The 94408-nt window shown below is 66.3% G+C and carries 81 protein-coding genes, 2 tRNA genes and 2 riboswitches (1 of these 85 only partly in view); of the genes, 53 read left to right on the top strand and 30 right to left on the bottom strand.

Translation table 11 applies throughout. The annotated features are described in order from the left end of the window. The 11 genes from CXZ10_RS10635 to serA form a co-directional block, all read left to right on the top strand. Positions 1 to 670, top strand: a 670-nt coding sequence (locus tag CXZ10_RS10635) for a type I glyceraldehyde-3-phosphate dehydrogenase (RefSeq protein WP_101287077.1), incomplete at its 5' end; no start/stop codon positions are given. A 169-nt stretch (positions 671 to 839) separates the two neighbouring features. Then, positions 840 to 2033 (top strand): phosphoglycerate kinase, encoded by a 1194-nt coding sequence (locus CXZ10_RS10630; RefSeq protein WP_101289134.1) that lies wholly within the window; start codon positions 840 to 842, stop codon positions 2031 to 2033. A gap of 127 nt (positions 2034 to 2160) precedes the next feature. After that, positions 2161 to 2805, top strand: coding sequence for a thiamine phosphate synthase (locus CXZ10_RS10625; protein ID WP_210199899.1), 645 nt, complete (start codon positions 2161 to 2163; stop codon positions 2803 to 2805). 75 nt (positions 2806 to 2880) lie between these two features. After that, positions 2881 to 3909, top strand: coding sequence for a tetratricopeptide repeat protein (locus tag CXZ10_RS10620; RefSeq protein ID WP_101289132.1), 1029 nt, complete (start codon positions 2881 to 2883; stop codon positions 3907 to 3909). Between the two features lie 292 nt (positions 3910 to 4201). Next, on the top strand, positions 4202 to 4990 hold the full coding sequence (locus CXZ10_RS10615) for an inositol monophosphatase family protein (protein WP_101289131.1): 789 nt from the start codon (positions 4202 to 4204) through the stop codon (positions 4988 to 4990). Between the two features lie 130 nt (positions 4991 to 5120). Further along, positions 5121 to 6122, top strand: a complete 1002-nt coding sequence (locus CXZ10_RS10610) for a flagellar motor protein MotA (RefSeq protein ID WP_101289130.1) — start codon at positions 5121 to 5123, stop codon at positions 6120 to 6122. Positions 6123 to 6150: 28 nt separating this feature from the next. Then, positions 6151 to 7179, top strand: coding sequence for a peptidoglycan -binding protein (locus CXZ10_RS10605; RefSeq protein WP_101289129.1), 1029 nt, complete (start codon positions 6151 to 6153; stop codon positions 7177 to 7179). A 273-nt stretch (positions 7180 to 7452) separates the two neighbouring features. Next, positions 7453 to 8799, top strand: coding sequence for a phosphoglucosamine mutase (gene glmM / locus CXZ10_RS10600; RefSeq protein WP_101289128.1), 1347 nt, complete (start codon positions 7453 to 7455; stop codon positions 8797 to 8799). Positions 8800 to 9017: 218 nt separating this feature from the next. Beyond that, the gene (locus CXZ10_RS10595; RefSeq protein ID WP_180335947.1) at positions 9018 to 9872 is read left to right on the top strand and encodes an outer membrane protein; all 855 of its coding nucleotides are present in this window, start codon (positions 9018 to 9020) and stop codon (positions 9870 to 9872) included. 178 nt (positions 9873 to 10050) lie between these two features. Continuing rightward, positions 10051 to 11226 carry a phosphoserine transaminase gene (locus CXZ10_RS10590; RefSeq protein WP_101289126.1) on the top strand — a complete coding sequence of 392 codons (1176 nt, stop codon included), beginning with the start codon at positions 10051 to 10053 and terminating at the stop codon, positions 11224 to 11226. 169 nt (positions 11227 to 11395) lie between these two features. Beyond that, on the top strand, positions 11396 to 12982 hold the full coding sequence (gene serA / locus CXZ10_RS10585; RefSeq protein WP_101289125.1) for a phosphoglycerate dehydrogenase: 1587 nt from the start codon (positions 11396 to 11398) through the stop codon (positions 12980 to 12982). A 67-nt stretch (positions 12983 to 13049) separates the two neighbouring features. On the opposite strand, the gene CXZ10_RS10580 is transcribed toward serA, so the two are convergent. Beyond that, positions 13050 to 13541, bottom strand: a complete 492-nt coding sequence (locus tag CXZ10_RS10580) for an Lrp/AsnC family transcriptional regulator (RefSeq protein WP_101289124.1) — start codon at positions 13539 to 13541, stop codon at positions 13050 to 13052. Positions 13542 to 13669: 128 nt separating this feature from the next. Here CXZ10_RS10580 and CXZ10_RS10575 point away from each other — a divergent pair, with 128 nt between their 5' ends. After that, a complete protein-coding gene (locus tag CXZ10_RS10575; RefSeq protein ID WP_244617266.1) occupies positions 13670 to 14311 on the top strand; it encodes a LysE family translocator in 642 nt (213 codons plus the stop codon). Between the two features lie 40 nt (positions 14312 to 14351). Here the strand turns inward: CXZ10_RS10575 and CXZ10_RS10570 are convergent, their stop codons facing one another. Together CXZ10_RS10570 and galU are read right to left on the bottom strand one after the other, a co-directional pair. Then, entirely contained in the window at positions 14352 to 14987 is a 636-nt protein-coding gene (locus CXZ10_RS10570; RefSeq protein WP_101289123.1) for a LysE family translocator, read from the bottom strand. A 346-nt stretch (positions 14988 to 15333) separates the two neighbouring features. Continuing rightward, a complete protein-coding gene (galU, locus tag CXZ10_RS10565) occupies positions 15334 to 16206 on the bottom strand; it encodes a UTP--glucose-1-phosphate uridylyltransferase GalU (RefSeq protein ID WP_101289122.1) in 873 nt (290 codons plus the stop codon). Positions 16207 to 16447: 241 nt separating this feature from the next. Here galU and CXZ10_RS10560 point away from each other — a divergent pair, with 241 nt between their 5' ends. Both CXZ10_RS10560 and CXZ10_RS10555 read left to right on the top strand, forming a co-directional pair. After that, complete coding sequence (locus tag CXZ10_RS10560) at positions 16448 to 17719, top strand: lytic murein transglycosylase (RefSeq protein WP_101289121.1); 1272 nt, start codon at positions 16448 to 16450, stop codon at positions 17717 to 17719. 49 nt (positions 17720 to 17768) lie between these two features. Beyond that, positions 17769 to 18887, top strand: a complete 1119-nt coding sequence (locus CXZ10_RS10555; protein WP_101289120.1) for an SGNH/GDSL hydrolase family protein — start codon at positions 17769 to 17771, stop codon at positions 18885 to 18887. A 77-nt stretch (positions 18888 to 18964) separates the two neighbouring features. On the opposite strand, the gene CXZ10_RS10550 is transcribed toward CXZ10_RS10555, so the two are convergent. Then, a complete protein-coding gene (locus CXZ10_RS10550; protein ID WP_101289119.1) occupies positions 18965 to 20383 on the bottom strand; it encodes a glutamate synthase subunit beta in 1419 nt (472 codons plus the stop codon). 134 nt (positions 20384 to 20517) lie between these two features. Then, positions 20518 to 25242, bottom strand: coding sequence for a glutamate synthase large subunit (gltB, locus tag CXZ10_RS10545; RefSeq protein WP_244617267.1), 4725 nt, complete (start codon positions 25240 to 25242; stop codon positions 20518 to 20520). Positions 25243 to 25767: 525 nt separating this feature from the next. On the opposite strand from gltB, the gene CXZ10_RS10540 reads away from it, so the two are divergent. Then, positions 25768 to 26880, top strand: coding sequence for a threonine aldolase family protein (locus tag CXZ10_RS10540; RefSeq protein WP_342212726.1), 1113 nt, complete (start codon positions 25768 to 25770; stop codon positions 26878 to 26880). Between the two features lie 105 nt (positions 26881 to 26985). On the opposite strand, the gene CXZ10_RS10535 is transcribed toward CXZ10_RS10540, so the two are convergent. Continuing rightward, positions 26986 to 27447: an Hsp20 family protein gene (locus CXZ10_RS10535; RefSeq protein WP_101289118.1), complete on the bottom strand. Its 462-nt coding sequence runs from the start codon at positions 27445 to 27447 to the stop codon at positions 26986 to 26988. A 245-nt stretch (positions 27448 to 27692) separates the two neighbouring features. Between CXZ10_RS10535 and CXZ10_RS10530 the strand changes: the two genes are divergently transcribed. Then, on the top strand, positions 27693 to 28640 hold the full coding sequence (locus CXZ10_RS10530; RefSeq protein ID WP_101289117.1) for an alpha/beta fold hydrolase: 948 nt from the start codon (positions 27693 to 27695) through the stop codon (positions 28638 to 28640). On the opposite strand, the gene hisN is transcribed toward CXZ10_RS10530, so the two are convergent. After that, positions 28618 to 29451 (bottom strand): histidinol-phosphatase, encoded by an 834-nt coding sequence (hisN, locus tag CXZ10_RS10525; protein WP_101289116.1) that lies wholly within the window; start codon positions 29449 to 29451, stop codon positions 28618 to 28620. The genes CXZ10_RS10530 and hisN overlap by 23 nt on opposite strands. A gap of 460 nt (positions 29452 to 29911) precedes the next feature. Continuing rightward, the gene (locus CXZ10_RS10520) at positions 29912 to 30808 is read right to left on the bottom strand and encodes an N-formylglutamate amidohydrolase (RefSeq protein ID WP_101289115.1); all 897 of its coding nucleotides are present in this window, start codon (positions 30806 to 30808) and stop codon (positions 29912 to 29914) included. Positions 30809 to 31247: 439 nt separating this feature from the next. On the opposite strand from CXZ10_RS10520, the gene cpdR reads away from it, so the two are divergent. The 3 genes from cpdR (at position 31248) to CXZ10_RS10505 (ending at position 34572) form a co-directional block, all read left to right on the top strand. After that, complete coding sequence (gene cpdR, locus CXZ10_RS10515; protein ID WP_026783912.1) at positions 31248 to 31610, top strand: cell cycle two-component system response regulator CpdR; 363 nt, start codon at positions 31248 to 31250, stop codon at positions 31608 to 31610. Positions 31611 to 31763: 153 nt separating this feature from the next. Beyond that, positions 31764 to 31838 (top strand) — tRNA-Val (locus tag CXZ10_RS10510). A gap of 748 nt (positions 31839 to 32586) precedes the next feature. After that, complete coding sequence (locus CXZ10_RS10505; RefSeq protein ID WP_180335946.1) at positions 32587 to 34572, top strand: HAMP domain-containing methyl-accepting chemotaxis protein; 1986 nt, start codon at positions 32587 to 32589, stop codon at positions 34570 to 34572. Positions 34573 to 34649: 77 nt separating this feature from the next. On the opposite strand, the gene CXZ10_RS10500 is transcribed toward CXZ10_RS10505, so the two are convergent. Then, the gene (locus CXZ10_RS10500) at positions 34650 to 35258 is read right to left on the bottom strand and encodes a trimeric intracellular cation channel family protein (protein WP_101289113.1); all 609 of its coding nucleotides are present in this window, start codon (positions 35256 to 35258) and stop codon (positions 34650 to 34652) included. A gap of 186 nt (positions 35259 to 35444) precedes the next feature. Between CXZ10_RS10500 and CXZ10_RS10495 the strand changes: the two genes are divergently transcribed. After that, positions 35445 to 36710: a cellulase family glycosylhydrolase gene (locus tag CXZ10_RS10495; protein ID WP_180335945.1), complete on the top strand. Its 1266-nt coding sequence runs from the start codon at positions 35445 to 35447 to the stop codon at positions 36708 to 36710. Here the strand turns inward: CXZ10_RS10495 and CXZ10_RS10490 are convergent, their stop codons facing one another. The 6 genes from CXZ10_RS10490 to CXZ10_RS10465 all read right to left on the bottom strand — a co-directional run bounded on the left by CXZ10_RS10490 (position 36711) and on the right by CXZ10_RS10465 (position 42578). After that, positions 36711 to 37895, bottom strand: a complete 1185-nt coding sequence (locus CXZ10_RS10490) for an MFS transporter (RefSeq protein ID WP_101289111.1) — start codon at positions 37893 to 37895, stop codon at positions 36711 to 36713. A 132-nt stretch (positions 37896 to 38027) separates the two neighbouring features. Next, complete coding sequence (locus tag CXZ10_RS10485) at positions 38028 to 38654, bottom strand: anaerobic ribonucleoside-triphosphate reductase activating protein (protein WP_101289110.1); 627 nt, start codon at positions 38652 to 38654, stop codon at positions 38028 to 38030. Continuing rightward, the gene (gene nrdD / locus CXZ10_RS10480) at positions 38641 to 38838 is read right to left on the bottom strand and encodes an anaerobic ribonucleoside-triphosphate reductase (protein ID WP_101289109.1); all 198 of its coding nucleotides are present in this window, start codon (positions 38836 to 38838) and stop codon (positions 38641 to 38643) included. Before nrdD ends, CXZ10_RS10485 begins: the two co-directional genes overlap by 14 nt. A 24-nt stretch (positions 38839 to 38862) precedes the next feature. Beyond that, entirely contained in the window at positions 38863 to 40881 is a 2019-nt protein-coding gene (locus CXZ10_RS10475) for a ribonucleoside triphosphate reductase (RefSeq protein ID WP_101289108.1), read from the bottom strand. A gap of 114 nt (positions 40882 to 40995) precedes the next feature. Next, positions 40996 to 41194, bottom strand: a riboswitch (cobalamin riboswitch). Positions 41195 to 41410: 216 nt separating this feature from the next. Next, a complete protein-coding gene (locus CXZ10_RS10470) occupies positions 41411 to 41665 on the bottom strand; it encodes a DUF2312 domain-containing protein (protein ID WP_051228978.1) in 255 nt (84 codons plus the stop codon). A 115-nt stretch (positions 41666 to 41780) separates the two neighbouring features. Further along, positions 41781 to 42578: an N-formylglutamate amidohydrolase gene (locus CXZ10_RS10465; protein ID WP_101289107.1), complete on the bottom strand. Its 798-nt coding sequence runs from the start codon at positions 42576 to 42578 to the stop codon at positions 41781 to 41783. Positions 42579 to 42702: 124 nt separating this feature from the next. On the opposite strand from CXZ10_RS10465, the gene CXZ10_RS10460 reads away from it, so the two are divergent. From CXZ10_RS10460 to pyk, 3 genes are all read left to right on the top strand, one after another. Continuing rightward, the gene (locus tag CXZ10_RS10460) at positions 42703 to 43596 is read left to right on the top strand and encodes a DMT family transporter (RefSeq protein ID WP_101289141.1); all 894 of its coding nucleotides are present in this window, start codon (positions 42703 to 42705) and stop codon (positions 43594 to 43596) included. Between the two features lie 191 nt (positions 43597 to 43787). Next, positions 43788 to 44249, top strand: coding sequence for a DUF1036 domain-containing protein (locus tag CXZ10_RS10455; RefSeq protein WP_180335944.1), 462 nt, complete (start codon positions 43788 to 43790; stop codon positions 44247 to 44249). Beyond that, positions 44246 to 45682 carry a pyruvate kinase gene (gene pyk, locus CXZ10_RS10450; protein ID WP_101289105.1) on the top strand — a complete coding sequence of 479 codons (1437 nt, stop codon included), beginning with the start codon at positions 44246 to 44248 and terminating at the stop codon, positions 45680 to 45682. Before CXZ10_RS10455 ends, pyk begins: the two co-directional genes overlap by 4 nt. A 115-nt stretch (positions 45683 to 45797) precedes the next feature. Here pyk and CXZ10_RS10445 read toward each other — a convergent pair whose 3' ends face one another. From CXZ10_RS10445 to CXZ10_RS10435, 3 genes are all read right to left on the bottom strand, one after another. Then, entirely contained in the window at positions 45798 to 46403 is a 606-nt protein-coding gene (locus CXZ10_RS10445; RefSeq protein ID WP_101289104.1) for a tetratricopeptide repeat protein, read from the bottom strand. A 77-nt stretch (positions 46404 to 46480) separates the two neighbouring features. Continuing rightward, a complete protein-coding gene (gene ykgO / locus CXZ10_RS10440; protein WP_026783921.1) occupies positions 46481 to 46606 on the bottom strand; it encodes a type B 50S ribosomal protein L36 in 126 nt (41 codons plus the stop codon). Between the two features lie 262 nt (positions 46607 to 46868). Beyond that, entirely contained in the window at positions 46869 to 47357 is a 489-nt protein-coding gene (locus CXZ10_RS10435; RefSeq protein WP_101289103.1) for a low affinity iron permease family protein, read from the bottom strand. A 252-nt stretch (positions 47358 to 47609) separates the two neighbouring features. Between CXZ10_RS10435 and CXZ10_RS10430 the strand changes: the two genes are divergently transcribed. Continuing rightward, the gene (locus CXZ10_RS10430) at positions 47610 to 48539 is read left to right on the top strand and encodes an endonuclease/exonuclease/phosphatase family protein (RefSeq protein ID WP_101289102.1); all 930 of its coding nucleotides are present in this window, start codon (positions 47610 to 47612) and stop codon (positions 48537 to 48539) included. On the opposite strand, the gene lhpI is transcribed toward CXZ10_RS10430, so the two are convergent. Continuing rightward, entirely contained in the window at positions 48444 to 49382 is a 939-nt protein-coding gene (lhpI, locus tag CXZ10_RS10425) for a bifunctional Delta(1)-pyrroline-2-carboxylate/Delta(1)-piperideine-2-carboxylate reductase (RefSeq protein ID WP_101289101.1), read from the bottom strand. The two genes, CXZ10_RS10430 and lhpI, sit on opposite strands and share 96 nt — an antisense overlap. A 392-nt stretch (positions 49383 to 49774) precedes the next feature. Between lhpI and CXZ10_RS10420 the strand changes: the two genes are divergently transcribed. The 5 genes from CXZ10_RS10420 (at position 49775) to CXZ10_RS10400 (ending at position 54945) form a co-directional block, all read left to right on the top strand. Then, positions 49775 to 50800, top strand: a complete 1026-nt coding sequence (locus CXZ10_RS10420; RefSeq protein WP_101289100.1) for a class 1 fructose-bisphosphatase — start codon at positions 49775 to 49777, stop codon at positions 50798 to 50800. A gap of 288 nt (positions 50801 to 51088) precedes the next feature. Beyond that, a complete protein-coding gene (osmF, locus tag CXZ10_RS10415; protein WP_101289099.1) occupies positions 51089 to 51997 on the top strand; it encodes a glycine betaine ABC transporter substrate-binding protein OsmF in 909 nt (302 codons plus the stop codon). A gap of 46 nt (positions 51998 to 52043) precedes the next feature. Beyond that, the gene (locus tag CXZ10_RS10410; RefSeq protein WP_101289098.1) at positions 52044 to 53228 is read left to right on the top strand and encodes an ABC transporter permease; all 1185 of its coding nucleotides are present in this window, start codon (positions 52044 to 52046) and stop codon (positions 53226 to 53228) included. Then, positions 53225 to 54163: an ABC transporter ATP-binding protein gene (locus CXZ10_RS10405; RefSeq protein ID WP_101289097.1), complete on the top strand. Its 939-nt coding sequence runs from the start codon at positions 53225 to 53227 to the stop codon at positions 54161 to 54163. The genes CXZ10_RS10410 and CXZ10_RS10405 overlap by 4 nt, the downstream gene beginning before the upstream one ends. Next, the gene (locus CXZ10_RS10400) at positions 54160 to 54945 is read left to right on the top strand and encodes an ABC transporter permease (RefSeq protein WP_101289096.1); all 786 of its coding nucleotides are present in this window, start codon (positions 54160 to 54162) and stop codon (positions 54943 to 54945) included. Before CXZ10_RS10405 ends, CXZ10_RS10400 begins: the two co-directional genes overlap by 4 nt. A gap of 104 nt (positions 54946 to 55049) precedes the next feature. Here the strand turns inward: CXZ10_RS10400 and CXZ10_RS10395 are convergent, their stop codons facing one another. Beyond that, entirely contained in the window at positions 55050 to 55787 is a 738-nt protein-coding gene (locus CXZ10_RS10395; protein ID WP_101289095.1) for a FadR/GntR family transcriptional regulator, read from the bottom strand. A gap of 341 nt (positions 55788 to 56128) precedes the next feature. Between CXZ10_RS10395 and CXZ10_RS10390 the strand changes: the two genes are divergently transcribed. From CXZ10_RS10390 to arfA, 5 genes are all read left to right on the top strand, one after another. Beyond that, entirely contained in the window at positions 56129 to 57214 is a 1086-nt protein-coding gene (locus CXZ10_RS10390; RefSeq protein ID WP_101289094.1) for an ABC transporter ATP-binding protein, read from the top strand. An 11-nt stretch (positions 57215 to 57225) separates the two neighbouring features. Next, complete coding sequence (locus CXZ10_RS10385; protein ID WP_101289093.1) at positions 57226 to 58155, top strand: carbohydrate ABC transporter permease; 930 nt, start codon at positions 57226 to 57228, stop codon at positions 58153 to 58155. Between the two features lie 3 nt (positions 58156 to 58158). Next, positions 58159 to 59004 carry a carbohydrate ABC transporter permease gene (locus CXZ10_RS10380; protein WP_101289092.1) on the top strand — a complete coding sequence of 282 codons (846 nt, stop codon included), beginning with the start codon at positions 58159 to 58161 and terminating at the stop codon, positions 59002 to 59004. A gap of 95 nt (positions 59005 to 59099) precedes the next feature. Then, entirely contained in the window at positions 59100 to 60419 is a 1320-nt protein-coding gene (locus CXZ10_RS10375) for an extracellular solute-binding protein (RefSeq protein WP_101289091.1), read from the top strand. A 193-nt stretch (positions 60420 to 60612) separates the two neighbouring features. Continuing rightward, positions 60613 to 62127 (top strand): arabinosylfuranosidase ArfA, encoded by a 1515-nt coding sequence (arfA, locus tag CXZ10_RS10370; protein ID WP_101289090.1) that lies wholly within the window; start codon positions 60613 to 60615, stop codon positions 62125 to 62127. A gap of 127 nt (positions 62128 to 62254) precedes the next feature. On the opposite strand, the gene CXZ10_RS10365 is transcribed toward arfA, so the two are convergent. Then, a complete protein-coding gene (locus CXZ10_RS10365; protein WP_101289089.1) occupies positions 62255 to 63103 on the bottom strand; it encodes a hypothetical protein in 849 nt (282 codons plus the stop codon). Between the two features lie 774 nt (positions 63104 to 63877). Between CXZ10_RS10365 and CXZ10_RS21900 the strand changes: the two genes are divergently transcribed. Further along, positions 63878 to 65563: a methyl-accepting chemotaxis protein gene (locus CXZ10_RS21900; protein WP_101289088.1), complete on the top strand. Its 1686-nt coding sequence runs from the start codon at positions 63878 to 63880 to the stop codon at positions 65561 to 65563. A gap of 143 nt (positions 65564 to 65706) precedes the next feature. On the opposite strand, the gene CXZ10_RS10355 is transcribed toward CXZ10_RS21900, so the two are convergent. Next, a tRNA-Glu gene (locus CXZ10_RS10355) sits at positions 65707 to 65782 on the bottom strand. Positions 65783 to 66025: 243 nt separating this feature from the next. Next, a riboswitch (TPP riboswitch) is annotated at positions 66026 to 66140 on the top strand. A gap of 92 nt (positions 66141 to 66232) precedes the next feature. On the opposite strand from CXZ10_RS10355, the gene CXZ10_RS10350 reads away from it, so the two are divergent. Both CXZ10_RS10350 and CXZ10_RS10345 read left to right on the top strand, forming a co-directional pair. Next, positions 66233 to 67018: an ABC transporter permease gene (locus tag CXZ10_RS10350; protein ID WP_244617269.1), complete on the top strand. Its 786-nt coding sequence runs from the start codon at positions 66233 to 66235 to the stop codon at positions 67016 to 67018. Between the two features lie 20 nt (positions 67019 to 67038). Beyond that, the gene (locus CXZ10_RS10345) at positions 67039 to 67974 is read left to right on the top strand and encodes an ABC transporter substrate-binding protein (protein ID WP_101289087.1); all 936 of its coding nucleotides are present in this window, start codon (positions 67039 to 67041) and stop codon (positions 67972 to 67974) included. 78 nt (positions 67975 to 68052) lie between these two features. Here the strand turns inward: CXZ10_RS10345 and CXZ10_RS10340 are convergent, their stop codons facing one another. Continuing rightward, positions 68053 to 68664 (bottom strand): peroxiredoxin-like family protein, encoded by a 612-nt coding sequence (locus CXZ10_RS10340; RefSeq protein ID WP_101289086.1) that lies wholly within the window; start codon positions 68662 to 68664, stop codon positions 68053 to 68055. Between the two features lie 251 nt (positions 68665 to 68915). Continuing rightward, positions 68916 to 70241 (bottom strand): Nramp family divalent metal transporter, encoded by a 1326-nt coding sequence (locus tag CXZ10_RS10335; protein WP_101289085.1) that lies wholly within the window; start codon positions 70239 to 70241, stop codon positions 68916 to 68918. A 217-nt stretch (positions 70242 to 70458) separates the two neighbouring features. Between CXZ10_RS10335 and mntR the strand changes: the two genes are divergently transcribed. Continuing rightward, entirely contained in the window at positions 70459 to 70905 is a 447-nt protein-coding gene (mntR, locus tag CXZ10_RS10330; RefSeq protein ID WP_101289084.1) for a manganese-binding transcriptional regulator MntR, read from the top strand. Positions 70906 to 71083: 178 nt separating this feature from the next. Next, the gene (locus tag CXZ10_RS10325; RefSeq protein ID WP_180335943.1) at positions 71084 to 72472 is read left to right on the top strand and encodes an MATE family efflux transporter; all 1389 of its coding nucleotides are present in this window, start codon (positions 71084 to 71086) and stop codon (positions 72470 to 72472) included. 66 nt (positions 72473 to 72538) lie between these two features. Here the strand turns inward: CXZ10_RS10325 and CXZ10_RS10320 are convergent, their stop codons facing one another. The 4 genes from CXZ10_RS10320 to CXZ10_RS10305 all read right to left on the bottom strand — a co-directional run bounded on the left by CXZ10_RS10320 (position 72539) and on the right by CXZ10_RS10305 (position 77703). After that, the gene (locus tag CXZ10_RS10320; RefSeq protein ID WP_101289082.1) at positions 72539 to 73933 is read right to left on the bottom strand and encodes an NAD(P)(+) transhydrogenase (Re/Si-specific) subunit beta; all 1395 of its coding nucleotides are present in this window, start codon (positions 73931 to 73933) and stop codon (positions 72539 to 72541) included. Between the two features lie 10 nt (positions 73934 to 73943). Then, positions 73944 to 74423 carry a proton-translocating transhydrogenase family protein gene (locus CXZ10_RS10315; RefSeq protein ID WP_101289081.1) on the bottom strand — a complete coding sequence of 160 codons (480 nt, stop codon included), beginning with the start codon at positions 74421 to 74423 and terminating at the stop codon, positions 73944 to 73946. 15 nt (positions 74424 to 74438) lie between these two features. Further along, positions 74439 to 75572 carry a Re/Si-specific NAD(P)(+) transhydrogenase subunit alpha gene (locus tag CXZ10_RS10310; protein WP_101289080.1) on the bottom strand — a complete coding sequence of 378 codons (1134 nt, stop codon included), beginning with the start codon at positions 75570 to 75572 and terminating at the stop codon, positions 74439 to 74441. A 277-nt stretch (positions 75573 to 75849) separates the two neighbouring features. Further along, positions 75850 to 77703 (bottom strand): M3 family oligoendopeptidase, encoded by a 1854-nt coding sequence (locus tag CXZ10_RS10305; protein ID WP_101289079.1) that lies wholly within the window; start codon positions 77701 to 77703, stop codon positions 75850 to 75852. 181 nt (positions 77704 to 77884) lie between these two features. On the opposite strand from CXZ10_RS10305, the gene CXZ10_RS10300 reads away from it, so the two are divergent. The 3 genes from CXZ10_RS10300 to mepK all read left to right on the top strand — a co-directional run bounded on the left by CXZ10_RS10300 (position 77885) and on the right by mepK (position 83429). Further along, entirely contained in the window at positions 77885 to 79435 is a 1551-nt protein-coding gene (locus CXZ10_RS10300; RefSeq protein ID WP_101289078.1) for a sigma-54-dependent transcriptional regulator, read from the top strand. A gap of 109 nt (positions 79436 to 79544) precedes the next feature. Beyond that, positions 79545 to 81428 carry a L,D-transpeptidase family protein gene (locus CXZ10_RS10290; RefSeq protein WP_149744482.1) on the top strand — a complete coding sequence of 628 codons (1884 nt, stop codon included), beginning with the start codon at positions 79545 to 79547 and terminating at the stop codon, positions 81426 to 81428. Between the two features lie 306 nt (positions 81429 to 81734). Beyond that, positions 81735 to 83429, top strand: coding sequence for a peptidoglycan L,D-endopeptidase MepK (mepK, locus tag CXZ10_RS10285; protein ID WP_101289075.1), 1695 nt, complete (start codon positions 81735 to 81737; stop codon positions 83427 to 83429). A gap of 89 nt (positions 83430 to 83518) precedes the next feature. On the opposite strand, the gene CXZ10_RS10280 is transcribed toward mepK, so the two are convergent. Beyond that, positions 83519 to 84199, bottom strand: coding sequence for a metallophosphoesterase (locus tag CXZ10_RS10280; protein WP_244617270.1), 681 nt, complete (start codon positions 84197 to 84199; stop codon positions 83519 to 83521). Between the two features lie 360 nt (positions 84200 to 84559). Here CXZ10_RS10280 and CXZ10_RS10275 point away from each other — a divergent pair, with 360 nt between their 5' ends. Next, complete coding sequence (locus tag CXZ10_RS10275) at positions 84560 to 85228, top strand: hypothetical protein (protein ID WP_101289073.1); 669 nt, start codon at positions 84560 to 84562, stop codon at positions 85226 to 85228. A 15-nt stretch (positions 85229 to 85243) separates the two neighbouring features. On the opposite strand, the gene CXZ10_RS10270 is transcribed toward CXZ10_RS10275, so the two are convergent. Beyond that, positions 85244 to 85984 (bottom strand): DUF2927 domain-containing protein, encoded by a 741-nt coding sequence (locus CXZ10_RS10270; RefSeq protein WP_101289072.1) that lies wholly within the window; start codon positions 85982 to 85984, stop codon positions 85244 to 85246. Positions 85985 to 86321: 337 nt separating this feature from the next. On the opposite strand from CXZ10_RS10270, the gene ruvB reads away from it, so the two are divergent. The 10 genes from ruvB to tilS all read left to right on the top strand — a co-directional run. Further along, positions 86322 to 87368 carry a Holliday junction branch migration DNA helicase RuvB gene (gene ruvB / locus CXZ10_RS10265; protein WP_101289071.1) on the top strand — a complete coding sequence of 349 codons (1047 nt, stop codon included), beginning with the start codon at positions 86322 to 86324 and terminating at the stop codon, positions 87366 to 87368. Between the two features lies 1 nt (position 87369). Then, positions 87370 to 87891: a cysteine hydrolase family protein gene (locus CXZ10_RS10260; protein WP_101289070.1), complete on the top strand. Its 522-nt coding sequence runs from the start codon at positions 87370 to 87372 to the stop codon at positions 87889 to 87891. Continuing rightward, the gene (locus CXZ10_RS10255) at positions 87888 to 88298 is read left to right on the top strand and encodes a YbgC/FadM family acyl-CoA thioesterase (protein ID WP_101289069.1); all 411 of its coding nucleotides are present in this window, start codon (positions 87888 to 87890) and stop codon (positions 88296 to 88298) included. The genes CXZ10_RS10260 and CXZ10_RS10255 overlap by 4 nt, the downstream gene beginning before the upstream one ends. 259 nt (positions 88299 to 88557) lie before the next feature. Continuing rightward, positions 88558 to 89271, top strand: coding sequence for a protein TolQ (gene tolQ / locus CXZ10_RS10250; RefSeq protein WP_101289068.1), 714 nt, complete (start codon positions 88558 to 88560; stop codon positions 89269 to 89271). 3 nt (positions 89272 to 89274) lie between these two features. Continuing rightward, positions 89275 to 89745 carry a protein TolR gene (gene tolR, locus CXZ10_RS10245; protein ID WP_101289067.1) on the top strand — a complete coding sequence of 157 codons (471 nt, stop codon included), beginning with the start codon at positions 89275 to 89277 and terminating at the stop codon, positions 89743 to 89745. A gap of 3 nt (positions 89746 to 89748) precedes the next feature. After that, the gene (locus CXZ10_RS10240) at positions 89749 to 90792 is read left to right on the top strand and encodes a hypothetical protein (protein WP_101289066.1); all 1044 of its coding nucleotides are present in this window, start codon (positions 89749 to 89751) and stop codon (positions 90790 to 90792) included. An 84-nt stretch (positions 90793 to 90876) separates the two neighbouring features. Then, positions 90877 to 92193 carry a Tol-Pal system beta propeller repeat protein TolB gene (gene tolB, locus CXZ10_RS10235; protein ID WP_101289065.1) on the top strand — a complete coding sequence of 439 codons (1317 nt, stop codon included), beginning with the start codon at positions 90877 to 90879 and terminating at the stop codon, positions 92191 to 92193. A gap of 171 nt (positions 92194 to 92364) precedes the next feature. Beyond that, positions 92365 to 92871: a peptidoglycan-associated lipoprotein Pal gene (gene pal / locus CXZ10_RS10230; RefSeq protein ID WP_101289064.1), complete on the top strand. Its 507-nt coding sequence runs from the start codon at positions 92365 to 92367 to the stop codon at positions 92869 to 92871. A 287-nt stretch (positions 92872 to 93158) separates the two neighbouring features. After that, positions 93159 to 94289, top strand: a complete 1131-nt coding sequence (ybgF, locus tag CXZ10_RS10225) for a tol-pal system protein YbgF (RefSeq protein ID WP_101289063.1) — start codon at positions 93159 to 93161, stop codon at positions 94287 to 94289. A gap of 1 nt (position 94290) precedes the next feature. Beyond that, positions 94291 to 94408 carry the beginning of a tRNA lysidine(34) synthetase TilS gene (gene tilS, locus CXZ10_RS10220; protein WP_180335942.1) on the top strand. Its footprint extends 1190 nt past the window's final position, so only the first 118 of its 1308 coding nucleotides appear in the window; it begins with the start codon at positions 94291 to 94293; its stop codon lies off the right edge, out of view.

Genomic DNA, 94408 nt, shown 5'->3' with positions numbered 1-94408 from the left:
CGGCGCCAAGCGCGTGCTGGTCTCCGCTCCGGCCGACGGCGCCGACCTCACGGTCGTCTACGGCGTCAACCACGACAAGATCACCAAGGACCACATCGTCCTGTCGAACGCCTCGTGCACGACCAACTGCCTCTCGCCGGTCGCCAAGGTGCTCAACGATGTCATCGGCATCGAGAAGGGCTTCATGACGACGATCCACAGCTACACGGGCGATCAGCCGACGCTCGACACGCTGCACAAGGACCTCTACCGCGCCCGCGCCGCCGCCCTCTCGATGATCCCGACCTCCACCGGCGCCGCCAAGGCCGTCGGCCTGGTGCTGCCGGAACTCAAGGGCAAGCTCGACGGCGTCGCCATCCGCGTGCCGACCCCCAACGTGTCGGTCGTCGACCTGGTGTTCAACGCCAAGCGCGCCACCTCGGTCGCCGAGATCAACGAGGCCATCAAGGCCGCCGCCACCTCCGGCCCGCTCAAGGGCGTGCTCGGCTACACCGACCAGCCCAACGTGTCGTCCGACTTCAACCACGACCCGCATTCGTCGATCTTCCATCTCGACCAGACCAAGGTCATGGATGGCACCCTCGTCCGTATCCTCTCCTGGTACGACAACGAGTGGGGCTTCTCCAACCGCATGGCCGACACCGCCGTCGCCATCGCAAAGACCCTCTGAGGTCGACCAAACACGTTCGAGCCCGCTCTTCGGTCGGCCCCACGGGGCCCTCTCGAGGGGCGGGCTCGACCGCTCCATCCAGTGGCCGACCTGCGGTCCGGTTCCTCGTCGCGCGAGACGCGGCAGACACCACCGGCTCCCGGCGGCGCACGAACCTGGGACCAAAGCCATGAGCAGCTTCAAGACCATTGACGACGCCGACGTCGCCGGCAAACGCGCCCTCGTCCGCGTCGACCTGAACGTTCCGATGGAAAATGGCGTCGTCACCGACACCACCCGCATCGACCGTATCGTCCCCACCATTCTCGACCTCGCCAACAAGGGCGCCAAGGTCGTCCTGCTGGCCCACTTCGGCCGCCCCAAGGGCGAGCGCAAGGCCGAGGACAGCCTGAAGCCGATCGTCGCCCCGCTGGCCAAGGCCATCGGCAAGCCGGTCGCCTTCGCTGACGACTGCATTGGCGACGTCGCCGAGAAGGCCGTCGCCGCGCTGTCGAACGGCGAGATCCTGCTGCTCGAGAACACCCGCTACTACAAGGGCGAGGAGAAGAACGACCCGGCGCTGGTCGACGCGCTCGCCAAGCTCGGCGACATCTACGTCAACGACGCCTTCTCGGCCGCTCACCGCGCCCACGCCACCACCGAAGGCCTCGCCCACAAGCTGCCGGCCTATGCCGGCCGCACCATGCAGGCCGAGCTGACCGCCCTCGGCGCCGCCCTCGGCACGCCGAAGCGCCCGGTTCTCGCCGTCGTCGGCGGCGCCAAGGTGTCGACCAAGATCGACCTCCTCGAGAACCTCGTCGCCAAGGTGGACATCCTGGTGATCGGCGGCGGCATGGCCAACACCTTCCTGGCCGCCCAGGGCGTCAACGTCGGCAAGTCGCTCTGCGAGCATGACCTCGCCGACACCGCCCGCCGCATCCTGGCCAAGGCCAAGGAAACCAAGTGCGAGATCGTGCTGCCGGTCGACGCCGTCGTCGCCCGTGAGTTCAAGGCCGGTGCCGCCAACGAGGTCGTGTCCGTCAACGCCGTTCCGGCCGACGCCATGATCCTCGACGCCGGTCCGAAGTCGATCGACGCCGTCAAGGCTGCCATCGACAAGGCCAAGACGCTGGTCTGGAACGGCCCGCTCGGCGCCTTCGAGATCGAGCCCTTCGACAAGGCCACCGTGGCCGCCGCCCAGTATGCCGCTGCCGCCACCAAGGCCGGCAAGCTCCTGACGGTCGCCGGCGGTGGCGACACCGTCTCGGCGCTCAACCACGCCGGCGCTGCCGACACCTTCACCTACATCTCGACGGCTGGCGGCGCCTTCCTCGAGTGGATGGAAGGCAAGGAGCTGCCGGGCGTCAAGGCGCTCGAAGGCTGAAGAGGATGAGACCAGAGAGGAGCCGAACAGAACGGATCGGTTTCTCTTGACGGTCTTTGTGCTATGAAGCGCCCCGTGTCCCCGGGAATACCTGGGGTCACGGGGCTTTCCTTATCCGGAGGTCAAGTTGCGCGCCCGCCTGTTCCTGATCACGCCTCGCGTCGTCGACGCCGCGACTTTCGCGCCCCAGCTCGAGGCGGCGCTCTCCGCCGGTGACGTCGCCTCGCTGTTGATCGCCCCCGATGCCGCCACGGAAAACGATCTCCAGGCGATTGCCGAGACGCTGGTGCCGATCGCTCAGAAGCATGACGTCGCCGCGCTTGTCGCAGGCAACAGCCGCGTCATGGGCCGCGCCCGCGCCGACGGCATCCACATCGAGGCCGGTGAGGAAGCGCTGAAGGAAGCCGTCGAGACGTTGCAGCCCAAGTCCATCGTCGGGGCCGGCAATCTCCGCGCCCGCCATGAAGCCATGGAAGCCGGCGAGGCCGGGGCCGACTATATCTTCTTCGGTCTCATCGATCTTGAGGAAGGCGAGGAGGCACACCGCAAGACTATCGACCTCGGCGCCTGGTGGGCCGAGCTGTTCGAGCCGCCCTGCGTGCTGCTGTCCGGCCGGTCCATGGCCTCTGTCGAGGCCTGCGCCCGCACCGGTGCCGACTTCGTCGCCCTTCGCGCCGCCGTCTGGGAGCATCCCGACGGGCCGGCCGCCGCCATCACCGAGGCCAACGCCATCCTCGACCGCGTCGCGCTCGAGCTGCCCGACGCCGAGTAGCCGCCGCATTGCCGGCCAACTTGGCCGATAACGCTGCCGCACGCCCCAGATTCAACCCGCGGAGCCGATACCGCGATGCCCCTGCCTGAAGTCCGCGCCGCCCGTCTCGCCGCCGTGCTCGGCCTTCTTCTGCTTGCTGTACCGGCGGCGGCCGAGTCCACGCCGCCGCCCAAGCCAACTCCGCCCCAGGCGACCGCGGCGCCGGCGGTTCCCGACCTCCTCGCCTCGCTGCCCGATCACGACAAGATCGACTATGCCTTCGGCGCCTTTCAGCGCGGCTTCTACCTCACCGCCTTCGAGATCGCCGTGGAACGCGCCAAGCTCGGCGACGCCAAGGCGCAGAGCCTGATCGGCTATCTCTACGCCAACGGTCTCGGTCTGCCGAGGAAGCCCGAGGAGGCGGTGATCTGGTATCAGCTCGCCGCCAAGAACGGCGACCCGCAGGCGCTGGTCGAACTCGCCAACCTCGCGGCGCTCGGCGTCGGCATGCCCGTCGACAAGAAGAAGGCCTCGACCTACCTGGAGGAGGCGCTCGGCAAGGGCGTCGTCGAGGCCAACTACTGGCTGGGCCTTCTCTGCATCGACCCGTCGTCCGGCATCCTCGACTATGCCCGCGCCGCCGCCCTGTTCAAGGCGGCCGCCGACGAGGGCAACGTCGACGCCGTCTATGCGCTCGCCGCGCTCTATCGCGAGGGCCAGGGCGTTGTGAAGAACGAGACTGAAGCGGCCCGGCTGATGGGCGAGGCGGCGAAGGCCGGCCACATCGCCGCCCAGGTCGAATATGCCATCATGATGTTCAACGGCACGGGCGTCGTCCGCGACCAGAAGATCGCCGCCGCCTGGTTCAAGGTGGCGGCCGAGGCAGGCAACCCGGTGGCCCAGAGTCGCCTCGCCCGCCTCTACGCGGTTGGCGAGGGCGTGCCGCGCGACCTGGAAGCCGCCCACCGCTGGTACTCCTATGCCAGGGCCGCCGGGCTTGCCGACGAGTGGCTCGAACAGGCGCTGGCGCCGGGCGCTCCCGCACCAGACGCCCCCGCAAAGCCCGACACACCAAAGGCCGAGGACAAAGGTCCCAATCTGCCCGGCGTCGATGCCGGCAACTGAGGCAGAAAGCCAAACGAAGCCGCCTCGCGGCTTCCGGCGCCAAGCGGCGCCGCGCGGAGCGAGTCTTTCGGGACGAAGCCCCGAAAGACGCAAAGCGGAGCGGAAGCCTAAGGGCCGGAGGCCCGCCGGCGACTGAGGCGAGAACAAAAAACTCCCGCCGGCGACTGAGGCAGAAAACAAACAAACCCTAACCAGCCAGTCGCTTTTAAGCGAATCCCGGGTTAGGGCTTGCGCTCGACGGCCGTTTGTGATGGCTACGCAGCCAACGTTTTCCCTGAAGGATCCCTCGAAAATGGCTCGTTCCGCCCTCCTCAACGTCATGGTCCAGGCCGTCCGCAAGGCCGGACGCGGTCTTGCCCGCGATTTCGGCGAGGTCGAGAACCTGCAGGTGTCGATGAAAGGCCCCGGCGACTTTGTCTCGGCCGCCGACAAGCGCTCCGAGCAGGTGCTGTTCGAGGAACTGAAGCGCGTGCGCCCCACCTACGGCTTCCTGATGGAGGAGCGCGGCGAGGTGACCGGCGAGGACGAGCAGCACCGCTGGGTGGTCGACCCGCTCGACGGCACCACCAACTTTCTGCACTCGATCCCGATCTTCTCGATCTCGGTGGCGCTCGAGCGCAATGGCGTGCCGATCGCCGGCGTCGTCTTCAACCCGGCCACCGACGAGCTCTACACCGCCGAACGCGGCGCCGGCGCCTTCGTCAATGATCGCCGCCTGCGCGTCTCGGCCCGTCGCGACATGCCCGACTGCGTGATCGGCACCGGCGTGCCGCACCTCGGCCGCGGCAACCACCCGCTCTATCTCAACGAACTCCGTCAGGTGATGGCCAACTGCGCCGGCATCCGCCGCCTCGGCTCGGCCGCCCTCGACCTCTGCTATGTCGCGGCGGGCAAGCTGGACGGCTTCTGGGAAGACGACCTCAGCCCGTGGGATACCTCGGCCGGCTGGCTGATGATCAAGGAGGCCGGCGGCTTCGTCACCGACAAGGCCGGCAAGGAAGACATGCACGCCACCCGCACCCTGGTGGCCGGCAACGAGGCGATCCACGCCCAGCTTCTGGCGACACTCCGGAAGGCCTGACGGCTCGCCACAGATCATGCCCAGCGGCTTCCCCGGAAAAATTCGGGGGAACCGGCCGGACGCCTTGCTCTTTTTGCCGTAAATCGCGTTTACTGTGCGCCGCGATCAGAAAGAGCAAGCGACGAGAGCCATGGCCAAAGACGCGTCCGGTATCAAGCTCACCAGCCCCCAGGTGTATCTCTGGCGGATGGCGGTGTTCCTGGTCATAGCCGCCTTCGTCGGCCTCTTGCTGTCGCGGCAGCTCAAGACCGCCTTCATGGCCAACCCCGGCCTCAACGGCCTGATCTTCTCGGTGGCGCTGGTCGGCATTCTGCTGATCTTCCGCCAGGTGATCCGCCTGTTCCCCGAGGTGCGCTGGGTCAACTCCTATCGCTACGGCGAGCCGGGCCTCGAGGTGCGCCGGCAACCGGTGCTGCTTGCCCCCATGGCGACGCTGCTCGGCGACCGCCTGGGCCAGCGGGCCATCTCCGCCTCGGCCATGCGCTCGCTGCTCGAATCGATCGCCACCCGCCTCGACGAGGCGCGCGACATCTCGCGCTACATGACCGGCCTCCTGGTCTTCCTCGGCCTCCTCGGCACCTTCTACGGCCTGATCTCCACCGTGAACTCGGTCGGCGCCACCATCCAGAACCTCGATGTCGGCTCCGGCACCGCCAGCGTCATCTTCGAGGATCTGAAAAGCGGCCTGCAGGCGCCACTCAGCGGCATGGGCACCGCCTTCTCGTCCTCGCTGTTCGGCCTCGCCGGCTCGCTGATCGTCGGCTTTCTCGACCTTCAGGCCGGGCAGGCGCAGAACCGGTTCTATCTCGACCTCGAAGACTGGCTGTCCACCCAGGCCGAGCTCGACTCGGCCGGCGACGTCGGCGCCAGCATCCGCGACGCCAAGAACCTCGACGATCTCCGAGGCGCCCTCGACCATCTGTCCAAGCAGATCCAGGACGGCGGCTCCGGCGGCCGGTCCAGCCAGGCGATGGCCAACCTCGCCGAGGGCATCCAGGGCCTCGTCCAGCACATGCGCGCCGAGCAGCAACTGGTGCGTGCCTGGGCCGAAAGCCAGGGCGAGCAGCAGAAGGAGATCCGCCGGCTCCTGGAACTCCTGACCGGCGCCGTCGAGCGGTCGGAACGCGGCTGAAACAGGCAAACGGGGAGACTGACCGACCATGGCCCTCGGACGCCGCAGGTTTTCGACCCAGCAGGACTATTGGCCGGCTTTCGTCGACATGCTCACCACGCTGGTGCTGTCGATCATCTTCCTGTTGTCGGTCTTCTCGCTGGCCCAGTTCTTCCTGAGCCAGCAGATCACCGACAGGGACACCGTTCTGAGCCGCCTCAACGCCCAGATCGCCGAGCTGACCGAGCTCTTGGCCATGGAGCGCGCCTCCAACCGCGACCTGCAGGACAATGTTTCGCTCCTGGAATCGAACCTCAAGGACGCGCTGGCCGCCCGTGACAGCCTGCAGGGCCTGATCGCCAACCAGTCGGGCGCCGCCGACGCCGCCGACAGCAAGGTGCAGGCGCTGACCTCCCAGCTCTCCGACGAGAAGCGCGTCAGCCAGCGGGCGCTGGCCCAGGTCGAGCTGCTCAACCAGCAGATCGCCGCCCTGCGGCGCCAGATCGCCGCCCTGGAAGACGCCCTCAACGCCTCCGAGTCCCGCGACCGGGAAAGCTCGGCCAAGATCGCCGACCTCGGACGCCGTCTCAACGTGGCGCTGGCCCAGCGCGTGCAGGAGCTGGCCCGCTACCGGTCCGACTTCTTCGGGCGCCTGAGAGAAATCCTGTCGCAGCGCTCCGACATCCGCGTCGTCGGCGACCGCTTCGTCTTCCAGTCGGAGGTGCTGTTCGATTCCGGCAACGACGAGGTCAACCCGGCCGGCCGGGGCGAACTCGACAAGCTGGCCGAGGCGGTGTTGCAGCTCGAGGGACAGATCCCGCCGGAGATCGCCTGGGTGCTGCGCGTCGACGGCCATACCGACGCCCGGCCGCTCTCCGGCACCGGCCGCTTCCGTGACAACTGGGAGCTGTCGTCGGCGCGCGCTATCTCCGTGGTCAAGTACCTGATCAGCAAGGGGATTTCGCCCAACCACCTGGTGGCCGCCGGCTTCGGCGAGTTCCAGCCGCTCGAACAGGGCGACAGCGAGGACGCCAACGCCAAGAACCGCCGCATCGAACTGAAGCTGACCGAGCGCTGAGAGAACACCGTTTATCCGCCAAGCCGTAACAGTCGTTCACAATTTTTGACTCTTTGCCGTTCACCGGCCGTTTATCATCCGGGCGGCAGATAATACCGCGTCCGTCGGGTTTCGACCTTCCGGGCGGAACCCGACGGACGCGGAAGCGCCCGACCGGGCGCCGGCCGGTCAGGCCGAAACCCGCTTGAGCTGGATGAGTCCAGATCAAGCGGAACGAACATAAGAGCGAGGCGCCCAACGGCGGCGCATGACTGGAAAGCGCGGACGAACCACATGGCACGCAGATTTTTCGGAACCGACGGCATCCGCGGCACGGCGAACACCTGGCCGATCACCCCGGAGATCGCCCTCAAGGTCGGCATGGCCGCCGGCCTCGCCTTCCATCGCGGCGACCATCGCCATCGCGTCGTCATCGGCAAGGACACCCGCCTCTCCGGCTACATGATCGAGCCGGCGCTGACCGCCGGCTTCACCGCCGTCGGCGTCGACGTCTTCCTGACCGGCCCGGTGCCGACGCCGGCCGTCGCCATGCTGACGCGCAGCCTCAGAGCCGATCTCGGCGTGATGATCTCCGCCTCGCACAATCCCTTCGCCGACAACGGCATCAAGCTGTTCGGCCCCGACGGCTACAAGCTCAGCGACGAGGTGGAGCTCGCCATCGAGGAGATGCTGGATGGCGACTTCACCGGCCGCCTTGCCGCCCCCGCCGATCTCGGCCGCGCCAAGCGCGTCGACGGCGAGCGCGCCCGCTATGTGGAGTCCGCCAAGCGCACGCTCTCCCGCCACATCTCCTTCGACGGCCTCCGGGTGGTGGTCGATTGCGCCAACGGCGCCGCCTACAAGGTCGCCCCGGAGGTGCTGTGGGAGCTCGGCGCCGAGGTGGTGGCGCTCGGCGTCGATCCCAACGGCCTCAACATCAACCGCGACTGCGGCTCCACCAGCCTCGCCGCCATCACCGACAAGGTGCGCGAGGTCCGGGCTGACATCGGCATCGCGCTCGACGGCGACGCCGACCGCGTCATCATCATCGACGAGAAGGGCCAGGTGGTCGACGGCGACCAGTTGATGGCGGTGGTCGCCGCCTCCTTCCAGGAGGACGGGCGCCTTGCCCGGCCGGGCATCGTTGCCACCGTCATGTCCAACCTGGGCCTCGAACGCTATCTCCAGGGCATCGGCCTCGAACTCGTTCGCACCAAGGTCGGCGACCGCTATGTCGTCGAAGCCATGCGCTCGGGCGGCTACAACGTCGGCGGCGAGCAGTCCGGCCACATCGTACTCTCCGACTACGCCACCACCGGCGACGGCCTCGTCGCCGCCCTGCAGGTGCTGGCCGTGGTCAAGCGCTCGGGCAAGCCGGTCGGCGAGGTCTGCCACCGCTTCGACCCGGTGCCGCAGCTTCTGAAGAACGTCCGCGTCAGGGGCGGCAAGCCGCTTGAGGACGCCGCCGTCAAGGCGGCGATCATTGCCGCCGAAAGCCGGCTCGGCGCCGGTGGCCGCATTCTCGTTCGCGCTTCGGGCACCGAACCGCTGATCCGCGTCATGGGCGAAGGCGACAACGCCGACCTCGTCGCCGCGGCCGTCGGCGACATCGTCGAAGCCATCGGCAACGTCGCGGCCTGATTTTATTCGCTATTTTCCTGTATTCGCCTCGGTCGTAGCTTGCGGCCGGGGCGTTTTTTCAAAGTAATGAACCGCCGCTCGGCCTTTTTTACCGCTCGTCAAGGTTAAGGGACGTGGTTAAGTCACAATTAACCGAGTTGCCTTACAAATCGATCCGAAAGCGATGATGACCGGCGGTCCGCCGCCTACCGATCATGCTTCAGCGGAAGGATCGTTCCATGCGCAGTTTCACAATCAACCTTTCACTGGCCGTGGCTGCGACATTCGGCCTCGCGGCCCTCTCCAGCGCCGCGCGCGCGGCCGACGTGCCGGTGGAATATCCGCCGATCATCGAGGCACCCGAGCCGATGCCGTTGCCCGCCGTCGGCGGTTGGTATCTCCGCGGCGATATCGGCTACAAGATCTACCAGAAGCCCAAGGGTTCGCTCGGCAACAATCGCTGGGGCGGTTATGATGACGGCAACGACAACGGCGGCGTGCCCGACACCTGGCCCTATACTGCCGGCAACTATGATCAGATGATCGACGAGAAGATGCTCGGTGCCTTGGATGTCGGCGTCGGCGCCGGTTACAAGTTCAACGACTATCTTCGTACCGACGTGACCTTGGACTACGAGACCCCCGCCAAGTTCAAGGGTACGCTGTGGTGCCCGTCCGCGACGACTTGCGGCGGCGGCGCCTACCAGGAAAGCGAGCACGTCAAGATCGAAGCCTACAGCGCGCTTGCCAACGTCTATGCCGACCTCGGCAACTTCCACGGCGTGGTCCCCTACATTGGCGCCGGCATCGGTGCGTCCTACCTCCGCACCAGCGACGTCGACAGCGCGCTCAAGGGCCTGGACGGCAACAGCCCGAAGGGCGACGGCAAGTGGAACCTCGCCTGGGCGCTGATGGCCGGCGTGGAATATCCGATCAGCGACCGCCTCAGCCTCGACCTCGGCTACCGCTACCTGAACCTCGGCGATGCCCAGACCGCCTCGGTCACCGATGCGCAGGGCGTCTCGTCCCGCATGGAGTACAAGGACATCATGGCTCACGAGGTCCGTGTCGGTCTGCGCTACTACCTCAACTGATCGCGACAGCAACGATCCTCAGGCGGCGGGAAGACTTCGGTCTTCCCGCCGCTTGTCTTTTGGCAACACCCTTCAGCGAGGCGCATCGAGCCGGCTTGACGGCAAACGGCCTTTCCGATAGCTCAGACGGCGGGACACTCCTCCCCACCGAGGAGCGCCTATCTGAAAGGATAGTTACATGACTGACGCGACCGCCGCGCCGGCTCTCAAGCCGGCTAATCCCCGTTTTTCCTCCGGCCCCTGCGCCAAGCGCCCAGGTTGGACCGTCGAGGCCCTCTCGGGAGCGCCGGTCGGCCGTTCCCATCGCGCCAAGATCGGCAAGACCAAGCTCGCTGAGGCCATCGACCTCACCCGCAAGGTGCTGCGCGTTCCCGCCGACTACCGCATCGGCATCGTCCCCGCTTCCGATACCGGCGCCGTCGAGATGGCGCTGTGGTCGCTGCTCGGCCAGCGCCCGGTCGACATGCTGGCCTGGGAGTCCTTCGGCTCCGGCTGGGTGACCGACGTCGTCAAGCAGCTCAAGATCGACGCCCGCGTCCTCGAGGCGCCCTATGGCGACATCGTCGACTTCGCCAAGGTCGATTTCGATCGCGACGTGGTGTTCACCTGGAACGGCACCACCTCCGGCGTGCGCATGCCGAATGGCGATGCGATCCCGGCCAATCGCCAGGGTCTCACCATCTGCGACGCCACCTCCGCCGCCTTCGCCCAGCCCCTGCCCTTCGACAAGCTCGACGTCGTCACCTTCTCCTGGCAGAAGGTACTGGGCGGCGAGGGCGGCCATGGCATGCTGATCCTCTCCCCGCGCGCCGTCGAGCGCCTGGAGAGCTACAAGCCGGCCTGGCCGCTGCCGAAGATCTTCCGCCTCACCTCGGGCGGCAAGTTGATCGAAGGCATCTTCAAGGGCGACACCATCAACACGCCGTCGATGATCGCCGTCGAGGACTACATCGACGCGCTGAAGTGGGCCGATGCCATCGGTGGCCTCGACGCGCTGATCGCCCGCGCCGACGCCAACACCAAGGCAATTGCCGACTGGGTTGCCAAGACGCCCTCCGTTGCCTTTCTGGCCAAGACCGAAGCGATCCGCTCCAACACCTCGGTGTGCCTCAGCTTCGTCCACCCGGACGTCGCCGCGCTCGACGTCGAGGGCCAGCAGGCCTTCGTCAAGACGCTGACCGGCCTTCTCGAGAAGGAAGGCGTCGCCTTCGACATCGCCTCCTATCGCGACGCCCCTCCGGGCCTCCGCATCTGGTGCGGTGCCACTGTCGAGACCTCCGACGTCGCGGCCCTGACGCCGTGGATCGACTGGGCCTTTGCCAAGGCATTGGCCGGCCTCACCAAGGCCGCCTGATTGCACTTTCGGAGAGGCGAGCTTCGTTTGCCTCCTCCCTGCCCTCTCCGGAAACGGGGAGGGACTCCCTTTAGCCGCAGTGACATTCCATCCGGCGCCACCGGTCTCCTCCCGTTTCGGTGAACGGGAAAGGGCAAGGTGCAGGCGCCATCCAACCAGGATGACTCCCATGGCTCCTCGCGTTCTCATTTCCGACAAGCTGTCCGCCACCGCCGTCCAGATCTTCAAGGACCATGGCGTCGAGGTCGACTACCAGCCCGACCTCGGCAAGGACAAGGACAAGCTGGCCGAGATCATCGGCAACTATGACGGCCTCGCCATCCGCTCGACCACCAAAGTCACGGAAAAGCTTCTGGCCAACGCCAAGAACCTCAAGGTGATCGGCCGCGCCGGCATCGGCGTCGACAATGTCGACGTTCCCGCCGCCACGGCGCGCGGCGTCATCGTCATGAACACGCCTTTCGGCAACTCCATCACCACCGCCGAGCACGCCATCGCCCTGATGTTCGCGCTGGCCCGCGACATTCCCGAGGCCAACGCCTCGACGCATGACGGCAAGTGGGAGAAGAACCGCTTCATGGGCGTCGAGCTGACCAACAAGACGCTCGGCGTCATCGGCTGCGGCAACATCGGCTCCATCGTCGCCGACCGCGCCGTCGGCCTGAAGATGCGCGTCATCGCCTACGACCCGTTCCTGTCGAACGAGCGGGCCGTCGAGCTCGGCGTCGAGAAGGTGGAACTCGACGACCTGTTCCGCCGCGCCGACTTCATCACGCTGCACGTGCCGCTGATCGAGAAGACGCGCAACATCATCGACATCTCCGCCATCCTGAAGATGAAGAAGGGCGTTCGGATCATCAACTGCGCCCGCGGCGGCCTGATCGTCGAGGCCGACCTCAAGGCGGCGCTCGATTCCGGCCATGTCGCCGGCGCCGCCCTCGACGTGTTCGAGACCGAGCCGGCCACCGCCCATCCGCTGTTCGGCCATCCGAAGGTGGTCTGCACGCCGCATCTCGGCGCCTCCACCACGGAAGCGCAGGAGAATGTCGCCCTGCAGGTGGCCGAGCAGATGTCCGACTACCTGATGAAGGGCGCCGTCTCCAACGCCCTCAACATGCCCTCGATCACCGCCGAGGAGGCGCCGCGCCTCACGCCCTTCGTCAAGCTCGCCGAGCTCCTGGGCTCGTTCGCCGGCCAGCTCACCGAGACCGGCCTCAAGGCGATCCGCATCGAGTATGAGGGCGAAGTGGCCGGCATGAACATCCGCGCGCTTTCCGCCGCCGCGATCACCGGCGTGCTGAAGCCGCTCCTGCAGTCGGTCAACATGGTGTCGGCGCCGGTGATGGCCAAGGAGCGAGGCATTGCCGTCGCCGAGGTGCGCAACAACGCCTCGGCCAACTTCGAGAGCCTGATCCGCCTGACGCTCACGACCGACCGCCAGGAGCGCTCGATCGCCGGCACCGTGTTCGCCGACGGCCAGCCGCGCATCGTCGAGATCAAGGGCATCAAGATGGACGCCGAGTTCGCGCCGTCGATGATCTACGTCACCAACGAGGACAAGCCGGGCTTCATCGGCAAGTTCGCGAGCCTCCTGGGCGACGCCGGCATCAACATCGCCACCTTCGCCCTCGGCCGCCTGGAGCAAGGCGCCGACGCCATCTGCCTCGTCGAGGTGGACGGCGACGTGCCGGCCGAGGTGCTCGACAAGGTGAAGGCTATCCCGGTGGTGCGCCAGGCGAAGGCGCTGAAGTTCTGATCGGCATCGCCGAAGCAAATCCGTGAGGAAGGGGCGCTCCGAAGCGCCCCTTTTTCGTTTCCGCCTGCTACTCGCCCTCTGCCGGCAAATGATCGAGCGGCAACGGCGCCTGCGCCTTCACGGTCTGTATGGCGAAGTTGCTGCGGACGTCGCTGACCCCCGGCAGCTTCAGAATCGTGCCGAGCAGGAAGCGCTCGTATGCGGCGAGATTGGGCAGGACGACCTGCAACAGGAAATCGGACTCCCCGGAGACCAGATGGCAGGAGACGACCTCGGGCAAGGTGCGCACGGCTTCTGCGAAAGCCGCCGCCGAATCGTCGTGATGACGCTCGACCTTGACCCCGACGAAGACGGTCAGGTCGAGGCCGACACCACCGCGATCCAGGGCGGCGTGATAGCCGCCAATCACGCCGGCCCTCTCCAGAAGCCGGACCCGGCGCAGGCAGGGTGACGGCGACAGACCGACCTCCTCGGCCAGTTCCACGTTGGTGAGCCGCGCGTCCCGCTGCAGCGCGGCCAGGATCCGACGATCGATGGCGTCAAGTTTCAATATTGGCACGATCGATAGGCCCTAGATCAATTTTTGGCATGCCATGCTAATCCAACGCCGAATGGAAGCGCAATACGCAAGGACATACCCCGGCTTGCAGCGCTAGCCTCCAAGCGAAAAGACGCGAGGAGGAACATATGGGACTGATCGACTTCTGGATGTTCGCCGGCGCGCTCGTCGTGGCCTATCTCGTCCCCGGACCGGACATGGTGCTGGTCCTGCAAACCGGCCTGCTCAAGGGGCGGGCATACGCCCTCGCCGTCGCCGCCGGGCTGGCCGTTGCCCGTGCGACCCACGTGCTTCTCGCGGCGGCCGGACTGGCGGCGCTCCTCAGGACGATGCCGGCCGCCTTCGACGTGGTGCGGATTGCCGGCGCCGCCTATCTGGTATGGCTCGGCATAAGCATCCTCCAGTCCGCATCGCCCATATCGGACCTCTCCGGGCCAACAGCCAGCGATGAGGGCCGATCTTGGCTGCGCGCCGCGTTGCGCGGTCTCCTGACCAACCTACTCAACCCCAAGGCGCTGCTGTTCTGCTCGGTTCTCCTGCCGCAGTTCGTCAGGCCGGAGAGCGGAAGCGTGCCTGGACAGTTCGCGCTGCTGGGGGCGATCCTCATCGCGATCGGCCTCATGTTCGATATCGTCTATGCCGGTGCGGGCGCGACATTCAGCAGATGGGCCGGCCGGAGCCTGCTCGCCCAGCTTCTCCAGCGATGGGCCTTCGCCACGTTGCTGGTAGGCTTCGGCCTGCGCCTTGCCCTGTCACCCCGACCATTGTGACGGCAGCCACCCGACGGAGCCGAGCCCTCCGGCCATCGGGTCAGGCGGCGGCGCGCTTCCAGCCAGCGGCCAGCAAGCCGGCGCCGATCATCAGCGAACCGCCGGTGCGATTGACCAGCCTCTGGACCCGAGGCTTGCGGATGGTCTTGCGCGCCATCGCAGCCATCAGGCCATAGGTTGCGGCGTTGGCCGCCGCCAGCACGAGAAAGGTCGCCTCGAAGATGGCCATCTGATAGGCGAGAGGCTCAGCGTGGTTGAGGAACTGCGGCAGGAAGGCCACGAAGAAGATGATGCTCTTCGGGTTGAGGGCCGTGACGGCATAAGCGTGCAGGAAGATGCGGAGCGGCCGTTCCCTTGCGGCTGAAGCCGCCTCGTCGGACACTCCGCTTGCCACGGGCGCACGCCAAAGCTTGATGCCGAGATAGATCAGATAGGCCGCGCCGACCCACTTCAAAACGGTGAATAGCGCGGCGGAGGTGGCGAGAAGCGCACCGAGGCCGAGCATGGATGCCGTCATCGCCGTGAAATCGCCCAGGGCGACGCCCGTCACCGTCGCCACGGCCGCACGCTTGCCGTGGCCAAGGGCATAGGAAATCACCAGGAGAACGGTCGGTCCCGGAATCGCCAGAAGAACCGCCGATGCGGCAACAAAAGCCAGCCAAAGCTCTATGGACATGCTTACCTCCGAAGCCCCTTGGCGGTCGAGCAATCCACAGGATCGGCCATAAGGCAAGCGCGCTTGTCAGGTTTTCTTGCACGGCTCGCCACGGAAAGGCAGAAGCCGCCCGAAGGCGGCTTCCGGCGCCAAGCGGCGCCCGCGCGGAGCGCGAAAGCCAAGGTGACAGATGTCGCCGCCGGCGTCTGAGGCCGAGAAAACAGAAGCCGCCGAAGGCGGCTTCCGGCGCCAAGCGGCGCCCGCGCGGAGCGGGCCTGACGTGGCAAAGCCCCGTCAGGCGGAAAGCGTAGCGGAAGCCTAAGGGTCGGAGGCCCGCCGGCGTCTGAGGCTGACAACAAAAAGTCGATCAGCCCAGAACGCTTTTCAACTCATTGACGATATTCGGGTCGATGTCGGTGCGCTCGCTGCCATAGGCGATGTTCGCCTTGAGGAAGCCGAGCTTGGTGCCGGTGTCGAAGGTGGTGCCGCGGAAGCGCACGCCGCAGAAGGGCTGCTCCTTGGCGAGGCGCAGCATGGAATCGGTGAGCTGGATCTCGCCGCCGGCGCCCTTTTCCTGGCTACCCAACAGCTCGAAGATACGCGGCTGCAGGATGTAGCGGCCGGAGATGTAGAAGTTGGAGGGCGCCTCGGCCGGCTTGGGCTTCTCCACCATGTCGGTGATCTCGAACACATCGGTGGCCAGCGTCTTGCCCAGGGCGACGATGCCGTAGGACGAGGTCTGGGCCGGATCGCATTCTTCGAGGCTGACGACGTTGGCGCCGCTCTCATAGGCATCGACCATGCTCTTGAGGCAAGGCGTCGTGTGCTTCATCAGCATGTCGGGCAACAGCACCGCGAAAGGTTCGTCGCCGACGATGTCGCGGGCACACCAGACGGCGTGGCCAAGGCCGAGCGGCTCCTGCTGGCGGGTGAAGGAGGTGGTGCCGGCTGCCGGGCGCTCGGCGCGCAGTTCTTCGAGGGCGGCCGTCTTGTTGCGAGCGGCGAGCGTCGCCTCGAGCTCATAGGCGAGGTCGAAATGATTCTCGATCACTTCCTTGCCGCGGCCGGTGACGAAAATGAAATGCTCGATGCCGGCCGCCTTGGCCTCGTCGACGACATATTGGAGGGCCGGCCGGTCGACGACGGTCATCATCTCCTTCGGCACGGCCTTGGTGGCCGGAAGGAAGCGGGTGCCGAGGCCAGCGACGGGGAAAACGGCTTTACGAATACGTTTGGACATGAAGCACTCCTGAGCGGCAATCTGGTGACGGTCCGAGGTCAGGACGTCTGCCGCGTGGGCGGGACCATCAATAGCGGAAAAATGTTTAATTTTGGAATTGTGGAGGTCGTCGAAAAAAATCCCTCGTGAAAGGTCCGCAAGCAGTGGACCATGGACGAAACGCCACGGAACTTAACCGATCGTTTACCATAAGTCTCGTCTTTGAAACGACCACCTAAGGCCTGAAAAGGGGGAGCGCGTCATGACGAACGTATCACGGATCGCCCGGGGCGCCGCCGCCCTCACGCTCGCCGGCTTCCTTGCGGCCTGCGCCGTGCTCGGCAACGACTTCGACGTTCCCGACCAGTCCGGCCTGCCGCCGCTCGCCGACGAGCCGATACCGCCCGCCTTCACCGCCTTCGTCGAGAGCCAGTGGCCGGCGGCCGAAGCGCGCGGCGTCTCGCGCGCCACTTTCGATGCCGCCTTCCGGGGCGTCGGCCCCGACAGTGACGTGCTGACCAAGGCGACCAGCCAGCCGGAGTTCTCGCGCGCCATCTGGGACTATCTCGACGACATGGCGGCGGAGAGCCGCATCGCCACCGGCCGCGACATGCTGGTCCGCCACCGCACGCTGCTCGACAGCATCGAGGCGACCTATGGCGTCAACCGCGAGGTCGTCGTCGCCATCTGGGGCATGGAAAGCAGCTACGGCGCCATCCTGCGCGACCCCACCAAGGTGAAGAACGTGGTACGCGCGCTGGCGACGCTTGGCTGGCGCGGCGGCTCGCGCGCCGCCTACGGCCGGCAGCAGCTCAACGCCGTGCTGCGCATTCTGGAGCATCATGACGTCGACGCTCGGCACATGACCGGCTCCTGGGCCGGCGCCATGGGCCAGACGCAGTTCATTCCCACCACTTATCTCGGCTACGCCGTCGACTTCGATGGCGACGGCAAGCGCAACATCTGGACGTCGGTGCCGGACGCGCTGGCCTCCACCGCCAACTATCTCCGCAAATCCGGCTGGCAGCCCGGCGCCACCTGGGGCTACGAGGTGGTGCTGCCGCCCGGCTTCGACACCTCGCTGGCCGGCCGCTCGGCGACGCTGGCCGACTGGACGGCGCGCGGACTCGCCCGCGCCTCCGGTGCCGCCTTCCCGCGCCCCGGCGATCAGGCCACCTTGCTGCTGCCGTCCGGGTCCGGCGGTCCGGCCTTCCTGACGCTCAGGAACTTCCAGGCGATCAAGCGCTACAACAACGCCACCTCCTACGCGCTCGGCGTAGGCCACCTGGCCGACCGTCTGGCCGGCGGCGGCCCGTTCGTCACGCCCTGGCCGCGCGGCTACACGCCGCTCGACGAGGCCGGCCGGGCCGAGCTGCAGCAGCGGCTCAGGGCGATCGGATTCCCTCTCGAAAAGATCGATGGTAAGGTCGGCCCTCAAACCGTCGCGGCCATCCGTGCCTATGAGGCGCAGCGCGGCCTCGCCGTCACCGGCAATGCGTCGCTCGAACTCTTGACGCTATTGCGGGGCGGCTGACGCCGGGGCCGGATGGCTCGAAGACGACGGTTGTCGGGAGACTTGTTCAATGGCGCTCCGAAGGGCAAAAGCCCTGACGGTCCTTGTCGCCGCCGCGGTGATCGCGGCGGCGCCAGCTGCCCATGCTCAGCAGCGGATCATCATCCAGCGGGGCACACAGGTAGAGGTCATCGAGCCGCCGCGCGACAACCGTCCCTTCCTGATGCGCCTGTTTGGTCTCGGCCAGCCCGAACCGGTGGCGCCGGCGCCCGGCGTCCGGGTTCTCAAGGCGCCGCCCCCCGGCCAGCGAAAGGCGGCACGGCCGGCGGTGATCAAGCCGCAGAACCCCAAGAAGGACGACGCGCGTGTCGTGCTGGTGATCGGCGACCGTCTGGCCGCCGACCTCGGGCGCGGCCTCGATGTCGCCTTCGCCGACCGACCGGATATCCGCATCGAGACCAAGACCGCCGAGGATGCCGGCCTCGCCTCCACCGGCGACATCGACTGGAAGGCCTTCCTAGAAGCGCGCCTGACGGAAAAGCCGCGGCCGGTGGCGGTGGTCGCCATGATCGGCCGCGCCGACGGCCGGCCCATCGAACTACCCGACCGGATGGTCGACTTCCCCTCCCCCGACTGGGAGACCATCTACAAGGCTCGGCTCAACGAGCTGATGCGCGTGGTGCGCGAGCACGCCGTGCCCTTCCAGTGGGTCGGCCTCGTGCCGGTGGCGAGCCAGCAGGCCACCAACGACGTCACCTATATCGACGGCGTCATCCGCGACGAGGCGAGCGAGAAGGGGACGACCTATATCGACGTCTGGGAGCCCTTCTCGCAGAACGGCGCCTTCGTGGCGAGTGGCCCCGACCTCGACGGACAGGTGCGGCAACTGCGCCTGAAGGACGGCGTCGGCTTCACCCGCTCCGGCGCCCGCAAGCTCGCCTTCTACGTCCAGCAAAGCCTCGGCAGCGCTCTCGACGTCGCCGCACCCACCGCCAACCTGATGCAGCAAGTGTCCGGCGACGGCCTCGTCATGCTCCTGAACGATCCCGGCGCGGCCGGCGAGGACAAGCTGATCACCGCCGCCGACCTCACGCCGCCGAAGCCCGGCACGCCGCTGCACCGCCTCGTCGTCGAGGGCCTGCCGCTCGACCCGGTGCCCGGCCGCTACGGCTCAACCGCGGTGAGATGAGAACCTCGAGCCCATCGGAAACGGCAACGGCCGGACTCCCTGGGGAATCCGGCCGCCGATTGATGTCCGATTGACGCTCAGCGCGGCAGGACGGAGGCGCCCATCAGGAACTCGTCGATAGAGCGCGCCGCCTGACGGCCTTCGCGGATCGCCCAGACGACGAGGCTCTGGCCGCGCCGCATGTCGCCGGCCGCGAACACCTTGTCGACCGAGGTGCGATAGTCGACCTCGGTGGCCTTGACGTTGCCGCGGCCGTCCTTCTCGACACCGAGATCGTTGATCATGCCCTCGTGCACCGGATGCACGAAGCCCATGGCAAACAGCACCAGGTCGGCATCGAGGCTGAACTCCGTGCCGGGGACCGGCTGGAACTTGGCATCGACCTCAACGCAGTTGACCTTGCTGACGACGCCGTTCTGGCCCTCGAAGGAGGTGGCGGTGACGCCGAACAGGCGCTCGGCGCCTTCCTCGTGGCTCGAAGAGGTCCTGAGCTTCAGCGGCCAGTTCGGCCAGGTGAGGAGCTTGTCTTCCTTCTCCGGCGGCTTCGGCATGATTTCCAGCTGGACGACGCTCACCGCGCCCTGGCGATTGGAGGTACCGATGCAGTCCGAGCCGGTGTCGCCGCCGCCGATGACCACGACGCGCTTGCCGAGGGCCGAGATCGGGTCGACGGAGCCGAGCGGCTCGCCGCCGACGCGGCGGTTCTGCTGCGGCAGGAACTCCATGGCGAAGTGAACGCCCCGAAGCTCGCGGCCGGGCACCGGCAGGTCGCGCGACTTTTCCGAGCCGCCGGCGAGCAGCACGGCGTCATACTCGCCCCGGAGGTCCTCGATCTTCACATCAACGCCGACGTTGACGTTGAAGTGGAAGACGACGCCTTCGGACACCATCTGCTGCACGCGCCGCTCGACGATGTGCTTGTCGAGCTTGAAGTCGGGGATGCCGTAGCGGAGGAGGCCGCCGGCGCGGGCGTTCTTCTCGTAGACATGCACGTCATGGCCGACGCGGACGAGCTGCTGGGCGGCGGCCAGGCCGGCCGGACCCGAGCCGATCACCGCCACCTTCTTGCCGGTCTTGACCTTGGCGATCTCCGGCTGCACCCGGCCATCCTTCCAGGCCCGCTCGGCGATGGTGTATTCGATCTGCTTGATCGTCACCGGCGCCTCGAACAGGTTCAGCGTGCAGGCCGCCTCGCAGGGAGCGGGGCAGACGCGGCCGGTGAACTCCGGAAAGTTGTTGGTCGAGTGGAGATTGCGCGAGGCCGTCTCCCAGTCGCCGTTGTAGACGAGGTCGTTCCAGTCGGGGATCTGGTTGTTCACCGGGCAGCCGCGGTGGCAGTAGGGCACGCCGCATTCCATGCAGCGGGCGCCCTGGGTCTGCATGTCGCTTTCCAGCGGCGGAACGGTGAACTCGTTGTAGTGGCGAACGCGATCGTCCACCTTCTGGTACTTGAGCTCCTGACGCTCGAACTCAAGGAAGCCGGTAGCCTTGCCCATCTCTCACTCCGTCTAGCCTTTGCGGGTCCTGTCGCCGGCCACGGGCGCCTTCCCTGGCGCCGCTCGCGGGGACGATCTCCGACCCTTTTCCTGTCTCGGTGGGGCGGGACGGCCCTCCGGCCGTCCCCTGTCGGTTACTCGGCGGCGATGCGGCTCGCCGTCATGGCTTCCAGCGCCTTGCGATACTCGGTCGGCATCACCTTGACGAACTTGCCGCGATAGGCGGCCCAATCGTCGAGGATCGCCTTGGCGCGCGGCGAACCGGTCCAGGCGTGGTGCCGCTCGATCAGCGCCCGGAGACGCTCGCTGTCGTGGCGCGTCATGTCACCGCGAATGTCGACCTTGCCGTCGAGGCCGATCGGCAACGCCAGCTCGTCCTCGATCATCTCCTCGAACTCGACCATGGACATGTTGCAGCGCTTGTTGAAGCTGCCGTCCTCATCGAGCACGTAGGCGATGCCGCCGGACATGCCGGCCGCGAAGTTGCGGCCGGTGCTGCCGAGCACGACGACGATGCCGCCTGTCATGTATTCGCAGCCGTGATCGCCCACGCCCTCGACGACGGCGATGGCGCCGGAGTTGCGCACCGCGAAGCGCTCGCCGGCCACACCGCGGAAGTAGCACTCGCCGGCGATGGCGCCGTAGAGCACGGTGTTGCCGACGATGATCGACTTCTCCGGCACGATCTTCGAGGTCGGGTTCGGACGTACCACGAGGCGAGCGCCGGAAAGGCCCTTGCCGACATAGTCGTTGCCGTCACCGATCAGGTCGAGCGTCAGGCCATGGGCGCCCCAGGCGCCGAAGGACTGGCCGGCGGTGCCGGTCAGCGTTACGCGGATGGTGTCATCCGGCAGGCCGACGTGGCCGTAGCGCTTGGCGATCTCGCCGGAGAGCATGGCGCCCACCGAGCGGTTGACGTTGATCACCGACGTGTCGATGCGGACCTTCTCGCCCTTTTCGAGCGCCGGCATCGCCTCGGCGATCAGCTTCCGGTCGAGGATGTCGTCGATCGGATGCTTCTGCACCGTGGTGTGGCGCATCTCCTCCGGCTCCGCCTTCGGCAGGTAGAACAGGCGCGAGAAGTCGAGGCCCTTGGCCTTCCAGTGCGCGATGCCCGCCTGCTTGTCGAGGATGTCGGTGCGGCCGACGATCTCCTCCAGCTTGCGGAAACCGAGCGCGGCAAGGTAGCGGCGCACTTCCTCGGCGACGAAGAAGAAGTAATTGATGACGTGCTCCGGCTGGCCGACGAAGCGCTTCCTCAGCACCGGATCCTGGGTGGCGATGCCGACCGGGCAGGTGTTGAGATGGCACTTGCGCATCATCAGACAGCCGCTCGCGATCAGCGGCGCGGTGGCGAAGCCGAAGCCGTCGGCGCCGAGCAGTGCACCGACCAGGACGTCGCGGCCGGTGCGGACGCCGCCGTCGACCTGCAGCTCGACGCGCGAGCGCAGGCCGTTAATCACCAGTGTCTGCTGCGTCTCAGCGAGGCCGATCTCCCAGGGCGAACCCGCGTGCTTGATGGAGGTCAGCGGCGAAGCGCCGGTACCGCCCTCGAAGCCGGAGATGGTGATGTGGTCGGCGCGCGCCTTGGCGACGCCGGCGGCAACCGTGCCGACGCCGACTTCCGAGACGAGCTTCACCGACACCTCGCCGGTCGGGTTGACGTTCTTCAGGTCGAAGATCAGCTGCGCCAGATCCTCGATCGAGTAGATGTCATGATGCGGCGGCGGCGAGATGAGCTGCACGCCGGGGGTGGCGTGACGCACCTTGCCGATGACCGCGTCGACCTTGTGGCCGGGCAGCTGTCCGCCCTCGCCGGGCTTGGCACCCTGCGCCATCTTGATCTGCATCTGGTCGGAGTTGACCAGATACTCGGTGGTGACGCCGAAGCGACCCGAGGCAACCTGCTTGATCGCCGAGCGCAGGCTGTCACCCGACGGCAGCGGCTTGAAGCGATCGGCCTCCTCGCCGCCCTCGCCGGTGTTCGAGCGTCCGCCGATGCGGTTCATGGCGATGGCGAGGTTGGTGTGCGCCTCGCGGCTGATCGAGCCGTAGCTCATGGCGCCGGTGGCAAACCGCCGGACGATGTCCTGGGCCGGCTCGACTTCATCGAGCGGCACCGGCGTCCGGCCGATCTCCTCGGCCGACTTGATGCGGAACAGTCCACGGATGGTCATCGCCTGTTCGCTCTGGGCGTTGACGGTGTCCGAGAACTCCTTCTGGAACTGCTCGAAGGAGTTGGCGCGCACGGCATGCTGCAGGCCGGCGATGACGCCCGCCGTCCAGACATGCGCCTCGCCGCGCACCCGCTGGGCATATTCGCCGCCCACTTCCAGCATGCTGGTGAGCGTCGGGTCGGCGCCGAAGGCGCGGGCATGGCGGGCCACCGTCTCCTTGGCGATCTGGTCGAGACCGACGCCTTCGATGCGGGTAGCGGTGCCGAAGAAATACTTCTGCACGAAGCGCGACGACAGGCCGACGGCGTCGAAGATCTGGGCGCCGCAGTAGGACTGATAGGTCGAGATGCCCATCTTCGACATGATCTTCAGGAGACCCTTGCCGATGGACTTGATGTAGCTGTAGACGATCTTGTGCTCGTCCAGCCCCTTGGGCAGCTTGTCCTTCATGGCGATCAGCGTATCGAAGGCGAGATACGGGTTGATCGCTTCCGCGCCGTAGCCGGCGAGGCAGGCGAAGTGGTGCACCTCGCGCGGCTCGCCCGATTCCACCACCAGACCGGCCTGGGTGCGAAGACCCTTGCGGATGAGGTGATGATGCACGGCCGCCGTGGCGAGCAGCGCCGGAATGCCGATGCGCTCGGCGCCGACCATGCGATCGCTGAGGATGATGATGTTGTAGACCTGACCGGCCGCCGACATGCGCACCGCCGCCTCGGCCTGGATGCAGATGGCCTCGAGGGCCGGCCGCATGCCGGAGGGACCGTTGGCCGCCGGATAGGTGATGTCGATGGTGATGGTCTTGAAGCCGGCGCCGTCGACGGTCTCGATCGACCGGATCTTCTCGAGATCCTCGTTGGTCAGGATCGGCTGACGCACCTCGAGCCGCTTGTGCGCGTCGTCGCCGCCGCGGTCGAACAGGTTCGGACGCGGGCCGATGAACGAGACGAGGCTCATGACCAGCTCCTCGCGGATCGGATCGATCGGCGGGTTGGTCACCTGGGCGAAGTTCTGCTTGAAGTAGGTGTAGAGGAGCTTGGACTGCGACGACAGCACCGAGATCGGCGTGTCGGTGCCCATGGAGCCGATCGCCTCCTGGCCGGTGACGGCCATCGGCGCCATCAGCACCTTGAGGTCTTCCTGGCTGTAGCCGAAGGCCTGCTGCAGGTCGAGGAGGTTCTCGGCCGACTTGGGCGCGCGGGCGCGCACCGCCGGCAGGTCCTCGAGGACCAGCTGGGTGTCGTGGATCCACTCGGCATAGGGCTGCGCCGTCGAGATCGTCTTCTTGATCTCGTCGTCCGAAATGATGCGCCCCTCGACGAGGTCGATCAGCAGCATCTTGCCGGGCTGGAGGCGCCACTTCTCGACGATCTTCTCTTCCGGAATCGGCAGCGTGCCGCTTTCGGAGGCGAGGATCACCCGATCGTCGTCGGTGACGACATAGCGGGCCGGACGCAGGCCGTTGCGGTCGAGCGTCGCGCCGATCTGCCGGCCGTCGGTGAAGGCGACGGCGGCGGGGCCATCCCAGGGCTCCATGATGGCGGCGTGATATTCATAGAAGGCCTTGCGCTCGGCATCCATGCTCTCGTTGCCGGCCCAGGCCTCGGGAATGAGGGTCATCACCGCGTGCGGCAGCGAGTAGCCGCCGCGCAGCAGGAACTCCAGCGCGTTGTCGAAGCAGGCGGTGTCCGACTGGCCCTCGTAGGAGATCGGCCAGATCTTCTCGATGTCCTCGCCGAAGGCCTTGGACGTGGTGGTCGCCTGACGGGCATACATCCAGTTGACGTTGCCGCGCAGCGTGTTGATCTCGCCGTTGTGGGCGACCATGCGATAGGGGTGCGCCAGCTTCCAGGACGGGAAGGTGTTGGTCGAGAAACGCTGATGGACGAGCGCCAGCGCCGACTCGAAGCGTGCGTCCGAGAGGTCGGGATAGTAGCGCTTGACCTGATAGGAGAGGAACATGCCCTTGTAGACGACGGTGCGCGAGGAGAAGGACACCACGTAGAAGGCATCCTGATTGCGCTTGGTGGCGCCGTTCCAGTCGGCCTCGTAGACGTCGCCGGACAGCACCTTGCGGGCGATGTAGAGCTTGCGCTCCAGAAGCTCCTGGTCAGTGACGCCGGGCAACGCCACGAAGAGCTGGCGATGCACCGGCTCGGTCGCCTTGACGCCGTCGGACAGGGCGGAGTTGTCGACCGGCACTTCGCGCCAGCCGAGGATCTGAAGCCCCTCGCCCTTCACCGACCGCTCGACGATCTCGACGGCGCGGCTGCGCTCGGCCTCGTCCTGCGGCAGGAAGAACTGGCCGACGCCATAGCTGCCGGCCTCCGGCAGCTTGAAGCCGAGCTTCTGACACTCTTCGGCGAAAAAGCGATGCGGGATCTGCACCAGGATGCCGGCGCCGTCGCCCATCAGCGGGTCGGCGCCCACGGCGCCGCGGTGCTCGAGGTTCTCGAGCACATAGAGGGCGTCCGTCACGGTCTGGTGGCTCTTGCGGCCCTTGATGTCGGCGACGAAGCCGACGCCGCAGGCGTCGTGCTCGTGCGCCGCGCTGTAGAGGCCCTCCGCCTCGGCTTTCGCACGGATGTCGGCGATCTCGTCGGCCGGCGTGCGCGTGGCGCTCGTTGCGGCATTCGGCGCGGCAAGCGCGAGGTGCGGCATCGATTCGTCGAGCGTCTTCATGGCGAAGTCCTCATCAGTGTGCGGCGGGCGAGTGGCCCGCCGAAGGGTGTCTCTTCCGGACGCCTCCGTGCGAGGAGCGGGCTATTCCTTATATACCCGCTTATGACCGCGCTGTGACGTCCGTTCTCTCCGGCAGCCATGGCCCGGCGCTTCCGCCGGACGATGCGACAGCGACAGCCGTCGTCCTCATCCCGTGAAACCCGGAACAAGGAGACAGCCTCGACAGCCGTTTCGCCAGATGATCCCGAAGCTCACTCCTCCCCCGGAATCCTCCGTTTCGCGCTTTGCACCGGTTGCCTCCCAGAGGCAAGCGAAAACCGCGAGCGGGGGAATTCGGGAAAATGCGTCGGCCGTTTTTTCCTCCGAAAAAGTCGGCCCGAGCCCCCGGATCCGCCCATCCGGAACCAAACTATCGCGGTCCCGAATGCGCGATGCGTTATTTGCATAACCTTGCCGTCCCGTCAATCATCCTGACCCATTTTTTTGGGTACGGAATCCGGATTGACGGCGGCATGAACGGCCTGCATGGGTGGTGCGCAAACTCGGCGGCTGTCGCCCGAGATCGACAAGGCTAAACTCGGCTCCATGTACTTTGCCAGCGACAACTGGGCCGGCGCTTCGGCGCAAGTGGCCAATGCCCTCCTGAACGCCGGAAACGGCTCCGTTCCCGCCTATGGCGCCGACGACCAGACGCGCGTCGCCGTCGACTGGTTCTCGGAGGTGTTCGAGCACGACGTCTCCGTCTTCTTCGTCGCCACCGGCACGGCGGCCAACTCGCTGTCGCTCGCCTCGGTGATGAAGCCGGCCGGCATCGTCATCTGCCATGACGTGGCGCATATCGCCTGCGACGAAGCCGGCGCGCCGGAGTTCCTGTCCGGCGGTCGCCTTGTCAGCATTCCCGGCGCCCGCGGCAAGCTGACGCCCGACGCGCTGGCCGCGGCGATCGCCCGCTACTTCCCGGCCGCCGTCCACCACGGCCGGCCGGTTGCCGTCTCGCTCAGCCAGTCGACCGAATGGGGCACCGTCTATACGGTGGAGGAAGTGACCGCGCTCGCCGCCGTCGCCCATGCCCACGGCCTCAAGGTGCACATGGACGGCGCCCGCCTTGCCAACGCTCTCGCCTTCCTCGGCTGCCAGCCGGCCGACATCACCTGGAAGGCCGGCGTCGACGTGCTGTCCTTCGGCGGCACCAAGAACGGCTGCTGGTGCGCCGAGGCGGTCGTCTTCTTCAACGGCAAGAAGGCAGAGGATTTCGGTTATATCCGCAAGCGCGCCGGCCAGCTCTTCTCCAAGAGCCGCTTCGTCGCCGCCCAGTTCCAGGGCTATTTCGACCGGGGCCACTGGCTGGACAACGCCTATCACGCCAACACCATGGCCAAGCGGCTCGCCACCGGCATCAGCCAGCTTTCCACCGCCCGCATCCTGTGGGAGCCGGAGGCCAACGAAGTCTTCGCCATCTGGCCGAAGCCGGTCAGCGCCCGCCTGAAGGCGGCCGGCGCCCAGTTCTACGAGTGGAATCCCGACGGCCTCGATGAGACCGAGAAACCCAGGGACGACGAGGACCTCGTCCGGCTCGTCACGTCGTTCGCCACCGCCGCCCACGAGGTCGACCACTTCCTGAAGGCGCTCGGCAAGTAACCGCTGCGATTCTGGACTGCGCAAGCAAAAAGGGCGCCCCTTCCGGGACGCCCTTCGTCATTTTGGGTAGCGAGCGGAGCGGTCCCCGCTCGCCAAACCGCCGGGTCAGTTGATGGTCGCTTCGATCTGCCGGGCCTCGCCCTTGCCGATCGGAATGGTGCGCGCCCGCTTGCTCTCGGGAATGTCGCGCACGAGATCGACGTGCAGGAGGCCGTGCTCAAGCGAGGCGCCCTTCACCTCGACATGATCGGCAAGCTGGAAGCGGCGCTCGAAGGCACGGGCGGCGATGCCGCGATAGAGCATCTCGCGGCCGTTGTCCTCGGCTTCGGGCTTCTTCTCGCCCTTGACCGTCAGCACGGCTTCGCGCGCCTCGATCGTCAGCTCGTCCTCGGAGAAGCCCGCGACGGCGATGGTGATGCGATAGGCATTCTCGCCGGTGCGCTCGATGTTATAGGGCGGATAGGACTGGGCCGACGCGTCGCTGGTCGAAACCTGGTCGAGCAGCGAGAACAGGCGATCAAAGCCGATGGTCGAGCGATAGAGCGGAGAAAGGTCGAAATTACGCATGATGTCCTCCAGTTGAGCGACAGTCGTGAGTTTGGCCGACCGGCTTTCTGTTCCCCTCTCCGAGGCGGAACGTCCGGTCGCCGCGGACCCTTCCGGCGTCCGCGATCCTTGATTTGGGGCGACGATTTCGCTTTTCAAGAGGGGCGGCGACAATCGCTTTCGCTGCCGTCGGCGATGGCGCCGGCCGTCGCCGACGTGCTAGAAACGGCGCGGCGGCGAATGGGTATCGTCGCCGGGGAGCACTCATGGATCTTCTCGATCTCGCCGAAAATCCCATCCCGGCCGGCTGCCGGCTGGAGATGATTTCGACGTCCGACGGCGTGCGCCTGCGCACCGCCCGCTGGCCGGCGCTGCCGGGAGGCGTGAAGGGCACGGTCTGCCTGTTTCCCGGCTGGTCGGAGACCATCGAGAAGTATTTCCATGTCGTCGAACGCCTGCGGAAGCGCGGCTTCGCAGTGGCGGTCCTCGAATGGCGCGGCCAGGGCGGTTCGACCCGGCTCACCGACGACCCCAGCAAGGGCCATGTCCGCAGCTTCCGCCATTACCTGCGTGACATCGAGGCCTTTCGCCGCCGCGTCGTGCTGCCGGATTGTCCGCCGCCCTATTTCGCGCTGGGCCATTCGATGGGCGGCGGCGTTCTTCTGGCCGCCGGGCGCTTTCTCGCCCCTACCTTCGAGCGGCTGGTCCTGACGGCGCCCATGCTCGGCCTGCCGCAACGGACGACCATGCCGGGCTTCCGCCGGCTGCTGCTGCGCCTTGCCGTCCACTGCGGCGCCGGGCCCCGCTACATTCCCGGCCAGCGCCGCCGGGCAACCAAGGCCAGGACCTTCGAGCGCAACCCGCTGACCTCCGACCCCGATCGCTACCGGATGATCGAGGCGATCTGCGCCGCCCAGCCGGTCTACCGCCTCGCCGCGCCGACGCTCGGCTGGGTGGCGGCGGCGACGCGCATGTTCGACCTGCTCGCCGCGCCGGACATCGCCGACCAGGTGGCCGCGCCGGTGATGCTGGTCAACTCCGGCGCCGACACGGTGGTGAGCCGCCTCGCCGTCGAGACCATGGCGCGCCGCCTGCGCAACCCCGCCTATATCCTGATCCATGGCGCCCGCCATGAGATCATGATGGAGCGCGAGGTCTATGCCGCCCAGTTCTGGGCGGCCTTCGACGCTTTCATCCCCGGCTCGTCGGAATGACGCCGGATGCGCCAGCTGACGCGGTCTCCCCGGCTGCAAGCAGCTTCAGAACCTGATCATGCAGGCGCCGGTCGCCGCTCGCCACCACGCGGCCGCCGTCGGCGGCACTGCCGCCCGTCCAGTTGGTGACGACGCCACCCGCCCCCTCGATCACCGGAATCAGCGCCGTGATGTCATATGGTTGCAGGCCTGCTTCGATGACGAGGTCGGCCTGCCCGGCCGCCACCATGCAATAGGCGTAGCAGTCGGCACTGTAGCGAACGAGCTTCGCCTGCCCCTCGACCGAGAGATAGGCCTGCCGCTCGCTGTCGGAGAAGGGCCGGAGCGAGGTGGTAAACAGCGTCGCCTGGGAGATGTCGGAACAAGGCCGTGTCCGGAGCAGCCGTTCGCCGCCCGGCCCGGTATAACTGGCGGTCACGCCGTCGCCGTAGAAGCGCTCGCCGGTGAAGGGTTGCGCCATCATGCCCTGCACCGCCCGGCCGCTGGCCCGGAGGCCGATTAGCGTGCCCCACAGCGGGATGCCGGCGATGAACGACCGCGTGCCGTCGACGGGATCGAGCACCCAGACCTTGTCGCGGTCGAGCCCGGTGTTGCCGAACTCCTCGCCAAGAATGCCGTGGTCGGGATAGGTGGCGCCGATCAGCTCGCGCATGGCCACCTCACCGGCCCGGTCGGCGACCGTCACCGGATCGAAGGCGTCCTCAAGCTTGTTCTCGACGGCGAGCGCCGTGCGGAAATGCGGCAGGATCGCTGCTGAAGCGGCGTCGGCCAGCTGATCGAAGAAGGCCTTGGAGATAGGTGTGATCTGCATATCCGATATGTTTCCCACATGGCGCACGGCGGAGCGCAACGTTGCGACCGCATTTGAGCGGCTGGTTCATCCCATTGTTTTTATTTTTGGATTCAAATAAATACGTTTCTCCGGCCTGTGGCGGCTTTGCTATCCATTGCTGTCATCCCCACCAAAACGCGAGTTGTCGGCACACACTCTACCGCGAGGGGTTGACCAATACGACGAAAGTAGGCATTGTATCCGGGTACAGCGCAGGCTTCTGCGCTGTCCGCCCTCCTTGGGCGTTTCCTCCCTAAGACTTGGGCCGCCGCGTTTGCGACGGCCCCTTTTCTTTTCAGCCTATCGTGCATGACGGGGTGGCGCCAGAGGCGCGTTTTTCTGAAAACGTTTCAAAGATTGCGAGGCCGGCACGCAGGTCCGATCGCTCGGCCGCGAAGCGGGCAGTTTCTGTCATTCGGCCGCGAAGCGCCAAGTCCGATCATTCGGCCGCGAAGCGGCCGGGTGACGGACAGACCACTTCGAGCGGCAGGCGCATCAGGCCGTCGATGAACTCGGCGAGTTCGGCGGTGAGGCGTACAAAGCCGGAGTGCGGTTCGAGCGTGCGCTCGTCCATGTAGAGCGACCGGTTGATCTCGATCTGCAGGGCGTGCAGGCCCTTGGCCGGCCGCCCGTAATGCTCGGTTATGAAGCCGCCGGCATAGGGGCGGTTGATCGCCACCTTGTAGCCGAGCGCCGAGAGCGCGCTGGCGGCATGGTCGGTCAACGCCCGCGCCGCCGAGGTGCCGTGACGATCGCCGAGCACGAAGTCGGATCGATTCTTGGCGTCCTGCCCCCTCACCGACGACGGCATGGAGTGGCAGTCGATCAGCACGGCACGGCCGAAGCGGACGTGCGTCTGGGCCAGGAGGCGGGTGAGCGCCGCGTGATAGGGCTTGTAGAGCGCCTCGATGCGGTCGAGCGCTACCTCGATCGGCAGCGGCCCGGCGTAAATCTCCTCGCTCTCGGAAATGACGCGCGGCACCGTACCGAGCCCACCGGCCACCCGGATGGACCGGATGTTGGCAAAGGCCGGCATCCGCCCGTCGAACATGCGGGGATCGAGCTCGTAGGGCTCGCGGTTGACGTCGAGATAGGCGCGCGGGAAATGCGCCCTGAGGAGTGGTACGCCCGCCGTGACGGCGTGCATGAACAGCTTGTCCACATGCGCGTCCTCCGAGAGACGGATGCGGCGCTTGTCCAGCCGGCTGGCGGCGAGGAAGTCTTCCGGATAGGCGGTGCCGGAGTGCGGCGAGTTGAAGACGAAGGGGTGGATCTGCTCCACGGGGGACAGAATCTCGAAGGGCGGTTCCGAGCGGAAATCGGTGACGACGCGCATCCCTCTCCAGTCCGTGGAGCCTCTCGCCCGGTCCGCTGGCGACCGAAAAACAGGGCTTCTGTACTCCTGATTCTGAAATCTGCCTTGTTTTGTCAGGCCTGTCTATTGTTAACGTGGCTGAGTGTCCGCTGTGGCCCGGCGCGATGTGTCACGGCATCGGCCGGCACAGCTCGGCATCACGCCAACGCGCCCCGTCGGCAACGACCTCGCCGATACCGCGAGAACGGTCGCGGCGGACGTCCGGCGCCCGCCCGAGGCGCAAGCCAAAAGTCAAATTCGCTCCACTACGGGGTTTGAACGCCCTCCTGAAAAGTTCTACACAGAGTGGAACGGCCTGAAACGCAGCCCGCTAACCGCAAGTTTACCGTACCGGTGCTCTTGTGAGATAGTTGGAGCATCGCGCGGCCTGCTGCCGCTTCTCATCTGACCGGAACTGCAAATGAACCGTATTCTGCTGGCCGAAGACGACAACGACATGCGCCGTTTCCTGGCCAAGGCACTCGCCAATGCCGGCTATGACGTCGTTTCCTACGATAACGGCAGGAGCGCCTACGAACGGCTGCGCGAGGAGCCTTTCACGCTTCTGCTCACCGACATCGTCATGCCGGAAATGGACGGCATCGAGCTGGCCCGCCGGGCCACGGAGCTCGACCCCGACCTCAAGATCATGTTCATCACCGGCTTCGCCGCCGTGGCGCTCAATCCCGACAGCCAGGCTCCCAAGGACGCCAAGGTGCTGTCCAAGCCCTTCCATCTCAAGGACCTCGTGCGCGAGGTGGAGAAGATGCTGGCGGCCGCCTGACGGCAGCCGGCGGTTTTCCGGACGGAAAAGAGTTTTCGGTCAAGGACTTGAAGGGGAATTCGGAAAAGCGTCTCAAGGCCCTTGCGTGGGGCGGGAAAGGACGCTATATCCCCGCCCACGCCGCCGATGAGGTGGCCCCGCAAAAATGGAAACGGGCGTGTAGCTCAGCGGGAGAGCACTACGTTGACATCGTAGGGGTCACAGGTTCGATCCCTGTCACGCCCACCATTCCGCTTCCAAGATGTGAAAGACACGGCGCTTCGGCGCCGTTCTTGTTTTTAGCGCCGAGGGAAGCGGCTCACCTCTCTCCCGCCATCAGGACGCCCGCCGCTTCGCGCGGGCGCCCCGCTCGGTTCACGCACGCGACCGACCTCGAGCCTTTGCCGGCAAACTTGAAGCATTTGGTCGTGCGGCGAAGGCTCCAGGCTCATTTCCTGGAACAGGCGCTTTTCGATCGGATCGAGAAAACCCGATTGGCGGGACTCTAGACTTTCGGCTCGCCGTGCATCACGGGCCGCCTTGCCAACGTTACGACCTCAAAGGCAACCTCTACAAAAATTGCGATAAAAACAACAATTTTTACATTGTAAAAGTTGCTAGGTGAGATTGCCTTCTCCTGCGGGAAAGCAACTGATCAATATTTAACTTAGAAAGCTTCTTAATTCCACTTTCAAACGCCACCCTCGAATCCAGCCATTATCTATCCGTTTTGAAGTATAATTTCCACTAATCCTATTATACATTCCAAAAACAAAAGAAAATTCGTTGATGGCAGGCAGAAGATATATATGACAATCTCAGGATATTATTTCGCGTTATGATCTCGTTAACCAATTTCAATCGAAATAGTGATCGATCAATCAGCAGCGAGTCGTGAAAACGCACTTCTCTGCCTGAGGTTGGGCTTGTGTTTAACCGACAGGAGGAAGCGATAACCATGCAAACTCACTCCCAGACCGCCGGAACTCGACGGTCCATGAACATTTCCACGCGCATTGGCCTCGGCTTCACCGCCATTTTGGTGATTCTGGCCTTCACGGCCGGCATGTCGCTCCGGAGCCTTTCCGGCATCGGCGGGGCCATCGGCACGCTGTTCACCCAAATCGATGTCACCGACAAGGCCAACGTCGTCCAGACGAGCTTTCTCGAGTATCGGCGAGCGGCACGGGAGGTCATCTACACGACGCTACCGGATACCGAAGCCGCCGTGGCCGAGCGAGCGTCAAGCATGCGCGCAGCGCTCGAAGACGGCCTCAAGACAGCCTCGGATGCTGAACAACTCGACCATCTCCGGTCCATGCAGGCCAGTTTCGAGACCTATGACGGCCTTCTCGCCGAGCTCATCAAGACCCGCGCCGAGGTCAAGCGCCTGACCGCCGAGCAGCTCGGCCCGCTCGGCGTTTCGCTACGTACCGACCTTGAGGCGATCATCGACGAGGTGGGAGTCGGAACGCCGGTGGCGACGGCGTCCGAGAAAGCTCTTCGTTTCATCCTCACCGGCCGCATCTTCGCCACCAAGGCGACGGCGGGAAGCGAGGCCGATGCCGACAAGAACGCCGCCGAAGCTTTCGAGACGGCCACAGAGGCGCTCGGCGAAGCCATGGCCGCCGCCGATCCCGCCCTCGGCAAGCGGCTCGGCACCATCCGCGACCACGTCGGACAGTATGTCGAGGGCTTCGACAAGTCCCTGGCGATGAACGCGAGCATCGAGGACCAGGCGGTCAAGATGCGCACCTTCGTTGCCAAGATCGCCGACGAGTTCGCCAGCTTCCAATCAGCGGTTCGTACGTCGCAAGCCAAGCTGAAGTCCGACACCGAGGCGAGTCAGGCATCGACCACCACCACCTTGTGGAGTTTCAGCGCCGGTGGCCTGCTGCTTGGCCTTGCGCTGGCGGTGTTGATCGGCCGCAGCCTGTCGCGCCCGATCGTCTCGATCACCAGCGTCATGCGAAGGATTTCCGAGGGCGATCTCTCGGTCGCCGTCCCCTATCTCGGGCGAGGCGACGAGGTCGGCACCATGGCCGCGACGCTCAACGTGTTCAAGCAGGGCCTCGAGGAGAACCATCGCATGCGCGCCGACCAGGAGCGCGCCAAGGCCGAGGCCGAAACGCGCCGCCGGGCTGAGATGAAGGAACTGGCCGACGCCTTCGAGACAGCGGTCGGCGGCGTGGTGGAGACGGTGGTCGGCGCCTCGACGCAGTTGCAGGCGGCAGCGCAGTCGATGTCAGCCGCCACCGAGGAGGTCTCCAATCAGTCGGTCACCGTGGCGAGCGCCGCCGAGGAGGCCTCGACCAACGTAGAGACCGTCGCCGCCGCTGCCGAGGAGCTGGCAACCTCCATCGCCGAGATCAAGCGGCAGGCCGACGAAAGCACCTCCGTCGCGTCCAAGGCGACCAAGGATGCCCAGGCGACGGCGGCACGGGTGCGGGAGCTGGCCGAAAGCGCCAACCGAATTGGCGAGGTGGTCAACCTCATCGACAGCATCGCCTCGCAGACCAATCTCCTGGCGCTGAACGCCACCATCGAGGCGGCGCGGGCCGGCGAGGCGGGCAAGGGCTTTGCGGTCGTCGCCGCCGAGGTCAAGCAGCTTGCCGACCAGACCTCGAAGGCCACTTCGCAGATCTCCAGTCAGATCGGCGAGATCCAGGCCTCGACCCAGTCGTCGGCGGAGGCGATCGTCACCATCACCGGCGTGATCGAGCATCTCAACCGCATCGCGACGTCGATCGCCACCGCCGTCGATCAGCAGGGCGCGGCGACCGGCGAGATCGCCCGCAACGTCAGTCAGGCGTCGATCGGCACCCATCAGGTGTCGCAGAACGTCGTGGGCATCACCCAGGCGGCAACCGAGTCCTCCGGCGCCGCAACCGAGGTTCTGGTGGCCGCCAATGACCTGGCCAAGCAGTCCGATACCTTGCGGCGCGAGCTCGGCACCTTCCTCTCCAGCGTTCGCGCCGGCTGAGGCAACTCGATCAGGCGGCGACAGCGGCCTGAAGGCAGGAGACGAGGAAATCCCGGCGCCCGCGCCGGGATTTTCTTTCAGGTGCGGCTGGTCGGGGGCGGCAGGTTCCAGTCCCACCGCATGGCGGCGAGACGAAGCAGGATCGAGAGGCCGCCGCCGACGACGGCGACCGGTACGCCCGGCAGGTGATAATAGTCGCCGACCGACACCACCAGCGCACCGATCAGCGCCGCCAGGGCATAGATCTCCTTGTGCAGCACCATCGGCGTCTGCGCCGCCAGGATGTCGCGGCCGATGCCACCGCCGATGGCGGTGATCATGCCCAGCACCGCCGCCATCAGCGGCGACAGGCCGGCATCCATCGCCTTGCGCGTTCCCACCACCACGTAGAGCCCGAGGCCCAGCGCATCGAACACCGCCACCGGCGCGGCGAGGCGGGCGATCAGATTGTGGGCGAAGACGCAGCAGAAGCCGGCGACGCAGGAAATGGCGAAATAATGCCAGGTGGCGAAAGCCACCGGCGGTACGGCGCCGATCACCACGTCGCGGATGATGCCGCCGAAGGTGGCGGCCACGAAGGCCAGGAAGACGATGCCGAAGGGATCGAGCCGCCGCTCCACGGCGCGCGTGCCGCCGCTGAGGGCAAAGGCGAAACAGCCGACGAAGTCGACCAGGGTCAGGAACATGATGGATCTGCCGGTCTTGCCGGGCGGGCCGAGGTCCGCGCCGGATCGTGAAAGTCTGGCCGCCTTCTCTCACGTTGTGGCGCCTGACGGAAGATCGTCAACTTCCGCAGGGATCCGTTGCACCGACGGCAGCGCCCGGTCATGATCGCGCCGCCGGCGCCAAGCCGGCCCCGGAGGACCACCTTGATGCCCCGCTCCGTCCGCGCCGCCCGTCTGGTGGCGTTCTGCCTCGCGCTCCTTGCCGCCCTCCCGGCCGCCGCCGCCCCGACGCTCAAGCGCGGCATCAACTTCGAGGTCTGGCAGACCTGGACCGCCCGCGACGCCTTCCTGGCGCCGGGTTTCGACCGGAACAACTTTCCCGACTGGATGGGGCGGCTCGACGACAGCCAGCTTGCCAATCTCAAGGCCGAGGGCTTCGATTTCGTCCGCCTGAACTTCGACGCCGCCGCCCTACTCTGGGCCGGTGACGACGGCGCCGGCCCGCTGATCGAGCACGTCGTCGCGTCGACCGAACGCCTGCAGGCGCTGGGCTTCACGGTGATCGTCGACATGCATCTGTTGCCCGTCGACGAGGAGCGTCCCGATGGACTGCAGGACGTGCTCGGCACCGACGGCCACGCCCCGCTGCTGTGGGATCGCTACCTCGGCCTCGTCACGCGCCTCGCCGGCCGCCTCGCCAGCCTGCCGCCCGATCGCACCCTGCTGGAGCCGATCAACGAGCCCAACCAGGACTGGGAATCCTATCTCGTCCTGACCGACCGCTGGCCCGACCAGCTCGCCGCGCTGAGGTCGGCCGCCCGCGCATCGGCGCCAACCCTGACGCTGGTGCTGACCGGCGGCCGGTCCGGCCTCGTCGACGGGCTGACGCGGCTCGATCCGTCGCCCTTCGCGGACGATCCCAATATCATCTGGACCTTCCACTATTACGAGCCGATGGCCGTGAGCCACGCCGGCCGCCCCTGGGTCGACGACCCCGGCCGCTATCTCACCCACCTGCCCTATCCGGCCGCCAGGCTCGACAAGACGACCGGCAAGCGGTTGCTGGGCGAGGCAAGAAGCCGGATCGCCAAAGGCGTCGCCGACCCGAAACGGAAAAAGGAACTCGACGCGGCTGTGGCCGAAGCGCTCGCCGACTACCGCGCCACCAAGGCCGGCCCGGCGACGATTGCTGCCGATTTCAAGCGGGTTGGCGACTGGGCGAACGACAACGGTATTCCGGCCGACCGTCTGCTGCTCGGCGAGTTCGGCATCTTCCAGGATGGCGCCGATCCGGGCTCGCGCATCGCCCTGATCGAGGCGACACGGGTCGCCGCCGAGGAACGCGGCTTTGCCTGGGCGATCTACTCCGCCGGCCTGACCAGCGCCGGGCAGGGCTTTTCGGTGATCGGCGATGGAAAGGCTCTCACCCTCGAACCCGAGGTGAAGAGGGCGCTCGGCCTGAAAGCCCGGTAATCAGGAGCGAACGGCACGCTCGCCGGCCACCAGGAAGGCCACCCCAGCCAGGGTGAAGAGCGGCAGCAGCGATATGGCCGCCCAGAGACCGGTCCGGTCGGCCAGCGCGCCGATCGCCCAGGGGATGACCAGGATGGAGAGCCCGCTGCCGAGCGAGGCGCGCGCCGTCGCCAGTTCTCCGAACGGACCGGCCGTGACGATCGCCTTGGTCAGCGTCAGCGGATATTGCAAGGCGCAGCCGAGGCCGACCGCGAACAGGCCGACCACCGCCACCGGCAGGGTCGGCGCGCTCCAGAACAGGAAGAAGGCCGGTAGCGTGATGATGGCCGAGAGATAGAGCGCCCTCGCCGCCGTGATCCGCTTCAGGATGAAAGCCGACGACAGACGGCCGACCAGCATGCCGAGCGAGAAGGCGCCGGCGGCGATGGCCGCCGAGGCCACCGGCACGCCCTTGACGCGGGCGAGGAACTCCGTCGCCCAGACCAGCACCGACTGCTCGACGCCGACGAAGGCGATGATGGTCAGCCAATAGAACCAGTAGGCCCTCGGCAGGCGGCCGCCACCCCGGTTCTCGTCGGCGGCAACGGGCTGCTTCGCCGCCGGCATCGGCACGCCGCGCAGGAACAACAGCAAGAAGCCGGCGAGAACCGCGCCGAGCAGCAGCGCCGCCCGCCAGCCGAGGCCGATGGCGGCGAACAGGCCGACCGCCATGGCCGCCGTCAGCGAGGCGACGTAGGAAATGCCATTGGCCTCGCCGATCGCCACCGAACGATTGGCGCCGTGCCAGTCGGCCAGGGTTGTCGGCACGACGATCAGCACCAGGCAGCCGACCGCGCCCATCAGGAAGCAGCCGAGGATGCTGACCGCCGGATGCGGCGCAAGGATGATGGCGATCGCCCCGAGCGCCATGCCGGCAAGCCCCACCACCACCGACCACAGCCGGCCGTGCCGGCGCGTCCACCGTTCGCCGATGAGACCCGAGACGATCAGCCCGGCCGCCACTGCCGCCGGATGCAACGTCACCACCCGGTAGCTGAGGTCGAACTCGTCCTTCAGGAAGGGGATGATGTTGCCCTGGATGTTCAGGAAGAAGGTGAACTGGGCCAGCGCCAGATAGGCGGCCCAGGTCAATCGGTCGCGCCGAATGGGCGTCGGAACGGACGGGGAGTTCGTTGGGGCGGTCATGGGATCCACACGAAGAAGGCGCCCTCCGCCACCGAAAACCGGACGGCGGCGCGACGCCTTCTTGAAACGATACAGAAAGCCTATGCCGGCTGCGGTGAGCTGTCAAGCAAAGAGAGGCGCCAATGGCCGACGTCAGGCGGTCAGCAACGTTGCGTCTTGGCAGCCTCTGCTACGGAATGGCTGGCGCCGCGTCGGCCCCACACCCAACGCCGCAAGATCGGCATCGAGGCGAGCAAGATCCATTGCGTCAAGCAGCGACGGATGCACGGTGGTGCGGACCTCGAAAGCCACCCCGCTCCCGACCAGCTCGACGAGGCTTTCGCGCGCCCTCAGGCCGCTCTTCGGCACGCCTGTGATGCGCTGGTAATCGGCAAACGGCGCCTTGACGTCGAACCCGACCCAGTCGAGATCAGGCAGAAGGCGCGCAAGGCGTTCGGGATAGGGGCCGGCCGTGTGCAGGCCGACGCGGAAACCCAGCGCCCTGACCGTGGCGACCGCCTCGGGCAGCGCCTTTTGCAAAGTCGGCTCGCCTCCCGAGAACACCACGCCGTCAAGGAGACCTCGCCGCCTTTCGAGGATCGACAGGATCTCCGGCCAGCTCGGCCCGGTACCAGGGCCGGGCGGGATCAGGTCGGCGTTGTGGCAGTAGCGGCAGGCGAACGGGCAGCCCTGGCAGAACACCGTGGCGACCAGCTCGCCCGGCCAGTCGCAGGTGGACAGCGGCGAGAAACCGCCGACCGCAATGTCAGCGATCGGCATTGCCAAGGCTCTTGCCTTCGATGAACGACGTCCGCTCGGCAAACTCGCTCTTCTTGCCCTTGTTGAAGGACGAGACGGGGCGGTGATAGCCCATCACCCGCGTCCAGACTTCGCAGGGCTGGCGCTCGTCGTCGGACAGCAGGGTGGCGGCGTCGGCGTCAATGGCGGAAAGCGGCTTGTTCACTAGAGGTCTCCTTGACGAAATCGTTCACTCGGCGGCGGCCTGCTTCTCGGCCAGCCTCTCGGCGTCGCAGATCGGGCAGAATTCATGCTCTCCGGCGAGGTAGCCGTGCTTGGGGCAGATGGAGAAGGTCGGCGTCACCGTGATGTAGGGCAGGCGGAAATGCTCGAGCGCCCGCCGGACGAGCTTCTTGCAGGCCTCGGCTGACGACACGCGCTCACCGAGATAGAGGTGGAGCACGGTGCCGCCGGTGTAGCGGGTCTGAAGCGGCTCCTGGCGGCGGAGCGCCTCGAAGGCGTCGTCGGTAAAGCCGACCGGCAACTGGGTGGAGTTGGTGTAATAGGGTGCCTCCGGCGTGCCGGCCTGCAGGATCTCCGGGAAACGCTTCCTGTCCTCGCGGGCAAAGCGATAGGTCGTGCCCTCCGCCGGCGTCGCCTCGAGATTGTAAAGGTGCCCCGTCTCCTCCTGGAAGGCGACGATGCGGCTGCGGACATGGTCGAGCAGGCGGACGGCGAAGGCCTCGCCCCATGTCGTCGTGATGTCCTCGGCGTCGCCGCTGAAGTTGCGGATCAGCTCGTTGACGCCATTGAGGCCGAGCGTCGAGAAATGGTTCCGGAGCTTGCCGAGGTAGCGCTTCGTATAGGGAAAGAGACCGTCGTCCATCAGCCGCTCGATGGTCTTGCGCTTGATCTCCAGGCTGGTGCGGCCGATGGCCAGGAGTTCGTCCAGCCGGCGCAGCAATCCGACCTCGTCGCCCTTGTGAAGGTAGCCGAGACGGGCGCAGTTCACCGTGACGACGCCCACCGATCCCGTCTGCTCGGCCGACCCGAACAGGCCGTTGCCGCGCTTCAGGAGCTCCCGGAGATCGAGCTGCAACCGGCAGCACATCGAGCGGACCATGTTCGGCGTCAGCTCGGAGTTGAGGAAGTTCTGGAAATAGGGCAGCCCGTACTTGGCCGTCATCTCGAAGAGGCGCGTGGCGTTGTCGCTCTCCCAGGGGAAGTCGGGCGTGATGTTGTAGGTCGGGATCGGGAAGGTGAAGGCGCGCCCCCTGGCGTCGCCGGCCGTCATCACCTCCATGTAGGCGCGGTTGATGAGGTCCATCTCCGCCTGCAAGTCGCCATAGCGGAAATCCATCTCGACGCCGCCCAAGACCGGCACCTGATCCTTGAGGTCGTCGGGGCACACCCAATCGAAGGTAAGGTTGGTGAAGGGCGTCTGCGTGCCCCAGCGCGAGGGGACGTTGAGATTGTAGATCAGCTCCTGGATCGACTGCCGGACGTCGTCATAGGACAGCCGGTCCTTGCGGACGAAAGGCGCCATGTAGGTGTCGAAGGACGAGAAGGCCTGGGCGCCGGCCCACTCGTTCTGCAGCGTGCCGAGGAAGTTGACGATCTGGCCGACGGCGCTCGAAAGATGCTTCGGCGGTCCGGCCTCCACCTTGCCCGGCACGCCGTTCAGCCCCTCGGTGAGCAGCGTCCTGAGCGACCAGCCGGCGCAATAGCCCGCGAGCATGTCGAGATCGTGGATGTGGATGTCGCCGTCGCGGTGCGCCTTGCCGACCTCAGGCGGATAGACGTGGGAGAGCCAGTAGTTGGCCGTCACCTTGCCCGAAACGTTGAGAATGAGGCCGCCCAGCGAATAGCCCTGATTGGCGTTGGCATTCACCCGCCAGTCGGCGCGTTCGAGATACTCGTCGATCGACGACACCACGTCGACGACGGCGGTGGCGTCGCGGCGAAGACGCGCCCGCTGTTCGCGATAGACGATGTAGGCGCGCGCGGTGGCGAAGTGGTTGGCCGAGATCAGCGCCTGCTCGACGACGTCCTGGATCTCCTCGATCGAGGGTATCCGGTCCGCAAAGCGATGGGCGATCACCTTAACCGCCTGCATGGCGAGGAGATGCGCCTCAGTGCCGGAAAACTCGCCGCTGGCGGCGCCGGCTCGCTCGATGGCCGATCGGATCTTCAGGGCATCGAAGGGGGCGAGCGCACCCGACCGCTTGAGGACGCTGGGAGGCGGCTTGGCTGAAATGAGTTCCGACATCGTTCCCTGGCACCGAATAGAGGGGCAGAGAACAGGGGAACGCAATCGACATGGCGAGCGGAGCAGACTCCGGCGCATGTCGACGACGATCCACCGGTGCACCCCGCCCGAGGACATTTTTCATAGGCCGGGGCAGGTCTCCTGGCTCGCGGGTCTCGGCGATCGATCCGTCTTCCCAGTGCCGCGCACCAGTGACAACAGTGGATCGATCACTTCCCACCTACAGTTGCGGGGGCAGCGCCGGCATCTGACCGGCTTCCCTCTTCGCTCCAGATGTTGTGTCATCCGGAGAACCTCGGCTCAACAAATAGTATTTCTCGCCCTACGAGTCGGGTCAACGAGAGACCTTTGCGAGGCGTGGTTCTACCTATGCGGCCTGTGAACGGCCTGTGGATCGCCAGGCGCTGACCATAGAAAAAGGCGCCCGCCACACCGATCAACGGTGCTTGGCGCAGCGCCTTCTTGGGGGGCATTGATCTCTCAGCCTCGCGGCACGGCCTCCCGCTTCAGGGAGCCCATGCCGGCTCGCTCACACCATGCCGAGCGCGTTCATGTAGAGCTCCAGGATGGCCTCGGCCTCCTGGCGCTCGTCCGGATCCTGCTTGCGGAGCTTCAGGATGGCCCGGACCGCCTTGACGTCGTAGCCGCGGCCCTTGAGCTCGGCCATCACGTCCTTGATGTCGTCCTGCAGTGCCGCCTTCTCTTCCTCGAGGCGCTCGACGCGCTCGATGAACTGCCGCAGCTCGCCCGCCGCGACGCCGCCCTGCGATTCTGCCGATTCCATGCTCATGGGATATCTGTCCTGCCGATCAGTGATTGGGTCCGGGCGGGGCCGCCGCCCGTGAGGGGCGCATGAAGTCCGAAGTTCATGGGCCCGTCAACCGTTTTCGAGCGTCCGTTCACATGCCCGGCCCGCCGGCGCGCGACCCGTAAAAGACCGCCTTGCGCATCTCCGGCCGCGCCGCCAAAGGCGTCACCACCTCGAAAATCGTCTTGGCCCAGTGGTTTGCGCCGTCTTGATTGCCGATGTGATCCTGCCGCACCTCGATGAGGAGATGGGCAAGGCCGCGCATGGTGCCATGGTGATAGAGCGTATCGTTCTTGAGCGCCCCATCATAGGGCTGGTTGTCCCCCACCACAAAGCCGCGCGCCCGGAAGGCGGCGAGCGCCGGCGCCACCATGCGGTCGTCGCGATCCCAGAGGATCGCCACGTCCCAGGGGCGAGCTACGCCCTTCCAGGCCGGCGTGAAGGAATGGATGGAGAGGATCACCGGCGCGACGCCGGTCGCGAGCATCCGGTCGATCTGTTCGGATATCGCCCGATGATAGGGGCGATGGAAGCACTCGATGCGCCGCTGCCGCTCCTCGGCATCGACGCCGGCATTGCCCGGCACGATCGCCCCGTCGGAGAGGCGCATCACCAGCGTCGGATCGTCCTCGCCGCGATTGGCGTCGATGAGGAGGCGCGAGAAGCGGGTGAGCAGCGCCGGCGCCCCGGTGAAGGCGGCGAGGCGGTGAACCAGCCATTCGGTGCCGATGTCATAGGCGATGTGCCGCTCGAACTGGGCCCTGGGCAGCCCGAGGTCGCCATAGGGTGGCGGCACCCGGTTGGAGGCGTGGTCGGCAATAATCAGGAGGCCGCCAGCCTCGTTGCCGGGAAGATAGGTAAAAGGGGCGTCGTCGCTCGGGTCCTGCATGGCGGACGATCCTAAATGCTGCTATCGGTCGGATAAAGTCGAGATCCGTCCATTGGCGCGCCAAGCGGCCAACCGTTGCACAACCGCCGCGGTCGGCCCGATGGCCGCCCCTCCAGGTCCGTTCATGCCGTCTGCCAGATCGTTGCCGCTGTCCGCCCGCCCCGGCGAGGTCGTGGCCTTCCTCGCCCTCTGCCTTGGCGCCGTCGCCATGGGCATATCGCCGATCTTCGTCCGCATCGCCGACGTCGGCCCCTTCGCCAGCGCCTTCTGGCGCGTCGCGCTCGCCGTGCCGGTGCTGGCCCTCTGGGCAATGAGCGAAGGCGGTGCCAAGGCCCTTCTCTCCGCCTTCCGCTCCAGGGCCATCTGGCTCGCCGGCTTCTTCTTCGCGATCGACCTGTTCTTCTGGCATCTCTCGATCCTCAACACGTCGATCGCCAACGCCACCTTCCTGTCGTCGATGGCGCCAATCTGGGTGCTGCTGTTCTCCGGCCTGTTCATCGGCGAAAAGGTCGGCCGGCGCGAGGCGGGCGGCGTCATCGTCTGCATTCTCGGCGGTGCCGTGCTGCTGGGCGGCTCCTACACGCTCGACGCCGACAAGCTGATCGGCGACATCTACGGCATCGGCACCTCCTTCGGCTTCGGCACCTATTTCCTCGCCGTGCGCGCCGCCCGGCGCGAGCACCGGACCGGCACCGTCACCTTCGGCGCCACGACGGTGACGGCGCTCTGCCTCGGCATGGTCGCCCTCGCCTTCGAGCCGAAACTCCTCCCTTCTTCGCTGGCCGGCGCGGCGACCCTCGCCGCCCTCGCCTATGTCAGCCACATCGGTGGCCAGGGGTTGCTCGCCTTCGCCCTCGGCTATCTCTCCGCCGCCTTCTCGTCGCTGGTGATCTTCATGGAAGTGATTGCCGCCGCCGCCCTCGCCTTCCTAGTATTCGGCGAGGCGATCGGCTGGAGCCAGGGCTTGGGCGGCCTGATGATCCTCGGCGGCATCTGGATCGCCAGGCCGCGATCCTGATGGCCGGGCGCGACCAAAGACTGGAGCGTAAGCCTTTGAGTATGCGTGCTAATGATCGAAGAGGACCGGACAGGGCGGGACAGGGCGGCAGCTTGCGTAATTATACGTTGACATTTTGCCGTAGGTCACGCGATAAGGCGGGGCATTCTCCGATGAGCACCGGACAAGGATCGTTGGCGGGCGGAATACCGATGGCGGCACATAAGGGACCGGTACGGCGGACGCGGCCGGCGCTTGTTGCCGCGGCGCTGTCGTTCCTCGCCCTGGCCGCCGCGACACCAGCCAAGGCCGATCTCAGGCTCTGCAACAAGACCGACGGCACCATTTCCGTGGCCATCGGCTACAAGGCCGCGGACGGCTGGCGCTCCGAGGGCTGGTGGAACATCGGCGGATCGAAATGCGGAACGCTGCTCTCCGGCGCTCTTACCTCACGCTATTACTACCTCTATGCCGTCGACAGCCAGCATGGCGGCGAATGGGGCGGCAAGGCGTTCATGTGTACGAGACGCAAGATGTTCACCATCAGCGGCGTCGAGAATTGTGTCGCCCGAGGCTATGAGCGGACGGGCTTCTTCGAGGTCGACACCGCCGAACAACGCAGCTGGACCGTACACCTCTACCAGCCGACCCAAAAAGGAAACGGGGCGAAATGAGACGAAACCGCAAGGTCAAGATTCTTGCAACTTTGGGCCCCTCTTCCTCCGACAAGGACATGATCGCCCGGCTCCACCAGGCGGGTGCGGACTGCTTCCGCATCAACATGAGCCACACCAATCACGAGAAGCTGCGCTACTACGTGTCGACCATCCGCGAGGTCGAGGCCGAAGTGGGCCGTCCGATCGGCATCCTCGCCGACCTCCAGGGTCCCAAGCTGCGCGTCGGCACCTTTGCGAACGGCCCCGTCTTCCTGGAGATCGGCGCCAAGTTCGGCTTCCATCGCGAGAAGGTCGACGGCGACGTCACCGGCGTCACGCTGCCGCACCCCGAAATCATCGATGCCCTCGAGCCGGGACATCGCCTGCTGATCGATGACGGCCGTCTCCGGCTGCGCATCGTCGAGAACGACAAGAAGGTGGCGATCGCCCAGGTGGAAGTCGGCGGCAAGATCTCCGACCGCAAGGGCGTCAGCCTGCCAGACACCATCCTCACCTCCGGCGCGCTGACCGACAAGGACCGCTCCGACCTGACCGCCGCCCTCGACGCCGACGTCGACTGGATCGCGCTGTCCTTCGTGCAGCGCCCGGAAGACCTGTTGGAAGTGCACGAGATCGTCGACGGCAAATGCGGCGTCATGGCCAAGATCGAGAAGCCGCAGGCCGTGCAGCGCTTCGACGAGATTCTAGAGCTCAGCGATGCCATCATGGTGGCGCGCGGCGACCTCGGCGTCGAGCTGCCGCTCGAGCAGGTGCCGAGCGTGCAGAAGCGCATCACCCGCACCACGCGCAAGGCCGGCAAGCCGGTGGTCGTCGCCACGCAGATGCTGGAATCGATGATCCAGTCGCCGGTGCCGACCCGCGCCGAGGTGTCCGACATCGCCAACGCGGTGTTCGAGGGCGCCGACGCGGTGATGCTCTCCGCCGAGTCGGCGGCCGGTGCCTACCCGATCGAGGCGGTTCAGACCATGAGCCACGTCGCCGAGGAAGTGGAGAACTCCGAGCACTTCCACTCGATCCTGGCCGGCCAGCGCGGCGAGCCGGACGCGACGCCGGCCGACGCCATTTCCGCCTCGGCCCGCCAGATCGCCGAGACGCTGGGCATCGCCGCCCTCGTCTGCTTCACCGCCTCCGGCGCCACCGGCCTCCGAGCCGCCCGCGAACGGCCGTCGACGCCGATCCTGGCGCTGTCGCCCAATCGCTCGATGGCCCGCCGCCTCGCGCTCGTCTGGGGCATCCACTCGGTGGTGACCGACGACGCCCGCTCGCTTATGGACCTGGTGCAGCGGGCGAGCCGCATCTCGGCCGAGGAAGGCTTCACCAAGCCCGGCGACCGCATCATCATCACCGCCGGCGTGCCTTTCGGCACCGCGGGCGTGACCAACCTCTTGCGCATCGCCACGATCGGTGCCGACGGCAAGTCGGGGATCTAGCATCCACCCGAAAAGTTGCAGACTTTTCGGACAAAGCGGATGCGTGAAAAAGAGAGAACCACAGCAGGTTTGCGGAGGGCCGGAGCGATCCGGCCCTTTTGCTTTTCGGGGAGTTTCAGATGTCGCGGCCGTGGCTGCCCGCCACGATCGCCTCGATGGCCTCGCTGAGGCCGTCGAACTGCGGATCGACCTCCTGCAGGCGGCGCAGCACTTCCAGCGCCCGCTCGTGCTGGTCAAGGTCTTCGAGCAGAACGGCGAGATCCTTCATCGCCAGGAAATGGCGCGGCTCGATGCGCAGCACGGTCTGGAAGTCACCCAGCGCCGGCGATAGGCGGCCGGCCAGGAGATGCAGCGTGCCGCGCCGGTAATAGGCCTCGGCGAAGCTCGGCTGCCGCACCGTCAACTCGTCGAGGATGTCGAGCGCCCCGGCGGCATCGCCGGCGGCGACGGCCTTCTGGGTCCAGGACAGCATCAGATCGCAGGTGGCGCTGCCGCTCGTCGCCCAGCGCCGGCGGATCTCCGTTTCGATACCGGCCGCCTCGCCCCGGTCCTTGGCGGCGGCAAGGCGCGCGAACAGGTCATCGAGTTCGGCCGCCTTGTCTGCCGGCACGACCGACACCAGACGCTCGCGCCCGCTCGGCGCAGGCGGCGGCAGGCCGCCGTCGGCAGCAGCCGGTCCGGCGATGGTCAGCAGCAAAGCGAAGGGCACAAAAACACGCATACCCGGGAAGGTACCTCCCCGGGCAGCGATCGTCGAGTGCATCCTGACGCCAAGGCGGGCCAAGCGCCCGCCCTCAATCAGCCCTGACGGGCCTTGTAGCGCGGATTCTTCTTGTTGATGATGTAGATGCGGCCCTTGCGACGGACCATGCGATTGTTGCGGTCGCGGGTCATGAGGGCCCGGAGAGAGTTCTTGATCTTCATTTGGTCCATCCTTGCCGACATGCCCAACGGCGTCAGCGCCCTGTGACGCGCCGCCGACGGGGCGATGCCCGACGTCATCAATCCCGATGCCAGGAGGACTGAACCCCCTTGCCCGAATTCGGGCGGACCATACGTATCGACCTCGAAGATGTCAATTGCGCCATGACCGACTTTTCGGGGAGAGCCGGCTGATTTTCAGCGAGGGCACCTGCCAATCGGATTTCCTCGACCGGATCGAAAAGCGGCTGCTTCGACAGATGGATCAGGAGCGCTCCGGCTCGCCCTCCCCGCTTCCGGAATCCGCCTTCCCGGCAACCTGATCCTTGAGGCCACCCAACTTGTCAGCCTTGTCGTCCAGTTCCTCGGCTCTGTCGGCCACGTCTTCCAGCGCCTCGGCCTTTTCGGCCAGGGCCTGACTGACCTCGCGGATCTCGTCTTCGTCGAGTTTTTCGATGCCGACGAACTTGTTCTGCGCCTTCGAGCTCAGGATCAGCTCGTCGATCTTGGCCTGCAAGGCCTTGCCGTCGCGGTTCTGGGAGTTCTGAAGGACAAACACCATCAAGAAGGTGACGATGGTGGTCGAGGTGTTGATGACGAGCTGCCAGGTTTCGGAGAAGTTGAAGAACGGCCCCGAGACCGCCCAGACCACCACCATGCCCACCGCAAGGGCGAAGGTCGCCGGCCGGCCCGACAGCTCGGAAATGGCGGAAGCGAATTTCGAGAAAAGCCGCGACGCAGTGGAACCGTTCATGGTCACCTCGTGTTGCGAGGAAGGATCGCCCACTTGCCGGACGCAGCTTTGCGACAAGCGAAGTTGCGTGGTCCGAGGGCAGCGGGACGAGACGTCCGGCATGACAACCAATTCGGCACGAGCCGGTTCCGCGCCGGCACCGGCTGGGTTATCGTCGCCTGTGCCCTTTTCTCGCCGCCATTGCGCTGTTATCGCATGCGTACCGGATCCATCTCCGGATTTCTCGAAGTCGGACGACGAGGCTCGAACACCATGCCCCGGCAGTTTGCCAGCCTTTCCCGCCTTCTCGACGGCGTCGGCCGCTTCATCCGGCTCGGCCGGGCGCCGGACGCCGCCGCGGCCGCTCCGGTCTGCGACGGCTGCGACCTCGTCCGCGTCGCCAGCTACAATATCCATAAGGGCATCGGCAACGACGGCACCTACGATCCTGCCCGCACCATCGCGGTCATCGCCGAGATCGACGCCGACATTATCGCCTTGCAGGAAGCCGACCGCCGCCTGGGCGACCGCAAGGGCCGGCTCAACCTCGCCACGCTGGAACGGGAGACCGGCCTGACGCTGGTGCCGCTTGCCGCCAGGCCGATGAGCCACGGCTGGCACGGCAACGCCCTGTTCTGCCGGCAGGGCACCGTCGTCCGCGCCGAGCGCCTCCACCTGCCGCACGCCGAGCCGCGCGGCGCCGTGCTGGCCGAGTTCGACATCGGCGGCCGCCCGTTGCGCGTCGTCGCCGCCCATCTCGGCCTTCTGAGCCACACTCGCCGCCTGCAGATGGAACGCCTGCGCTCGCACCTCGAAATGCGCGAGCCGATGCCGACGCTGCTCTGCGGCGATTTCAACGAATGGCGGCCGGGCCGGGCCAACTCGCCGCTCGAACGGCTGTCGCCACTGTTCCAGACGGCCGCTGCCGTGCCGAGCTTCCCGTCGCGCCGGCCGGTCTTCCCGCTCGACCGCATCTTCGGCTGGCCCGACGGACTGATCGCCGATTTCGGCGTCCACGACAGCCCGCTCGCCCGCCGCGCCTCCGATCACCTGCCGGTCAAGGCAGTGGTCGACCTGAAATCGGCCGGCGGCCTGTTCGGCGAAACGTCACTCCTGCCGCCGCGCCGCGAGCGCGATCCGGGCGGCGGCGAGGTCTTCGACGGCGAGGCCGACCGACTTGAACAGCGTTATCTCGGCCGCTGACCGGCGCCCCTCGACGCGGCCGCCGCAGAGATCGTAGAGCGTGCCGGCGATCTCCTTCAGCGCCCCCGCGGCCATCGGCCCCTTGATGTCGCCCGATTCGATCGCCGCCGCCGGGCCGTCGATGAACACCCGGCCGCGCGTCACCGCCCGATCATCGGCCTCGCGCATCGCCGGTGTGAAGGAACCGACGAGGTCGAGATGCTGGCCGGGCTTCAGCCAGTCTCCCAGAATCAGCGGCGTCGTGGACAGGGTGGCGCAGGATATGACGTCCGCGTCGCCGACCGCCGCCTGGAGATCGCCGCGCACCTCCGCCTCAACGCCCTCCTCCCTGAGCCGTGCCACCAGGCGTTCGGCGCGGGCCGGCGTCGGATTCCAAACCAGCACGCGTTCGATCGGCAGCGCGGCGCGATAGGCAAAGGGCAGCTCCGAGCCGATATGGCCGGCCCCGACCACCAGCAACGTGCGGGCATCGGGGCGAGCCAGATAGGAGGCGGCGAGCGCCGAGGCAGCCGCCGTGCGCCGGCCGGTCAACGTCGCGCCATCCATGAGCGCCAGATGAGCGCCGGTCGTTTCGTCGAACAGCAGGTAGCTCGCCGTCACCGCCGGAAGGCCGCGCCTGGCATTGCCCGGCACGACGTTGACGATCTTGACGCCGCCATGGCTGCCGTCGCCCATCCAGGCCGGCATCAGCAGCAGCGTGGCATCCGGCTCGCCGGCGCGCGGCAGCCCGTGGGCATGGCGGAGCGGCGCCGTCACGCCGGCCGCGAACATCTCGCGCAGCCCGGCAATCAGCGCCGAATAGTCGAGGGCGGACGCGGTGGCCGCGGCGTCGAGAACGAGCATGACTGGCTCCTGAAAGCGGAAGGACGGCAGCATAGCGCCCCGAGGGCAGATTGAAAGCCCGCTCTTGGGGCAGCACTGCGGCGTATCGCGTCAATCCCGATGCGTCTGAATCGGTCTTCGAGCACCGGATGAGGCCGGCGAGCTACCCGATTTCGGTATATGTGCCATGCATGAACCGTTTTTGCAGCGTTTTCGCCAAAGGTATGCCTTTGGAAGTGGAATGTCCGGCGTATCGTCTTCGCGATAAGCTTGGCGTTCCAGTCGACCGCCGCTAGAAGACGCTCAAAGAGAAACGTTATATTTAAGGCATACTCACCCGGAGTGCGCCTGTTTTTCGCTCACACCAACGGCGGCACCGGATAGAAGCGGCCACTCGCCCGACAGGAGACAGCATGACCTATCGACGCATCACCCTGCCGCTCTTCCTGGTGCAGGAGCAGCGCCGCCTTGGCGGCAGCGGCGTCTTCACGGCGCTGATGACCGACATCTGCACCACTTGCAAGACGATCTCCAACGAGGTGAACCGCGGCGCCATGGCCGGCACCATGGGATATGCCGGGTCGCGCAACGTGCAGGGCGAGGAACAGAAGGAACTCGACGTCCTCGCCAACGACATCTTTCTCTACATGACCGACCAGAGCGGCAACTGGGCCGGCGTCGCCTCGGAGGAACTGGAGGACGCCTATATCTCGCGCGGCTCCGATGGCCGCTATCTCCTGCTGTTCGATCCGCTGGACGGCTCGTCCAACATCGGCGTCAACGTGGCGGTCGGCAGCATCTTCTCGATCCTGCGCCTGCCCGAGGGCGCCGACCCCGCCGACGAGCGCGTCTACCTGCAGCCGGGGGTCCGGCAGGTGGCCGCCGGCTACACCATCTACGGCGCATCGACCATGCTGGTGCTGACCTCGGGCCAGGGCGTCAACGGCTTCACTCTCGACCGCAACATCGGCGTCTTCGTCCTCACCCATCCCAACATGCAGATCCCCGAGGACACTGGCGAATACGCCATCAACGCCTCGCGCGAACGCCACTGGCCGGCGCCGATCCATCGCTATGTCCGCGAGTGCGTCGCCGGACTGGACGGCCCGCGCGGCCGGAGCTTCAACACCCGCTGGATCGCCTCGATGGTGGCAGAGGTACACCGCATCCTGATGCGCGGCGGCGTGTTCATGTACCCGGTCGACCGGGACAATGCGCCGAGGGGCGGTCATCTGCGCCTGCTCTACGAAGCCAATCCCATGGCCTTCATCGTGGAACAGGCCGGCGGCCGAGCCATTTCCGGCCACGAGCGCATTCTCGACATCGTGCCGGAACGGTTGCACCAGCGCACGGGCGTCATTCTCGGCTCTCGGAACGAAGTCGAGCGCATCGGTCGCTATTATGCCGAGGCCGAACCCGAGAAGCTCCCTGTTGCATAGGGGTTTTCGGCCTGACGGCGATCAAGGCTGGACACGGGTCATATAAGGGGTATCACTTAAGAAGGCCTGTCGGCTTCCTTGGGAGGGAGGAGCCGCGCCGTCCACCCCGCTCCTTCCGAACGTCCCGATGGAACGCTGGCCGGCTCACCGCGTTTGGCCTCTCGGTGATCGAGCAATATCGCCGACGACGTCCCGCCACTGCCAGCTTTCGACAATCCGGCTGCTATTTTTAACGCCCCTCGACGGTCGAGTGAGCAAGAACAACCCACACCAGCCAGGAGAACAGTGATGCCTCAAGTGAAATACGCCGCCGCTGTGCTTGCCCTTGGGCTTCTCGCCGGCACCGCCGACGCCAAGGTCGTGGTGTCCTCGAAGATCGACACCGAAGGCGGCGTCCTCGGCAACCTCGTCCTCATCGCCCTGCAGAATTCCGGCATCGAGGTCGAGGACCGCATCCAGCTCGGCGGCACGCCGGTGGTGCGCCAGGCGATCACCGCCGGCGAGATCGACATCTATCCCGAGTATACTGGCAACGCCGCCTTCTTCTTCAACAAGGCCGACGATCCGCTCTGGAAGGATGCCGCCAAGGCCTATGAGGAGGCCAAGAAGCTTGACTATGAGGCCAACAAGATCGTCTGGCTGACCCCGTCGCCGGCCAACAACACCTGGGCGATCGCGCTGCGGAAGGAGGTGGCCGACGAGGCCGGCGTCAAGTCGCTCAGCGATTTCGGCGCCTGGGTTGCCAAGGGCGGCAAGGTCAAGCTGGCCGGCTCGGCCGAGTTCGTCAACTCGCCTGCCGCCTTGCCCTCCTTCCAGACCACCTACGGCTTCAAGCTGACGCCCGACCAGCTGATCGTGCTGTCCGGCGGCGATACGGCGGCCACCATCAAGGCGGCGGCCGACCAGACCAACGGCACCAATGCCGCCATGGTCTACGGCACCGACGGCGCCATCGCCCCGTCCGGCCTCGTGGTGCTCGAGGACGACAAGTCGGTGCAGCCGGTCTACCAGCCCGTCGCCATCATCCGCGAAGAGGTGCTGAAGGCCAACCCGACGATCCCCGACACGCTGAAGCCGATCTTCGAGAGCCTCGACCTCACGACGCTGCAGGAGCTCAACGCCCGCGTCCAGATCAACGGCGAGCCGGCCAAGGCGGTCGCCGAGGATTATCTGAAGTCCAAGGGCTTCCTGAAGTAATGCGTTCGGGCGGAGGTCTCCTCCGCCCCTCTTCCAGGGGATTGGCATGACGACTTTGGCAGAGGCCGGAACAGATGGCGGAACTCCGCTACGCATCGACCGTCTCGGCGTCGTCATCGGCGTCCTCATGGCGGTGGCGCTGGCGTTGCCCTTTGCCACCTTCCGGGCCACCCGCATCGCCTCGGGCTCGGGGCTGCATCTGTTCGACGCGCTGCCGACGCCCATGGCGGCAGTCGTGACCGTCGTGCTCGCCGCCGCCATCGTGACGGCAGTGGCGAGCCAGCATCCGACGCTTCGTCTCGCCTTGGGCGCCCTGGCACTGGGTGCCCTGGCCATCGGGGTCGGCGTTGCGGGAGCCCACCTGACGCCGGCCGACAATCCCTATGCCCGAGTCGCGCCGGGGAGTGGCTTCTGGGTGGGGCTGTTCGCCGGCGCCATATTGCTGACCGATGCCATGGTGCGGCTCAAGCTCGGACCGGCCGGCCGGTTGATGGCGCTCGCCGCCGCCATCGCCCTCATCGCCGCCCTCCTCGCCTCCGGCGCCTGGAGCCAACTTTCGCTTCTTGCCGAATACCGCAACCGCGCCGACGTGTTCTGGCGCGAGGCCACCACCCACCTGCTACTCGCCGCCGGCTCGCTTGCCGCCGCCATTGCCATCGGTCTGCCGCTCGGCATCCTCGCCTATGAACTGCGCGCCGTCCGCGCGCCGCTGATCAACGTCCTCAACGTCATCCAGACCATCCCGTCGATCGCGCTGTTCGGCATGCTGATCGCCCCGCTCGGCTGGATCGCCCTGCACGTGCCCGGCGCCCATGCCTTGGGCATCCGGGGCATCGGCGCGGCGCCGGCTTTTCTGGCGTTGTTCCTCTATTCGCTGCTGCCGATGGTCGCCAACACCATGGTCGGGCTCAACGGCGTGTCGCGCGCCGTGGTCGATGCTGCACGCGGCATGGGCCTCACCGGCCGCCAGCGTCTTCTCCAGGTGGAAATGCCGCTCGCCCTGCCGGTCATCCTCACCGGCATCCGCATCGTGCTCGTCCAGAACATCGGCCTCGCCACGGTGGCGGCGCTGATCGGCGGTGGGGGCTTTGGCGTCTTCCTGTTCCAGGGGCTCGGCCAGACGGCTGCCGACCTCATCCTGCTCGGCGCGCTGCCGCCAGTGGCCCTGGCCTTCGCCGCCGCCATCGTGCTCGACGCCGCCATCGAGATGACCGCCAGAGGCAAGGCATGATCGAACTCAGCCATCTCACCAAGGTCTACGGCGACACCGCCGTCGTCGACAACGTCGACATGACCATCGAAGCCGGCACGATCACCGTGATCGTCGGCACATCGGGCTCGGGCAAGTCGACCCTTCTGCGCATGGTCAACCGGCTGGTCGAGCCGACTGCCGGCCGCGTGTTCATCGACGGGGAGAACGTATCGACGATGCCGGCGCACCAGCTCCGCCGATCAATCGGCTACGCCATCCAGAACCATGGCCTGTTCCCGCACTGGACGGTCGCACGCAACATCGCCACCGTGCCGATGCTGCTCGGCTGGGAGCGCGCCAAGGTCGCCGCCCGCGTCGAGGAACTGATGGAGCTGTTCCAGCTCGATCACGCCCAGTTCGCGGGGCGCTATCCGCATGAACTGTCCGGCGGCCAGCAGCAGCGCGTCGGCGTCGCCCGGGCCATGGCCGCCAAGCCCACCCTCCTCCTGATGGACGAGCCCTTCGGCGCCCTCGATCCGATCATCCGCGCCAAGGCGCAAGCCGACCTCAAGGCCATTCAGCGGCGCACCGGCACCACCATCCTCCTGGTGACCCACGATATGGCCGAGGCCGTCCACCTTGGCGACCGCATCGCCGTCATGGACGCCGGCCGCCTCCGGCAATATGCCCCGGCGGCCGACATCCTGGCGCGGCCGGCCGATGCCTTCGTCGACGACCTGATCGGCACCGCCGACCGCCCCTTCCGCTACCTGACGCTCGGATCGCTCGGCTCGGCCGTCGAGCCCGGCGAGGCGGACGGAACCCCGCTTCCTGCCGACGCCAGCCTCTACGAAGGCCTCGGCGCACTGCTCTGGTCCGGCCGCAGGACGGCGCCTGTCGTCGACGCCGCCGGCGCGCCGCTCGGCCGCGTCAGCCTCGGCGGCATCGCCAACAAGGCGGTCCGACCGAAATGACCCGCTACCTGACCCGCCCCGGCTTTATCCTGCGGTTCGTCGTCTTCGCGGCGCTCCTCGCCTTCCTCCTGGTACCGGACCGCTTCGCCGGCCTGCTGGCGCCGCTGACCAGCAACGGCGCGCCAGCCATCTACAACCAGGGAAGCCTCATCGACCTGACGCTGTCGCACCTCTTCACCGTCGCCCTGTCGACGTTCGCCGCCGCCGTGGTGGCCGTTGGGCTCGCCATCTTCGTGACGCGACCGGCCGGCGCCGAGTTCCTCGCCCTGTCGCGCGCCGTCGTCAACATCGGCCAGACCTTTCCGCCGGTGGCCGTGCTGGCGCTCTCCGTGCCGGCCATGGGCTTCGGCGAGGCGCCGACTCGCACGGCCCTGTTCCTCTACGGCCTGCTGCCCATCTTCGAGAACACGCTGACCGGCCTGTCGACGCTGCCGCCCGCCGTGGTGGAAACCGCCTCCGCCATGGGCATGACCGGCCGCCAGCGCCTGCTGAAAGTCGAGCTGCCGCTGGCCCTGCCGCTGATCGTCGAGGGCATCCGGCTGTCGGCCGTCATCGGCCTCGCCACGGCAACCATCGGCTCGACGGTGGCCGCCAAGGGCCTCGGCGAGGTGATCATCGCCGGCCTTCTCTCCAACAATCTCGCCTTCATCGTCCAGGGCGGCGTCATCACCGGTATCCTGGCGGTGCTGATTTCCGACGGCTTCCAGTTGGTGGCGCGCCGGGCGACAAGACGGCGCGGCGCCCCGGTAGCGGCGCAGCCTGTCGACCCGAACGCGGCCTAGAGCAGTTCCAGCAAAAGGGGAAACCGGTTTTGCGTCCGGAACCGCGCCTAAACAGAGAGATAGAGCTTTTCCGGTGAACCTGATTCCACCGGAAGATCTCTGGTCTACCTCCAACTGCGACCGCGCTCGCGATGATGGGCGACCGCCGCCAGCACGCGCTGGCGCGACAGGTCGAGAAGGCGTCGCATCGCCGCCTCGGCCCGCTCGCCATCGCGCGCCAGGATGGCCGACAGCACCTCCTCATAGGGCGCGAGATCGATGGGCGTGCCGCTGGCATCCTTCTGTGTCAGGCTGAAGGAGGCCTTGAGCGCCGTCTTCACCGCGCCGCCGATGGTCACGAACAGGCCGTTGTGCGTCGCCGCGATGATGGCGAGGTGGAACTCGCTTTCAGCACCGGCGGCCAGCGGCGCCTGATCCAGCATCGACACCATGTCGGCATAGCGCCGCCCGATGCGGTCGTGGTCGTCCTGGGTGCCGGTACGCGCGGCGAGATAGCAGGCGCGCGGCTCGAAGCATTGGCGCACCTCGTAGAGATCCTCGATGATGCGCTCGTCGAACTGGGCGCTGAGACGCCAGGAGAGCACGTCGGGATCAAGAAGGTTCCAGTCGGCGAAGGGCAGCACGCGCGTGCCGAGCTTGGGCGCCACCTCGATCAGCCGCTTGGCGGCGAGGTTTTTCACCGCCTCACGCACCGTCGACCGGCTGACCCCATACTCCTGGCAAAGTTCGGCTTCGATCGGCAGCGAGTCGCCGGGGCCGAATTCGCCCGAGACGATGCGGGTACCGATGATGCGCGCGACCTGTGCGCTCATGGTGCCAATGGTGGAATCTCTCTCGAACATACTTCTCTTTCCCCGAGCGTCCACCGACGAGCCGAACCGGCCCGATCGAAGCGCGTCTGCTCAGCCACACCAATTCGAGCGCCAACCTGCCGGCCTTGTATCGACCCCTGGCAGGCGGACGCTCGGCCGTCCGGCGGGCTGGCTGCCCGTTCGGAAAGCGTGTCCGGTCGAGGCCCCGGCGTGAAACGGCACCCAGCGAGTCCCGCTCTTCCGCCCGGAAGCGCGCTCTAGCTGTAGCTTTTTCTCGCCAAAAATGTCCAACGCGAGGATTGACAAGGCCCCTGCTCGCCGTACAATCTTATCATCATACCATAAGAAGAAAACTGGTTTTGTGGAGGAGAATGCAGGTGAGCAGCATCGAACTGGATTCGGTGTCCAAGCGGTTCGGCTCCGTCGAGGTCATCTCGGAGCTGTCGCTGACCATCCACTCCGGCGAGTTCATCGCCTTCCTCGGCCCGTCGGGCTGCGGCAAATCGACGCTCCTGCGCATGATCGCCGGGCTGGAATCGGTCGACGGCGGCGAGATCCGCATCGGCGGCGAGCGGGTGGATCGTCTTCCCCCCGGGGCCCGCGGCGTCGCCATGGTGTTCCAGCACTATGCACTCTATCCGCACATGACCGTGTTCGATAACTTGGCTTTTGGTCTCAGGAACATTGGCACGGCCGAGGACGAAATCGCCCGCCGCATCGAGGAAGCCGCCCGCATCCTCGAGATCAGCCATCTCCTGAAGCGCAAGCCGGGCCAGCTCTCCGGCGGCCAGCGCCAGCGCGTCGCCATCGGCCGCGCCCTGGTCAAGGACCCCAAGGCCTATCTCTTCGACGAACCGCTTTCCAACCTCGACGCCGCCCTGCGTGTCCGCACCCGCGTCGAACTGGCCCGTCTGCACCAGCAGACCCGCGCCACCACCATCTTCGTCACCCATGATCAGGTCGAGGCGATGACGCTGGCGAGCCGCATCGTGGTGATGAATGCCCGCAAGGTCGAGCAGGTCGGCACGCCGATGGAAATCTACGGTCGCCCGGCCACCGAGTTCGTCGCCCGCTTCGTCGGCTCGCCGGCCATGAACTTCCTGCCGGTGCAGGTCAACGATCGCGGCGGCCTCGCCTCCGCCGTGCTCGGCGACGGCTCGATCATCGACACCCACGTTCCCGTGGCGGCCCTGCCGGGCGGCGATCTCCGCGTCGGCGTCCGTGCCGAGGCGATCCGCGTCCGGCCCGATGGCGCCCTCCCCGGCAAGGTGGAGGTGGTCGAGCGTCTCGGCGACCGCACCCATCTGCACATCCGCCTCATGGATGGCTCGACGCTGGTCGCCGAAGACACCGGCATCAGCCAGGTCCAGCCGGGCGATGCCGTGCGTCTCGCGGTCGAAGGCGCCACCGCGCATCTCTTCGACGCCGGCGGCCTCGCCTACCACGCACGCCAGTGACGGAGGGATCAATGACGGACGCAACGCTATCGCCCGGCAAGGCGGTCGCAGCGGTCAAGCGCCCGACGGGCGCCTCGATCGGCCCGCGCTGGAGCAACGCGCTGTTCGTGGCACCCTACATGGTGTTCTACGTCGTGCTGCTGGTCTACCCGCTGTTCAAGGGCATCTGGATGTCGATGCTCGAGTCCGACATGTTCGACGACACGTCGAAGTTTGCCGGGCTCGCCAACTACTATCGCCTGTTCAACGACAAGATCTTCATCGGCACGGTGTGGAACACCGTCCTCTTCGTTCTGATGACGGTGCCGGTGTTCGTGGCGATCGGCCTTCTCCTGGCACTCGCCCTCAACCGCAGCGACCGCACGTCGGCGACCTTGCGCGCCATCTTCTTCGGCACCTCGGTTCTGTCGGTCACCATCGTCACCATCATCTGGAAGATGATGTACATGCCCGGCAACGGCGCCATCGCCAGCCTGATGAGGCTGCTCGGCCTGGAGCCGATCGCCTTCATCACCACGGCGTCGCTGGCGCTGCCGGCCGTGGCCATCACCACCATCTGGTGGATCATCGGTCTGCCGATGATGCTGTTTCTCGCGGCCCTGCAGCAGATCCCCGGCGAGCTCTACGAGGCCGCCGCCCTCGACAATGCCAGCCGCTGGCGCTCCTTCTGGTCGATCACCCTGCCGTCGATCCGGCGCACCATGCTGGTCGTCGTCATCTACGAGATCGTCGCCCAGTTCCAGCTGTTCGGCCAGGCCCAGCTGCTCACCCAGGGCGGCCCCAACAACGCCTCGCGCCCGATCGTTCTGTTCATCTACGAACAGGGCTTCCGCTCCTGGAACCTCGGTTACGCCGCCGCCGCATCGGAAATCCTGTTCCTGATCATGGCGGTCGCCGCGCTCGCCCAGTTCTTCGCATCCCGCAAGCGCGTGGAGGAATAAGCCATGGCTGCCAGTGAACACATCGTCGGCCGCGGCATCGGCAACAAGCTGATCCTGTTCTCCGTCATCCTTGTCGCCATCATGTGGATGCTGCCGATCGCCTGGACGCTTCTCCTGTCGTTCAAGCCCAACTCGGAGCTGATGATCTCGACGGCCTCGGCCTTCCATCCGCCCTACACGATCAAGAATTACACGGATATTTTCCAGTCGTCGGGCGTGTTCCGTTGGCTGTGGAACAGCGCGGTGGTGTCGATCGGCGTCACCGTCGGCATCCTGGTGCTGTCCTCGCTCGCCGGCTACGGCTTCGCCCGCGCCGAGTTCAAGGGCCGCGACATCATCTTCGTGCTGGTGCTGCTCGGCCTCGCCGTGCCGGAGCAGGCGGTGATCATCGCCCGCCACCAGATGTTCTCCGACCTGAAGATGCACAACACCTACCCGGCGATCATCCTGCCTGGCCTGTCGAGTGCCTTCGGCGTCTTCCTGATGACCCAGTATTTCAAGGCGATCCCCAAGGATATCGACGAGGCGGCGATGCTCGACAATGCCTCGCGCTTCAAGATCTTCTGGAAGGTGCTGTTGCCCCTGACCATTCCGGCCCAGGCGACGCTCGGCATTTTCTCCTTCCTCGGCGCCTGGAACGACTACCTCTGGCCGCTGATCTCGGCCACCAAGCCGGAGATGTTCACCATCACCGTCGGCATGGCTTCGACCCAGACCAACTTCGCCCAGTCGGAAGGCCTCGGCTTCCTGATGGCGCAGGCGATCTTCGCCGGCCTGCCGGTGTTCATCGTCTACTTGTTCTTCCAGAAATACATCGTCCGGGCCGTGGCCGGCGCGGCGATCAACTGACCCCCGGAGGAGGGGTTCAGCAAGACGGAATCCAGCGCATATCCGGCCGAGCGCGAGGGTTTTTCAATGAGATCGGCCGTATTGGAGGAGGTCCAATGAGAAAGCTGACTACTGCCCTGCTGGCGGGTCTGGTCCTGACCGCCGGCGCCGGCGCCGCACTCGCGGCCGACAAGACCGAAATCTCTGTCGCCCGCTTCTTCGGCGCCTGCGAGGCGGACTATGGCACCGTCACCGACGTGACCAAGGCCAACGGCGAGTGCGGCATCATCACCGCGCTGATCAACAAGTTCAACGCCGAGAGCACCACCACCGTCGTCAAGCCGGAGATCGTCGAGTGGCCGGGCTATGACCAGCTCACCGCTCGCATCCGCTCGGGCGAGCCGCCGGTCATCTCTGTCATGCACGAGGCGGTCATCTCCGACTACTCGTCGCGCGGCCTGCTCGAGCCCCTCGACGAGGACTTCGCCAAGGCCGGCATCGACGTCAACGACATGACCGACGCCTCCCGCCAGGGTGTCACCAAGGATGGCAAGATCTACGCCATGCCCTTCGACACCCACACCTGGCTGTGGCACATCAACATGAACCTCTTCAAAGAGGCCGGCCTCGTCGATGGCGCGGGCAAGCCGATCCTGCCGAAGAGCACCGACGAGCTGATGCAGCAGGCCCAGCAGTTCAAGGACAAGACGGGCAAGCCCTACTTCATCTCGACGCTCGCCAACGAGACGGCCTTCTACACTCGCACCTTCGACACGCTGCTCTACCAGCAGAACGTCGACTTCTTCGCCGACCCGACCAAGGTGAACTTCTCGGCGCCGGAAGCGAAGAATGCCCTGCAGCTCCTGGCGGACATCTTCTCCAAGGACCTGACCACCAAGAACCAGGACTATGCGGCCTCCGTGTCGGCCTTCGCGGCCGGCGAGGGTGGCGTGTTCATCTGCGGTACCTGGCTGATCGACACCTACGACCAGGAATCCAAGAAGGACGGCGCGCTCGCCAACGGCTATGCCGTCACCGCCTTCCCGCAGCTCTACGCCGGCAGCCCGCGCGTCTGGGCCGACGGTCACAGCTGGGTTCTCCTGAAGCAGGACCTCTCCGACGCGCAGCGCGCCTCGGCGGTCGAGTTCATGAAGTTCCTCTGGGACAACAACTACGAGTGGGCCCGCACCGGCCACCTGCCGGTCCGCAAGTCGATCATCGAGAGCGAGCAGTTCAAGAACCTGCCGCATCGCGGTGACATCGCCTCGCTGGCCGTCAACGGCACCGCCCTGCCGTCGGCCGTCAAGCGCCAGTTCTCGATCCAGGAGATCGAGGGCGAGGAAGTCGGCTCTGCCATGCGCGGCGACAAGCCCGTCGAGCAGGCCCTGACCGACGCCGAGACCCGCATCAACGAGCTGCTCGCCAACGCGAAGTAAGCCCTGAAACTCTGCCCGGCCGGATCCTTGAGACCGGCCGGGCAGGACACCGCCGCGATCGTCCGGCCGGATCCTCCCACCGGTTGGAACGGGCGACATGCGCCTCCGATCCCTTGACCGGCAGAGAGCGACACCTCCCGACGTCGGGACGCCGCCCCTTCCGAGACCATCCCAACCCGAAAGCTGAAAGCCCATGACGTCCGCTCGTCTTATCGTCGACGCCGATTTTGCCATTTCCGATCTCGACCGCCGCGTGTTCGGCACCTTCGTCGAGCATATGGGGCGCTGCGTCTACACCGGCATCTTCGAGCCGGGCCACCCCACCGCCGACGAGAACGGCTTCCGTCAGGACGTTGCCGAACTCACCAAGGAACTCGGCGTCACCATCGTCCGCTATCCCGGCGGCAACTTCCTCTCCGGCTACAACTGGGAAGACGGCGTCGGCCCGAAGGAAGAGCGGCCGCGCCGCCTCGACCTTGCCTGGTTCTCCACCGAGACCAACGCCTTCGGCACCAACGAGTTCATCGACTGGGCCCGTCAGGTCGGCGTCGAGCCGATGTTCGGCGTCAATCTCGGCACGCGCGGCATCGACGATGCCCGCCGCTTCATCGAGTATTGCAACCATCCCGGCGGTACCGAACTCAGCGAGCTGCGCAAGAGCCACGGCTACGAAAAGCCGCATGACATCAAGTTCTGGTGCCTCGGCAACGAGATGGACGGCCCCTGGCAGATCGGCGCCAAGACGGCGGCCGAATATGGCCGCGCCGCCCACGAAACGGCCAAGGTGATGCGCTGGGTCGACCCGTCGATCGAGCTGGCCGCCTGCGGTTCGTCGAACCGCGACATGGCGACCTACGCCCGCTGGGAGTACGAGGTGCTCGACCACTGCTTCGACCACGTCGACTTCATCTCGCTGCATACCTATTTCATGAACCCGCATGACTCGACCGAGGAGTTCCTCGGCAACGTCGAGCTCCTGGACTATTTCATCAAGGAAGTGGTGGCGATCGCCGACGCCGTGGCGGCCACGCGCCGCTCGCAGAAGCGCATCATGCTGTCGCTCGACGAGTGGAACGTCTGGTACAAGGCGCGCGGTCATGACGATCTCCGCAAGCCCGGTTGGCCGGAGCATCCGCCGCTGATCGAGGAGGTCTACAATACCGAGGATGCGCTCCTGATCGGCGGCGCGCTGATCACGCTGCTCAACAACTCCGACCGCGTGAAGTGCGCCTGCCTGGCCCAGCTCGTCAACATCATCGGCCCGATCATGACCGAGCAGGGCGGCCCGGCCTGGCGGCAGACCATCTTCCATCCCTTCGCGCTGACGGCGAAGCATGCCAAGGGCCGCGTGCTCCGGACGCTCGCCACCTCCGGCAGCTTCGCCGGCAAGACCGCCGAGGAGATGCCTTACCTCGTCTCCGCCGTCACCGAGGACGAGAGCACCGGCGAGGTGGTGATCTTCGCGCTCAACCGCAACCTCGTCGAGCCGATGGACCTCAAGGTCGAGCTGCGCGGCTTCGGCGGCACGCGCGAGGTGGGCGAGGCGCTGCAGGTCTATCACCCCAACATGAAGGCGGTGAACACCAAGGACGCCCCGAACACCGTGGCGCCGGCGCCGATCAAGCAGGTCGGCATCGACAAGGACACGCTGACCGCCAAGCTGATGCCGGGCAGCTGGAACGTCATCGTCACCAAGCCGAAGGGCTGAAAAAGCGTAGGGCGGCCGCTTCCCCGGTCGCCCCACCCTGCCGGCGGCGTTTCGCCGACCGGCCCGCAAGAACGCCGCGACTCTCCCCCCGTCGCGGCGTTTGCCGTCTCGAGGCGCCAAAGTGCCGTCAGTCGAGAAGGTGGAAGACGACGTAGTGCTCGATCGGCTCGACGACCACCGTGATGTTCTTGGACTTCTCCTTGTCCCGGTAGCCGATGATCGTCTTGCCCAGCGTGGTCTTGGGCTCGTCGAGCTGCTCCCATTTCCTGACGTTCTGAATCCAGGCCCGGAGGTCGCGCACCGTCGAAATGGGGATGGAGTCCTCCTCCATCTTGAGCATGGAGCGTGCCCGGCTGTTGACCAGCAGGATGGCCGCATCTTCCAGCGATTTCTCCTCGCCGATCGTCTTGGTGGCGGCGACCATGCCGATGGACGACCTGTCGAAGGCCGCCTGGAGGATTTCGAGCTTGTCGTCGAGCGGTTCGGAATAGAGGAGCAGGAACTTGGTCGTCTGCCTCTCGTCCGAGACGAGCGGCAGGACGATGCGCTCCCAGCGGACGTGACGGGCGGAGAAGTCGGTGCGGAACTGCATGTAGCGCGGCCGCATGTCGGTGACAGCCGCATTGTAATGGCGCCGGAAGGACGGCCCCATGTTGCCCGAGATGGAAGACAGAAGCGCCCCTCGAAACACCCGTCCGTATTCGTGGACGGAGTTCGTGCCCTGATGGACGTAGATGAAGTCGTCCCCCTGCTGCAACAGCAGCATGGCGTCGTCGATATGCGTCTCTTCCTCGAAGCCGTAGAGCTCCTTGAGGAGCGGCGCCGCACCGGCCGAACGGCCCGCCTTGATCCAGTTCTCGAGACGGCTGCGCAGGAACAGCGATCGGCAGGCGCTGAAGACCGCCGTCCCTTCCCAGACCTGGATCTCGGAGCCACCCAGCCGCGTCAGGTCGGTCCGCACGGACGGCGGAGGCATTTCGGGCTTTAACTCACGAGGCTGATGCCGGCGATATAGTTCCGTATTGCGCATCTCGAACTCCTGGAAACCTAAATATCCAGGTCGACTTAAATATTCGTGAACCGGCGGTTGCATAATATTCTTCAAATACAACCAGACGAATCGCCCAGCCGTGAAATATATGCGCGATGCAAAATCAGGAAATAGCTACCCATATCAGGCAAGATGAAAACAACGAATAAAATGACTTGTTTTCTCTCTTGACCATGCCGATACCACAACCCCGTGAACAACGCTTCATTCCAGATAATGACAAAGATTTGAGACGATAATACGATTGTAATGCTTTCTTGGCGCGTCGAGATGCTGGCATGCGCCCGTCACCCCTGCGCGACCTTTCGTGACGACTAGGGATTCTTATCAGGCTTCGAATAAATACTTAGCCTTCCATTACCTCTAGCGGAACAAATGGAGCGATAGGCAACCGACACAACTTCGGAGCGAACAGACCAACTCGCGACCGGGGGCGGCTGTTGCGTCCCATCCTTGACCTTTCGGATATAGTTAGGTGAACCAAAGGTTAAGTCAGGCTAGAAAACTAGTTATTTTTGACATCCGCACCACTACGTCGAAGACCAGACATCAAGCAAGACAACCTACCTGCGAATATATGACGATACCCCCGGCAAAACGCTAACTATTTCCAAGGGATGAGGTTCTCATTTACCTCCCGTTTTTGTTTTGCCCCTACAAGTCACGTGTAGAATTGGGCTCCTCTGCCGGAGAGAAAACATGAACACCATCCGTGGTCGGTTGATTGCGATCGTCGGCGTTCTCTGTCTCAGCTTCATCCTGCTTTCGGTCTATTCGGTGGTGCAGTTCCGCTCCACCCTCTACTCGGAGACCGATCATCGCCTGCAGAACATGGTGGACAGCGCCTACAGCATATTCGTCGGCTACCAAGAACGGGTGGCAAGCGGCGAGATTTCCGAAGAGGACGCAAAGGCCCAGGCGCTCGCCGCCATCAAGACCATGCGCTATGACGGCACCGGCTATTACTGGGTGCATGACCTCCATCCCACGATGATCATGCATCCCACCGTGCCGAAGCTGAACGGCCAGGATCTCACCACCTACAAGGGCACCGACGGCACGGCCATTTTCATCGGCATGAACGAGGCGATCAAGGCGGCCGGCGGCGACGAGGCCTCCTACAGCTACCAATGGTCCAAGCCCGGCGAGCCGGCGGAAAAGCTGTTTCCGAAGCGGTCCTTCGTCAAGCTCTTCAAGCCCTGGGGCTATGTGATCGGCACCGGCCTTTACGTCGACGACCTCGATGCCCAGACCTTCCGTCTGACCGCCATTCTCGCCACCATCTGCGTGGCTCTGCTGGTCTTCGCCGCCGTTCTGGCGCTGCTCATCATGCGATCCATCCTGAGACCGCTGGCCACGGCCGTCGAGGAACTGCGCACCCTGGCGACCGGCAACACCGACATCTATCTCGATCAATCGGGCGGGCTGAAGGAGATTGCCGCCATGCGCCACGCCGTCGCCTATTTCCGCGACGCCATCATCGAGCGCAAGAAGCTGAGTGACGAGCAGGAGAAGGAGAACCGGAAGCAGCGCGAGCGCCAGCAGCGCATCGAGTCTCTGGTTGACGCCTTCCGCGGCAACATCACGGGCTCTCTCGGTGCCGTGGTGAGCACCGCCGGCGCCATGACCAACACGGCCAACACGCTCAACAGCATCGCCGATGCAACGTCCAACCAGGCGACCGGCGCGGCATCGGCGTCGGAAGAGGCAGCCGCTGCGGTCGGCGCTGTCGCCTCGGCCACCGAGGAACTGTCGGCCTCGGTGCGGGAGATTTCCCGTCAGGTGTCGCAGACCAAGGATATCGTCCGCAGCGCCACCAGCGCCGCCACCTCCACCAGCCAGAAGATCGACGGGCTCGTCACCTCGGTCGAACGCATCGGCACGGTGGTTCAGCTCATCTCCGACATCGCCGAACAGACCAATCTTCTGGCTCTCAACGCCACCATCGAGGCGGCACGGGCGGGCGAGGCCGGCAAGGGCTTCGCCGTGGTGGCCTCGGAAGTCAAGTCGCTCGCCTCGCAGACGGCCAATGCCACCGGCGAGATCTCCGAACAGATCTCCAACGTGCAGTCCTCGACCTCCGAAGCGGTGTCGGCCATCCGCCAGATCACCCAGATCATGACCGATATCGACAACAGCACCTCGGCCATCGTGTCTGCCGTCGAGCAGCAGGGTCTTGCCACGCAGGAGATCTCGCACAACATCACGGAAACGGCCAACGGCGCCAAGGACGTGGTGCGGGCCATGACCCAGGTGTCCGGCCGCGTCGGCGAAACGCTCCACTGCGCCACCGACGTGCTCGACGCCTCGAAACTGGTGACCGACCGCTCCGGCGACCTGCGCAAGACGGTGGAGCAGTTCCTGAACGACGTCTCGGCGGCGTGAGGTCACACCGCTTCAGACCATGACGAAGGGCCGCCATCCCCTCTGGGGTGGCGGCCTTTTCCATTCGCGGACAAGCAACGACGGAATGCGCTGGAGGCCAGTCCCAGCGGCAGCAGGTCGAGAGATAACTTGGGGGAATTGATTGGCACTCCCAACCGGACTCGAACCGGTGTTTTCGCCGTGAGAGGGCGACGTCCTAGACCGCTAGACGATGGGAGCGCGGTACGCTCTGAAAGCGTGGGGCGGATATAGCGAAGCCCCTCCGGGAGCGCAAGGGGGAATTTCATTTTCCGGCTCGGCTTTTGCCGGGCGCGGCGGGAAGCCCTTTCAGCCCTGTGGGAATCCCTGATCGGCGACCCATTGTGATCGCTCGAGGCCATCCTACGGGGCGCCCGCTTTCCACTTGCGACGACGCATTGCACGCCCGCTCTGGACATCGGCGCCCCGGACGGTCATAACTGACGCCGTTCCGAGGGGTGTCCTCCATCCGGGAGGGCTGAGATGATCCGCGAGGCGGATCGAACCCTTCGAACCTGATCCGGGTCATACCGGCGAAGGGACGGAACCTCATGGCCTCGGTCGCGTCGCACGCGACACATCCGGCCATGTCTCCCCCCACGCCGCAGGCCCATCCGCCCTTCCGGGGCGCCGTGCGCGATGGGGATGACGATGCAGCCGAAGACGATGCTTGCCAGCGGGCTCGCCATGGGCCGTGGCGTCGCCCTCCAGGCGCTGGTCTCCTTTGCCGCCGTGCTCGTGCTCTGGCAGGCGGCGGCGACCGGTCTCGCCCTCCCCTCCTTCCTGCTGCCGTCGCCGGCCGATGTGGTCGCCGCCTATGGCGCCTATGGCCCGCGCCTTCTGACGGAAGCCGGCGTCACCTTGGCGGAGACCATGCTCGGCCTTGCCGCTGGCATTGCCTTCGGCCTTCTGGCCGGCTTTGCCGTATCCGCCTCGCCGCTCGCCGGCCGGCTCTTGTCGCCGCTGCTCGTCGTCAGCCAGGCGCTGCCGGTCTTCGCGCTGGCGCCGCTCCTGGTGCTGTGGTTCGGCTTCGGCCTCGCCTCCAAGGTGGTGATGACCACCCTGGTGATCTTCTTCCCCGTCGCCTCCGCCTTCGCCGACGGCCTCCGCCGTACGCCGCCGCATTTCCTCGACCTCGCCCGTCTCAATGGCGCCGGCCGCCTCAGGACGCTGAGGCTGATCCGCGTGCCCGCCGCTTTGCCGGCGCTGGTCACCGGCATCCGCGTCGCCGCCGTCTACGCGCCGATCGGTGCGGTGATCGGCGAGTGGGTCGGCGCCTCGCGCGGCCTCGGCCTTCTGATGGTGCAGGCCAACGCCCGCATGCAGACGCCCCTCTTGTTCGCCGCCCTCGGCGTGCTGGCTGCAGCGACCCTGCTCCTGAAGATTGCCGTCGACCGGCTGACGCTCCGCCTCATTCCCTGGATCGAGAAAGACTGAACCGCCCGAAAGGATCACCCATGCGCCTTCTGCCCGCCCTCGCCGCCGCCCTGATGCTCGCCGCCGCCCCGGCGTCGGCCACTGAGAAGCTCTCGGTGCTGCTCGAATGGTTCGTCAATCCCGACCACGCGCCGCTGGTCGTCGCCAAGGAGAAGGGCCTCTTCGCCGCCCATGGCCTCGATGTCGACCTCGTCGCTCCGGCCGATCCGTCGGCGCCGCCGCGGCTCGTCGCCGCCGGACAGGCCGACGTGGCGCTGCATTACCAGCCAAGCCTCAGCCTCGACGTCGAGGCCGGCCTGCCGCTCGTCCGCTTCGGCACGCTGATCGAGACGCCGCTCAACACGCTGATCGCCCTGAAGGACGGGCCGATCAAGTCGCTGGCCGATCTCAAGGGCCGCAAGATCGGCTATTCGGTGTCCGGCTTCGAGGATGCCATGCTCGGCCAGTTCCTGAAGACGGCTGGCCTCACCATCGAAGACGTCGAGCTGATCAACGTCAACTTCGCCCTGTCGGCGTCGCTGCTCGCCGGCCAGGTCGACGCGGTGGTTGGCGGCTATCGCAACTTCGAGCTCAACCAGATGAAGATCGAGGGTCATGAGGGCGTCGCCTTCTATCCGGAAGAGAATGGCATGCCGGCCTATGACGAGCTGATCTACGTGACGCGCAAGGAACTCGTCCCCGACAAGCGCCTGCCTCAGTTCCTTGCCGCCGTCGAGGAGGCGACCATCTACCTTACCAACCACCCGGACGACGCCTGGGCGCTGTTCGTCAAGGCCTATCCCGACCTCGACGACGAGCTCAACCGCCGCGCCTGGGCCGACACGCTGCCGCGTTTTGCCAAGCGGCCGGCCGCACTCGATGCCGGCCGCTACGCCCGCTTCTCTCAGTTCATGAAGGATGCCGGCCTCATCAAGACGGTGAAGCCGGTCGAGGATTACGCGGTGGAGCTGCGCTGAACACCGGCAAACAAAATCGCCCGGAAGCTTCCAGCTTTCGGGCGCCTCATCGGACGGACAGGACGGAGAAAAGCAGCGTCAGCACTCGCCGACAGCGTGAAGCTTGACCGGCTCGGCGCAACCGCAGCCCTCGCCACGGCAGGCTTCCTCGTCGGCGCCGCCCGGCGGCTCGGCGGCCGTCTCGATGGCGAAGCGAATGCCGGCGAGCACGTCGTCGATGCGCGGCTGGGCGACCGGTACCGTCTGGACGAAGCCGGCATAAAGTCGGCCGTCGGGCTTGATGAAGAACATGCCCGGCTCGACGAACCAGCTGGGTTCGGTGACGCCCTCGAAGCCCTTGCCGCGCCCTTCGCTGAGATAGAGGCCCCAGTCGCGGGCCTGATCGATGGTCAGGCCCCAGCACACCGTCAGTTCGTCGAGATGCCAGTCGCGCACCGTCCGCTCGGCGCGCTCGCGGTCGTCGGCGGAAACGGCGAGCACGCGGACGCCCAGCTTGCGGAACTCCTCGTAGCGCGCCTCATAGGCCTGGAGCTGCGCCTTGCAGAAGCCGCAATGCAGGCCACGATAGAACAGCACCAGCGTGAAATGCTGGGGCTTCTGGTCGCACAGCCGCCAGCACGGACCACCAACGGTCTTCACCCGTAGTTGGGGAACCATCTGGTTCGGCATGAGGCGGATGGGCATGTTCATCGGAACGCGAAACTCGCAGGGCTCGTCGCAAGACTTATACGACAGGAATGGCGGAGATCGCCACTCTTCTTAACGCCCCTAATCTGCTTATTGTGCGTTCACAGGTTAAGAAGTCCCCCATCACGTTTAGCGGAGCTAGCCGAAAGTCTTGTAGAAAGAAGCCCTTCCGGCCGTATCCGACCCGATTTTGACAACCGGAGCGTGGGCGATATCGGCATATACCCGTAACCGCAGCCCCCGTTCGGCCCCGATCAGCCGGTGAGGCCGGGGATTTCCATCCCCAAGGCACCCGCCACCAGCACGGCGTTGAGCGACAGGACCACCACGGTGGCGGCGATCGCCAGGGCATCGGTCAACCGGCCGTTGGCATAGGGGCCCATGATGTCGGCCCGGCGGGTGAGCAGCACGAGGGCGATCATCGGCACCGGCAACGACAGCGACAGCACCACCTGGCTGATGACCAGCGCGTCGGTGGCATTGACGCCGGCAGCCACCACGGCGAAGGCCGGGATCATGGTGACGAGGCGGCGGATGACCACCGGGATCTCCATGCGGACGAAGCCCTGCATGATCATCTGCCCGGCCATGGTGCCCACCACCGACGAGGAGATGCCGGAGGCGATCAGCGACACCAGGAACACGCCGGCGGCGGCGGCGCCCAAGAGCGGGGTCAGGGTGTGGTAGGCGGTCTCGATCTCGGCGACGTCGCTGTGGCCGGCGTGGAAGGCCGAGGCGGCCATCATCACCATGGCGATGTTGACGAGGCCGGCAACGGCCAGCGCGGCCACCACCTCGATGTTGGAGAACTTCAGCACCTTGCGGCGCTCGCCCTCGTTGCGCACCGGCGCCCGGCCCTGGGTGAGGCCGGAGTGGAGATAGACGGCATGCGGCATGACGGTGGCACCGATGATGCCGACGGCCAGCGTCAGCGCGCCGGCGTCCGGCAGGCTCGGAGTGACGGCGCCGGTGGCGGCCGCCGCCCAGTCGATGGGAGCGATCAGCATCTCGATCAGGTAGCTGACGCCGATGACGCCGACGAGGCCGCCGATGATCAGTTCCATCGGCCTGTAACCGCCGCGGTCGAACATCAGGAGCGCGTAGGTGACGAGGGCGGTGATCACCATACCGGTGAGAAGCGAGGTGCCGAACAAGAGCGACAGGCCGATCGCCCCGCCCAGGAATTCGGCAAGGTCGGTGGCCATGGCGGCGATCTCGGAGACGATCCACATGAAGATCACCACCGGGAAGGGGAAATGGTCGCGGCTCATTTCGGCGAGGTTGCGGCCGGTGACGATGCCGAGCTTGGCCGACAGCGCCTGGAACAGCATGGCGACGAGGTTGGCCATCACCACCACCCAGATCAGCGCGTAGCCATAGCCGGCGCCGGCCCCGATGTTGGTGGCGTAGTTGCCGGGGTCCATGTAGGCGATGGAGGCGATCACCGCGGGACCGACGAAGGCCAGCATGGCCCGTGGGCCCCTGAGCCGTCCCGCCAGCGCTTCGGAGATGGCCAGCGACGTGCGGCCGGTCATTCCGGAGGGGGTAACGCTGAGGGCGGACTGGGAGAGAACGGACATGGGAGGCACCAGAAGTTTCCTACGCTTTGAAATATAGCATCGGCTACATTTCCGTCAAGCCAGATGCGACTGACTTGCAATAAAATCTGTCCGTCCGCCTTCGGTTCCGCTAAAAGCAGGAACTGAACAGTCGATTGCAAATCTTAGCCATGGCTGCATAGTGTGCCGCGTCAGCAGGACGCGGTGGAATCGCCGCGCCAGAAACAGGACCCAGGACATGTCGAGCGATGATCTTGCGCCCGAGGATGCCGTCACCGAGACGACCGACGCCGACCGCTTCACCAACGCCCGCGCCATCCGCTCGACCGCCCTGTTCGAGGACTACACCGAGCTGATCGCCGACCTCACCGAGGAGTTCGGCGAGGCGCGCATCACCGATATCGCCCGCCGGCTCGGCGTCACCCACCCCACCGCCAACAAGGCGGTGCTCCGGTTGAAGCGCGAGGGCCTCGCCATATCCCGGCCCTATCGCGGTGTGTTCCTCACCGAAGCAGGCGTTGCCATGGCAAAAGCGGTGAAGGCCCGCCACCGCCTGGTCGTCCGCCTGCTGATCGCCGTCGGCGTACCGCCCGAGGCGGCGGAGATGGATGCCGAGGGGATCGAGCACTATGTCTCCGAGACGACGCTGAAGGCTTTCGAGGCCTATCTCGACGGCCGCGATTGAATCGGTATTGACAACCATCCCGCGAGGTTCTACTCCCCCGCCCGGTCCCTGGCACCGGCCGCCCGCATGCGCAAAGCATTGGTGAAGCCAGTTTTCTTGTCTCCATCGGTCATTCCCACTCCGACGTGCGGCAATGCGGGCCCCTCATCTGTTTGCCGGAGTGTACCGGGGGCAAGTCATGTCCGAACAAGACAACGCGCATAATCCCTATCTCCACGGCTCGCTCACGCGCGTCTTCCTGCGCACCGCCGCGCCGATCGTGCTGTTCATGACGGTGAGCGGCCTCTACACCGTGATCGACGCCCTTCTGCTCGGCCGCCTTGCCGGGCCGAAGGCGCTCACCGCCGTCACCCTGATGTTCCCGGTGATGATGCTGATCGTCGCCCTGCAGAGCATGGTGTCCTCGGGCATGGCGTCCATCGTCGGCCGCCAGATCGGCGCCGGCGACATCCGCGCCGCCGAGGGCACGCTCAACGCCGCCAATCTCCTCGCCCTGATCGTCTGCGGCCTGTTGATCCTGGCGCTGTTCTTCACCGGCGGGCCGCTGACGCGCGCCCTGTCGGAAGGCGATCCGGAACTCGCCCGCATGGGCCTTCAGTTCACCGCCATCATGGTGGTGTTCTCGCCCTTCAGCTTCTTCCTGGCGATCCAGGGCGACGCGTTGCGCTCGGAGGGCAAGGTGGGGACGATGGCCGCCGTCGCCATCGCCGTGACGCTGCTGAACATCCTCTTCAACTACATCCTGATCGGCCCCTTCGGCCTCGGTGTCGTCGGCTCGGCCGCCGGCACCGTGCTGGCGCAGGTGGTGGCGATCGCCGCCGTGCTCTACCTGCGCCTCACCGGCCGCACGCGGCTGCCGCTCTACGCCCATGGCACCGGCTCCTTCCTCGCCAACTGGAAGGAAATGCTGGCGCTCGGCGGGCCGCCGTCGCTCGGCCTGCTCGGCATCAGCCTATCGAGCGGCCTGATCATCGCCGACATCCAGCTCTGGCCGACCGCAGACCCGGCCGCCACGGTGGCCGCCTATGGCGTGTTCACCCGCGTCATGACCTTCGCCTTCCTGCCGCTGCTCGGCGTCACGATGGCCTGCCAGTCGATCGCCGGCAACAATTTCGGCGCCGGGCTGCATGATCGGGTGAAGACGACACTGAAGATCGCCTTCGGCGTCGCCCTGGTCTATGCCGCCGTCTTCGAGGTCATGTTCGTCTTCCTGGCGATGCCGCTCGGCGGCCTGTTCGTCAGCGACTACCAGGTGATCGGCGAGGTGGCGCGCATCATGCCGATCACCACCGTCACCTATGTGCTGTCGGCGCCGCTGATGGTCCTCGGCGGCTACTATCAGGCGCTGGGCATGGCCGGCAGCGCGGCCATCCTCAACCTCGTCCGCACCTATGTCATCGGCCTGCCGCTGCTGGCGCTCCTGCCGATGGTCTTCGGCGAGTTCGGCATCTGGATCGCCTACCCGGTCGGCGACGTGGTGATGCTCGGCGTGGTGGCCGTCCTGCTCCTCTGGAATGCCCGGCGCCATCATCTCGCCTGGGGCATCTTCCACCGCCACCAAGCCTGACCCCGCAATGAAAAGGGCCGCCGCGTTCGTCGCGACGGCCCTATTGTTTTCAGCCTGCCCCAAACCTCATTCGAGGTTCTTGACGATGGTCTCCACCATCTTCTTGGCGTCGGCGAACAACATCATGGTGTTGTCGCGGAAGAACAGCTCGTTCTCGACGCCGGCATAGCCCGAGCCCATGCCGCGCTTGACGAACAGCACCGTGCCGGCCTTCTCGACGTCGAGGATCGGCATGCCGAAGATCGGCGAGGTCTTGTCGGTCTTGGCTGCGGGGTTGGTGACGTCGTTGGCGCCGATGACGAAGGCGACGTCGGCGGTGGCGAACTCGGAGTTGATGTCCTCGAGCTCGAACACCTCGTCATAGGGCACCGACGCCTCGGCGAGCAGCACGTTCATGTGGCCGGGCATGCGGCCGGCCACCGGGTGGATGGCATATTTCACTTCGACGCCCTCCGCCTTCAGCTTGTCGGCCATCTCGCGCAGCGCGTGCTGGGCCTGGGCCACCGCCATGCCGTAGCCGGGGACGATGATCACCTTGGAGGCGTTCTTCATGATGAAGGCGGCGTCCTCGGCCGAACCCTGCTTGACCGGCCGCTGCTCCACCGCGCCGCCGGCCGCCGCCGTCTCGCCGCCGAAACCGCCCAGGATGACGGAGATGAACGAGCGGTTCATGCCCTTGCACATGATGTAGCTGAGTATGGCGCCCGACGAGCCGACCAGCGCGCCGGTGATGATCAGCGCCGTGTTGCCCAGCGTGAAGCCGATGCCGGCCGCCGCCCAGCCCGAGTAGCTGTTCAGCATGGAGACGACGACGGGCATGTCGGCGCCGCCGATCGGGATGATGATCAGGCCGCCGAAGGCCAGCGACACCAGCACGATCAGCCAGAACACGAAATGGCTTTCCGTGTTGACCAGCACCACCACCAGCACGACCAGCAGCGCGGCCAGCGCCGCGTTGACGATGTGACGGAAGGGCAGGATGATCGGCTTGCCGCTCATCCGGCCGTCGAGCTTGAGGAAGGCGATCACCGAACCGGTGAAGGTGATGGCGCCGATGGCGACGCCGAGGCTCATCTCGACCAGCGCCTGTCCGTGGATCGCGCCGGGCAGGCCGATGCCGAAGGCCTCCGGCGCGTAGAGCGCGGCAGCGGCCACCAGCACGGCGGCGAGGCCGACGAGGCTGTGGAAGGCGGCGACCAGCTGCGGCATGGCCGTCATGGCGATCTTGCGGGCGATATAGGCGCCGACGGCGCCACCGATGGCGAGACCGACGACGATCAGCGCATAGGCGCCGAAGGACGGCTTGATCGAGGCGAGCGTCGTGCCGATGGCGATCGCCATGCCGAGCATGCCCAGGAGGTTGCCGCGCCGGGCCGTCACCGGGCTGGACAGTCCCCTGAGCGCCAGGATGAACAGGGCGCCGGAGACGAGATAGAGGACGGCGGAAAGATTGGCTGTCATGTCCGTGTCCTCAGTGCTTCTTCTTGTACATGGCGAGCATGCGGCTGGTGACCAGGAAGCCACCGAAGATGTTCACCGATGCCAGGACGACGGCGACGAAGCCGAAGCCGCGCGACACGCCGGTGCCGGGCGCCAGGAACTCGACGCCGACGGCCAAGAGCGCGCCGACGATGATCACCGAGGAGATGGCGTTGGTCACCGCCATTAGCGGCGTGTGGAGCGCCGGGGTCACCGACCACACCACGAAATAGCCGACGAAGATCGCCAGGACGAAGATCGAGAGACGGAACACGAAGGGGTCGATCACCCCGCCCGAAAGGGCGTGGGCGGCGGCGGCCGCCGCGTCGGCGGTGGCGCCCGCCTGACCGGAAGCAACGGCATCGGCGGCGGCGTTGGCGGCGGCTTCGGCGGCGCGGGCCGCCTCGGCGGCAGCGCGCGCGGCCAGCCGCGCCTGTTCTAGGGCCTGTTCGGCCGTGAGCGTAGAGGACATCGGACGGTCTCCGCGTCAGTTCAGGAAGGCGGGATGGATGACGGCGCCGTCGCGCGTCAGCGCGGTCGCCTTGACGAGTTCGTCGTCCCAGTTGACGGCCAGAACCTTCGCCGTCTTGTCGATCAGCGTCTCGACGAAGGCGAAGAGGTTCTTGGCATAGAGCTGGGAGGCGGTGGCGGCGATGCGGCCGGGCACGTTGCGGTGACCGACGATGCGGATGCCTTCCGGCGTCGTCACGATCTCACCAAGCTTGGCGCCTTCGACATTGCCGCCGCGCTCGACGGCGAGGTCGACCAGCACCGAACCGGGCTTCATGGACTTCACCATGTCGGCCGAGACGAGGCGCGGCGCCGGCCGGCCGGGGATCAGCGCGGTGGTGATGACGATGTCCTGCTTCTTGATGTGCTCGGCGACCAGCGCCGCCTGCTTGGCCTGATATTCGGCCGACATCGGCTTGGCGTAGCCCGCCGCCGTTTCGGCCTGCTTGAACTCCTCGTCCTCCACGGCGACGAACTTGGCGCCGAGGCTTTCCACCTGTTCCTTGGCGGCGGGGCGTACGTCGGTCGCCGTCACCACGGCGCCGAGCCGGCGGGCGGTGGCGATGGCCTGCAGACCGGCGACGCCGGCGCCCATCACGAAGACGCGCGCCGCCGGCACGGTGCCGGCCGCGGTCATCATCATGGGAATGGCCCGGCCATATTCGGAAGAAGCGTCGATGACCGCCTGATAGCCGGCGAGGTTGGCTTGGCTCGACAGGACGTCCATCACCTGGGCGCGGGTGATGCGCGGCATGAACTCCATGGCGAAAGCGGTGACGCCGGTGCCGGCCATCGCCTTGACGGCGGCATCGTCGCCATAGGGATCCATCATGGCAACGGCGAGCGCACCCGTCTTGAGCTGCGACAGCACGTCCTGAGACGGACGTCGTACCGTCAGCAGCACGTCGGCGTCACGTACCGCGTCCGCAATACTTTCAGCCACCACAGCGCCGACCATCGTGTAGTCGAAGTCCAGGATGAGCGAACGCAGTCCGGCACCGGCTTCCACGACAACCGTGGCGCCTAGGGCGATGAAGCGCTTGGCCGTCTCGGGCGTGATGGCGACGCGCCCCTCCTCGGGATCGGGTTCTTTCAACACCGCAATCTTCATTGAGCTTCTCCAGGGTGTCTCACATATGCCGGCACCGAGAGAACGCCCTCCTTCCCTCCCCGGAAGACGAGCCGAGGCCGGCCAGACCTCCGGAAAAACTCCTAGAGCCTTTTGCTTGCGTAATGCAACGTAACCTTCGAGCGCCGAAAAGCATCTCCCGCCAACAGAAAGCCTACGTTTTCCGCCTTAGGTATTTGGCCGAAAAGGGAAAACCCGCCGGACAGCCGGCGGGTTCTCGATTTTGCGCGCTAATACTTATCAACGATGGGCGGTCCCATCAGCGCTGCCGGGCGATCTCCGCATCGAGCGCTTCGAGCTCGCCGATCATCCGCTCGATGACCGACAGGCCCATCTGCCAGAAGGCCGGATCGCTGGCGTCGAGACCGAAGGGCTGCAGGAGTTCCTTGTGGTGCTTGGTGCCGCCCGCCTCCAGCATGGCGAAATACTTGTCCTGGAAGCCGGCCTCGGCCGTCTCGAACACGGCATAGAGCGAGTTCACCAGACAATCGCCGAAGGCATAGGCATAGACATAGAAGGGCGAGTGGATGAAGTGCGGGATATAGGCCCAGAAGGTTTCGTAGCCCGGCCCGAAGGTGATGGCCGGCCCGAGGCTTTCACCCTGCACGGAGAGCCATGCCTCGTTGATGCGGTCGGCGGTGAGTTCGCCCTCGCGGCGGGCGGCGTGCACCTTGCGCTCGAAGGAGTAGAAGGCGATCTGCCGCACCACCGTGTTGAGCATGTCCTCGATCTTGGAGGCGAGCAGCGTCCGCTTTTCGGCCGGTGTCGCCGCGCTGCGCAAGAGCGACTGGAAGGTCAGCATCTCGCCGAACACCGAGGCCGTCTCGGCCAGTGTCAGCGGCGTCGGCGCCATCAGCGCGCCCTGCCGGCCTGCCAGCACCTGATGCACGCCGTGGCCGAGCTCATGGGCGAGCGTCATCACGTCGCGCGTACGGCCGAGATAGTTGAGCAGCACGTAAGGATGCGCGGACGGCACCGTCGGATGGGCGAAGGCGCCCGGCGACTTGCCCGGCCGCACCGGCGCGTCGATCCACTGCTCGTCGAAGAAGCGACGGGCGATGTCGGCCATCCTGGGCGAGAAGCGGCCATAGGCGTCGAGCACCGTCGCCTTGGCTTCCACCCAGGGCACCTGCCGGGTGACGGCACCGGGCAGCGGCGCGTTGCGATCCCAGTAGGGCATGGTCTCGCCGCCCATCCAGCGCGCCTTGAGCTGGTAGTAGCGGTGGCTGAGGCGCGGGTAGGCGGCCTGCACCGCCTCGACCAGCGCGTCGACCACCTCGCGCTCGACGCGGTTGGCGAGGTGACGGGAATCGGCGATGTCCTTGAAGCCGCGCCAGCGGTCGGAGATTTCCTTATCCTTCGCCAGCGTGTTGGTGATGCGCGCGAAGATGCCGATGTTGTCGCCGAACACCTTGCCCAGCGCCTCGGCCGCCGCCTTTCGCTTCGCCGGATCCGCCTCCTGGAGGAGATGCAGCGTCGGCTCGATGGCGAGCTCCTCGCCGTCCACCGGGAAGCGCAGCCCGGCGATGGTCTCGTCGAACAGGCGGTTCCAGGCCGAATAGGCGGTGATCGACTTCTCGTGGAACAGCTCCTCCACCCGGTCCTCGAGCTGATAGGGCTTGTCGAGGCGGATGTCGGTGAGCCAGGGCCGGTAATGGGCCAGCGCCGGGTCGGCGAAGCCGGCCTCGATCAGGCCGTCGTCGATCCGGTTGATTTCCAGCTCGAAGAACAGGAGACCCGAGGAGATGGCGGTGATCTTCTCCTGCACGTCGCCATAGAACTTCATGCGCTGGGGATCGGTGGTGTCGCCCGAATAGAGAAGGCCGGCGTAGGACATCACCTTGCCCAGGAGGTCCTGCAGCTTTTCATAGTCGGCGATCAGCGCGGCGAAGGCGGCAGCCCCCTCAGGCCCCTTCAGAAGCGCCTCGAGTTTTCCCTTCGCCCGCCCCGCGAGATCACTCGCGGCCTTGGCCGCCGCGTCGATATCGCGCTCGATCGCCGGATCGTCGGGTGAGGCGTAAAGCGCCGAAAGATCCCATTCCGGCAGCGTCTCGGCAGCGGCGCCGGCGTCAGCGGGATGGAAGGCGGGGAGAGGCAGGCGGGAACGGCTCATCGAACGGCAACTCCAGTTCGGCGCAGGGCGCCATGCGCAAGACTACGTGCTGCGGGCGTCGGGGATCAACGGAAATGTCGGTGAAAAAGGCGTGACCGATCGCCGGGGCCTAACCTTCCCTTAACCCTTCGCCCGGCACAGTGCCCCGAATTGGCACAGACGCGGAAGGACGGACTAACGCATGGCCGCTCGCATCCTGATCGTCGACGACGATCCGATCCAGCGCCGCCTCCTGGAGGAGGCCGTCAAGCGCTTCGGCCACGAGGCGGTCACCGCCGACGGCGGCGAGGCGGGCCTCGCGACGCTGGCCGCCGCGCGCGGCGATTTCCAGCTGATGATCCTCGACCTCGTCATGCCCGACCTCGACGGCATGGCGGTGCTCGAACGCCTCGCCAAGGCCGGCGAGACCCTGCCGGTGATCGTTCAGACCTCGCGCGGCTCCATCGACACGGTGGTCGGCGCCATGCGGGCCGGCGCCTTCGACTTCATCGTCAAGCCGGTCAACCATGAGCGGCTCGCCGTTTCGATCCAGAATGCGCTGAAGATCAGCGCCCTCGAGGGCGAGATCCGCCGCGCCCGCCGGCCGGCACAAAGCGGCCTCGGCTTTCGCGACATCATCACCAAGAGCCCGGAGATGGCCCGCGTGCTGCGCCTCGGCGAGCGGGCCGCCACCTCCGGAATTCCCATCCTGATCGAGGGCGAGAGCGGCGTCGGCAAGGAACTGGTCGCCCGCGCCATCCAGGGTGCCTCCGACCGCCGGACCAAGCCCTTCGTCACCGTCAACTGCGGCGCCATCCCCGAGAACCTTGTCCAGTCGACGCTGTTCGGCCACGAGAAGGGCGCCTTCACCGGTGCCGTCGACCGCCATACCGGCAAGTTCCAGGAGGCACACACCGGCACGCTGTTCCTCGACGAGGTGGGCGAGTTGCCGCTCGACGTGCAGGTGCAGCTCCTGCGCGCCATTCAGGAGGGCGAGATCGAGCCGGTCGGTGCCCGCCGGTCGCAGAAGGTCGACTTCCGCCTGATCTCGGCCACCAACCGGCGTCTCCTCGACATGGTCAAGGAAGGCCGCTTCCGCGAGGATCTCTACTACCGGCTCAACGTCTACCCGATCTTCGTGCCGCCGCTGCGCGACCGCCGGGAAGACATTCCCCTCCTGGTCGAGCATTTCGTCTCCCGCTTCGCGGCCGAGGAGGGCAAGCGCCGCATCACCGGCATCCGCCCGGACGCCGTCGCCATGCTCAGCGCCTTCAACTGGCCGGGCAACATCCGTCAGCTGGAGAATGCCGTCTTCCGCGCCGTCATCCTCTGCGATGGTGGCGAGCTGACCGTCGACGAGTTCCCGCAGATCGCCGCCCAGACCGGGCACGTCTCGGCCATCCGTCGCGTCGAGGGAAACGACGCGCCCCCGCCGGCCGAGCCGGTGATCATCGAAAGCACCCTTCCCCCGGTCGCGACCGAGGACGGGCTGATCGGCGTCGCCGTCAGTTCCGGCGCCGGCAACGACCCGGCGCCCTTCGGCTTCCTGCGCTCGCTGGCCGACGACGGCCATGTCCGCGCCCTCGTCGCCATCGAGGAGGAAATGATCCGCCTCGCCATCGACCATTACGGCGGTCGCATGGCCGAGGTGGCGCGCCGGCTGGGCATCGGACGCTCGACACTCTACCGCAAACTTAAGGAATACGGCCTCGCCGACGGCGATGACGACGACGCAGGTGTGGCCGCCGAGTAACAAGAAGTCCGTAATCGACCTTTGGCGATGTATCGGCCTTGTCGACAGGTCGCCGAACCGCCAAACAAACTTCTATGACACTTCTTGTCCGGCCGAAGGCCTAGCAGGAATGGACGTGGTGAACGTGATGATCTCCTCGCTGTCCCGGTTTCTTCTCTCCACCGCCGTGATCGGCCTCGTCGCCGTGCCGGCCTTCGCCGAGACCGGTTTCGACCCGCTGGGCGCCAAGACCACGAACACCGCGACGCCGGGCGCCGTCGAGAGCAAGGCTCTGCCGCCCGCCAATACGAGCGCACCGACACCCGGGACCACCACGCCGGCCGCTCCGGCGGTCACCCCACCGGCGACCGCGACCACCGCCGCCCCGGCCGCAACCCCGTCCGCCGTCGAGCCGGCCGCACCCGCAACGGAAACCGCTACGCCGGCCGTGACGCCCGCCACCGAGCCGGCGCCCGCGGTTGCCACGGCGCCGCCTGCCATGCCGCTTGATCAGGCGATCGTCGCCGAGATCGCCAAGGTCGTGGCCTCGGCGACCGGCGACGCCCGCCGCCGGGCCGACGCCGTCGCCAAGGTCTATGCCGCCCGGGGCAACCAGCCGCTCTGGGTCGAGGGCGACCATTACTCGGCCAAGGCCAAGGCCGTGATCGCCCGTCTCGCCGACGCCGTGGAAGACGGCCTCAATCCCGTCGACTACGCCCTACCCGAGGCTGAGCTTTCGGCGGACACCACCGAACTCGTGGCCAACGCCGACCTCCGCGTGTCCATGGCGGTGGCGACCTTCGCCGAGCAGGCGTCCGGCGGCCGCGTTGCGCCCCGGTCGATTTCCAAGGACATCACCCGCACGCCCGAGCGCATCGCGGCCGACACGGCGCTTGCCACCGTCGCCGACGCCATCGACGTCGCGGCGGCTCTCGAAGGCTTCAACCCGTCGACCGACGGGTTCCGGCGTCTCAAGGCCATGCTGGCCGAGGTGCGCGCCACCAAGGACAGCGCCGAGCCGGCACCGGAGCCGGTGGCGCTCGTGAAGTCGCTGAAACCCGGCATGAGCGATGATGGCGTGCCCGCCCTGCGCAAGCGGCTCGGCCTTGCCGCGCCGGCCGAGGGCATCGAGCCGGCGCTCTACGACGACGCGCTGGTCGCTGCCGTCGAGGCCTTCCAGAAGGAGAATGGCCTGACAGCCGATGGCGTGGTCGGCGCCCGCACGTTGGCCGTCCTCAACGGCGCCCATCGCGACGTCGAAGGCGAAATCATCGCCAACATGGAAATGTGGCGCTGGATGCCGCGCGACCTCAGCCAGGACTACGTCTTCGTCAACATCCCCGAGTTCAAGGTGCGCGTGGTCCGCAACGGCCAGCAGGTGCACGAGGCCCGCGTCGTGGTCGGCAAGACCGCCAACCAGACGCCGGTATTCTCCGGCGAGATGCAGTATCTGGTGGTCAACCCCTACTGGCACGTTCCCGAATCGATCAAGATCAAGGAAATGCTGCCGGCGATCCAGGCCGATCCGGCCGGTTACTTCGCCCGCCACGGCTATGAGGTGACCTGGGACGGCCAGCTCATCGACCCGACCCGCGTCATCTGGGACGAGAACGCCGTGAAAGCGGTCGGCATTCGTCAGGTTCCCGGTGAAGCCAACGCGCTGGGCAACATCAAGTTCATGTTCCCCAACAAGCATGCCGTCTACCTGCACGACACGCCGCTCAGGAGCCTGTTCAACCGCGACGTCCGGGCTTTCAGCCACGGCTGCGTGCGCGTCGATGACCCGATGGCCTTTGCGGACGCGGTTCTGCAGGGCGATCCGGAATGGACGGTGCCGAAGCTGCGGGCCATGTTCGGCGGTGCCGAGCGGCGCGTGGACATCTCCACCCATCTCAAGGTGCATCTCGCCTACTTCACGGCCTTCGTCGACGAGGCCGGCAAGTTGCAGCTTCGCGACGACATCTACGGCCATGTCCAGGCCATCAAGAAGGCGCTGGGCATGTCGCAGGTCTGATCTGCCAAGGATGGAGCAATCCAATCCAAAGCCTGCTTTGCCCTTGGCAGAGCAGGCCTTTTGGCGTTTCCACATGCCTTAAACTACCCACTTGGCCTTTGGGCCGGTCGCAGGTATTGTACGCGCCGTGAATTCCAGGGGATGTTTCCGACCATCGGAGCCTAAGCCCGCCTTCAATGGCTTACGGTAAACCGTTGCTTAATTCTCTCCGCCAATAATCAAACCTGGCTGGAGACGAGAGCAAGCGGACAAAGACGCGTGAAAACCCGGACAGTGAACACATCATCAGGGAGAGGAATCGCTTCGATGAAAGCAGCCAAGGCTTTCGGCGCAACGACCACTTCTTCCCGCTTAGCCCTTGCAGCTGGTCGTACGGCGCTCGGCGCTTTCATCGGCACCGCGGCAGCGCTCGCGCTCTTCGCTTCCGCAGCGAAGGCCGCCGACAGCCGCACCCTCGACCTCTACAACATGCACACCAAGGAGCGGCTGACCATCGTCTTCAAGAAGGACGGTCGCTACATTCCCTCGGCGCTGGCCGAGCTCAACCGGTTCCTGCGCGACTGGCGCCGCAATGAGGCGACACGCATGGACCCGCGCCTGTTCGATACCGTGTGGGAGCTGTACCAGAAATCCGGCTCGCGCCAGCCGATCCAGGTGGTCTGCGGCTATCGGTCGCTCGCCACCAACAACATGCTGAGGTCCCGCTCGTCGGCCGTTGCCAAGCACAGCCAGCACACGCTGGGCAAGGCGATGGACATGAACATCCCCGACGTGTCGGTGAACAAGCTGCGCATGATTGCCGTGCAGATGCAGAATGGCGGCGTCGGCTGGTATCCGTCCGCCAACAGCCCCTTCGTTCACATCGACGTCGGCTCCGTTCGCGCCTGGCCGCGCCTCAGCCGCACGCAGCTCGTCGGCCTGTTCCCCGACGGCAAGACCGCCCACATTCCCGCCGATGGCAAGCCGCTGCCCGGCTATAGCCAGGCGCTCGCCGAGTTGCAGCGCGAGAAGGGCGCAGCGCCCGTGGCCATGGCCTCTGCGGCCGCGCCGACGCCCGGCAAGTCCGGCAAGGGTGGCGGCCTGCTCGCCATGCTGTTCTCCAACGACGAGGAAGACAGCGCCGAGGAGATCGGTGCGGCTGGTGCCGAGGATGAGGCCCCGACCGTTGCCGCCAAGCCCGCTCCGGCCGTTCCGCGCACGATTTCGCCGGCCGTGGCGCCCGCCGCGCCTGTGCTCACCGCCGCCTTCACGCCACCCGCCGCGCCCGAACGGCGCATAACCAGCCTCGCCGAGGCGACGCTGCCGGCCGGCCTCGAGCCGACAGCCGCGCCGCAGCTCACCGCCGCCGACCGTCTGGCCATGGACAACGTTCCGTTGCCGCAGGCCAAGCCCTCGGAGATCGCGACCGCCGCCACCGAGCTGGCCATGCTCGACGCGCCGATGATGCTGCCGCCGGTGAAGCCGCCGGCGCCCGTGGAAATGCCGGTGCCAGTGGCAGCCAGCCGCGAGGACGCCATCGCCGCCCAGCTCGCGCTCGCCGAGGTGGCCCAGGATCAGGCGCCGCCTGCGTCTGCCCTTTCCTTCGCGCCGCCTGCCGCCGAGCCGGCGTTGCCGGCGGCGCGCCAGCCGGTGCAGACCGCCTCCCTCGTGCCGGCGCCTCGCAAGCCGGCCGCCACAGCTCCCGTGCCCGAACTCGCCCGACCGGTGATCGATGGCGGCAAGAGCGACATGTTCGGCAATATCGAGCTGCCGGAGGTTGCCTCCGAGGACGGCCCGTCGCTTCTCGACGGCGGCCAGTCCGTCTACTGGGGCCGGTTCCGGACGCTGACCCACCCCGACCAGTTGCACATCGCGACGCTGTTCGAGGCTCCGGCCCGGGTGGTGAATGCCACTTTCTCGGCCCAGCCCTATGGTGCGCTTATCTCGACCCGCTTCGCCGGCACCGTGACGGCGCCGACCGAGGTCATCGACTTCACGTCGCGCCAGTTGGCCATGCGCTGATACCGCGCGACTCCACACGCGAAACGCCGGCCTCTTGGCCGGCGTTTTCGTTTGATGCCCAGGCGTAGGTGTCAGTCTCGCGACCGCCTTCAATGAATGACGGTCGCCTCGCTCTCGAACACCCGCAGCACGGTAAGGCGGCCGGTGGCAAAGGCTCCGGTGTCGATGCCGATACGCCCCGGCGCAAAAACCGGCTCGTTGGCGGGCGTATGCCCGTGTACCACGGTAAGCCCCAAGCCGTGCGGCTGGCTGACGAAGGGCTCGCGGATCCACATGAAGTCGTCTTCGTCCTGCTCCTCGAGCGGTACGCCGGGACGAACGCCGGCATGGACGAACAATGCGCTGCCGAAGCGGACCGACACTGGAAGCTGCTTGAGGAAGGCGACATGCGCCTCCGGCACCGTCGCACGGACGATGTCGCGAAGACCGCCGCGATGCCGCGCGATGCGCGTCAGATCGATGCCGTAGGACTCCAGCGTCTGCTCGCCGCCGAACTCCAGCCAGCCCATGTTCGCCTGGGGGTCGTCGACGAACGACAGGAAGGTCTCGTCGTGGTTGCCGCACAGCGACAGGCGCTCGAAGCCGCCGGGAGGCGGGCCGGTCAGGTGATCGAGCACGTCGGCCGACCGCGGTCCCCGATCGACGAGATCGCCAAGGCAGAGAATGATGCGGCGCGACACTTGTATGTGCGCGGCATCCTCGATGATCCGCTGCTCGGCCGCCTTCAGTTCCGCAAAGCAACCGTGGACGTCGCCGATCGCGTAGACCACGGTGTCCTCGGGATCGAACTCGATGCGTCTGCGACCACCGATGGCCGGAACTGGCTCAGACTTCGTGCCAAGACCAAAAAATGATCGAACCGATGTCAGCAATAGAGAAGGCTCCAAACGGAGGGAACAACTGGATGGCCCGCCGGAAAGGCGCGTCGGTCGGCGGCAAGACCCGCCAAGGCCTCTTGTCTTTAAGTATTTATCCGGTCTACCCTCAAAAAGGTCCAGCGGTTTTTTGCCGCTTGCCGGCGATTTTCGCGAGACGGTTAAGCCCGTCCGGGGTAGAGAAGCCGTCATGACGGTCAAAGCGCCGCTTGGGCCCGATCCGCGCCTCGGCGTCCGACATTGGGGAAGTTGGTCATGATATCGCTGAAGCTCTCCGCACCCTTGATCGGCGTGTTCTCGGCCGGACTGCTTTGCCTCGGCCTCTACGGGATGAGCATCGAATCGACACCCTTCCTCAGCACGGCCGGCAGTTCCATCGATCGGCTGCAGGCGGTGGCGGCCGATCCGGACGTGTCCAACCTCTCCAGCAAGCGGGCGCTCGGCGTCTTCGAGTATGACTGCCGTACACTGGCCTTCGGGCTGACCACGCCGCCGATCACCGCCGAGGATCGGCCCCGCCTCAACGAGGCCTGCTACGAGCGCGCCCGTTCACTGGTTGAGGCAGCGCCGGGCAACGCTCGCCTGTGGCTGACCCTCGCCCAGTTCGCGGCCACCCTGCCCGACAAGCGCGACGCCGTCGTGCATGCGCTTGAGCGCAGCCGCGCTTACGGCCCCTGGCAGTACTCCCTCGCAGTCGACCGCGTGCAAATGATCGAAACCATGCCCGACATATCAGAAGCACTTGCTACCGTTATCAGCGGCGACATCGAGACGCTGGCTGCGAGTTACAAAGGGCGCGACGCGCTGGCGCAGATCTACGTCGCAACGCCCGGCCGCCGTGATCAGATCGCCGCGGCCGTTGAGAAGCGAGCGCCGAAGGAACAACGGAATTTCCTGAGCAAGGTGCAACGCAGCATGCAGTGACAGTACGGCGCGAACTTATCGCACCGACCGCCTGACATCGGCGAGCACGCGCGGCAGCAGCGTATCGACCTCCGAGCGCGTCATGCCCGGCCGGATGCGCCGGTCGTACAGCATCGACACCAGGGCCCGGTCGAAGGGCATGAGGCGGCTGTGTCGCGAGCGGTCGTTGAACACCGAGGCATAGAGCGCTGCATTGTCGTTCATCGGGCCGAGGCCTTGGAGGATCTCTTCGACCATGCAGCGGCGGAACAGGCCATCGCCCTCGTCGGAGACGATCACAGCCGTGGACCGGACGATGCCGAGCGAGCCCGGATAGACGCGCACCAGACACTGTCCCGGCACGGCACCATGTGTCGAGCCGAGCACGTCGGTACGAACGGTATCGACATAATCGGCGCGGTCGACCACGTAAATCGTGAAATTGGGGTTCTCCGTCGGCGCCGCCATGCGGATGTCGAGCCCACGCACGAGGCGGGGCAGGCGCGTCACGAAACCGGCGATCTCGCGCTGCCGGTCCTTGTCGGCAAGGTTGACGACACGGACGCGCACGGCGCCGTTGAACTTCTTGACGGCGCCGCCAGCCGACGCGCTGCCATACTCGACGCCAAACACCGTCTTCTGGAAACCATCCATCAGTTCATCGTCGGAAAAACCGACGATGCTTTCGGCCCGCACCGGAGTGGAAAGAAGATCACCGACCGTCGCAAGTGCGACTGCAAGCAGCATCAACCCGAAAATCGTCCTGAAAGCCGCCATGACCACCTCGCCGCCGGGGGATGGAACGCCTCGAACCCAGGACAAGAATTAACCAGAGATTATCTGGGGTCAATGCGGTCGATCACGGTGGCGTGATGCTTTTGTGATCATTGACAGTCAACAAATAGGCGCATTGACAGCCCATGCGCCGTTTCTGGCCGACGGCCCCGGCTGCTGCTTGGCAACGCAGCGCCTTTCGTGCAAAACGAAAGGCGAACAACCGGCGCCGCGCGCCGATTCGGCTCGACGATTCTGCCCGCCAATCGCCCAAGGGCGTTTCGGGCGGATAGGCTGTCGAAGCCGAACAACCAGGGCCGCCGGAGACGATCGGACCACAATGAGCGAAGAAAGCCGTCTCGTCTCGGGCGACAAGCGCGCCGAGGATTTCGAGCAGTCGATCCGGCCGGGAGCGCTTTCCGAATTCGTCGGCCAGGCGTCGGCGCGCGCCAACCTCCAGGTGTTCATCGATGCCGCCAAGGCCCGCAAGGAAGCCCTCGACCACGTGCTGTTCGTCGGTCCGCCCGGCCTCGGCAAGACCACGCTGGCGCAGATCGTTTCCCGCGAGCTCGGCGTCAACTTCCGCGCCACCTCCGGCCCGGTGATCGCCAAGGCCGGCGACCTCGCCGCCCTCCTCACCAATCTTGAGGAACGCGACGTCCTGTTCATCGACGAGATCCACCGCATGAGCCCGGCGGTGGAGGAAATCCTCTATCCGGCCATGGAGGACTACCAGCTCGATCTGATCATCGGCGAGGGACCGGCCGCCCGTTCGGTCCGCATCGATCTTGCCAAGTTCACGCTGGTCGGCGCCACCACGCGCCTCGGCCTGCTGACCACACCGCTCCGCGACCGCTTCGGCATTCCCATCCGCCTCGAGTTCTACACCACCGAGGAGTTGGAGCAGATCGTCCGGCGCGGTGCCCGCATTTTCGGCATCGGCATCGCCGACGACGGCGCCAGCGAAATCGCCAAGCGCTCGCGCGGCACGCCGCGCATCGCCGGACGCCTGCTGCGCCGCGTCCGCGATTTCGCCATCGTCGCCGGCGCCGATGCGATCACCGCCGAAATCGCCGACCGGGCGCTGACCCGGCTCGACGTCGACCCCATCGGCCTCGACGCGCTCGACCTGCGCTACCTCAACACCATCGCCCTGAGCTTCAACGGCGGGCCTGTCGGCATCGAAACCATCGCGGCGGCCATCGCCGAACCGCGCGACGCCATCGAAGACATCGTCGAGCCCTATCTCATCCAGAAGGGCTTCGTGCAGCGCACGCCGCGCGGCCGCCTGTTGACCCCGCACGCCTTCCGCCATCTGGGTCTCGCCGTGCCCAAGACCTCCGAGGAGGCCCAGTTCACGCTGTTTTCCGGCGGGGAGGAAGAGTGAGATGAGCCGTGCCCTGGTCATCATCGACGTTCAGGCCAACCTCTTCGACGAGCCGCGCGCCTACCGGATCGACGAGGTGGCCGCGCTGCTCGACCGCAAGGCGGCCGAGGCGCGCGCCTCTGGCATACCCGTGATCTTCATCCAGCATGAGGAAGCGGATTGCGAGTGGGAGCGCGGCACGCCCGGCTGGGAGTTTCACCCGTCGCTGGCGCCCAAGCCCGGCGACACGGTCGTCGCCAAGACCTTCTGCGACGGCTTCCGCGACACCGAGCTCGCCGCCACGCTTCAGCGGCTCGGCGTCGACGCCATTGTGGTCGGCGGCTACGCCTCCGACTTCTGCGTCGACACGACGGTTCGCGCCGCCGCCTCGCGCGGCATTGCCACCACGGTGATCGCCGACGGCCATACCACATCGGACCGGCCGCATCTGCCGGCCGCCGATGTGGTGCGTCATCACACGTGGGTGTGGTCGCGCTTCGACAGGCCGGTTTCGGTTCTTCCTGCCGGGGACATCGTGTTTTGACCGTCCATCGCCTCGCCGTCCGCGTCTATTTCGAGGATACCGATGCCGGCGGCATCCTCTACCACGGCAGCCACATGCGCTTCTTCGAGCGCGGCCGCACCGAGTTCCTGCGCGACCTCGGCATCAGCCAGAGCCTGACCGCCGACCGCACCGATCCCGGCGCCCTGCTGTTCGTCGTCCGTCGCTTCGCCATCGAATACAGGAAGCCCGGCTTTCTCGACGATCTCCTGACGGTGGAGACGGAGATCGGCGCCATTTCGAGCCCGCGCTTCACGGTCGCCCAGCGCCTCCTGCGCGGGGACGACCTCATCGCTTCGGCCGAGGTCGAGGTGGTGGCGACCGGCGGCAACGGACGGCCGCGCCGCCTGCCGCCGGCCATGGCGGCCCTGATCGACGGCGCGCGTTGAAACCGGGCCTTCGGTAAGCCTTCCTTAACCATACCATAGGATGACAGGAACGGGACCCCGGCGCCGTCGGCGGCGGAACCCGTCCCGGCGGCAGAGGGGCGTAACTCCTCGGTTTTCCTGACCGTCAAGTCCCGTTTTCGCCAAATTTGGGCGGCATGTGGAAGTTCAGGCATCGACGCATGCCGCCACAGCCTGCCCCGGCCGACGCGACTTGGCGCCAAGAGATCGCCGCTACATCCTGAGGACAACGGAAGACACCATGAATCCGGTCGAACTGACCCAGAACGCGCTCGCAGCACCGGCCGTCGAGGTGTCCATCTGGGCATTGTTCTGGCAGGCGAGTTTTGTCGTCAAGGCGGTGATGCTCGGCCTTCTCGCCGCATCTGTTTGGTGCTGGGCGATCATCGTCGACAAGATCGTCGCCTACAACCGCGCCCGCCGCTCGATGGACCACTTCGAGAAGGTCTTCTGGTCCGGCCAGTCGCTCGAGGAGCTCTACCGTTCGCTCACCTCCCGGTCCAACGAGGGACTTGCCGCCATTTTCGTCGCCGCCATGCGCGAATGGAAGCGCAGCCATGAGGCCGGGCGCGTGTCCTTCCAGGGCATCACCGACCGTATCGGCAAGGTGATCGACGTCACCATTTCCCGCGAGATGGAGCGCCTGGAAGCCCGTCTCATCTTCCTGGCCACCGTCGGCTCGGCCGGCCCGTTCATCGGCCTGTTCGGCACCGTCTGGGGCATCATGAGTTCCTTCCAGGCCATCGCCACCTCAAAGAACACCAGCCTGGTCGTGGTGGCGCCGGCGATCTCCGAGGCGTTGCTCGCCACCGCCATGGGCCTTGCCGCCGCCATTCCGGCGGTGCTCGCCTACAACAAACTCTCCGCCGACGCCGCCAAGCTCGGCTCGCGCATGGATGGCTTCGCCGACGAGTTCGCCGCCATCCTGTCGCGCCAGATCGACGACAGGAGCTGACCGATGGGCATGGGTGTCGCAGGGGGCTCTCCCGCGGGTAGCCGTCGCCGCAGGCGGCGCCATGCCCGCGGCGTGATGAGCGAAATCAACGTGACGCCGATGGTCGACGTCATGCTGGTGCTGCTCATCATCTTCATGGTCGCGGCGCCCTTGCTTACCGTCGGCGTGCCGATCGACTTGCCCGAGACGGCCGCCAAACCGATGGAAGGCCAGACCGACCCGATCAACATCTCGGTCGACGCCGCCGGCAAGGTGTTCATCCAGGACAGCGAGATCAGCTACGAGGAACTGGTTCCCAAGTTGATGGCCGTCGCCAAGAACGGCGTCGAGGAGCGCATCTACGTGCGCGGCGACAGAACCGCCGACTACGGCACGGTGATGCGCGTCATGTCCCGCATTTCGGCGGCCGGCTTCAAGAAGATCGGTCTCATCACGCAAGAGGAACAGGGGACGGCTGCGGCGCCGTCCAACTGATACATGCGCATAGGTCTCACGACATCCGTCATCGGTCACGTCCTGCTTTTCGCCTGGGGATTTGCCTCCTTTTCCGGCGCGAAGCCGTTTGACGCCGCGCCGGTGGACGCGCTGCCGGTCGACCTCGTGCCGATCTCCGACCTGTCGCAGATCGCCGAGGGCAGCAAGACCGCGCCGAAGTCCAACAATGCCTCGCAGGCCAAGGTGAAGACGCCGACGCCGCGCCCCGATTCGCCGCGGGTCGGCGCCGCCAAGAACGACCAGTCGACGCCGATCACCGAAAAGGCGACCGACACCGCCGCCGCCAAGACAGCCGAAGCGCCGCCGCCACCGCCGCCCAAGGCCGCTCCGCCCAAGCCGGCCGAGACGCCGCCGCCGGCCGAAAAGCCGGAAGAGACGAAAACGGCGGCGCTGGAAGAGGCGCCCAAGGCGGATACCGGCGAGATCGCCGACAAGATCAAGGAAGCGGACAAGCCGTCGCCGGTGCCGCCCAAGCTGCCGCCGGTGAAGCCCAAACCGCCGGCCCCGACGCCGACCGAGGACACCGCCGACGCCCCCGACAAGACGCCAGCCAAGCCCGTCAAGGAAAAGCCCAAGCAGACGCAGAAGGACTCCAAGAGCGAGGAGTTCGATCCCAACGAGATGGCGGCGCTCCTCAACAAGGTCGATCCGTCAGGCGGCGGCGGGCGCGAGTCCGACAAGGAGGCCTCGCTCGGCTCGGAAAACCGCACCGGCCCGGTCGCCGAGATGAGCCAGAGCGAGCTCGACGCGCTGACCGCCGCCGTGACCGCCTGCTTCAATCCGCCGGTCGGCGCCGAGGGTGTCGACCAAATGGTCGTGCCGCTGCGCGTGACCTTCACCATCGACGGCGATCTCGCCGGGCCGCCCGAGATCAAGGCCGTTCCCGACGGGCCTGCCGGTCAGGCGGTCGCCGAGGCGGCCGTGCGCGCCGTCCAGCGCTGCGCGCCCTACCCCTTCCTGCCGAAGGACAAGTTCGACAACTGGCAGGTCGTGAACATGAATTTCACCCCGCCGTCGTCCTACTGACGCGGCGAGACAAGAAAGTCGAGCCGGACTGCCACATCGCCCGATCGGGGTATGTCCGGACCATCCGTTTGGGAGCACCTAAGGATGCGAAAACTGGTCCGCACTCTCTTCGCCGCGCTGACGGCCCTCGCCGCGGTCGCCGCGGCGGCGCCGTCCAGCGCCGAGATCACCATCAACATCAACGGCGGCAACGTCCAGCCGCTGCCGATCGCCATCCCGAACTTCGTGGGCAGCGGCGACACGGCTGCCGTCGGCCAGCAGATGGCCGGCGTCATTGCCGCCGACCTGCAGCGCTCCGGCCTGTTCCAGGTGCTGAATCAGGCCTCCTTCGTCGACCGCATCACCGACCCCAACGCGGTGCCGAACTTCCAGAACTGGCGGGTGATCAACGCCCAGGCCCTCGTCTCGGGCGGCATCGTTCGCGCTGCGGATGGCCGTCTTCAGGCCGACTTTCGCCTGTGGGACGTGTTCGGCGGCACCCAACTCGCCGGCCAGCAGTATTTCACCACGCCGGAGAACTGGCGCCGCATCGCCCACATCATCGCCGACGCCATCTACGAGCGGCTGACCGGCGAGAAGGGCTATTTCGACACCCGCATCGTCTTCGTCGACGAGAGCGGCCCCAAGGGCAACCGCGTCAAGCGCCTCGCCCTGATGGATCAGGACGGCGCCAACGTCCGCTACCTCACCAATGGCAAGGATCTCGTGCTGACGCCGCGCTTCTCGCCGACCTCGCAGCAGGTCACCTACATGTCCTTCGGGGCCAGCGAGCCGCGCGTCTACCTGCTCAACATCGAGAACGGCCAGCGGTCGCTGGTCGGCAACTTCCCGAACATGACCTTCTCGCCCCGCTTCTCACCCGACGGCGGCTCGGTGGTGATGAGCCTTGAGCAGAACGGCAACGCCAACATCTACGCCATGCCGATCGGCGGCTCGCCGGCTCGCCTGACCGACGCGGCGGCCATCGATACCTCGCCCTCCTACTCGCCCGACGGTTCGCGTATCGTCTTCGAGAGCGATCGCGGCGGCAACCAGCAGCTCTACGTGATGAGCGCCGGCGGCGGCGCGGCCACCCGCATCTCCTTCGGCAACGGCCGCTACGGCACGCCGGTGTGGAGCCCGCGCGGCGACCTCATCGCCTTCACCCGCCAGTCGGGCGGCGGCTTTGCCATCGGCGTGATGAAGCCGGACGGCTCGGGCGAGCGCATTCTCACCGAGGGCTTCCACAACGAAGGTCCGACCTGGGCGCCCAACGGCCGAGTCATCATGTTCTTCCGCGACGCGGGTGGCCCGAACGGCGGCCCGCAGCTCTGGTCGGTCGACCTCACCGGCCGCAACGAGCAGAAGATCCCGACGCCGAACTTCGCGTCCGACCCTGCCTGGTCGCCCCTGCTCAAGTGACGGAATCGGGCGGCGCCGGACATCCCTCCGGCGCTGCGTTTACCATCAAAAGGCCGCGAACCCGAGATTTAGTGCTTCGTTAACCACGTATTTGAACCTGTGTTTAACCAAAGCCGTTTACCAAGACTCTCGAAACATCCGGTCAGCACGTATCCGAGGATTACCGGTATCATGACGACAGCCACCAGACTTTTCAGCCGCCGCGGAGCGCTCGCGCTCGGCCTCGCCCTTCTCGCCGCCGCCTGCGCCAAGAGCCCGAGCGAACTCGATGGCCAGCTTGCCGGCGGTGCCGGTGGCGCCGGCGCCGCGACGCCGGGCAGCGCCCAGGACTTCGTGGTCAACGTCGGTGACCGCGTGTTCTTCGACACCGATTCGTCCTCGATCAACACCGAGGCCCAGTCCATCCTCGGCCGTCAGGCCCAGTGGCTGGCGCTCTATCCGCAGTACACGGTCACTGTCGAGGGTCACGCGGACGAGCGCGGCACCCGCGAGTACAACCTCGCCCTCGGCGCGCGCCGCGCCAAGGCCGCCCAGGACTTCCTCGTCGCCCGTGGCATTCCCGCCACCCGCGTCCGCACCATCTCCTACGGCAAGGAACGCCCGGTTGCCCTTTGCGATCAGGATAGCTGCTGGGCGCAGAACCGCCGTGCCGTCACTGTGCTGAACACCGGCGGCTGACCTCAGTTCGCCGACGCCGCCACACCCCAGGCACGATCGTCCCGGATTCCCGCGTGGGAGTCCGGGATTTTCGTGTTACGGCCGCAATAACGCCGAAGTCCGGGGCTTTAGTGCCGGCGGAGGGGCCGGAGCGACCGCTATGCTGTCCGAAAGTCCGTCCGCCGCCGTCGTCGGGGTTGCGTCGGCCACGGCATCATGGTCCTGTCTTCGATGAGGGCGTTCTCCGGCCGGCGGATCACCGGCCGCATGGGAGGCGTCCGCCAGAATTGCCTGGGATAACTGCGCTGATGACCAGCCGTCTCTTTCGTCCGCCGAGCCGCTTCCGTTCCGCCGCGCTGGCCTTCGCCGCGCTGACGCTGTTGTCCGCCGCGCCGGCCTCTGCCGGCCTGTTCGGGTCTGATCCGGTGCCGCCGGCCTCCATTCCCGGCCAGCAGGACGCCGCACAGCAGGCCGTGCGCCTCGACAACGTCGAGCAGCAGATGCGCTCGCTCAACGGCCGCATCGACGAGCTGACGCACCAGATCGAGCAGTTGCAGAATCTTTTGAAGCGCGCCCAGGAGGACAACGAGTTCCGTCTGCGCGAACTTGAGGGCGGCAAGGGCCAGAAGCGCTCCGACATCGCCCCGCCGGCCGCCGCCCCGGCCGTCAACCCGGCGACCGCCGCTGAAGTGCCGATGGATTCCGTCGGCAACGGCCAGGCGCTGCAGGCCGGTTTCGCCATCGACGCGCCCGGCACGGTCGCCGCCACGCCGCCGCCGGCCGACGCAACGCTCGGCGCGCCTCCGGCTCCGCTCGGTACGCTTCCCGGTGTGATGGCCGGGACCGCCGCGCCGTCGACTAGCGCCGTCGGCGGGCCGCTCGATCTTTCGGCAATCGCCCGCGGCGACTTCACCCCCGATAACTCGGCGATCGACACCTCCGGCGGCCTCGCCGCCGCTGCCAGCCAGGATCTGGCCGCCCCCGGCACGCTGGCCCCGCCGCCCGCCGCGGTCGGCGAGCAGCAACAGATGGCGGCGGTGGCGCCGACCACCGTCGACCCCGGTGCTGACTACGACCGCGCCTATTCCTCCATCGTCAGCGGCGACTATGCGGCGGCGGAGACCGGCTTCAAGAAGTTCCTCACCGACTTCCCGGGCGACCCGCGTGCCGCCGATGCCCAATATTGGCTCGGCGAGAGCTACTTCTCACGCCATCAGTATCGCGACGCCGCCACCTCCTATCTCGCCACCTACAAGAACCACCCGACCAGCCAGAAGGCGCCCGACAGCCTGTTCAAGCTGGGCCTGTCGCTGGAAGGTCTCGGCGAGACCAGCGCCGCCTGCGCCACCTATGGCGAACTGGCCAAGAAGTTCCCCAAGGCCCAGTCCGGCCTCGTCTCGCGCGTCGCCACGCAGAAGCAGAAGCTCGGCTGCAGCTGACATGACCGTCTGCGTCGCCTCGTCCGACCTCATCACGGCGGCGTCGCGAGCCCGATTGTTTGCTCCGTTCGCGGGTCTTTGCCGCGTCGGCATCGCCGTCTCCGGCGGGCCGGATTCGA

The organism is Pleomorphomonas diazotrophica (assembly GCF_002844595.1).
In the GTDB taxonomy this organism is placed as follows: Bacteria; Pseudomonadota; Alphaproteobacteria; order Rhizobiales; family Pleomorphomonadaceae; genus Pleomorphomonas; species Pleomorphomonas diazotrophica.
Note: the sequence above shows the minus strand (reverse complement) of the source record. Positions and strands in the feature narration are given on the sequence as shown.

Bases quoted from the DNA above. Each gene is read 5' to 3' on its own strand.
- CXZ10_RS10630 (WP_101289134.1), top strand. From the start codon at position 840: ATGAGCAGCTTCAAGACCATTGACGACGCCGACGTCGCCGGCAAACGC.
- CXZ10_RS10620 (WP_101289132.1), top strand. From the start codon at position 2,881: ATGCCCCTGCCTGAAGTCCGCGCCGCCCGTCTCGCCGCCGTGCTCGGC.
- CXZ10_RS10615 (WP_101289131.1), top strand. From the start codon at position 4,202: ATGGCTCGTTCCGCCCTCCTCAACGTCATGGTCCAGGCCGTCCGCAAG.
- CXZ10_RS10610 (WP_101289130.1), top strand. From the start codon at position 5,121: ATGGCCAAAGACGCGTCCGGTATCAAGCTCACCAGCCCCCAGGTGTAT.
- CXZ10_RS10605 (WP_101289129.1), top strand. From the start codon at position 6,151: ATGGCCCTCGGACGCCGCAGGTTTTCGACCCAGCAGGACTATTGGCCG.
- glmM (WP_101289128.1), top strand. From the start codon at position 7,453: ATGGCACGCAGATTTTTCGGAACCGACGGCATCCGCGGCACGGCGAAC.
- CXZ10_RS10595 (WP_180335947.1), top strand. From the start codon at position 9,018: ATGCGCAGTTTCACAATCAACCTTTCACTGGCCGTGGCTGCGACATTC.
- CXZ10_RS10590 (WP_101289126.1), top strand. From the start codon at position 10,051: ATGACTGACGCGACCGCCGCGCCGGCTCTCAAGCCGGCTAATCCCCGT.
- serA (WP_101289125.1), top strand. From the start codon at position 11,396: ATGGCTCCTCGCGTTCTCATTTCCGACAAGCTGTCCGCCACCGCCGTC.
- CXZ10_RS10575 (WP_244617266.1), top strand. From the start codon at position 13,670: ATGGGACTGATCGACTTCTGGATGTTCGCCGGCGCGCTCGTCGTGGCC.
- CXZ10_RS10570 (WP_101289123.1), bottom strand. From the start codon at position 14,987: ATGTCCATAGAGCTTTGGCTGGCTTTTGTTGCCGCATCGGCGGTTCTT.
- galU (WP_101289122.1), bottom strand. From the start codon at position 16,206: ATGTCCAAACGTATTCGTAAAGCCGTTTTCCCCGTCGCTGGCCTCGGC.
- CXZ10_RS10560 (WP_101289121.1), top strand. From the start codon at position 16,448: ATGACGAACGTATCACGGATCGCCCGGGGCGCCGCCGCCCTCACGCTC.
- CXZ10_RS10555 (WP_101289120.1), top strand. From the start codon at position 17,769: ATGGCGCTCCGAAGGGCAAAAGCCCTGACGGTCCTTGTCGCCGCCGCG.
- CXZ10_RS10550 (WP_101289119.1), bottom strand. From the start codon at position 20,383: ATGGGCAAGGCTACCGGCTTCCTTGAGTTCGAGCGTCAGGAGCTCAAG.
- gltB (WP_244617267.1), bottom strand. From the start codon at position 25,242: ATGAAGACGCTCGACGAATCGATGCCGCACCTCGCGCTTGCCGCGCCG.
- CXZ10_RS10540 (WP_342212726.1), top strand. From the start codon at position 25,768: ATGGGTGGTGCGCAAACTCGGCGGCTGTCGCCCGAGATCGACAAGGCT.
- CXZ10_RS10535 (WP_101289118.1), bottom strand. From the start codon at position 27,447: ATGCGTAATTTCGACCTTTCTCCGCTCTATCGCTCGACCATCGGCTTT.
- CXZ10_RS10530 (WP_101289117.1), top strand. From the start codon at position 27,693: ATGGATCTTCTCGATCTCGCCGAAAATCCCATCCCGGCCGGCTGCCGG.
- hisN (WP_101289116.1), bottom strand. From the start codon at position 29,451: ATGCAGATCACACCTATCTCCAAGGCCTTCTTCGATCAGCTGGCCGAC.
- CXZ10_RS10520 (WP_101289115.1), bottom strand. From the start codon at position 30,808: ATGCGCGTCGTCACCGATTTCCGCTCGGAACCGCCCTTCGAGATTCTG.
- cpdR (WP_026783912.1), top strand. From the start codon at position 31,248: ATGAACCGTATTCTGCTGGCCGAAGACGACAACGACATGCGCCGTTTC.
- CXZ10_RS10505 (WP_180335946.1), top strand. From the start codon at position 32,587: ATGAACATTTCCACGCGCATTGGCCTCGGCTTCACCGCCATTTTGGTG.
- CXZ10_RS10500 (WP_101289113.1), bottom strand. From the start codon at position 35,258: ATGTTCCTGACCCTGGTCGACTTCGTCGGCTGTTTCGCCTTTGCCCTC.
- CXZ10_RS10495 (WP_180335945.1), top strand. From the start codon at position 35,445: ATGCCCCGCTCCGTCCGCGCCGCCCGTCTGGTGGCGTTCTGCCTCGCG.
- CXZ10_RS10490 (WP_101289111.1), bottom strand. From the start codon at position 37,895: ATGACCGCCCCAACGAACTCCCCGTCCGTTCCGACGCCCATTCGGCGC.
- CXZ10_RS10485 (WP_101289110.1), bottom strand. From the start codon at position 38,654: ATGCCGATCGCTGACATTGCGGTCGGCGGTTTCTCGCCGCTGTCCACC.
- CXZ10_RS10475 (WP_101289108.1), bottom strand. From the start codon at position 40,881: ATGTCGGAACTCATTTCAGCCAAGCCGCCTCCCAGCGTCCTCAAGCGG.
- CXZ10_RS10470 (WP_051228978.1), bottom strand. From the start codon at position 41,665: ATGGAATCGGCAGAATCGCAGGGCGGCGTCGCGGCGGGCGAGCTGCGG.
- CXZ10_RS10465 (WP_101289107.1), bottom strand. From the start codon at position 42,578: ATGCAGGACCCGAGCGACGACGCCCCTTTTACCTATCTTCCCGGCAAC.
- CXZ10_RS10460 (WP_101289141.1), top strand. From the start codon at position 42,703: ATGCCGTCTGCCAGATCGTTGCCGCTGTCCGCCCGCCCCGGCGAGGTC.
- CXZ10_RS10455 (WP_180335944.1), top strand. From the start codon at position 43,788: ATGGCGGCACATAAGGGACCGGTACGGCGGACGCGGCCGGCGCTTGTT.
- pyk (WP_101289105.1), top strand. From the start codon at position 44,246: ATGAGACGAAACCGCAAGGTCAAGATTCTTGCAACTTTGGGCCCCTCT.
- CXZ10_RS10445 (WP_101289104.1), bottom strand. From the start codon at position 46,403: ATGCGTGTTTTTGTGCCCTTCGCTTTGCTGCTGACCATCGCCGGACCG.
- ykgO (WP_026783921.1), bottom strand. From the start codon at position 46,606: ATGAAGATCAAGAACTCTCTCCGGGCCCTCATGACCCGCGACCGCAAC.
- CXZ10_RS10435 (WP_101289103.1), bottom strand. From the start codon at position 47,357: ATGAACGGTTCCACTGCGTCGCGGCTTTTCTCGAAATTCGCTTCCGCC.
- CXZ10_RS10430 (WP_101289102.1), top strand. From the start codon at position 47,610: ATGCCCCGGCAGTTTGCCAGCCTTTCCCGCCTTCTCGACGGCGTCGGC.
- lhpI (WP_101289101.1), bottom strand. From the start codon at position 49,382: ATGCTCGTTCTCGACGCCGCGGCCACCGCGTCCGCCCTCGACTATTCG.
- CXZ10_RS10420 (WP_101289100.1), top strand. From the start codon at position 49,775: ATGACCTATCGACGCATCACCCTGCCGCTCTTCCTGGTGCAGGAGCAG.
- osmF (WP_101289099.1), top strand. From the start codon at position 51,089: ATGCCTCAAGTGAAATACGCCGCCGCTGTGCTTGCCCTTGGGCTTCTC.
- CXZ10_RS10410 (WP_101289098.1), top strand. From the start codon at position 52,044: ATGACGACTTTGGCAGAGGCCGGAACAGATGGCGGAACTCCGCTACGC.
- CXZ10_RS10405 (WP_101289097.1), top strand. From the start codon at position 53,225: ATGATCGAACTCAGCCATCTCACCAAGGTCTACGGCGACACCGCCGTC.
- CXZ10_RS10400 (WP_101289096.1), top strand. From the start codon at position 54,160: ATGACCCGCTACCTGACCCGCCCCGGCTTTATCCTGCGGTTCGTCGTC.
- CXZ10_RS10395 (WP_101289095.1), bottom strand. From the start codon at position 55,787: ATGTTCGAGAGAGATTCCACCATTGGCACCATGAGCGCACAGGTCGCG.
- CXZ10_RS10390 (WP_101289094.1), top strand. From the start codon at position 56,129: ATGCAGGTGAGCAGCATCGAACTGGATTCGGTGTCCAAGCGGTTCGGC.
- CXZ10_RS10385 (WP_101289093.1), top strand. From the start codon at position 57,226: ATGACGGACGCAACGCTATCGCCCGGCAAGGCGGTCGCAGCGGTCAAG.
- CXZ10_RS10380 (WP_101289092.1), top strand. From the start codon at position 58,159: ATGGCTGCCAGTGAACACATCGTCGGCCGCGGCATCGGCAACAAGCTG.
- CXZ10_RS10375 (WP_101289091.1), top strand. From the start codon at position 59,100: ATGAGAAAGCTGACTACTGCCCTGCTGGCGGGTCTGGTCCTGACCGCC.
- arfA (WP_101289090.1), top strand. From the start codon at position 60,613: ATGACGTCCGCTCGTCTTATCGTCGACGCCGATTTTGCCATTTCCGAT.
- CXZ10_RS10365 (WP_101289089.1), bottom strand. From the start codon at position 63,103: ATGCCTCCGCCGTCCGTGCGGACCGACCTGACGCGGCTGGGTGGCTCC.
- CXZ10_RS21900 (WP_101289088.1), top strand. From the start codon at position 63,878: ATGAACACCATCCGTGGTCGGTTGATTGCGATCGTCGGCGTTCTCTGT.
- CXZ10_RS10350 (WP_244617269.1), top strand. From the start codon at position 66,233: ATGCAGCCGAAGACGATGCTTGCCAGCGGGCTCGCCATGGGCCGTGGC.
- CXZ10_RS10345 (WP_101289087.1), top strand. From the start codon at position 67,039: ATGCGCCTTCTGCCCGCCCTCGCCGCCGCCCTGATGCTCGCCGCCGCC.
- CXZ10_RS10340 (WP_101289086.1), bottom strand. From the start codon at position 68,664: ATGAACATGCCCATCCGCCTCATGCCGAACCAGATGGTTCCCCAACTA.
- CXZ10_RS10335 (WP_101289085.1), bottom strand. From the start codon at position 70,241: ATGTCCGTTCTCTCCCAGTCCGCCCTCAGCGTTACCCCCTCCGGAATG.
- mntR (WP_101289084.1), top strand. From the start codon at position 70,459: ATGTCGAGCGATGATCTTGCGCCCGAGGATGCCGTCACCGAGACGACC.
- CXZ10_RS10325 (WP_180335943.1), top strand. From the start codon at position 71,084: ATGTCCGAACAAGACAACGCGCATAATCCCTATCTCCACGGCTCGCTC.
- CXZ10_RS10320 (WP_101289082.1), bottom strand. From the start codon at position 73,933: ATGACAGCCAATCTTTCCGCCGTCCTCTATCTCGTCTCCGGCGCCCTG.
- CXZ10_RS10315 (WP_101289081.1), bottom strand. From the start codon at position 74,423: ATGTCCTCTACGCTCACGGCCGAACAGGCCCTAGAACAGGCGCGGCTG.
- CXZ10_RS10310 (WP_101289080.1), bottom strand. From the start codon at position 75,572: ATGAAGATTGCGGTGTTGAAAGAACCCGATCCCGAGGAGGGGCGCGTC.
- CXZ10_RS10305 (WP_101289079.1), bottom strand. From the start codon at position 77,703: ATGAGCCGTTCCCGCCTGCCTCTCCCCGCCTTCCATCCCGCTGACGCC.
- CXZ10_RS10300 (WP_101289078.1), top strand. From the start codon at position 77,885: ATGGCCGCTCGCATCCTGATCGTCGACGACGATCCGATCCAGCGCCGC.
- CXZ10_RS10290 (WP_149744482.1), top strand. From the start codon at position 79,545: ATGGACGTGGTGAACGTGATGATCTCCTCGCTGTCCCGGTTTCTTCTC.
- mepK (WP_101289075.1), top strand. From the start codon at position 81,735: ATGAAAGCAGCCAAGGCTTTCGGCGCAACGACCACTTCTTCCCGCTTA.
- CXZ10_RS10275 (WP_101289073.1), top strand. From the start codon at position 84,560: ATGATATCGCTGAAGCTCTCCGCACCCTTGATCGGCGTGTTCTCGGCC.
- CXZ10_RS10270 (WP_101289072.1), bottom strand. From the start codon at position 85,984: ATGGCGGCTTTCAGGACGATTTTCGGGTTGATGCTGCTTGCAGTCGCA.
- ruvB (WP_101289071.1), top strand. From the start codon at position 86,322: ATGAGCGAAGAAAGCCGTCTCGTCTCGGGCGACAAGCGCGCCGAGGAT.
- CXZ10_RS10260 (WP_101289070.1), top strand. From the start codon at position 87,370: ATGAGCCGTGCCCTGGTCATCATCGACGTTCAGGCCAACCTCTTCGAC.
- tolQ (WP_101289068.1), top strand. From the start codon at position 88,558: ATGAATCCGGTCGAACTGACCCAGAACGCGCTCGCAGCACCGGCCGTC.
- tolR (WP_101289067.1), top strand. From the start codon at position 89,275: ATGGGCATGGGTGTCGCAGGGGGCTCTCCCGCGGGTAGCCGTCGCCGC.
- CXZ10_RS10240 (WP_101289066.1), top strand. From the start codon at position 89,749: ATGCGCATAGGTCTCACGACATCCGTCATCGGTCACGTCCTGCTTTTC.
- tolB (WP_101289065.1), top strand. From the start codon at position 90,877: ATGCGAAAACTGGTCCGCACTCTCTTCGCCGCGCTGACGGCCCTCGCC.
- pal (WP_101289064.1), top strand. From the start codon at position 92,365: ATGACGACAGCCACCAGACTTTTCAGCCGCCGCGGAGCGCTCGCGCTC.
- ybgF (WP_101289063.1), top strand. From the start codon at position 93,159: ATGACCAGCCGTCTCTTTCGTCCGCCGAGCCGCTTCCGTTCCGCCGCG.